Origin of the sequence: Dielma fastidiosa (genome assembly GCF_003475485.1) — a bacterium.
In the GTDB taxonomy this organism is placed as follows: Bacteria; Bacillota_I; Bacilli_A; order Erysipelotrichales; family Erysipelotrichaceae; genus Dielma; species Dielma fastidiosa.
Map to the genome: position 1 here is coordinate 57,672 of NZ_QRQL01000009.1, position 91,839 is coordinate 149,510.

The 91,839-nt window shown below is 40.2% G+C and carries 96 protein-coding genes, 1 tRNA gene and 1 other annotated feature (1 of these 98 cut by a window edge); of the genes, 20 read left to right on the forward strand and 77 right to left on the reverse strand.

Going from position 1 to position 91,839, the window contains the following annotated elements:
* The 6 genes from DWZ33_RS14800 to DWZ33_RS14825 form a co-directional block, all read right to left on the reverse strand.
* Positions 1 to 348 carry the 5' portion of an inorganic diphosphatase gene (locus DWZ33_RS14800; protein WP_022939022.1) on the reverse strand. The gene continues 42 nt to the left of window position 1, outside the view, so only the first 348 of its 390 coding nucleotides appear in the window; its start codon is at positions 346 to 348; its stop codon lies beyond the left edge, outside the window.
* A gap of 13 nt (positions 349 to 361) precedes the next feature.
* Positions 362 to 1,387, reverse strand: coding sequence for an alpha-hydroxy-acid oxidizing protein (locus tag DWZ33_RS14805; protein ID WP_118455599.1), 1,026 nt, complete (start codon positions 1,385 to 1,387; stop codon positions 362 to 364).
* A 154-nt stretch (positions 1,388 to 1,541) separates the two neighbouring features.
* A complete protein-coding gene (locus tag DWZ33_RS14810; protein WP_022939020.1) occupies positions 1,542 to 2,018 on the reverse strand; it encodes a thioredoxin fold domain-containing protein in 477 nt (158 codons plus the stop codon).
* Positions 2,019 to 2,051: 33 nt separating this feature from the next.
* Entirely contained in the window at positions 2,052 to 3,185 is a 1,134-nt protein-coding gene (locus DWZ33_RS14815) for a glycerate kinase family protein (RefSeq protein WP_118455600.1), read from the reverse strand.
* Positions 3,186 to 3,245: 60 nt separating this feature from the next.
* On the reverse strand, positions 3,246 to 3,989 hold the full coding sequence (locus DWZ33_RS14820) for a hypothetical protein (protein ID WP_118455602.1): 744 nt from the start codon (positions 3,987 to 3,989) through the stop codon (positions 3,246 to 3,248).
* A gap of 45 nt (positions 3,990 to 4,034) precedes the next feature.
* Positions 4,035 to 4,499 carry a hypothetical protein gene (locus tag DWZ33_RS14825; RefSeq protein WP_022939017.1) on the reverse strand — a complete coding sequence of 155 codons (465 nt, stop codon included), beginning with the start codon at positions 4,497 to 4,499 and terminating at the stop codon, positions 4,035 to 4,037.
* Between the two features lie 138 nt (positions 4,500 to 4,637).
* Here DWZ33_RS14825 and DWZ33_RS14830 point away from each other — a divergent pair, with 138 nt between their 5' ends.
* Together DWZ33_RS14830 and DWZ33_RS14835 are read left to right on the forward strand one after the other, a co-directional pair.
* Positions 4,638 to 5,468 carry a mechanosensitive ion channel family protein gene (locus DWZ33_RS14830; RefSeq protein WP_022939016.1) on the forward strand — a complete coding sequence of 277 codons (831 nt, stop codon included), beginning with the start codon at positions 4,638 to 4,640 and terminating at the stop codon, positions 5,466 to 5,468.
* Positions 5,469 to 5,529: 61 nt separating this feature from the next.
* A complete protein-coding gene (locus DWZ33_RS14835) occupies positions 5,530 to 6,489 on the forward strand; it encodes an L-lactate dehydrogenase (protein WP_118455604.1) in 960 nt (319 codons plus the stop codon).
* 38 nt (positions 6,490 to 6,527) lie between these two features.
* On the opposite strand, the gene DWZ33_RS14840 is transcribed toward DWZ33_RS14835, so the two are convergent.
* The 8 genes from DWZ33_RS14840 to DWZ33_RS14875 all read right to left on the reverse strand — a co-directional run bounded on the left by DWZ33_RS14840 (position 6,528) and on the right by DWZ33_RS14875 (position 14,749).
* Positions 6,528 to 7,118: an ATP-binding protein gene (locus tag DWZ33_RS14840; RefSeq protein WP_118455606.1), complete on the reverse strand. Its 591-nt coding sequence runs from the start codon at positions 7,116 to 7,118 to the stop codon at positions 6,528 to 6,530.
* Positions 7,119 to 7,233: 115 nt separating this feature from the next.
* Positions 7,234 to 7,509: a hypothetical protein gene (locus DWZ33_RS14845; RefSeq protein ID WP_118455608.1), complete on the reverse strand. Its 276-nt coding sequence runs from the start codon at positions 7,507 to 7,509 to the stop codon at positions 7,234 to 7,236.
* 21 nt (positions 7,510 to 7,530) lie between these two features.
* A complete protein-coding gene (locus tag DWZ33_RS14850) occupies positions 7,531 to 10,242 on the reverse strand; it encodes a bifunctional diguanylate cyclase/phosphodiesterase (protein WP_118455610.1) in 2,712 nt (903 codons plus the stop codon).
* 272 nt (positions 10,243 to 10,514) lie between these two features.
* Entirely contained in the window at positions 10,515 to 12,269 is a 1,755-nt protein-coding gene (locus DWZ33_RS14855) for a DEAD/DEAH box helicase (RefSeq protein WP_022939011.1), read from the reverse strand.
* A gap of 193 nt (positions 12,270 to 12,462) precedes the next feature.
* Complete coding sequence (locus DWZ33_RS14860; protein WP_118455612.1) at positions 12,463 to 13,128, reverse strand: PBECR4 domain-containing protein; 666 nt, start codon at positions 13,126 to 13,128, stop codon at positions 12,463 to 12,465.
* Between the two features lie 308 nt (positions 13,129 to 13,436).
* The gene (locus tag DWZ33_RS18540) at positions 13,437 to 13,595 is read right to left on the reverse strand and encodes a helix-turn-helix domain-containing protein (protein ID WP_118455614.1); all 159 of its coding nucleotides are present in this window, start codon (positions 13,593 to 13,595) and stop codon (positions 13,437 to 13,439) included.
* A gap of 12 nt (positions 13,596 to 13,607) precedes the next feature.
* Positions 13,608 to 14,402, reverse strand: coding sequence for a hypothetical protein (locus DWZ33_RS14870; protein ID WP_118455616.1), 795 nt, complete (start codon positions 14,400 to 14,402; stop codon positions 13,608 to 13,610).
* Positions 14,399 to 14,749, reverse strand: a complete 351-nt coding sequence (locus DWZ33_RS14875) for a hypothetical protein (protein WP_118455618.1) — start codon at positions 14,747 to 14,749, stop codon at positions 14,399 to 14,401. The genes DWZ33_RS14870 and DWZ33_RS14875 overlap by 4 nt, the downstream gene beginning before the upstream one ends.
* Before the next feature lie 137 nt (positions 14,750 to 14,886).
* Here DWZ33_RS14875 and DWZ33_RS18035 point away from each other — a divergent pair, with 137 nt between their 5' ends.
* Together DWZ33_RS18035 and DWZ33_RS14880 are read left to right on the forward strand one after the other, a co-directional pair.
* Positions 14,887 to 15,060 (forward strand): hypothetical protein, encoded by a 174-nt coding sequence (locus DWZ33_RS18035; RefSeq protein WP_022936307.1) that lies wholly within the window; start codon positions 14,887 to 14,889, stop codon positions 15,058 to 15,060.
* A gap of 259 nt (positions 15,061 to 15,319) precedes the next feature.
* The gene (locus DWZ33_RS14880; RefSeq protein WP_118455620.1) at positions 15,320 to 16,687 is read left to right on the forward strand and encodes a transposase; all 1,368 of its coding nucleotides are present in this window, start codon (positions 15,320 to 15,322) and stop codon (positions 16,685 to 16,687) included.
* 364 nt (positions 16,688 to 17,051) lie between these two features.
* Here the strand turns inward: DWZ33_RS14880 and DWZ33_RS14885 are convergent, their stop codons facing one another.
* From DWZ33_RS14885 to DWZ33_RS14985, 21 genes are all read right to left on the reverse strand, one after another.
* Complete coding sequence (locus DWZ33_RS14885; protein ID WP_182425758.1) at positions 17,052 to 17,990, reverse strand: Cof-type HAD-IIB family hydrolase; 939 nt, start codon at positions 17,988 to 17,990, stop codon at positions 17,052 to 17,054.
* Positions 17,991 to 18,227: 237 nt separating this feature from the next.
* Positions 18,228 to 19,970 (reverse strand): NADH-dependent [FeFe] hydrogenase, group A6, encoded by a 1,743-nt coding sequence (locus DWZ33_RS14890; protein ID WP_022938996.1) that lies wholly within the window; start codon positions 19,968 to 19,970, stop codon positions 18,228 to 18,230.
* Positions 19,971 to 19,980: 10 nt separating this feature from the next.
* Entirely contained in the window at positions 19,981 to 21,777 is a 1,797-nt protein-coding gene (locus DWZ33_RS14895) for an NADH-quinone oxidoreductase subunit NuoF (RefSeq protein ID WP_022938995.1), read from the reverse strand.
* Positions 21,778 to 21,788: 11 nt separating this feature from the next.
* Positions 21,789 to 22,154, reverse strand: a complete 366-nt coding sequence (locus DWZ33_RS14900) for a (2Fe-2S) ferredoxin domain-containing protein (protein ID WP_022938994.1) — start codon at positions 22,152 to 22,154, stop codon at positions 21,789 to 21,791.
* Positions 22,151 to 22,714: an ATP-binding protein gene (locus tag DWZ33_RS14905; protein ID WP_022938993.1), complete on the reverse strand. Its 564-nt coding sequence runs from the start codon at positions 22,712 to 22,714 to the stop codon at positions 22,151 to 22,153. Before DWZ33_RS14905 ends, DWZ33_RS14900 begins: the two co-directional genes overlap by 4 nt.
* Positions 22,711 to 23,409, reverse strand: coding sequence for a PHP domain-containing protein (locus DWZ33_RS14910; protein WP_118455624.1), 699 nt, complete (start codon positions 23,407 to 23,409; stop codon positions 22,711 to 22,713). The genes DWZ33_RS14905 and DWZ33_RS14910 overlap by 4 nt, the downstream gene beginning before the upstream one ends.
* A gap of 2 nt (positions 23,410 to 23,411) precedes the next feature.
* A complete protein-coding gene (locus DWZ33_RS14915; protein ID WP_029473625.1) occupies positions 23,412 to 23,744 on the reverse strand; it encodes a hypothetical protein in 333 nt (110 codons plus the stop codon).
* Complete coding sequence (locus DWZ33_RS14920) at positions 23,741 to 24,916, reverse strand: [Fe-Fe] hydrogenase large subunit C-terminal domain-containing protein (protein ID WP_022938990.1); 1,176 nt, start codon at positions 24,914 to 24,916, stop codon at positions 23,741 to 23,743. The genes DWZ33_RS14915 and DWZ33_RS14920 overlap by 4 nt, the downstream gene beginning before the upstream one ends.
* Complete coding sequence (locus DWZ33_RS14925) at positions 24,913 to 25,338, reverse strand: ATP-binding protein (RefSeq protein ID WP_022938989.1); 426 nt, start codon at positions 25,336 to 25,338, stop codon at positions 24,913 to 24,915. The genes DWZ33_RS14920 and DWZ33_RS14925 overlap by 4 nt, the downstream gene beginning before the upstream one ends.
* Entirely contained in the window at positions 25,335 to 25,691 is a 357-nt protein-coding gene (locus DWZ33_RS14930) for a hypothetical protein (RefSeq protein ID WP_022938988.1), read from the reverse strand. The genes DWZ33_RS14925 and DWZ33_RS14930 overlap by 4 nt, the downstream gene beginning before the upstream one ends.
* Before the next feature lie 4 nt (positions 25,692 to 25,695).
* Positions 25,696 to 26,184 (reverse strand): NADH-quinone oxidoreductase subunit NuoE family protein, encoded by a 489-nt coding sequence (locus tag DWZ33_RS14935; RefSeq protein WP_118455626.1) that lies wholly within the window; start codon positions 26,182 to 26,184, stop codon positions 25,696 to 25,698.
* A gap of 279 nt (positions 26,185 to 26,463) precedes the next feature.
* Positions 26,464 to 27,198 carry an ABC transporter permease gene (locus tag DWZ33_RS14940; protein WP_118455628.1) on the reverse strand — a complete coding sequence of 245 codons (735 nt, stop codon included), beginning with the start codon at positions 27,196 to 27,198 and terminating at the stop codon, positions 26,464 to 26,466.
* A gap of 28 nt (positions 27,199 to 27,226) precedes the next feature.
* Positions 27,227 to 28,177, reverse strand: a complete 951-nt coding sequence (locus tag DWZ33_RS14945; RefSeq protein ID WP_118455630.1) for a hypothetical protein — start codon at positions 28,175 to 28,177, stop codon at positions 27,227 to 27,229.
* Positions 28,174 to 29,904, reverse strand: coding sequence for a threonine--tRNA ligase (thrS, locus tag DWZ33_RS14950; protein WP_022938984.1), 1,731 nt, complete (start codon positions 29,902 to 29,904; stop codon positions 28,174 to 28,176). Before thrS ends, DWZ33_RS14945 begins: the two co-directional genes overlap by 4 nt.
* Positions 29,905 to 30,237: 333 nt before the next feature.
* Positions 30,238 to 31,467 carry an aminopeptidase gene (locus DWZ33_RS14955; RefSeq protein WP_118455632.1) on the reverse strand — a complete coding sequence of 410 codons (1,230 nt, stop codon included), beginning with the start codon at positions 31,465 to 31,467 and terminating at the stop codon, positions 30,238 to 30,240.
* Between the two features lie 9 nt (positions 31,468 to 31,476).
* Positions 31,477 to 32,376: an ROK family protein gene (locus tag DWZ33_RS14960; protein ID WP_029473633.1), complete on the reverse strand. Its 900-nt coding sequence runs from the start codon at positions 32,374 to 32,376 to the stop codon at positions 31,477 to 31,479.
* Positions 32,377 to 32,430: 54 nt separating this feature from the next.
* Positions 32,431 to 33,279: an aldose 1-epimerase family protein gene (locus DWZ33_RS14965; RefSeq protein WP_118455633.1), complete on the reverse strand. Its 849-nt coding sequence runs from the start codon at positions 33,277 to 33,279 to the stop codon at positions 32,431 to 32,433.
* Positions 33,276 to 34,073 (reverse strand): HAD family hydrolase, encoded by a 798-nt coding sequence (locus DWZ33_RS14970; RefSeq protein ID WP_118455635.1) that lies wholly within the window; start codon positions 34,071 to 34,073, stop codon positions 33,276 to 33,278. The genes DWZ33_RS14965 and DWZ33_RS14970 overlap by 4 nt, the downstream gene beginning before the upstream one ends.
* A 33-nt stretch (positions 34,074 to 34,106) precedes the next feature.
* Entirely contained in the window at positions 34,107 to 35,246 is a 1,140-nt protein-coding gene (nagA, locus tag DWZ33_RS14975; RefSeq protein ID WP_022938979.1) for an N-acetylglucosamine-6-phosphate deacetylase, read from the reverse strand.
* 252 nt (positions 35,247 to 35,498) lie between these two features.
* Entirely contained in the window at positions 35,499 to 37,352 is a 1,854-nt protein-coding gene (locus tag DWZ33_RS14980; RefSeq protein WP_118455637.1) for a YgiQ family radical SAM protein, read from the reverse strand.
* A 54-nt stretch (positions 37,353 to 37,406) separates the two neighbouring features.
* Complete coding sequence (locus DWZ33_RS14985) at positions 37,407 to 38,099, reverse strand: ATP-binding cassette domain-containing protein (protein ID WP_118455639.1); 693 nt, start codon at positions 38,097 to 38,099, stop codon at positions 37,407 to 37,409.
* A gap of 542 nt (positions 38,100 to 38,641) precedes the next feature.
* Here DWZ33_RS14985 and DWZ33_RS14990 point away from each other — a divergent pair.
* Complete coding sequence (locus DWZ33_RS14990; RefSeq protein ID WP_118455641.1) at positions 38,642 to 38,875, forward strand: helix-turn-helix domain-containing protein; 234 nt, start codon at positions 38,642 to 38,644, stop codon at positions 38,873 to 38,875.
* Between the two features lie 40 nt (positions 38,876 to 38,915).
* Here the strand turns inward: DWZ33_RS14990 and DWZ33_RS18160 are convergent, their stop codons facing one another.
* Both DWZ33_RS18160 and DWZ33_RS15000 read right to left on the reverse strand, forming a co-directional pair.
* Complete coding sequence (locus DWZ33_RS18160; protein WP_244925885.1) at positions 38,916 to 39,191, reverse strand: SHOCT domain-containing protein; 276 nt, start codon at positions 39,189 to 39,191, stop codon at positions 38,916 to 38,918.
* Positions 39,192 to 39,193: 2 nt separating this feature from the next.
* Positions 39,194 to 39,712 carry a hypothetical protein gene (locus tag DWZ33_RS15000; protein ID WP_118455643.1) on the reverse strand — a complete coding sequence of 173 codons (519 nt, stop codon included), beginning with the start codon at positions 39,710 to 39,712 and terminating at the stop codon, positions 39,194 to 39,196.
* A gap of 352 nt (positions 39,713 to 40,064) precedes the next feature.
* Here DWZ33_RS15000 and DWZ33_RS15005 point away from each other — a divergent pair, with 352 nt between their 5' ends.
* Both DWZ33_RS15005 and DWZ33_RS15010 read left to right on the forward strand, forming a co-directional pair.
* Positions 40,065 to 40,718, forward strand: a complete 654-nt coding sequence (locus tag DWZ33_RS15005) for a hypothetical protein (protein ID WP_118455645.1) — start codon at positions 40,065 to 40,067, stop codon at positions 40,716 to 40,718.
* A 3-nt stretch (positions 40,719 to 40,721) separates the two neighbouring features.
* Positions 40,722 to 41,192, forward strand: coding sequence for a hypothetical protein (locus DWZ33_RS15010; protein ID WP_118455647.1), 471 nt, complete (start codon positions 40,722 to 40,724; stop codon positions 41,190 to 41,192).
* A 417-nt stretch (positions 41,193 to 41,609) separates the two neighbouring features.
* Here the strand turns inward: DWZ33_RS15010 and DWZ33_RS15020 are convergent, their stop codons facing one another.
* From DWZ33_RS15020 to DWZ33_RS15080, 13 genes are all read right to left on the reverse strand, one after another.
* Complete coding sequence (locus DWZ33_RS15020) at positions 41,610 to 42,308, reverse strand: hypothetical protein (protein WP_118455649.1); 699 nt, start codon at positions 42,306 to 42,308, stop codon at positions 41,610 to 41,612.
* Positions 42,309 to 42,332: 24 nt separating this feature from the next.
* Positions 42,333 to 42,707, reverse strand: a complete 375-nt coding sequence (locus tag DWZ33_RS15025; protein WP_118455651.1) for a GntR family transcriptional regulator — start codon at positions 42,705 to 42,707, stop codon at positions 42,333 to 42,335.
* Positions 42,708 to 42,787: 80 nt separating this feature from the next.
* Positions 42,788 to 43,162, reverse strand: a complete 375-nt coding sequence (locus tag DWZ33_RS15030) for a DUF1667 domain-containing protein (RefSeq protein ID WP_022938973.1) — start codon at positions 43,160 to 43,162, stop codon at positions 42,788 to 42,790.
* A complete protein-coding gene (locus DWZ33_RS15035) occupies positions 43,159 to 44,412 on the reverse strand; it encodes an NAD(P)/FAD-dependent oxidoreductase (protein WP_022938972.1) in 1,254 nt (417 codons plus the stop codon). The genes DWZ33_RS15030 and DWZ33_RS15035 overlap by 4 nt, the downstream gene beginning before the upstream one ends.
* Positions 44,412 to 45,842: an NAD(P)/FAD-dependent oxidoreductase gene (locus tag DWZ33_RS15040; protein ID WP_118455653.1), complete on the reverse strand. Its 1,431-nt coding sequence runs from the start codon at positions 45,840 to 45,842 to the stop codon at positions 44,412 to 44,414. Before DWZ33_RS15040 ends, DWZ33_RS15035 begins: the two co-directional genes overlap by 1 nt.
* Before the next feature lie 284 nt (positions 45,843 to 46,126).
* Positions 46,127 to 46,960, reverse strand: a complete 834-nt coding sequence (locus DWZ33_RS15045; RefSeq protein ID WP_118455655.1) for a ChbG/HpnK family deacetylase — start codon at positions 46,958 to 46,960, stop codon at positions 46,127 to 46,129.
* An 18-nt stretch (positions 46,961 to 46,978) separates the two neighbouring features.
* Entirely contained in the window at positions 46,979 to 47,779 is an 801-nt protein-coding gene (locus tag DWZ33_RS15050; RefSeq protein WP_118455657.1) for a ChbG/HpnK family deacetylase, read from the reverse strand.
* A 26-nt stretch (positions 47,780 to 47,805) separates the two neighbouring features.
* Complete coding sequence (locus DWZ33_RS15055) at positions 47,806 to 48,222, reverse strand: PTS sugar transporter subunit IIA (protein ID WP_022938967.1); 417 nt, start codon at positions 48,220 to 48,222, stop codon at positions 47,806 to 47,808.
* Positions 48,219 to 49,058 (reverse strand): Nif3-like dinuclear metal center hexameric protein, encoded by an 840-nt coding sequence (locus DWZ33_RS15060; RefSeq protein WP_118455659.1) that lies wholly within the window; start codon positions 49,056 to 49,058, stop codon positions 48,219 to 48,221. Before DWZ33_RS15060 ends, DWZ33_RS15055 begins: the two co-directional genes overlap by 4 nt.
* Positions 49,059 to 49,079: 21 nt before the next feature.
* On the reverse strand, positions 49,080 to 49,997 hold the full coding sequence (locus tag DWZ33_RS15065; protein WP_118455661.1) for a hypothetical protein: 918 nt from the start codon (positions 49,995 to 49,997) through the stop codon (positions 49,080 to 49,082).
* A complete protein-coding gene (locus DWZ33_RS15070) occupies positions 49,990 to 50,481 on the reverse strand; it encodes a PTS sugar transporter subunit IIB (protein ID WP_118455663.1) in 492 nt (163 codons plus the stop codon). Before DWZ33_RS15070 ends, DWZ33_RS15065 begins: the two co-directional genes overlap by 8 nt.
* A gap of 71 nt (positions 50,482 to 50,552) precedes the next feature.
* Positions 50,553 to 51,377, reverse strand: coding sequence for a PTS system mannose/fructose/sorbose family transporter subunit IID (locus tag DWZ33_RS15075; protein ID WP_022938963.1), 825 nt, complete (start codon positions 51,375 to 51,377; stop codon positions 50,553 to 50,555).
* On the reverse strand, positions 51,377 to 52,174 hold the full coding sequence (locus tag DWZ33_RS15080) for a PTS sugar transporter subunit IIC (RefSeq protein WP_084744593.1): 798 nt from the start codon (positions 52,172 to 52,174) through the stop codon (positions 51,377 to 51,379). The genes DWZ33_RS15075 and DWZ33_RS15080 overlap by 1 nt, the downstream gene beginning before the upstream one ends.
* A 253-nt stretch (positions 52,175 to 52,427) precedes the next feature.
* On the opposite strand from DWZ33_RS15080, the gene DWZ33_RS15085 reads away from it, so the two are divergent.
* Both DWZ33_RS15085 and DWZ33_RS15090 read left to right on the forward strand, forming a co-directional pair.
* The gene (locus DWZ33_RS15085) at positions 52,428 to 53,243 is read left to right on the forward strand and encodes an HAD-IIB family hydrolase (RefSeq protein WP_118455665.1); all 816 of its coding nucleotides are present in this window, start codon (positions 52,428 to 52,430) and stop codon (positions 53,241 to 53,243) included.
* 87 nt (positions 53,244 to 53,330) lie between these two features.
* The gene (locus DWZ33_RS15090; RefSeq protein WP_118455666.1) at positions 53,331 to 55,238 is read left to right on the forward strand and encodes a BglG family transcription antiterminator; all 1,908 of its coding nucleotides are present in this window, start codon (positions 53,331 to 53,333) and stop codon (positions 55,236 to 55,238) included.
* A gap of 118 nt (positions 55,239 to 55,356) precedes the next feature.
* Here the strand turns inward: DWZ33_RS15090 and DWZ33_RS15095 are convergent, their stop codons facing one another.
* Both DWZ33_RS15095 and DWZ33_RS15100 read right to left on the reverse strand, forming a co-directional pair.
* A complete protein-coding gene (locus DWZ33_RS15095; RefSeq protein ID WP_118455668.1) occupies positions 55,357 to 56,211 on the reverse strand; it encodes a ChbG/HpnK family deacetylase in 855 nt (284 codons plus the stop codon).
* A 154-nt stretch (positions 56,212 to 56,365) separates the two neighbouring features.
* Positions 56,366 to 57,232, reverse strand: coding sequence for a LysR family transcriptional regulator (locus DWZ33_RS15100; protein ID WP_118455670.1), 867 nt, complete (start codon positions 57,230 to 57,232; stop codon positions 56,366 to 56,368).
* 90 nt (positions 57,233 to 57,322) lie between these two features.
* Between DWZ33_RS15100 and lpdD the strand changes: the two genes are divergently transcribed.
* The 3 genes from lpdD to DWZ33_RS15115 are packed head-to-tail and all read left to right on the forward strand — an operon-like array spanning position 57,323 to position 59,742.
* Positions 57,323 to 57,688: a prenylated flavin chaperone LpdD gene (gene lpdD, locus DWZ33_RS15105; RefSeq protein WP_118455672.1), complete on the forward strand. Its 366-nt coding sequence runs from the start codon at positions 57,323 to 57,325 to the stop codon at positions 57,686 to 57,688.
* 12 nt (positions 57,689 to 57,700) lie between these two features.
* Positions 57,701 to 59,176: a UbiD family decarboxylase gene (locus tag DWZ33_RS15110; RefSeq protein ID WP_118455674.1), complete on the forward strand. Its 1,476-nt coding sequence runs from the start codon at positions 57,701 to 57,703 to the stop codon at positions 59,174 to 59,176.
* Positions 59,173 to 59,742, forward strand: coding sequence for a UbiX family flavin prenyltransferase (locus DWZ33_RS15115; protein WP_118455676.1), 570 nt, complete (start codon positions 59,173 to 59,175; stop codon positions 59,740 to 59,742). The genes DWZ33_RS15110 and DWZ33_RS15115 overlap by 4 nt, the downstream gene beginning before the upstream one ends.
* Before the next feature lie 57 nt (positions 59,743 to 59,799).
* Here the strand turns inward: DWZ33_RS15115 and DWZ33_RS15120 are convergent.
* Positions 59,800 to 59,876 (reverse strand) — tRNA-Ile (locus DWZ33_RS15120).
* A 163-nt stretch (positions 59,877 to 60,039) separates the two neighbouring features.
* Between DWZ33_RS15120 and bcp the strand changes: the two genes are divergently transcribed.
* Positions 60,040 to 60,498 carry a thioredoxin-dependent thiol peroxidase gene (gene bcp, locus DWZ33_RS15125; RefSeq protein ID WP_022938954.1) on the forward strand — a complete coding sequence of 153 codons (459 nt, stop codon included), beginning with the start codon at positions 60,040 to 60,042 and terminating at the stop codon, positions 60,496 to 60,498.
* Entirely contained in the window at positions 60,495 to 61,058 is a 564-nt protein-coding gene (locus DWZ33_RS15130) for a hypothetical protein (protein ID WP_118455677.1), read from the forward strand. Before bcp ends, DWZ33_RS15130 begins: the two co-directional genes overlap by 4 nt.
* A gap of 49 nt (positions 61,059 to 61,107) precedes the next feature.
* Here DWZ33_RS15130 and DWZ33_RS15135 read toward each other — a convergent pair whose 3' ends face one another.
* The 6 genes from DWZ33_RS15135 to DWZ33_RS15160 form a co-directional block, all read right to left on the reverse strand.
* A complete protein-coding gene (locus DWZ33_RS15135; protein WP_022938952.1) occupies positions 61,108 to 61,656 on the reverse strand; it encodes an HD domain-containing protein in 549 nt (182 codons plus the stop codon).
* 100 nt (positions 61,657 to 61,756) lie between these two features.
* A complete protein-coding gene (locus DWZ33_RS15140; RefSeq protein WP_118455679.1) occupies positions 61,757 to 62,176 on the reverse strand; it encodes a hypothetical protein in 420 nt (139 codons plus the stop codon).
* Between the two features lie 41 nt (positions 62,177 to 62,217).
* Entirely contained in the window at positions 62,218 to 62,523 is a 306-nt protein-coding gene (locus tag DWZ33_RS15145) for a PTS sugar transporter subunit IIB (RefSeq protein ID WP_022938950.1), read from the reverse strand.
* Positions 62,524 to 62,537: 14 nt separating this feature from the next.
* Complete coding sequence (locus DWZ33_RS15150; protein WP_118455681.1) at positions 62,538 to 63,842, reverse strand: PTS sugar transporter subunit IIC; 1,305 nt, start codon at positions 63,840 to 63,842, stop codon at positions 62,538 to 62,540.
* Between the two features lie 10 nt (positions 63,843 to 63,852).
* On the reverse strand, positions 63,853 to 65,244 hold the full coding sequence (locus DWZ33_RS15155; RefSeq protein ID WP_118455683.1) for a glycoside hydrolase family 1 protein: 1,392 nt from the start codon (positions 65,242 to 65,244) through the stop codon (positions 63,853 to 63,855).
* Entirely contained in the window at positions 65,241 to 65,567 is a 327-nt protein-coding gene (locus tag DWZ33_RS15160) for a PTS lactose/cellobiose transporter subunit IIA (protein WP_029473649.1), read from the reverse strand. Before DWZ33_RS15160 ends, DWZ33_RS15155 begins: the two co-directional genes overlap by 4 nt.
* Positions 65,568 to 65,713: 146 nt before the next feature.
* Between DWZ33_RS15160 and DWZ33_RS15165 the strand changes: the two genes are divergently transcribed.
* The gene (locus DWZ33_RS15165; RefSeq protein ID WP_118455685.1) at positions 65,714 to 67,579 is read left to right on the forward strand and encodes a BglG family transcription antiterminator; all 1,866 of its coding nucleotides are present in this window, start codon (positions 65,714 to 65,716) and stop codon (positions 67,577 to 67,579) included.
* A gap of 67 nt (positions 67,580 to 67,646) precedes the next feature.
* On the opposite strand, the gene DWZ33_RS15170 is transcribed toward DWZ33_RS15165, so the two are convergent.
* Positions 67,647 to 69,539, reverse strand: coding sequence for an FAD-binding protein (locus DWZ33_RS15170; RefSeq protein WP_118455687.1), 1,893 nt, complete (start codon positions 69,537 to 69,539; stop codon positions 67,647 to 67,649).
* 115 nt (positions 69,540 to 69,654) lie between these two features.
* On the opposite strand from DWZ33_RS15170, the gene DWZ33_RS15175 reads away from it, so the two are divergent.
* Entirely contained in the window at positions 69,655 to 70,869 is a 1,215-nt protein-coding gene (locus DWZ33_RS15175) for a helix-turn-helix transcriptional regulator (protein ID WP_118455688.1), read from the forward strand.
* 171 nt (positions 70,870 to 71,040) lie between these two features.
* Here DWZ33_RS15175 and agaD read toward each other — a convergent pair whose 3' ends face one another.
* The 4 genes from agaD to DWZ33_RS15195 all read right to left on the reverse strand — a co-directional run bounded on the left by agaD (position 71,041) and on the right by DWZ33_RS15195 (position 75,944).
* Positions 71,041 to 71,841: a PTS galactosamine transporter subunit IID gene (agaD, locus tag DWZ33_RS15180; RefSeq protein ID WP_118455690.1), complete on the reverse strand. Its 801-nt coding sequence runs from the start codon at positions 71,839 to 71,841 to the stop codon at positions 71,041 to 71,043.
* Complete coding sequence (agaC, locus tag DWZ33_RS15185; RefSeq protein ID WP_029473652.1) at positions 71,828 to 72,640, reverse strand: PTS galactosamine transporter subunit IIC; 813 nt, start codon at positions 72,638 to 72,640, stop codon at positions 71,828 to 71,830. Before agaC ends, agaD begins: the two co-directional genes overlap by 14 nt.
* Before the next feature lie 17 nt (positions 72,641 to 72,657).
* Positions 72,658 to 73,131 carry a PTS galactosamine transporter subunit IIB gene (gene agaB, locus DWZ33_RS15190; RefSeq protein ID WP_022938938.1) on the reverse strand — a complete coding sequence of 158 codons (474 nt, stop codon included), beginning with the start codon at positions 73,129 to 73,131 and terminating at the stop codon, positions 72,658 to 72,660.
* Positions 73,132 to 73,214: 83 nt separating this feature from the next.
* The gene (locus tag DWZ33_RS15195) at positions 73,215 to 75,944 is read right to left on the reverse strand and encodes a sigma 54-interacting transcriptional regulator (protein WP_022938937.1); all 2,730 of its coding nucleotides are present in this window, start codon (positions 75,942 to 75,944) and stop codon (positions 73,215 to 73,217) included.
* Positions 75,945 to 76,042: 98 nt separating this feature from the next.
* Here DWZ33_RS15195 and rpoN point away from each other — a divergent pair, with 98 nt between their 5' ends.
* A complete protein-coding gene (gene rpoN, locus DWZ33_RS15200) occupies positions 76,043 to 77,293 on the forward strand; it encodes an RNA polymerase factor sigma-54 (RefSeq protein ID WP_118455692.1) in 1,251 nt (416 codons plus the stop codon).
* On the opposite strand, the gene agaB (DWZ33_RS15205) is transcribed toward rpoN, so the two are convergent.
* Positions 77,290 to 77,796, reverse strand: a complete 507-nt coding sequence (gene agaB / locus DWZ33_RS15205) for a PTS galactosamine transporter subunit IIB (RefSeq protein ID WP_022938935.1) — start codon at positions 77,794 to 77,796, stop codon at positions 77,290 to 77,292. The two genes, rpoN and agaB (DWZ33_RS15205), sit on opposite strands and share 4 nt — an antisense overlap.
* A 99-nt stretch (positions 77,797 to 77,895) precedes the next feature.
* Here agaB (DWZ33_RS15205) and lepB point away from each other — a divergent pair, with 99 nt between their 5' ends.
* On the forward strand, positions 77,896 to 78,447 hold the full coding sequence (gene lepB / locus DWZ33_RS15210) for a signal peptidase I (RefSeq protein WP_182425760.1): 552 nt from the start codon (positions 77,896 to 77,898) through the stop codon (positions 78,445 to 78,447).
* A gap of 43 nt (positions 78,448 to 78,490) precedes the next feature.
* The gene (locus tag DWZ33_RS15215; RefSeq protein ID WP_022938933.1) at positions 78,491 to 79,444 is read left to right on the forward strand and encodes a CPBP family intramembrane glutamic endopeptidase; all 954 of its coding nucleotides are present in this window, start codon (positions 78,491 to 78,493) and stop codon (positions 79,442 to 79,444) included.
* 148 nt (positions 79,445 to 79,592) lie between these two features.
* Here DWZ33_RS15215 and DWZ33_RS15220 read toward each other — a convergent pair whose 3' ends face one another.
* The 9 genes from DWZ33_RS15220 to DWZ33_RS15260 all read right to left on the reverse strand — a co-directional run bounded on the left by DWZ33_RS15220 (position 79,593) and on the right by DWZ33_RS15260 (position 87,938).
* On the reverse strand, positions 79,593 to 80,330 hold the full coding sequence (locus DWZ33_RS15220; protein WP_118455696.1) for an NAD-dependent protein deacylase: 738 nt from the start codon (positions 80,328 to 80,330) through the stop codon (positions 79,593 to 79,595).
* A complete protein-coding gene (locus DWZ33_RS15225; RefSeq protein ID WP_118455698.1) occupies positions 80,323 to 81,216 on the reverse strand; it encodes a hypothetical protein in 894 nt (297 codons plus the stop codon). Before DWZ33_RS15225 ends, DWZ33_RS15220 begins: the two co-directional genes overlap by 8 nt.
* A gap of 15 nt (positions 81,217 to 81,231) precedes the next feature.
* On the reverse strand, positions 81,232 to 81,438 hold the full coding sequence (locus tag DWZ33_RS18345; RefSeq protein WP_022938930.1) for a DUF1653 domain-containing protein: 207 nt from the start codon (positions 81,436 to 81,438) through the stop codon (positions 81,232 to 81,234).
* Positions 81,431 to 82,294 (reverse strand): hypothetical protein, encoded by an 864-nt coding sequence (locus DWZ33_RS18350; protein ID WP_147352901.1) that lies wholly within the window; start codon positions 82,292 to 82,294, stop codon positions 81,431 to 81,433. Before DWZ33_RS18350 ends, DWZ33_RS18345 begins: the two co-directional genes overlap by 8 nt.
* Positions 82,295 to 82,375: 81 nt before the next feature.
* Positions 82,376 to 83,212 carry a MetQ/NlpA family ABC transporter substrate-binding protein gene (locus tag DWZ33_RS15240; protein WP_022938928.1) on the reverse strand — a complete coding sequence of 279 codons (837 nt, stop codon included), beginning with the start codon at positions 83,210 to 83,212 and terminating at the stop codon, positions 82,376 to 82,378.
* Positions 83,213 to 83,269: 57 nt separating this feature from the next.
* Positions 83,270 to 83,518, reverse strand: a binding site (T-box leader).
* Between the two features lie 183 nt (positions 83,519 to 83,701).
* Positions 83,702 to 85,918: a sensor histidine kinase gene (locus tag DWZ33_RS15245; protein ID WP_118455701.1), complete on the reverse strand. Its 2,217-nt coding sequence runs from the start codon at positions 85,916 to 85,918 to the stop codon at positions 83,702 to 83,704.
* 9 nt (positions 85,919 to 85,927) lie between these two features.
* The gene (locus DWZ33_RS15250; RefSeq protein WP_022938925.1) at positions 85,928 to 86,635 is read right to left on the reverse strand and encodes a response regulator transcription factor; all 708 of its coding nucleotides are present in this window, start codon (positions 86,633 to 86,635) and stop codon (positions 85,928 to 85,930) included.
* Positions 86,636 to 86,805: 170 nt separating this feature from the next.
* The gene (locus DWZ33_RS15255) at positions 86,806 to 87,270 is read right to left on the reverse strand and encodes a DUF4352 domain-containing protein (RefSeq protein ID WP_118455702.1); all 465 of its coding nucleotides are present in this window, start codon (positions 87,268 to 87,270) and stop codon (positions 86,806 to 86,808) included.
* Positions 87,271 to 87,326: 56 nt separating this feature from the next.
* Positions 87,327 to 87,938, reverse strand: coding sequence for a cyclodeaminase/cyclohydrolase family protein (locus tag DWZ33_RS15260; RefSeq protein WP_118455704.1), 612 nt, complete (start codon positions 87,936 to 87,938; stop codon positions 87,327 to 87,329).
* 77 nt (positions 87,939 to 88,015) lie between these two features.
* Here DWZ33_RS15260 and DWZ33_RS15265 point away from each other — a divergent pair, with 77 nt between their 5' ends.
* Positions 88,016 to 88,750 (forward strand): alpha/beta hydrolase, encoded by a 735-nt coding sequence (locus DWZ33_RS15265; protein ID WP_022938922.1) that lies wholly within the window; start codon positions 88,016 to 88,018, stop codon positions 88,748 to 88,750.
* A gap of 114 nt (positions 88,751 to 88,864) precedes the next feature.
* Here the strand turns inward: DWZ33_RS15265 and DWZ33_RS15270 are convergent, their stop codons facing one another.
* The 3 genes from DWZ33_RS15270 to DWZ33_RS15280 form a co-directional block, all read right to left on the reverse strand.
* Positions 88,865 to 89,518 carry a DUF2238 domain-containing protein gene (locus tag DWZ33_RS15270; protein ID WP_118455707.1) on the reverse strand — a complete coding sequence of 218 codons (654 nt, stop codon included), beginning with the start codon at positions 89,516 to 89,518 and terminating at the stop codon, positions 88,865 to 88,867.
* A gap of 1 nt (position 89,519) precedes the next feature.
* Positions 89,520 to 90,995 carry a nicotinate phosphoribosyltransferase gene (locus DWZ33_RS15275; RefSeq protein WP_118455709.1) on the reverse strand — a complete coding sequence of 492 codons (1,476 nt, stop codon included), beginning with the start codon at positions 90,993 to 90,995 and terminating at the stop codon, positions 89,520 to 89,522.
* A gap of 101 nt (positions 90,996 to 91,096) precedes the next feature.
* Positions 91,097 to 91,723, reverse strand: coding sequence for a hypothetical protein (locus DWZ33_RS15280; RefSeq protein WP_118455711.1), 627 nt, complete (start codon positions 91,721 to 91,723; stop codon positions 91,097 to 91,099).
* Positions 91,724 to 91,839: the final 116 nt, after the last annotated feature.

Genomic DNA, 91,839 nt, shown 5'->3' on the forward strand with positions numbered 1-91,839 from the left:
CAATAAAATAGATTTCTGGAATTCAGTTTGATTTAGAAAAACCAAAATTTCATGTTCTTCCTCTTCACTGCATCCCACCAGCAATTTCACGTCACAATCCTTCTTCAGGATATCGGCACTCACTACAATACCTTGTACCAAATTGCTCTTTTCACTGCCCTTAAAGACATCGACCGGCGCCTGATCTGTACCTGTTGTATCAACTAAATAACCATAATCAACAGGATAGACAAGATTAGAATATTTATAATGACAAGTATTCTTTGCACGATCAATAATCAGTTTACTTGACAGATACAAAGTATCGAGTTTCTGCCAGAAAAAAGCGTTGTTTTCATAAGCGTTCATTTCATCTTCTCCTTTATCTAAAATTCACTGTGACACAATCGCGGGTAATATCACGAATGGTCTTGCAGCCAGCCATTGCCATGGCCTCTTTTAATTCTAACTGAATCTTTTCAATATAAAGCTTTACGCCCTCATGGCCATCACCGATGACAGCATGTGAGAATGGACGGCCGATCAATACACCATCTGCCCCTAAAGCCAATGCTTTAAAGACATCATTGCCGCTTCTAAAGCCGCCATCCACAAAAACTTTCATTCTGCCGTCAACTGCTTTCACAATTGATTCAAGCACTTCAATGCCGGCCAGACATTCGTCTAAAACACGGCCGCCATGGTTTGATACAACAATGCCGGAAGCATTTGCTTCTAAAGCCTTCATTGCCCCATCAACACTTAATATGCCTTTGACGATAAATGGTGACTGGCAGCAGGCAGATATCTGCTTCAAATCCTCTACACTCTTGTATTCAACCGGTGTTGTAGAATTTCTAAGACCAGTAAGTCCTGATGCATCAATATCACTGCAGACAGCTAATACTCCCGCTTCATTGGCTTCTTCGATCCGCCATTTCATATTCTGCATATCCCAAGGTTTAACCGTTGGCACACCCAGACCATTTTTCGTTTTTAAATAAGCTACCGGATCAGAGAACATCGAAGGGTTCATGCCATCGCCGGTAAAAGCGAGCGTACCGCCAGCCAAGCAACCCTCTACAAGTTCTCTGGCATAGTCAGCCTCACTGATTTCAGCACCATAATTTACCTTAATGCCGCCAATCGGCGCCGCATACACCGGTAATGAAACAGGTGTACCAAAAAAATCTGAAGCTGTCGAAATTTCATCATTGCCTGCAATCGTATCAAGACGAATACAGATCTCACGCAGCTTATTGTAATTGCGCATAAATGAACTTCCGCTTTCCTTGCCGCCGCATCCCGGTGTTTCTCCCGCACACACGATGCCGTTGCAATTTTTACAGGCTCTGCACAAACTCATTTTGCCCTTTGCGCTTGCCATCACTTCATTCCATGATTCCATTCTTTCACTCCACTTCCAATAACTATTATACGTTTAATGAAACATTTTTTCAAGCTTTTTCATATTTTTTCAGGTTTTTCTTGTTAATGATTTGACGAACGAAATAAAAAGAAACAATTCAGCAAACACTTGCCTGTTGTTTCTTTCTTCAACACTAACCTTTTACTTCATCAAGGCGATACTTCTGAACATAATTATCGAATCGTTCTTCACTCATTTCACCGATCCAGATATCCTTAACCTCACCTTTTTCAATAAAATAGAATGTCGGTGTATAAGGCGCTTCCGCATCCATGTCCTCAGTTAGAAATTCTGATGGATTCGGATGTTCTTTAATAAATGCGAATACCGGGTCCATACTGTCCTGTTTATCGAACACAACATCAAAAACCTCAATTCCGTGATCAACTATATAACCAGCCAGCACATCTTCCTTAAACTTCTTGCAGTGTGAACAATTGGTTTGTGAGAATATCATCATAAATGTATCACCGTTAGCCATTTTCTCTTCCATTTCCGGAAGCTGAACAGCCTTTAATGATCCTGATTCAGTTGAACGTTCATAATTATTGCTGCACGCAGATGTAAGCAGTACAAAGAGACAGCTTATACTGATAAAGAATTTTTTCATAAGTTCCTCCATTAATACTCAGTTAGTATATCATCATTTATTAAAATGAGCAATTGTATTCACCAGGGCATAACTGGCAGCTACCAGCTTATCCGGGGCGTTCTCCAATGCCTGCTGGAAAGTCATGGCTCGATCAGCAATCGAAAAGATGCCTAAGAAACCACATTCATACAATTCATGCACACCTAAACCTATGGCGCCGCTGAGTACCACCACCGGTTTATCGTAACGCTTGGCTATATTTAGTATACCCATTGGTACTTTTCCAAAACGTGTCTGACGATCCGTCTGTCCCTCACCGGTTATTACCAAATCGCAGTCAGCGATTTTTTCTTCAATATCACAATATTGACAAATCAAATCAATGCCCGGCATCATCCGTGCATTCAGCAAACCGATAAACGCCGCACCGATGCCGCCAGCCGCACCGCCGCCGGCAAAGCTGTCTAAATCAAGACCGCACGCCTCAAGCATCCGGTCACGATAATTCTGCATACCTTTTTCCAGCCGCTTGATCTGGTTGGGGAACAATCCCTTTTGCTTGCCGAACACATGTGTTGCCCCCTGCATTCCCAATAGATGATTTGCCACATCACAAGCCGCAATAAGCTCTACATCTTTAAAACGCTGGAGATGATCCAGATTAATTTTTGCTATTTTTTCTAAAGAAACCGCCTGAGCATTCAGCAGGTTGCCATTCACATCATAAAAACGAGCGCCCAGCGCCTGAAGCATTCCCATACCTCCGTCATTCGTACAGCTGCCGCCCAGCCCCAAGATTATGCGGCGAGCACCTCTTTGCAGGGCATTAAGCAATGCCGTACCGACACCATAACTGCTGGCAATCATCGGCATCCGCTTTTCACGAGGCGTCATCGTCAAACCGATGATGCTGGCAACCTCAATCATTGCTGTCTTACCATGATCACAGAGACAATACTTGATTTTACGCTTTTTAAAATAAGCATCAAAGACCGTCGTTTCTACAAGCAGGCCATTTGTTATTCGGACAAACGCATCAACGGTGCCTTCACCGCCGTCACCAATAGCATACTTATTCACAGCCATTGTCTCATCAACCATAGAAATACCTTTTTCTATGTACTGAGCAACTTCATATGAGCTTAAACAACCTTTATAAGAATCACAGGCAATGACAATTTTCATTTCATCACATCCTGACTATATAGTTTATTTTACCATTAGAAGTTTGGCACTGCCAGTATTTTATTGATTTTCGACAAGATCTTTTACAAGATGCAGGCCATAAAAGAAAACCCAAGCGAAAATCACACCGTAAAGCAGCGTAAATAACAGCCAGCTGAATGGTTCTGTATTCAGCGCTGACCAAGGATTAGCGCAAGTTAAAATCTCACTGACATAAACCAAAGGCTGAAAGCTCAGTGATGTTTGAAACAGTGAATTGCTTAATGCCATATATAAACCCTCAAGCAGCGCAATGACACAGACAAGCCCTAAGCAGGCGCGGATATGTTTGACTAAAAGACAGGCTGAATGCCACATGATCTTGAATGGGTTTTGAGCATCGATAAACTGAAACATGCATAACAGTGAATAAGGAATATAAAGAAGGATAAACAGCATGATTAAAAGACTCAGCAAGAATGATCCCTTTCCCATCAGCATGACAAAACCATAATAGCTTAACAGTGATGAACAGCTATAAAAAAGCAGAGAAAACAACAGGCTGTAAAGGATTGTCTGAATCATTTCCTGCATCCTTAATGTCCGATCCGCTCTTAAAGCTGAAACATATAGAGAAAGCATCATGAAGTAAAAGCAATAACCAAGATAACCGCCCAAAAGCATGACCCAAAGCTCACTGCTGTCTCTGCTCAGCATACCGGTCAGCTGAATCAAAATACCGGAAAGCACATTAACACAAAGCAATGCGAAAAGCAAAACGATTTTTTTATCTGATACATGAAATCGCTGATCTAATTCTTTCATTCAGTCTCCCTCCTTTAAAGAAAAAAAGCAATGCTTTGATTGCTTCTATTCATCGTCATCATCAAGGTCTACCTTAGCGATATTCGGCGCGTATTTTTTAAAATATTTTTCAATTTTTCTTCTTGAAAATACTGTAAAGCGCACCTTTTCGCCATCCTTCAGCTCAATAATCAGCTGATCCAGTCCCGTCTTCATCGGCATGATCTTCCATTCTTCTACATCATCCCAATAAAGATAGAAGCACTCCTCCCGGCTGCTTTCTTTATAGAATACCGCATGATCACTGCTTAATTCAGTCATAACGTGATTCTTTATAAAGACAACGCCCGCCAGAGCCATTAAAGTAATCAGTAAACCAAAAATCCACAGCTTACCGACACACATTAAGGAAATGCCAAATAAGACAAAGACAAGCAGACCGCCTGTCGGCTTGGAATTAATTTTAGTTTCAATCGTACGATCTTCAGGGAGATTATGACAGTACAAACGTTTGCTTCTTATTTCACTCACGAGACTCACCTCTCACGTATTAATTATAACTGAAAGCATTATATTTTCAATAGCTTCACACAATTCCACAAATTCCTTTTTATAATGATTTTTTAAGTCTTTTTGAGTATAATAAAGACAATGAAATGAGGAAGTACAATGCAGCAAATTTTAACGATGCTTAACAGCTTTTTTATGACAACCTTTATTGATGCTTTATTAACAATGCTTTTTTTGTTTTTACTGATTACCTTATTAAAAAAGCTATTGATTCATATTGTTTTAAAATATGAAAATGATAATCAGCAAATCATCATCAAGCTGATTAAAATTGGGCTGAATATCGTCTTGATACTAGGCATATGCTATCAATTCACAGCTTTAAAGGAAATCGTCAAAACATTGCTGACCGGCGGTGGCGTACTGGCTTTAGTATTAGGTCTTGCGGCTCAGGAAGCGGTTGGCAATTTAGTCAGCGGCATGATGATTCTCTTTTTCAAGCCCTTTAAGGTTGGTGATTTAATTAAAACCAATAATGGCTTAGTGGGTACTGTTTTAGATATCTCTTTACGTCATACGGTAATTAAAACTTATGAAAATACTCAAATTATGATTCCTAACAGCGAAATTAATAAGGCTACGCTCGAAAATGTGACAGCGGCTGACTTTAAGGGTGATTTTCTTATTCTGCAGATATCCTATGAAAGTGATCTTGATCTTGCGATTAGCATCATTGCTGAGGAAATCATGAAGCACCCAGATTTTCTTGATCTGCGCAGTGCCGCCGAAAAGACGGATGGCATTCCAGCCGTAAAAGTGCGCTGCACAAATTTTTTAGACAGCGGTATTGAATTAAAAGCTGCCTTGCAAAGCCGTTCCAGCGCGGTAGGCTATGCAATGCTGTCCGATTTGCGCATCAGTATCAAAAAGCGTTTTGATGAAGCAGGCATTGTGATTCCTTATCCGCAGGTAGTCATACATCAAAATTAAAAAGTGTTAAAATTGTTGTTTTCCGGCTGATTGGCTATAATAAAAACAGGAGGACAACAATATGAATTTAGAAAACAGAAAACTGGTACTGATTGGTACTGGCTTTGTCGGCATGAGCATGGCATATACCTTTTTAAATACAGGTGGTATTGATGAAATTGTATTAGTCGATATGAACACAGACAAAACCATAGGTGAAGCCATGGATTTAAGTCATGGTCTTCCTTATGCCAGCAGCCGCATTAAAATTAAAGCCGGCAGCTATGCTGACTGCAAAGATGCAGCAATTGTGGTAATTACTGCCGGTGCAGCTCAAAAACCAGGTCAGACCCGGCTTGATCTGACAATGGTTAACGCAAAAATAATGAAATCGATTACGGAAAGTATTATGGCCAGCGGCTTTGACGGCATTTTAATCATTGCCAGCAATCCGGTGGATCTGATGGCCTATGTCGCGCAGAAAGTCAGCGGACTGCCAACCAGCCGGGTGCTGGGCTCGGGTACGATCTTAGATACTGCCCGTCTGCGTACCTTGATGGCTGATTATCTGAATGTATCACCAACCAACGTGCATGCCTATATGATGGGAGAACATGGTGATTCATCCTTTGTGCCTTGGACGCATGCCTATGTAGGCTGTAAAAAGATGCTGGAGCTTTTGGATGAACAGCATAAGGGACTTGATGATTTGCATGAAATCTATCGTCAGGTACAGCAAGCCGCTTATGAAATTATCGAAAAGAAAAAAGCAACTTATTATGGTATCGGATTGTCTTTAAATCGTTTAGTCCGAGCTATCCTGGATGATGAAAACGCCATTCTGACAATCTCTGCCTATCAGCAGGATGAATATCATGAACGTGATTTATATATCGGCGTGCCGGCGGTCATTAACCGCAGCGGAGTTCGTGAAATCATTCGCCTGCCATTAAATGATGTTGATCAGCAAAAGTTCTTCAACAGCTGCAAGACATTGAAGAAAAATATCAAGCATATTGAACAAGAATTAAATTGGAATTAAATAGTCTGCCGTACTCGGCAGACTATTTTTTGCTTCTATTATTCATATATACAGCCGTCGTTGCTGACAACTACTTCGTGGTATTGAATCGGCAAACCGCTTAATTGCACAGCTTCATCCACAAGCATTTTCAGACTCATGCAGCAATTGCTGTTCATGCGGACAATTTGAATCGAATGAAAATCAGCCTTTCTGAACATGTCAGCCAATTTTTTTGCGTATGTGTGATTAGCGTCGTTTTTCGGACAGGCAATCAGTACGACTTTATCAATCATAAATTCTTTATGAAAATCCGCATAAGCATAAGCAGCACAATCGGCGGCTAAAAGTAAATCAGCATGCGGCAGATAGCGGTTATCACTGCTGATCATTGAAAGATGAACCGGCCAATTATATAGTTCAGAATCATTGCCGTCACAGCAATCCCCTTCACAGCACCAGCATTCTTTTTTTGTTAATTCTATTGCCGCGCAGGGACAATGTGTCACACACTCATTACAGCCGCTGCAGCCATCCTTAATAGCTGCCGTATGACCATTAACCTCAATAAACATATGTTCCTGACAAATGCGCAGACATTGTCTGCAGTTCATGCATCGATCTGTATTAATAACAGCTTGAAATTTCATCTCATCACCTACTGAGAATCATTATAGCCGATAATATACAAGATTGCATTTAATATACACTCTGAAAATATGATAAACATATATTATCACTGATTTTCATTATTCACTTTTAATCTTATTGATAGATAATGCTGAGTCCATCTGGTTCAAGCTTCTCCATCGCTCTGGCGATACTCAGCAAATTACCTTCAGCATAAGCATCAGCATAATCAGCAATGAAAGCTTCCGTGATATCCTCTGTATCAGCAAACATATAGCCCCTGCCTGAAAAGATTGCCTCAATCACTTCACGCCGTTGATTAACACAATCGCTTGCCTGCTTCTGATTATACAAAAAGCTGCCTAATATTAAAAAACATAATACCGCCGCAAATAATTTTACCTTTTTCATTCAGCCACTCTCCTTTCGTAATTATCGATTGCGATGTTTATCCTCATACATCAGCTGATCCAATTCACCTAATGAAGCTTCAATGGGTGCTTTTAACTGACCGATGCCGATACTGAAGGAAAGCTTCGCATGCTGATGATAAAGTGACTCATACCGTGTTCGTGCCTGCTTAAGCGATTCTAAAATACCCTCCGCACTCTCACCGCTTTGGAAAACCGCAAGAAATTCATCACCGCCTAAACGAACCATCGCCAAAACACCAGGTACTTGTTCCCTGATAAAATTAACAAAATCGCGCAGAACCTTGTCTCCGATGAGATGCCCTTCAAGATCATTGACTGCCTTAAAATGATCTAAATCAAAGGCTGCCGCATAATGCCCATAAAATTTCTCTGAATTCATTATCAGATAGCGGCGATTCTGCGCGCCTGTCAAACTGTCCGTCAAAGCATTCTGCAGATTAACCATATCCTCCTGATAAAGCTCAGTTACATCATAGGCAACTGTAAAAATATATTTAGCACCGTCTATTGTTACCCAATATTTCAGTGCATCAAAATACTGAGATGGTTCATCAGTACCCGCCGCCCCTTTAAATTCCAGCAGCTTCTTAACACCGGTTATGTTATCCTGATCCTTTTGCAGATCAAGACTGCCGTCATGACACTGCATAAATGTATCCGCCACATTCTCCGGAACAATGGCCGCCAAATCTATATTCGTTTTTCCCAATGGATCAACATCCGTATACTTAGCAATCCAGTTACGGAAATTTTGATTCAGATAGACAATCTGATGCTTTTCATTGCGAAGACTCAAGAAGCCGGGATATGTTTCAGCCAAAATCTCCTCAAACATCCGCTTGCTGCGTTTTTCCCAATTCGGCACCATAGAAATATCACTCTTGGTCATATGGCGATGCGGTAAAAGATTACGCTGTTCAAAATGCGGATATTTTTCATCAAACGCGCGCTGAGGAATCGGCTTGGTAAAATAATAGCCTTGCACAAAATCACAGCCAATTTCACGCAGGAAATCAACATGCTGCTGCGTCTCTGCTCCCTCACACACAATCTGAACACCCATCGTATGTGCCAATTCTACTGCACAAATGATAATCCCCTTTACCCGCTCATTGCTATCTGCTTCCTGTAAGAAAACTTTATCCAGCTTAATAATCTGAAGCGGCAGGCTGCCTAATAAATTCATATTAGAATAACCAGAGCCAAAATCATCCATCGCGATAGGAAAACCCTCTTCATCAAGCTGATTCAGCATCTGAAGAACAATATCTGCAATGTCATTAAAGGCACTTTCTGTCACTTCAATTTCAATGCAGTCATGAGGAATAGCATATTCATCTACAATCGCATGAAAAGTCTCATAAAACGCTTCACGATAAAGCGTGACACGAGAAAAATTAACTGATATCGGGAACAATTCTACACCCTGTAACATACGCTCATGAAGATATCCGCAAACCTTTTTAAGCATATAAAAATCTAATTCAGCAATAGAACCATTTGCTTCAAAAATCGGAATGAATGAATCCGGATATAAAGTTCCGCTGCCGGGTAATTCCCATCGAACCAACGCTTCAGCACCGACAATCTGCAGATTGGACAATTCAACCCGAGGCTGGAAATACAGCTGAAATTCCTCATTACTAAGGGCGCTTTGCAGATGCTCCTGCAATTTACGCTCCCGCATCATTTTTTCCAGCAAATGCTCATCATACCAAACAAGCGATTTATCAGCTGATGCCTTGGCAGCTTTATGAGCCAGCTTAGCCTTATCCATGATTGTCTTAATCGGCTCATCATTATTTTGCAGCTGATAGCAGCCATATGTAATTCCAACTGTTCCAAAAGGTTTCAGAAAACTCTGTTCCTCTGCCGCAAGCTTTAGAACAGCCATTAACTCAGAAGCAAATGTATCATTCGCTTCACCCAGCAGGATGAAATCATCCGCATCAAGACGCGCGCATAGATAATTTTCATTTTTCCAATGTTTTAATGCTGAAGCGATAGCCCTCAGAAGCTGATCCCCTTGAACATAGCCAAAGGAATCATTAATAATCTTAAAATTATCTATATCAAAAGCTGCCACAATATAGTTCCCTTTGGATTGCTGAAGCAAATTTTCAGCTGCTGCTTCAAATCCGGAGCGGTTCAAAAGCCCTGTCAGTTTATCAGTTGATACCGCCGTTTCTAATGTTTTCTCATTCCGCTTATTCACAATAAAAAACACAGCAATGGATAGAAGCAATATTAAAAAGTAAACTAAAATAAAATTTACAAGCTTATGATTTGAATCTTGTTCAGCCTGCAGTACGAGACGGTCTGCCATCTCAAAATGCTGCTGACTTAATGTATACAATTCAAGTTTTGAACGGCCAGAACGAACAGCGTATATCTCATCCTTAATACTGCTCCAAACCCCATTCAATTCAGACAGCTGTCTTTGAAATTCCTTATCATTATTTTTAGTAAGCCCAAAGTCACCCTTACCGGTCTGAAGATCATAAATGATACCGTCAAGCTGCACAATCAGTTCATCATCCGGCTTGTCATTCATTTCTTCCTTCACCAAACGCTGTGTTGCACCGCGCACAAGACCACTGTAATTGATGATTCTAGCGTCGCCAACTGTCCTTATAAGCATCAATGCCAAAAGCAGGACGGCAAGCAGCCACATGCCGGTATATAGCTGAAATCCCCGTTTCGTTCTCATTGTTTGAATCTCCCGTCTTCCATTTAATTTAACGGCTGTGAATGACTGCCACAGTAATTAATTAAACCCCAAAAATTACGCTATTATTAATTTAATTGTACCCCATTATGCTTTTCAAAGCAACAAGGTTTTACGGTAGTTTTAATGATTACACGGCCATGAATCAGGCAAAATAAAGCTGCTTCATTCCTAATCTCTATACTGCTGATGAAACCCTCACGCTTCTTAATTTAAAAAAAACTGATCAAATTAATGACCAGTTCAAGGATTATTTAATCATCATACCGTGTCTTGCGGCGCGGCTTTTCATTCTTGCTCTTTGAGCTATTGCGGCGGGCATGTTCCGTCGTTTTTCTTGACTTATATGAATCTTCGCTCATCTTTTTAGGCTTATAGCTGCCTTCATTATTTTTCTTAACTGTCTTGCGCACTGGCGCACCGCCGTCGATCTTAACATTTACTTCAAATCCGCGGATCGTGCAGTTTGCCATATGTTCAAGCACCTTATCTACTGAATCATTGGCGATATCAACCAAGGTATATTTAGCTTTCAGATCAATTTTACCAATAACCGATGAAGGCAGACCTGTCTCTTCAGCAATAGCGCATACTAAATGATTAGCAGCAACCCCTTGATTACGGCCAATATTGAAATGCAGCGTTGTCGCGTCAGCATCATTGAACTTACGTTCCTTTTTCTTATTGAAAACCTCTTCCACAACCCCGGCATCTATTACCTCAGGCTTATAAAGCATTGAAATCAAAGCACTTAATACGTTCTCAATAGCAACTCCCTCACCGAGAATTTCATTTGCTATTTCAATACTTTCCTCATTGATATCCTCAGAGCATGCACTCATGACCTGAGCCACAAATGCGCGTTTGCTCTCTTCCAACAACTCTTCACTGCTTGGCAGCTGACGATGCGCGATGGCTGTCTTCGTATAACGCATGATGTCACGAATGAACTGACGCTGACGCTTGCCGGCAATCAATGTAATCGCCTTACCCTTTTTACCGGCACGGCCTGTACGGCCTACACGATGAATGTAATACTCATTATCCTGCGGTATATCATAATTGACTACCAGATCAATATTATCAACATCGATGCCTCTTGCAGCAACATCAGTAGCAATCAAAATCGGATAATTACCAGTACGGAATTGATCCATGACACGAGTACGCGCCTGCTGCTTCATATCGCCATGCAGACCAATGGCTTTAATATCATATGAATTTAACTCATCGACAAGTTCATCCACCATCTTTTTCGTATTACAGAAAATCATTGTCAGTTCTGGATCAAAAGCATTCAGCAGAATACGTAACGCATTTGTTTTCTTGCCGCGGCCACACTCATAATAGCTTTGTTCCACAGTATCGATTGTACGCTGTGTACTCTTGATTTCAACACTGACCGGATCCTGCTGAAACTGTCTTGTAATTTCCATAATACTGTTTGGCATTGTTGCAGAGAACAAAGTCATCTGATATTGTTCCTTTGGCATGCCCTTTAAAATTTCTTCAATATCCTCTTTAAAGCCCATATTCAGCATTTCATCTGCTTCATCAAGAATTACCATCTTGATTTCATCAAGCTTTAAAGTACGGCGGCGTAAATGATCCATCACACGGCCCGGTGTCCCTACGACAATACCACAGCCGCGCTTCAGCAGCTGAATCTGACTGTCAATTGGCTGACCGCCATAAATCGGAACGATTTTGACACCTTCTTTATATTTAGAAAACTTTCTTAATTCAGTCGCAATCTGAATATCCAATTCTCTGGTAGGACTTAGAATAAGAATTTGCGGCTTGCGATTTGTTGGATCTACCTTATCAATAGCTGGTAATCCAAAGGCTGCTGTTTTGCCTGTACCTGTATTAGAACGACCTAACACATCTCTCCCTTGTAAGATATATGGGATTGCCTGTGCCTGTATGTCGGTTGCATTTTCAAATCCCATCTCACTGACGGCTCTCAAAATTTCATTACTTAAACCTAATTCATTAAAATTTGTCATTTGTACCTTCTTTCTAATGATTCGAGTACAAACTAATGTACTCTAGCCTATATTAACAATAACTGATTAATCATATCATTTTTAAATATGCCCGTCAATAAATATTTTATTCGGCGCTGCAATTCGTAAAGTAACTCTATGAGATATATTCTCTTAAAGTTCACAAAAAAACTAGCGATTAGCTAGTTTTTAATTAATCAAGAATTAATTTATTAGATTCAGAAAGTTCTTTAATTAAATGATTATCAATTTTCTTTATTATTGATTTTGTTAATTCTTTAGCATTTTTATTTTTATAAACTAATTTGCTATATACTTTACAAGTATTAACTTTTTCAAATATAAAATCAATTTCATATACATTTTGACTTCTATTAAAACAATTCTCATCTCTTAATGATTGAGCTATATAAAAATCACTTTTTTTGATTCCACTATTATTATAGTCTTCTCCAAAACATAATGTAAAGTTTAATTCTGTAAAACCAAATTTAAATGTAGTTTTATCAGCGGCGATATTTTCCAAAATATATCCATTACCTTTATCTACTGATATTGTTTTATATATGTTCTGTAATTGTGCTACCTTTTTTAAGCATAATTTTTTAGGATGTCTTGATGAAAAATATATTTGAGATGCACTTAAAGTACCACGAATAGCTTCTTTATAAAAATCATCAGCAGAAATAGTTCTTTCAACTCCTGTTAAATGTGCAAAACCAGATTTTTTGAACATAACTTCAATATATCTATTATCAAATACATACATAAAAGTTTTTCCCACTAAATATCTTTTATAGATATCTGCACCTTGTACGATATCATTTACAATATTTATATAATTATTATTTTTCCCCATATTAATTCTCCTAAATCTCCTAAAAAAAACGGATAGACATAAACTATCCGTATGCAATATATAAGACGAGTGTTTTCTGCTGACCGTCAGCCCCGATATCCCATAGAATATCTAAATACAGTTACTATATTTTAAGTCCTTAGTAAAGACTACATCTATTTCTTAGATGCCAAGCCCGATATCCCAAAGAATATCTAATAGTTATGGAATTTTCCTGCTCCATAGTCAGTACGGTTTTAACGTGTCTCCACACGGAAGCTATTTCTAACTTCACTATTAGTATATGCCATATTGTTATATTTGTCAACCTATTCCAATACATGAACATCTAATAATTTTACTGTGTTATTACAGTAGTTATTTATTGTACTTATACTAATGTTGGTTAATAGACATAAATCAGATTTACTTAATTTCTGTTCAACCATTAATTCAGTTAATTTGATATTGATTTTATCTTTAGTCATAATTCTTCTCTATTAATTAAGGAAACCAAATATATTACTCCATTCAGTTAAACAATCTATTGAATCTTCTGTATATTTTATCAGTTCGTTGGTGCTATCCATTAACCTACTTTTTGCTTCTTCAAAAGCATTCACATCATTATAAATAATAGCATTATAGTAATCAGAATAGCTATTATAAGTATCACGTACTGACTCTATTATACTATCTATACCTGCATAATTTGGATGTTTGTCACAAATTTCTTTTTCTACTTTATGAAATTCTTTTAAAAATTGTTCTAGTTGAGCATGTGCTGATTGAAAATCCCTTATTTTTAAGGATGATAATATGTTTTCGATATAATTACTTATCTTATCACTTGATGGACTTTTCTGATAAAGAAGAGTAATTCTATTTCTATAATATGATTCTTTCCATTTATCTAACCGTGTTATAAGAATATAGTATTCATCTTTTTCCATTCCCAACTCTTTGCCTAATGAACGATAACCACTTACTAAAGAGAAAAAGTTAGGATAAACTTCTTCTAAATACCAAGGTAATTTTTTCATATCTATATCAATAAAATCTTCTATTACTGCTTTATCAAAAGAATCCATAATGTCATTTTCAATAAAGGTTAAAATATATTCATTTGATTCTTTTACTTGTTGATATGCTTTACTTAAATTTCTACTCTCAATGTTATAAATAATATCATTTTTTAAATCATTCGCATTTTTTGCAATATATATTCCTACGCCACCTAAACCAATTAAAATGACTGCTAAAATGATTAATATAATTTTCTTATATTTTTTCATTTATAGTTGCCCTCATTGTCAATTGATCGTTTTTGTGTATCTTTAATTTCATTCAACTCTTTGTATAGTGTGCGTAAATTAGCATCACATAAAACTGTTCTTTCTAATATCTCTCCAAGCACATAAACTAACAATGATGTAATAGTTGTCATTATTAAACCTGTTGCAAATGAATTAAAATCATAACTTACCCTTCTAGCATAAGTATCAAAAATGTACTTCATTTCACCCATAGATTCACCTAAAAAGTAAGAACCTATAACACCTAATATAAAAATTACGATTGCCATTTTCTTTACTATTGTAGCCAATAGCAACATTCCATTGTCATTGTTTTCTTTTTCCATAGATATTTCTCCCTTTTCTATTACAGCTATATTCTACTTTATAGCACTTATTTAATCAAGTGTATTTTACACGGTTTTTAAAGTGTATAAAACGGTCAATACTTGCAATATGATTAGCGTATAAAGGAGTGATGGCTATGGCTTTTAAAATTGAAAAAGAAGAATATATAAATAAGACTTTTAGGTTAAACAAGAAGCTGGTAGAAGAAATGGAAAAAGTAGCAGATTCTAAAAATATATCTTTGAATAAGTTAGTCGTTTTATGTGTTGAATATGCTCTGGAAAACTTAGACACGAAAGAAGATGAATAATTTATACTCAATTTATTCGTGAAAATAGCACTTGATTATTGATTATAATCGTTACCTGTTCTATAATGTAGATGAGGATATAGTAATATATCCGAAAAAATATTAATAGATACTAAATTGTCTACACTTTAAAATGAGACATATGAACTCATTTCATTACACTAAATAGAAGGAGGAACGTTAATACATATTTCTGACAATTAATTTTTGTCATGAATATGTGTTACGTTCCGTTTTTTTATTTAGGAGGTGGGCACATATGCTTAGAATTTGTAAACAAGATAAAAACAAAGTCATGGAACAAGTTAAAAATAAAGTGTTAGACGGTATTATGGCAAGCAACAGTAATTTGATTGATGATATTATACTTTCTATGTGTCATGAAGGTGTCTTGGATAGCTTAGACAAAGGCTTTTTAGATAAGAGAAATACTAATTCTACGATTCCTTTAAGGTTTATTATGGCTTTAGCTATTGCTTCAAAAATGAAAGTCAGAACTAGCTTAACGGATATCCCTTATGCTATTCAAGATTACAGAACATTAGCTGAATTAGGTTATAATGCAATGAATACAGATAAGTCAGATGGTTGGTTTAATGAAGGAACTATCAGACATTTATTAGGTAAATATAAATCTGAGGATATATTCAATTACTATAACAATGTAGTACAAAAGCATATCTTCAATACCATGGATATTGAAACTAATATTCATATATTAGATTGCACCAAGATAGCAGTTAACTATGATAATGAAAACTATGAAGGTTCAACCTTTGGTTATGATAGATTAGGTAATTCTATGAGAGGTTATAAACTAGCATCTCTAAGAGGTGTCTATAACGATAATGGTTTAATTGAAGATGTTCGTTTTGGTACAGTTAATATTCACGATTTTAAGTTAAGTGAAGAAATGTTAAAGACTACTCCATGTTTCCATGAAGGTGACATCCTATTAATGGATAGGGGATTCACTTCACGAGAAATGATGAACTACTTAAAGACAGTTAGAAAAGTAGATACATACATACCAGTACGTAAACATATGGCAGAATATGATATGGCTGTTGCTTTAGCAGAAGAATATGACAATTGGCAACCTCACCCTACTAGAAAAGGTCAAATGATTTGCCATGTTCCTCATGTTAATAGTAAATATAATGGCAATGAATCAGAATATGATATGGATTTGAACTCTTGTGTTGTGTGGATTGAAGATACTCAATCTTATGCAGTGTTTGTTACGACTGATATGAGTAAATCAGCAAGTGATATTATTAGAACTTATGAACTTAGAACAGAAATTGAAGAAGATTTCAGACAACTAAAAGACTTCTGGAAACTTGAAGATTTCAAGAGTACAAAGTTAAATGTTATCTCATTCCATTTAGTATGTGTGTTATTAGGGTATCTGTTTTATCAGTTATACTTAAATACAGAAGATGGACAAAAATACATTGGTAAATGTTTACCAGTAATTCTTAAAAACTATAAACAAGAATTTCTAAATTATCTAGTATTATTCAGCGGAGAATACTTTTGCAGTATGAGTATGCGTGAGTTTTTAGAGTTTAGAGATGAATGTAATGTTGACGTAAGAAAATTCATTTTAGAATTTTTCAGTTAAAAATTTAAGATTAATTTTATTCGTAGGGTCTTTGCAGGCTTTTTTGAATAAATAGAAAAAATACCTTTCAAGAACATAGAAATTCTGAAAGGTATTTTAATTTTACAATTCGCAAGCTGTTACTTTACGAATTGAAGTATTCGGCGATCATAAGCGATAAAATTAAACTTCTTATTTTAAACCTATTTTTCGACAAATTCCGCAGATTGCATTTGGTATAGTAAACGTGCAAGGAAACTTGCATACGAAAAACCATTCCCCTTTAATCCCTTTTTCGTATTAAAATTCTATCTCTTTAAGCAGGAAAAAACCTTCTTCCCCTGGAAGGTTTTTTTCTGTTTGCATACTCATTATCATAAGCATCCTATATGACTTTATTCTTCAACAGAAATTTCGCAATCCCGGATTCATCATTGCTGGAGGTAATGAACTTCGATGACTGCTTTACTTCTTCATTGGCATTTCCCATTGCCACCCCAAAACCAGCTTCTTTCAGCATAGGAATATCATTTGCACTGTCACCAAATGCCGCCGTGTCCTTTAAATCGATACCCAGCTGTAAACACAAGGAACTAAGTGCCCTTCCTTTATTGACACCTTTTGCCGTAACTTCAATTAAAAACGGGTCGGATACCAACACATCACATTGCTGACATAAACTTTTTTGAATCTCAGGGTATACCGCAGAAATCAAGCTTGGATCACCTGAAATTAAAACCTTTACAGGGTCAAAATCAATATCAGTTATAAAATCCTGACAAATAGATATGCCTAATCCGTTTACAAGCATTTCTGCGACTGCGTAAACTTCCTGACGCATACAAAGCAGCTTATCTTTTTGATAAGTCATCAAATTTAAATTGGTCTTATCAATAATTCCATGGATTTGCTGCATCAAGTCAATTGTAAGTTGAACTGAATTGGAATATTTATTAATCAAAGCCGCAAGCTCACTCTTTTGCGCTGCTTGTTCAAGTGAGCGGGTAATATCGTAAACTGCCTGTAAATCTTCCTTAGCCATTGAACAATTATAAATTGTTTTTTCACTGTTTGCATCAATGATTTCACCACCGTTAAATGCTGCATAGTAGCCATGGTAACGGGCCAGTTCTAACTCTTTACCATACCGTATCATGCCTTGGTATGGCCGCGCGGAGCAAAGTACCAGTACGCCGCCATGCTTTTGAAAATCAAGCAGCGTATTTCGTGTGAGTTCATCAATCATAAAGCGTGAATTCAAGAGTGTTCCATCAATATCAATAAAAATCGCTTTTATATTCATACCCATTTGTCCCCTTTCCATTATAAGTATCTTCAAATTCTTAAAGTTTCTTTTTGACCCTATGCTTTGAAACAAACACAACATACCTTGTGTTTATCAATACCTTTATAACGCAATGATAGCAATTCTTACTTATCTGCACGATTAACCTTCTGTATTCATTATATACCATTTTTGTATCAAACAATCAAACTTTTAAGATCCCCTTCCACATACTAATTTAAAAGGCCCACCCGATGGGATGAGCCTTCATGTTAATTATTGAAATCTTTCCTTCTTTGAATAATGCGTATGCAGCAATTCATGTGCAAGTTCACTGTTAGGTTCCTTTAAGAAATTCTTATACAGTTCCTGAATTTGCGTATTTTCATGAGACTTACGCACCTTGCACTCAGAATCTTCAGTATAGAGTGCTTCAGAACGTTTCTGTTTATAGTTAAGACCGCTGTTGCGAATCTGAGCGCTGACAATCGGCATACCGCCGCCATTGATACAGCCGCCAGGACAGCCCATGATTTCAATGAAATGATAAGGTGATTTTCCTGCTCTGATATCATCAAGCAATGGTTTCGCAATTGACATGCTGTGAGCTACCGCTACCTTAACTTCCAGGCCAGCAATGTTTAAGGTTGCTTCTTTCAAGCCCTCAACACCGCGGACTGCCGTATAATCAATATTTTTCAGCTCATGTTTAGCAAGCACTTCCGCAACGGTACGAAGCGCAGCTTCCATAACACCGCCGCTGGTACCGAAAATAACGCCGGCACCGCTGTATTCGCCAAACATATCCTGGTCAAACTCACTGTCAACCAGATCAACAAAATCAATACCGTACATTTTAATCAGACGGCCCAGCTCTCTGGTTGTCAATACAGCATCGACATCCTGCAGACCATTTGTCAGATTTTCACGGCGGCCTTTTTCACCTTTTTTCGCAACACAAGGCATGATTGATACAACATAAATATCCTTTGGATCAATTCCCTTCTGCTGAGCGTAATACGATTTCAAGATAGCACCAAACATCATATGCGGTGATTTACAGCTTGATAAATGATTCAGCAGATCCGGATATTCCTTTTCTGCATAATTGATCCAGCCTGGTGAACAAGAAGTAATCATCGGCAGAACACCGCCATGCTGAACACGATTCAGGAATTCATAGCCCTCTTCCATAATCGTCAAGTCAGCCGCGTAATTAGTATCATAAACACGGTCAAAGCCTAACAGTTTTAATGCGGTTACCATGCGGCCGGTTACTTTCGTACCGATTGGCAAACCAAACTCTTCACCTAAACCTGCACGGATTGCCGGTGCTGTCTGGACGATGACATGTTTAGTTGGATCATTCAACGCATCGATAACTTCATGGATTTCTTCCTTTTCATGCAAAGCGCCTACTGGACATACATTAATGCACTGGCCGCACTGCATGCAGTTTACTTCAGCCAATGATTTATTAAACACTGGCCCTACCGTTGTTTTGAAACCGCGGTTAATATAATTCAGACAGCCCAAGCCCTGAATCTTCTCACACGCAGCAACACAGCGGCCGCAAAGCACACATTTACTTGTATCACGGACAACTCCTGGTGATACTTCATCAAAATGCGGTGCTGTATGCTCGCCCTTGAAAGCTTCCTCACGGATGCCTACCTGCTGAGCAAGACGCTGCAATTCACAATTGTTATTGCGGATACACTGCAGACAGTTCTTTGAATGATTAGAAACAATCAATTCTACAACTGTACGGCGGGCATCCAAAGCCTTCTTAGAATTTGTATAAACTACCATACCCTCATTGATTGGGTAAACACAGGCTGCACATAAAGAACGAGCCCCTTTTACTTCAACGTTGCAGACACGGCATGCGCCAGTACCTGTCAAATCCTTTAAAAAACATAAAGTAGGAATCTGAATACCGTTTAAACGGGCAGCTTCAAGAATCGTAGAACCCTCAGGTGCTTCAACTTCACGATTATTAATTGTTAATTTTACCATGATGTACCTCCTATCCTAATGAAATCGCATTAAAGTGACAGGCATTCATGCAGGCACCGCACTTGATGCATTTTTCAGTATCAATTTTATATGGCTCTTTGCCAGGCACACCAGTAATCGCGCCAACCGGACAACCCTTGGCACATAGTGAACATTTACGGCAAGTATCAGGATCAATCGTATATTCCAGCAATGCCTTGCAGACCTTAGCCGGACACTTCTTATCAACGACATGAGCAATATATTCATCCTTAAAGAAACGCAGTGTTGAAAGCACAGGATTTGGTGCCGTCTGACCTAAACCGCATAAAGCTGTATCCTTGATTGAATAGCTTAAGCGTTCAAGCTCATCAATTGTTTCAAGAGTACCGCGGCCTTCACAGATATCCGTCAGCAATTCAAGCAGACGTTTCGTACCAACACGGCATGGCGTACATTTGCCGCATGATTCATCAACGATGAAATCCATATAGAAACGGGCAATATCAACCATACAGTTATCCTCATCCATAACGATCATACCGCCGGAACCCATCATTGAGCCCTTCGCAATCAGTGTATCGAAATCGATTGGTGAATCAAGATCCGCTTCTGTCAGACAGCCGCCGCTTGGGCCGCCGGTCTGAACCGCTTTAAAGCGTTTATTGTTTGGACAGCCGCCGCCGATTTCATAAATTACCTCGCGCAGTGTTGTACCCATTGGAACTTCTACAAGACCGGTATTGACAACCTTGCCGCCCAATGCGAATACCTTGGTACCGCTTGACTTTTCAGTACCGATTGATTTAAACCAGGCAGCTCCTTTGTTGATGATCTGTGCCACATTGGCAAATGTCTCAACATTATTAATAATTGTCGGTTTGCCCCAAACACCCTTTACCGCAGGGAATGGCGGCTTCGGTGTCGGCATACCGCGCTTGCCTTCGATTGAAGCAATTAAAGCTGTTTCTTCACCGCAGACAAAGGCACCGGCACCCAGACGGATCTCCAATGTGAAATCAAAACCAGTTCCCAAAATATTCTTGCCAAGCAGACCATTTTCTTCAGCCTGTCGGATAGCAATCTTTAAACGGTCAACCGCAATTGGATATTCAGCACGGATATAAATATAACCATGATGTGATCCAATTGCATAACCAGCAATCGCCATAGCTTCAAGCACTGCATGCGGATCACCTTCCAAGATTGAACGATCCATAAACGCACCCGGGTCACCCTCATCAGCATTACAGATTACATATTTTTCATCATTTTTCTCATTCAGTGCAAACTGCCATTTACGGCCGGTTGGGAAACCGCCGCCGCCGCGTCCGCGCAAGCCGCTGGCCATGATTTCATCAACAACCTGCTGAGGAGTCATTTCCGTCAGCACCTTGCCCAATGCCATATAACCGTCACGGGCAATATATTCCATTATATCCTCAGGATTGATTACCCCGCAGTTACGCAGAGCGATACGCTGCTGCTTCGCGTAAAAACGGATCTTATCAATATTGAAAATCTTATCCTTTGTTTCTTCATCAATATCGTGCATTTCCAAACGTTCAACACGGCGGCCCTTATACAAATGCTCACTGACAATTTCATGAACATCCTCAGGCTTTACCTGACAATAGAAAACACGGTCAGGATGAATCGCTACGATCGGCCCTTTCTGACATAAACCAAAGCAGCCTGTTTTTACGATTTTAACTTCTTTTTCAAGACCAAACTGAGCGATCCAGCGTTCAAACTCAGCTTCAATTGCCGGTGAATTGCTGGAAGTACAGCCAGTACCAGCACAAATCAGTACATTAATTCGTTCCATGCGCTTCCTCCTTATGCCTTTTCCGTGCCAACCGTATATTTTTCAAGCACGACGCCATTTTTAATATGACTTTCCAGCATTTCTACGGCCTTTTCAGGCGTCATTAATACATAGGTGGTTTTTGAACCATTCTTATCAAATACTTCAACGATCGGTTCCAGTGTGCACATACCGATACAGCCGGTCTGTGTAACCACGCAGTTATAATTCTTATTCGCAGCTTCTTCTACAAGCGCATTCAGCACAGGTCTTGCCCCTGCCGCAATGCCGCAGGTAGCCATTCCCACAACGACGCGGTACTCCGCTTCGCCTTCACGTAAATCAAGACGTTTTTTAGCCTGTTCACGCAGCTTTTGTAAATCTGCTAATGATTTCATAAATCCTCCTCTTTTTTTCCGCACATTGCAATTCCCTGATTAATATAATCCTTACACCAAAGCATGATTTCAGCATCCGCGATACTCACCTCATCACCAAGAATCGCCTTAATTTCATCAGTATCAAAAACAAAGCATCCCGCGTCGTTTTGATAAGTAAAAATAAAATGGACACTGCAATCAGTTGTCGCCGCGATCATTACCGCATCACCGATATCACCCATCGGCGGCGTATCCCAATGATCCCGCTGCATACTGGCAGAAATCTCAGTTCCTGCCCCTTCCTTTGATTTTAAACTAAACTCACCGCCGCACTGCTCACTCAATTCCTTAAAGAAAGGAACCCCCAGACCGATCTTTCTCGTCGTTCGGGAAGTGAAGAACGGATCTTGTACCTTCCGGCACATTTCCTCATTCATACCACAGCCATTATCGCTGACGGTAATCTTAATCTGATTGCGCAGCTCACTGTCCACTACCGCAACCGATACCTTCGTAGCTTTTGCTCTTACCGAATTAGCCGCGATATCCAGCACATGCATTGACAGATTCTGCATCATAAATATTTCCTCCAAACAGCTTCCAGCACTTCAAGATCAACAGCATGCTCAGCCTCTGATATATCCACCAGCTGATGCGCATCACTGTCGCAGAGCCAGAAAACCTGACTGCTGATCCAAGGATGCATTGCCATCACCCGCTGATAATCAGTTGGGTGTTTGATTTCAATACCGTCAAACTGCAGCGTTTCCGGAATGAAACCCAGCTGCGTGGTAATTGAATTTGAACGATCCAGCACATGTGCCAGCACCGCCAGCCCATGATGCTCATGAATTGCCATCATCGTCTCATCAATATCCGCCATTACCGATTGAAGTAGCAGCACCTCTTCATTGCCGATCACTTGATCCTCAAGATCAAACAAATATTGATGACCAAAATACTGCACATCATTTTTAATTGGCAGCAAACGCTGAGCCAGCCAGCTTTGGAACTGCTCTGCATCATTCAGCTGCTTAAAATAAGCAAGTATATGCACTTCTTCCAGCGTCTGCACCTCTACACCGTATACATAGGATAAACCATACTGCTTTGCGGCTGCCGCCATAACCCGCTGCTGTTTCAGCGAATTGTGATCAGTAACAGCAATCAGCTGTAATCCTTTCAGCATTGCCATACCGGCAATATTATTCGGACTCATATCATCATTGGCACAGGGTGACAAACCGGAATGAATATGCAGATCATAAAACATAACTATATGCCCAGCTTAAAGCACTCACAGCACACATCATAGGCACTCTTCGGCACTTGAAACAAAGCGATATTCTCTTCCAGCACCTTATCAAGCGTGGCCTGCGGCACTTCGGCTCCCTGAACAATAATCAGACAGCTGATTTCTTTTAAAGCCGCGACAGCTACAATATTCAGATGCGTCTGTACGGTAATCCAAGCCTGCCCCGGTTCACAGTTACCCATGACCCAGCTCAGCAGATCACCGCAGAACACACCGCTTATTTCTTTTTCAAGCGCTTCCTCACTGGCCGTTATCGGCCAGTTTGTTTCAGCAAGTACTTCCTTTACTTTCATACATCATCCCGCTTTCCCAAGATTTTGCAGTCATGCAGCGTTTTCCTGCCGTCAACGATTTCTTCAGCCATTGTTCGGCATGAAGGAAAACCGCACGCGCCGCAGTCAAAGCCCGGCAGAACCTCAAGCTGTTCATTTACCGATTTGAATTTTGCCAGCTGGGCAAAAATATTCGGCATCGATTCAATATTGCTGTTGGTTTCTTCACCATACAGATCTGCAATCTTAAATTTTTTCAGCATCGGCTCGGCTTCCTGCAGCAATCTTGTCATATTCACCTTGCCGTTAAACGGATTACCCCATATAAACTTGCCGCCGATACAGCCATTGCTGCACGCCGACAATGACAGATATTTGACCTCTTTCAGCAAACCAAACTCCGCCAGCTCCAATACCTTTTTAATCTTATCCAAGCCATCTACCGCCAGCATCTGATTATTCACCTGCATATTCAGACCGCTGACCACTGATTTAATCGCTTCCTCATACAGCACCATCGGCTTGCGTGTTTCATTGCGCACATGATTGATCTGCGGAAACAAATCAACGATGGACAGCGCATGATCAATCGCTGACTGCTTCCCATATGGATACTTGGCCAGCGTAAGCTTTGACGGACATTCACAGAATAGGAATATCCCTAGCTTATTCGGATCATCTGCCGCCGCCCGCACCGCTCTTGCCGCGATTTCAGCCGGATAATCAAAAGGCAGAATATTACTTAAAAGCATTGGATATTTCAATTCAATCAGCCGGTTAATCACCGGACAGAAAGAAGAAATCAATAATCTTGAATCATTATACTTCATATAATCACTGGTCGCAGCATAAACCGCTGCCTCATATTCGCCCAGTGACAAAACTTCATCAAATCCCAATTGATCTAATGCGGCATTCAGTGTTTCAACTTCTTCTAATGAGCTGCAGTCTGAATAAATTGAGGTTGGCACTAACAATACGCTCTTTTCATAATTATCCTTATCGATAATCGTAGAGCCCTTAGCCTGTAACCCCAAATTTGTACACGCATCCATGCACTGACCGCAGTTAATGCACTTCTTGGGAGATATAATTGCTCGTTCATTCTGAATCGTGATGGCTTCCGTAGGGCAGATACGAAGGCAATGCATGCATTTGGTACATTTATGCAAAGTATAGGAAATTACACTCATGGCTGAATCCTAAATCCAATCATAAGCCGTGTACCCTGCGGTGAAGTTTCAATTTCAAACTCATCACTCACCCGCTTGATATTCGGCAGCCCCATACCTGCACCAAAGCCAAACTCCCGCGCCTTTTCACTGGCCGTCGACCAGCCCGGCGACATTGCTTTCTCAAGATCGCTGATGCCTGGCCCGTGATCATTAAAATGAATGCTCAGCAAACCATCCTCAGCAATATTAAGTTCTATTTCTCCGCCTTCAGAATGGATGATCATATTGATCTCTGCCTCATAACAGGCAACCGCAATATTTCTCAGCACATTCGGATTCAATCCCATCTGTTTCAGCACACTCTTGATACTGCTTGACACACGGCCGGCATTGGCATAATCCTCACGCTGCACCTGATAATCCTGATGAAACAGACTCATGCTTTCTCCACTGGCTTCAAGCCGTGTCCATAAAGCAGACCGCAGGTTTCATACATTGTGCAGCGCGTTGCCAGAAGTGTCAGTCCCATGCTTTCAGCAAGCTGAAGATCCTCATCACTCACGTGTTTATCACGGACATAAAGCACGGTTCCAATATCAAGCATATCCGCCGTACGCAGACTTTGAGCATTACATAACCCCGTAACCAAAACCGTTTGATCGCTGTCCTTCTGCACTAAGGCTAAGACATCGCTCATCAGATCACTGGCAAATACATAATTAAATTCCTGATTTTCATCATAAGGTGTTAAAGCTGTCCCGTCTATCAGCTGCAGCAGCTGTTTCAGCTTCATAGGCTTACCCCCGTTCAGTTTCGATCATATCACGTAAAATAACTTTAATTTCCGTTGGATCAGCTAAATTACCATGCACCTTACCATCAATCGTCGCAACCGGTGCCAAACCGCAGGCTCCCAGACAGCGGGTAGCATCGATTGAGAAGAAACCATCTTCACTTGTTCCGTTTACCTTACAGCCGCAGATATCACAAATCGTCTCCAGCAGCTTCTGGGCGCCCTTTACATAACAAGCCGTACCCATGCAGACATTGATCACATGTTTTCCCTTTGGCTCAGTGGTAAACTGGGTATAGAATGTAACCACACCATACACCTTCGCAACCGGTTCGTGACACGCATCAGCGATCTTCACCATAGCCTCAAAAGGAATGTATCCCAAATCGTGCTGAACATCATGAAGCATCAGCTTCACAGGACCTAGCTTATCCTTGTGACGTTCAACAATTGCATCAATCACAGCCAGTGACTGAGCATTCAGTTTTTCCATTTCATGCACCTCTTTCTTTATCTCATGAAGTAAATAAGGTAGTTCTATTTACTCTATAATAATACCATGTAAACGCTTCATTTAAAACATTTACCTCGTGTATATTTTCACAAAAATTAATAATTTCACAAGTTAAAAAATGGTCAAATTAAACAGCTAGAACATTTTTGTTAATATATTATCAATTTAAGATAAGCTGAATGTTTCCGTACTTTTCATGTATCAAATAAAAAAACATCGAGTTAACCCGATGCGTCATATAAGCAATAATTTCACAACTTAAATTTCCCTTTTTTCCAGATATTTCATGATTTTTTTTGAAATAAACTCAGTAAATGCCAACAATAAGATAATCCACAGCGTCCAGGCAAACAAGCCTGACATGTCCATATTGATCCGGCAGATCTGCAGCTGACGGCCAATTCCCGGTGATACCGAACCGATAATTTCCGCCATGACACCCACCTTAAAAGCCAGCCCTGCCCCGGTGGATAATGCCGCTTTAAGATAAGGCAGAATCAGCGGCAGATAGACCCGAAACAAAATATTCGGCATCGACTCAGGATAGACTCTCGCAACATCAAGGAGATCCTGATCAATACTTTTGATTCCGCTGAGTACATTGGCATAAATCATCGGAAACAAAATCATAAAACAAATCAGCCGCACAGCAGTTTCATTATTGGTCCAGATCAGGGCAATTAAAATATATGAGATATTAGGTATACTTTTCAAAATCAGATAAATCGGGGCAAACAGCTCCGCCAGCCAGCGATAATAGCCGCATAATAAACCCAGCAGCAAGGCACAGCTATAAGCGATCACCAAACCGCTTAACGAACGGTAAAGGCTCATCACTATTGCCTGATAAAATGCCGGTGAAGTGAGCTGGAAAAGCATCTGTTTAAAAACATCAAAAGGGAGCGGAAGCATGAATTCATTGTTGATTCGTGCCGCCAGCACGATCCACAAAAGCAAAAGCACAATAATTACGGCTGCGCCTTTTTTCTTCATCACCTTCACTCCCTTCAATCGAATGGAATTATTTACTTAACATTTCACTTGTATAATCAATACCAAACAGCTTCAGCATCGTCGTAATATCAGCCTCGCATAAGCTCGCAGGCGTATAGCGGATATTCTGCTTCGCCCAAGTAGCCGCCGCAATTTTACTGCTAGGCACACCTAAAACCTCTGGTGTCAGCTGATCGACTAAGCTGCTGACCTTGGAAGAATCACTGGCAGCCGCGCTTACAAAGCTTTCAATCTGCGCCAATGCAGCGCTGACCTTTTCCTCACTGCCCTGCTTTACAAAGATGGCCGCCTGCGGGAAGCCTGAAGATGCTGTGGACATCTTTTCCTGATAAGCGCTCTGCAGATCCAGAATCACCTTCAATTCAATGCCCTGCTCCTTTGCCTTCGCAATCGTAGCTGTCACTGCCGGTTCCGCCAGCAGGCCGCTTTCCGCCTTGCCGCTCAGCAAGATTCCCTGAACATCTTGAGCGCTTGAATAATAAGTAATCTCAGGAACAATGCCTGCCACATCAACTGCATTCTTAAATACGATATCCGGCACGCTGCCTTCACCGAAAGCCGCGAAATTGCCAGCCTCTTCAAGAGCTGTATCACTTGTACCTACCAGATACAGATTACCCCATGTAATTACCGCTTCAAGACGATAGTCAGTCTTATCCGCACTGATCAGCTTAGCGCCTAAATTAATCGGCGCCAAGATCATGTCATAATCTGAATCACTCTTGGCAAATTCAGCGCTTAACGCCTCACTGCCGGTAACAAAATCAACCGTATTCACACCATCTGCAGCCAGCTCCATCACGGATAATGCCGGTGCTCCCGTAGGCGCTAATACTTTAATCGGTTCTGCGGCCGGATTCTTTGGTTCCTCACCCTTTGGTTCATTAACATTACCAGCCGGTGCCGCGCAGCCTGTCAACAACAGTGCCGCTACTAATAAGCCTTTAAATAGTTTCATCTTTTCTCCTCAATTTCTAAGCGCAATGATTGGATGAATTCTTCAAATGGTACAGTCAGACTTTCTTTTTCACCTTGACGGCGGATAGATACAGTGCCTGCTTCTGCCTCACCATCACCTAACACAAGCTGTACTGGTACCTTCTTCATCTGTGCTTCTCTTATACGATACCCTAATTTTTCATTTCTTGCATCCAATTTGCTTCTGAAACCTAAAGCCTTTAACTGATCATTGATCTGCTTGGCATAATCATAATGCAGCTCATGATGAACCGGAATAACTTCTACTTGTACCGGTGCCAGCCACATTGGGAATTTACCTGCGTAATGTTCAATCAGAATACCGATAAAGCGTTCAATTGAACCGAAGATAACACGATGCAACATTACCGGACGAACCTTTTCGCCATGCTCATCGATATAAGTTAAATCAAAACGTTCAGGCAGATTCATATCCAGCTGAATCGTACCGCATTGCCATACGCGGCCTAATGAATCCTTAATATGGAAGTCCAGCTTAGGGCCGTAGAAGGCACCGTCTCCCGGATTGATCTTATAAGTCTTGCCGGCATGCTCACAAGCTTTAGCCAGTGCATCTTCACTCTTATTCCAAATTTCAATATCACCGATATACTTCTCTTCCGGCCGTGTTGATAATTCAATGCTGTAAGTCAGATTAAAAATCTTATACACACGGTCGATGAAATTGATTAAGCTGATAACCTCGCTCTCAATCTGATCCGGACGCATAAAGATATGGGCATCATCCTGAGTAAATGTACGCACACGGAATAAACCGTTCAAGGCACCGCTCGCTTCATGGCGGTGTACCTGACCAAGCTCACCCATGCGTAAAGGCAGATCCTTATAGGAATGCAGACTGTTCTTATAAACCAGCATAGAACCCGGACAGTTCATCGGTTTAATCGCAAATTCACGATCATCAACCATTGAAGTATACATATTTTCCTTATAGTTGAACCAGTGACCGCTGACTTCCCATAATTCCTTGCTCATCATGATCGGTGTCTTGATGAATTCATAATTCTCTTTAGTATGCTCATCATACCAGAAACGCTCTAATTCATTTCTTAAAATCATGCCATTTGGCAGAAAGAACGGCGCGCCCGGTGCATATTCACTCATCATAAATAAATCAAGCTCACGGCCTAATTTCTTATGATCGCGTTTTTTAGCTTCCTCAAGCAAATATAAATGCTCTTCCAGCGCTTCCGGTGTCTCAAAGCAGATACCATAGATACGCTGCAGCATCTTATTATTCGCATCGCCCTTCCAATAAGCGCCGGAATGCTTCAATAGCTTAAAGTTCTTCAATTGCTTCACAGTCTCAACATGCGGGCCGCGGCACAAATCTGTAAAATCACCCTGACGGTAACAGCTGATTGTTCCATCCTCAAGATCCTTAATCAATTCAATCTTATAAGGATCATCTTTAAATTTCTCCAAGGCTTCTTCCTTGCTGATTTCTTCACGGACAATACGCTTGCCATCTTTAACCAGCTTTTTCATTTCCTTTTCAATCTTAGCCAGATCTTCTTCCTTGATGACTTCATCACCCAGATCAATATCATAATAGAAGCCCTCAGAAATAACCGGTCCTACCCAGAATTTAGCCTGTGGATACAGATGCTTCACTGCCTGAGCCATCAAGTGTGCGCAGGAATGATTCAATACACTTAATTTTTCATCTTGTTTAATATCAATCATTTTTATTTACCTCCTAACAAAATAAAAACAGACTCCATCTGAAGGACGAGAGTCTGTCGCGGTACCACCTTGCTTCGCATACATTGCTGCATGCCTCAACTCTTTAACGCAGATTAAACGGTACACCTTTTCAGGGACAGCTCACCGGGAGTAAGATCAATCTGCCGCAGGAAGTTTTCACCACCACTTCCCTCTCTGATTAGCTCAAAGGATCTCATATCCGGATCATTGCTTATGTATCTATTTAACAACCAAAGCCGCTTTTTGTCAACCGTAAAACTCGATGATACGCATTTTATATGTGATCCTTAGAAAATGATATCCGTCTAAATTTTACAGCACAAAACGTCCATTCTCAAAAATCAGCGTTTCATTGCCGTCTTGATCAAGACCGCGGATACACATCGTTTCATCACCAAACATAAAATCCACATGCTTGATTGAATCGTTGACGCCCACCTCAGCCATCTTTTCAGGACTCATCTCACAGCCGCCCTCAACCGAAAGCGGATAAGCCGCTCCCAGTGCCAGATGACATGACGCATTTTCATCAAATAATGTATTATAGAACAGAATACCGCTTTGTGAGATCGGTGACTCATGTTCAACAAGAGCGACTTCGCCAAGGTAACAGCTGCCTTCATCGGCTTCTAAGATCCGTTTTAAAGCATCAGCTTCTTTTTCAGCGCAGAAATCGATGACCTTGCCGTCTTTAAATTCAAACCAGAAATTTTCAATCAGACTGCCGCTGTGATCCAATGGTTTAGTAGCCACTACCTTACCATTAACCTGCCATTTCATCGGTGCTGTAAAGATTTCCTCAGTCGGCATATTAGCATTAAAGAAAACACCCTTCTGTGACTTCTCACCGCCGCCTGACCAAATATGACCTTCCGGCAGTCCCACATAAAGATTCGTTCCTTTTTCATTTTTAAAATGCAGTGCCTTAAAAGCCTTCTGATTCAGCTTATCACAGCGCTCACTCAGCAAGCGGTCATGTTCATCCCAAGCCGCCATCGCATCATTTTCCTCATCGATATAAACAGCCTTAAGAATCGCATCCCAAAGCTTATCTTCCGCTTCCTTTTCATCCAGTTCAGGGAAAACTGCCTTAGCCCAGGCCGGATTACTGTCGGCAAACACACACCACTCATTTTGATCGCTGCGCGTCGCGTCATAAAAAGGTTTGAGCGCACGATCCAACACCTCATTCGCAAGATTCACCTTTTGGCTGTCCACACCCTTCAGATATTTAGGCGTCGGTGAAGCGATACTCGCTACGGCCGCTCCCTCTTTGATTGGTTCAAGACGGGCATCGATATACCATGAATGCGGTTTGCTTAAGCGTTCCTCACTTTGATATTCTAAATCATAACGCTTAATTAAATCATCCTTCCAGTTAATATAAACCTCACAGGCACCTGCCTCATACGCTTTTTTGCAAAGCTGGCGCACCAGCTCATAAGAAGTGACGGGCGCATTAACAATCAGCGGCTGATCAGGCTGAAGATTGACACCCTTTTTGATAATTAATTCCGCGTACTTATCTAAACATTTTTTCATGTCAAACTCCTATTTACCAAACGACATCGGCAGCATCGCCGCGCCAACCAAGCCCGGTTCATCAAGCATGGCTTCCGCGAAAATTACATCCTGCATGCCGACATGCACCATTGGTTTATAATATTGAATCATTTTATCCCAGAATACATCCTTAGACTTCATGCAGCCGCCGCCGACAACAAAGATATGCGGATCAACTACATGCGCAATCGATGAAAACATCTGCGCCAAATCATAAGCCATGTCATCAACAATCTTTAAAGCCTTTTCATCGCCTTCACGCGCCATATCGAAGACCATGCCCGCATGCTTGATATGATCGCCGAATACCGCCTTTCCCTTGCGGGTAATAGCCGTACCGCTGGCTTCATTCTCAACAGCTCCGACATTCAGATAATTTACCTTTTCACGATTGCGGTCAATAATAATGTTGGCAATCTCACCGGCATAACCATTCTTGCCGGATACAAGACGATTATTAAATGAGAAGGCACCGCCGATACCCGTTGAAATCGTCACATAGTAACAAAGCGGATAGCCCTTGCCGGCACCGTGAAAGCTCTCGGCAAGACATGCCACATTCACATCATTATCGGCAAAAACCGGAATATTGAAGTGCTTTCTGATTGTCTCAGCCATCGGATAGCCTTCAAAGCCCGGCAGATTGGTTGCCAGCATCATCACACCGTTATCCGTATCAACCGGTCCCGGCACACCCATGCCGATGCCGCTGATTGTATCCAGCTCACCGATTTCCTCAATCATGCGGATAATCTTATCCAAAACATGTTCAACACCCTGCTCAATTTCTGTGGCTTCCTTGATTACCTTTACGATCTGACCTTGTTCGCTGACCCGTGCGACACGAACATTGGTACCCCCAAGATCTACGCCAATATAGTATTTCATGATACTTCCTCCTGTTTTCTTTTATTATATCAAGACTTAGGCTGCCTGAACAGCTTAAAAAAGTTCAATAAAATAAGAAGTGGTAAATCCCTCATGCGGTTTGAGATTCATCGTTCCCTCACGCTGATCAAAGCTGCAATTCACTTCTTCAAAATCGCCATGCCCATACCATGGTTCAATGCAGATAAACGGCGCATCCCGTTTAGCAGTCCAGAAAGCCAAGAAAGGATAACCCAAACAGCCAACACGCACTTTATGCTTAGGGCCCACCAGTTCTACATAAGGACTCTTGATATCCTTATAAACCAAAGTCGCATACTCCTCAAACAATTCATAATTTAAGGCTATTTCTTTAAAGCTGCGGTCGATAATCTCATGCCGGCCATGAAACGCCAGCTGCTTAGGCTGTTCATCCTGCGGGAAAACAAGCTTGTAATCGCTGAATTTTTCACCTGGCAGCAGCGGACAGTTAAATCCTGGATGCAGACCGAAGCTGAAAGGCATCACATCCTTTGAATCATTTGTGATATGATAAACCACATCCAGACGCTTGCCGTTTAAACGATAATGAATCTGAAATGTGAAACGAAATGGATACTGCTTTAAGGTATCCTCATTTTCATGCAGTTCCATCACAATCTCATCTGCTGTATGCTTCACACACTTTAAATCCGCATAACGCACAAGACCGTGATTTTTCATCGCATAACGCTGACCCTGCCATTCATAATCTTTTGTCCATGTATTAGATACCATAGGAAACAGCGATGGATTCTTACCGCTCCAAAAAGCGGCATCTCCCTGCCACATATACTCAAGCTGATGAGTCAGATCATAAAAGCTCTGAATCTCACCGCCATGCTCAACAACCTCTAACCGAACCTTTTCATTTTCAATAATCATATCAGATCCTCCTTGATCAATCCAAAATGACGGCATGCTTTATATAAACCGTCCCTACCAATTTCATCCGCTACATAATCAGCCGCCGCCTTCGCTTCCTCACAGCCATTGCCCATCGCTACACCGATGCCTGAACGCTTCAGCATTTCCACATCATTATAGCCATCGCCAAAAGCGATCACCTCATGCATTGAATATCCCCAGCGTTTAATAATTTCCTCAATTGCGGTGGCTTTATTGACATCCTTTGCCGTTATCTCATAAAGTGCCTGATGATCAACAATATTACTTGCATTTAAAGTCCTTTTCAGCTGGTTCATCGTCTCATCATCAGCATAAAGCAGCATATTGGTCACACCTTCGCCATCATAAGGCTTTACCGTCGGCACCATCAGATAGAGCTGAAAATAAATATCGCTTAATTCAGTTGGAAAAGGACGGTTGAAATGATCCACCGCATAATTCGCATAACGCATATACAGCTGTTTCTCATTGCATACCTTAATGATTTTTTCCATATCTGAAGCATCAATGGTCTTCTCCATGACCACCTTATGATTGATTTCCATGACTGCACCGCCGTCATAAATAACGGCATCCCATGGAAAGCTTCTGAAAAATGAAGGTGTATGCTGCATCTCCTGCCGGCAGCGGCTGGTGGCAATCACAATTCGATACCCATTTTCTTTCAACCGGTATAAAGCACTTTGCGTTGAATGCGGAAAATCATGCAGCCGATGCTCATAAATTGTTCCGTCGATATCAAAAAAACAAACCTTTATTTTATTTTCCATATGTTCTACCAAAAAAAGACAGCGTCGGCTGTCTTATTTCTGTTTAAGCCCTCTTGCGTAAGTTTGAACAACCTGATAAGCGTCATCCAGAACCACGATATCAGCATCATAACCACTGCAAAGCTTACCCTTGCGGTTATCCAGCTTCAAAGCGCGCGCCGGATTGATCGTACAAGAATTTAAAGCTGCATCAAACGGAACCATCGCTTCTTCCACAAGGATACGCAGACCTTCATTAACCCGTAAGGTTGAACCGGCAAGACCTTTTGTTGAAGTTAAATGCGCGCTGCCGTCAGGATAAATTTCAATTTCATTGCCGCCGAATAAGAACTTAGAACCGATCGGACAGCCTTTTGCCATCAATGAGTCAGTGATCATGATTGTATAATCACGGCCCTTAGCAGCATATAAGTTATTTAATGAATTTACATTTGAATGACAGCCATCACAGATCACTTCACCAAACACATCACGGAAACGCATTGCCGCGCCTACTAAGCCCGGATTGCGGTGATGGAACGGTGTCATGCCGTTAAAGATATGAGTCATGCTGTTAGCACCGTTAGCCACTGCCATCAATGCCTCTTCATAAGTAGCCGCTGAATGACCGATGCTTACTAATACGCCATTTTCAGATGCATAACGAGTTAAAGCAAAATCCTCATCCTTTTCACAAGCCATAGTAATGACCTTGATCAAGCCCTTGGCATGTTCCTGATAATGCTTAAATTCTTCTACAGTCGGTGCCAGTATGTACTGCTCCGGCTGAGCGCCTTTATAAACCATATCCAGATAAGGGCCCTCAAAATGAATACCTAAGATTTCCGCGCCTTCATAGCCTTCTTCGACAACCTTCGCAACATTTTCAACCGCTTTAGTTAAAACCTCCTTGCTTTGGGTAATCGTAGTTGGACAAATACCGGTAACACCCTCATGGGTAATATTCTTCATCCAATTGCGCAGACCCTCTGGGTTCGCATCATTGGTATCAAATTTATAAGCACCATGTGTATGAATATCAATGAAACCTGGCACAATGCGTTCATTGCCATAATCCTCGCACTCTGCTTTAGCTCCATAATTATGAATTGCCTTAATTTTACCTTCTTCAATTTCAATCTGAGCTGGGATAAACTGGCCGCTGATCCAAACTCGCTTACTTTGTAGTATCATAAGTAACCTCCTTGTATTGATGGTTTTATTATACTCCACCCCCCTGCTTTTTTAAACTCTAACGACTGTTTTTTTTAGAAAAAAGCAAGTAACTGATAGGTTTACGCAAGAATCCTAAAATCACTGGATAAATTTATGAAAAAGAGAAAACCATTCGCAAAAGAAAAACGGCATAAGCCGTTTATAAGTAAACATTAAATAAATTGCAACGCTGACATATGCCGCACTTAAAGAATTCAGATGAAACGCGTATTACATTCCCTGCTTCAGATGCTTCTTCGTCTTGCGGTCTTGAGGTTTGACATGACGCTTGCCGCCATGAATCAAATCACTGCGGTATGGAATCAAGCATTTAGGCGTATTGCCGACCAGATCAAGCCGCCCCGCTGTTTTCAGTGCCTTGTAGACAAGCTGATAATTCTGCGGATAGGTAAACTGCATCAATGCCCGCTGCATTGCCTTTTCTTCATAGGTTCTGGCCACATAAACCGGCTGCATAGTCTGTGGATCAAGGCCGGTATAATACATACATGTTGCCCGGGTTCCCGGTGTCGGATAAAAATCCTGCACCTGCTGAGGGGTATAATGAATCTTTTTTAAATATTGCGCCAGTTCAATGGCGGCATTAAGATCACTGCCCGGATGCGAGCTCATCAGATAAGGAACCAAAAATTGACGCTTATTGTATTTCTTATTAATTTCATGATATTTATCGACAAATTTAAGATAGAGCTCCTTATGCGGCTTCCCCATCTTATCGAGTACCTTCGGTGAAATATGCTCCGGCGCAACCTTAAGCTGACCAGAAATATGATATTGCACCAATTCTTCAAAGAATGTGTCATCCTTGTCATACATCAGATAATCATAACGGATACCGGAGCGGATAAAAACCTTTTTAACCTTCGGCAAGGCTCTTAAGCTGCGCAGAATATCAACATAATCACTATGATCAACCACTAGATTCGGACACTTTGGACTCAGACATTCACGATGCACACAGGCACCATATTTTAGCTGTTTGTCACAGGCGGTTCTTGAGAAGTTCGCGGTAGGGCCGCCGACATCATGGATATACCCCTTAAAATTCGGCATTTCAGTGATACTTTTCGCCTCCGCAAGCAAGCTCTCCTTACTGCGTGTTGAAATTACCCGGCCTTGATGATGGGTAATCGCGCAGAAGGCACATGATCCAAAACAGCCGCGGTTGCTGACAAGTGAAAACTGCACCTCTTCAATAGCAGGGATATAGTGATATTTAGGATGAAACGTCCGCTCATAAGGCAGTGAATAGGTAAAATCCATTTCCTGCTGGGTTAATGGCAGCGGCGGTTTATTCTGTACTACATACCAGCCGTCATACGGCTCAATCAATACATGAGCGGCAATCGCATCAATGTTCTCATGCTGAATCTGGAAGCTTTTCGCATACATGACCTTATCATTTTTAACTTCCTCAAAGGATGGCAGCACAATGGCATCCGGAATCAGAGAAATATCCTTTGTTTTATAGACACAGCCGCGTATAAAACAGCAATCGTCGGCTCTTAAGCCGCTGTTTAATGCTTCCGCAACCTCAATGATCGTATTTTCTCCCATGCCATACATCAAAAGATCAGCTTGGGAATCAATTAAAATTGAACGGCGCACCTTGTCATCCCAATAATCATAATGTGCCAGCCGGCGCAGCGAAGCTTCAATGCCGCCTACTAAAACTGGGCTCTGGGGAAACAGCCGTTTCAAAATCTGCGTATAAACAATCGTCGGCCGATCTGGTCGCCGTCCCATAACACCATCATCACTGTAGCTGTCCTTATCGCGCCGGCGCTTATTGACCGAATAATGATTCACCATCGAATCAATGTTGCCCGCTGAGACAAGAAAACCCAAACGCGGCGTACCAAACTGTAAAAATTCTTCATCATGATGCCAGTCAGGCTGAGCTAAAATAGCACAGCTGTAACCATAGGCCTGCAAAGTCCGGGTAATGATCGCGCAGCCAAATGAAGGATGATCTACATAAGCATCACCGCAGACATAAACAAAATCTACTTGTTCAAAACCCTGTTCCAGCATTTCTTCACGATTCGTCGGCAAAAAAGTCATAATTTCACTTCTCCTTAATTCATTTAATTATTGTATCATAGAAACACCCTTGATTCATAGATTTGATTTTTGCTTCGTAAAATCATAGAAATAATCTCTTAATGACGCACTCTTGGCATGCAGTTCCTCCACGTAGAAATCATCTTTAATGACACCCTTATCTAAAATCAAACAGCGATCCAATACATTTTCAATTTCATCCAGATCATGAGTTGCAACCAAAACGATCTCATTTCCCTGTAAACTGTTAATTAACATTTGAACGGCAATTCCCTTAGATACTACATCAAGATTCGTAAAAGGTTCATCCATTATGATCAGCTGTGCCCGCTGAGAAAGACCAGCGGCTATTTCAACCTTCAGCTGCTGACCGCGGCTCATCCGTTCAATCTTTTTATCCATTTCAAGATCAAATAAGCTGCACCGCTGCTGATAAGTGTCAAAATCAAACCGCGGGTAATAATCAAGCAGATAGCAGCCATATTGATACGGTGTAAAATAAGGGATAAAGGAATATTCCTCACTGATATAGGCTACCTTGTCATAATGCTTAGCGACTTCCCATTCGTCAAGATCCGCCGAACCCTCATGCTGAATCAGATTAAGAATAGCCTTTATCAGCGTTGTTTTGCCAGCCCCGTTTAAGCCAAGGATACCGACGATTTCCCCGGCTTTCATGGTGATTTGATCACAGGATAAAAGCACTGCCGAGCGCCGTTTCACCTTCAATTCATTTAATTTCAGCATCCCGTCACCTCCATTCACAATGCGCAAAAGTCATACCTTTATTATTAAAGGTCTGGCCTTCAATCACACCTTCATAAATCTTTTCATAACCATCATATACTTCAATTTGAATTGAATCCACATTATTCTTTATTTTATGCACAATCTTATAATAACATGATAATTAGGAGTTTAAATCATCATAGGCACGAATAAAGCACGAAAATTAATTTATTTTCCCAAAAATAAGTTTCAATCATACCTTCACGCTTAATTTTATGATGATTCATGTGTGTTGTCTATCATTATTTATTTTATATTAATAATTATAAATCATGTTGACCTTATCAGAAACTGTCTCTAATTGCATGATTTTATTTAGCCTTCTAACTTTTGTTGCTTGATTCACATCTGCAAATCTTTTATTTTACGCATTACTACACCTCATGTATATAAACAGATACAATTTTACTGTACCAATTTACACGTTATATTATTATAATAACAACACTAAAATGAATATACAATATAAATTTGCACATATATTGTATAGGAGGTATCTGATGGCTGACGAATTTGGTACGGTAAGGATGCGTTTAAAAGAAGTAATGGCCGAAAAAGGTATAAGCAAAACTAAATTATCTTACAAAGCTGAATTGCAAAGAACTCAACTTAACAATTATTATGATGGCAAAATTGTTAGAATAGATTTTGATATATTAGGTAGGTTATGTACAGCATTAGATTGTGATATTTCTGATCTACTTGAATTTATACCATCAACTAAAGACAAATAAAAGCGGCTCGCCCTCAATTAAGAGAGTGAGCCATTTACAATTATAATCCGAGGATCTGTTTCTTCTTACAATCGAATTCTTCTTGAGTTATGATTCCTTCATCAAGCAGACTTTTGTATTTTCTTATCTGATCAACAGGATCGATTATATTTGTCTGTTTTTGAAGGCTTAAATCATTATTTTCTTTTAATATAATATATAATGTAGCAAGCCATTGATGCACAATGTTTAAATTTGATTCATAAGCAAAAGAACCTTTATTAGTAGGGCTTGTTAGTAAATCTACTACAACTGATGGTTCTTCCATAGAATTCATAGTTAAGACAATCTGCATTTTTTTAATATTAATATTATTTTTTTCTTACCTGTAATACTTCCAACAATAGCACCTGTACCTCCAAATAATAATCCACCAGCTAAAGATGCTCCCATACCACCTCGTGTAATACATATTCCATCTTCAAGATATTCATAATTCAATAAATCTTCATATTTATATATTTCAATCTTTTTTAATCCTATTCCACAATTCATTTCTATTCCAAACATTTTATTTGTTTCATCAATCCATAAACCTCCAGGCACAGATATATCAGGATCGAATCTCTCTTTTATTTCCCATTCACGTTCCATGATTTTTTCATGTTCTTCAATTTCTTTCTTGACATCTTCTAAAGTCTTAGACTTTGTATTTGTTTGACCATATATATACCCAGCCTTATTACCACAACTCATACAAATCTGTCCAGCTTTGATATCGTATCTCCCAACGAAAGATCTTATTCCTAATTTACCACCACACAGTACACATAACTCATCATTACTAAATAACCCCATATTATTTCCCTCCTGCATCGTTATTTTAATTAACACATATATTGCTGAATTTTCAAGTGGATTTTAACTTGAATGATTAGCATAAAATATGATCTATAAAGAAAAATCCACCCTCAATTAAGAGAGTGAGTGTTTTTATACCCTAACAAATTAATAATAACATGAAATTCACAAAAATTATAGACTGATATTAATTTCCAAAAAATGGTAATGTTTAAATAGGAAGAGATGTATTTCAGATAACCCCTAATTAGTTAACTGACTGCAACATCTTGAAAGGGTTGGTGGTATCCAATGGACTATTTTATGAGTCATGAATAAATTATGATATATAAATCGAAAGGAGATCTATATGAAAAAAATTAAAAATATCATAGTCACTCTACTAGCAAGTTGTATGATATTTGCTATAACTCCAGTACAAATAAATGCTTCAGACGCTTTAGAAGAAAAAGTTACAATTAATTATGAAGATACAACAATACAAGAAACAGTCATAGGTAATGAAAGGCATGTTAAAATTGATGACGGCAATACAGTTTACGAAATTTATATTATCAACGATGTTACAACAAGAATTACAGAAAATGGCATCAATCTTAATTTAAATGAATTCTTAAGGGTAGATGCAGTTATCAATGAGGCACCCTATGATCCTTATGAAATTGAATTATATGAAAATTGGAAAAAATTAAGGGAAGTTGATACTACATTGTCAGAAAGATTTGCTAGTTCTGCTGCTGGAATTGCTTACCTAATAGGTTTATTTGCTTTTAGTGCAGCTTATGCTACTGTTTTATGGGATGCTTGTTCGACAGCAGTAACATTTATTGGTGAAAAAGTTATTGAATATGATTTTCAATCATGGATTACAGAGTCTATACTTTATGACTTAGACGATAATCAACATTACAAATATAATTATTATGCATATTCAGATTCAGCATATGAGAATTTAGTGAAATTTTGGTCTAAAGAAACAACGTACTATGATCCAGTGTTTTAATTTATGGATACAAAAGCATCATTAAAACTATTTTCATTTAGTACAATAGCACTTGTGGTCTTTGGCTCATTATTAACTATTTTAGGTGATGTGAATAATGTTAATCTGTTTAACAGCTTACTTTCTATAATTATTTGCATGATTTTTTATACCTTATGGTTGAAAATTGGTGAATATTGTGGTACACATTCATACGAATTTGAAAAAGCATTAGTATACTCTCATTTCTTATTATGTTTATTCTATATTTTATATTTGATATTATTTTTCACAAGCAATGATTTTAAGTATCTTACATTATTATTGTATGCTCCGTATTATTTATTAAAAGTGATGTTTAGCCAGTTTATGATTGTCAATGAACTCGGTAATATTTTACTTGCACCTTTTGGTATCTTCATCCTACTTTGTATATTCAAAGAAGGATATAAAAAAGGTAAAAATCATACTAATTCAAGGCTCACACTAAAATAGAGTGTGAGCTTTCTTATTTTTCTATTGATTTAAACACCTAGAATGATACCTCTTGCTCTGCTCTTACTGGTTTAGTAAGGGTTATTTTTGTATTGTCATTAATCGTATACTCAGCGGCCACCCTTTTGATATTGCAAAACGATTAGGGCATAGTGTAGATATGGTAAACAATAAGTATGGACATTGGTTTAAAGACGCACAAATCAAAATGGTTGATAAATTAAACGAAGCATTATAAGCACGAAAAAAGTACGAATTTTTTTAAAAGCGTACTTTTTTTAGTATTTTTTAGTATGATTAGTATTGAAAAATAAACTTATATATCGGTTTTTAAAGGTATATATATAAGTTCAAATACAATTCTTTAATAGATAAACACAGCCGTTTTTAAAAAGGCATAGTATAAGTTTTTTCATATCAGACACCCGCCTTATTATGCATATATAAATCATAGGAGGAACGAAGCATAACGATCGCTAATGCCAGATTCGGTACAAAAATATAAAACTTCTCATCAATAAAGTTTAAATAGATAAAACCCGTAGCAATGATTAAGACGATAGCTAAGCGCGGCAGCAGCGAAAATGATCGGCCGCACAGGATTAACAGAATAAAACCGGCAAGCTCTAAAAAGCTCAGATAAACAAAGAAGGTTGTAAAGCCATTGGCAAACAGCATCTGCATTAAAGCTGATTCATAAACACTCGCAAGCATTAAATTCATGGCTTGTGCGTCATAGAAATGCTTCAGTGCAATCAGCCAGAAAGCTCCCTGAATAACCGCAAGCGCTAAAAAAGTAAAGAATATTGTAAATAGTTCGGAAAAATAGAGTGCGGCTCTTGACTGCGGCAGAATCATTAAACGCCGCTGCAAGGGTCGATATAAATAATAGCGCTGCAGATACATTACATGAATCAGGATAATCGCGATAAAAGCGCCCAGAAAAACAAAATCTAAATGCTTTGCTGTAAACCAAGCGCCCATACCGGTAAACTCATTGGATTTTGTCTGAAAAATGCATTGTGCGTTAATAAGTGCCATTTCAGCATAAACAATCAGACATGGCCCCAGTGTCGCATCAAAACGATAAGCCCATGTTTTTATAAAATTTTTCATTTTATACCCCCTCTCATCAAAGAATCATGAGTGCCAATGCTCATTCAGCATAGCAATCAGTGTTTCCCGATCAATGCCTGTCTCAAGACATTGAATCACAAAATCATGAAGCATCTGATCCACCAACTCACGGCGGATTTTTTCAATCAGTGCGTCATTAACGATGATTACGCTTTTCACATTGGCAATTGTTTTCAGATAGCCCTCCTCTTCCATTGTCCGATATGCTTTCTGAACAGTATTGGGGTTAATTGAAAGCTGGGCAGCTACTTCACGGCGGCTGGGCAGCTCTTGATAATTTGTGCATTCCCCCTTCAGTATCTTGCGTTTTATATGCAGACAGAGCTGCTGATAAACCGGCAGATCATGGTTCAATCGGATATCAATGAATGGATTCAAGCGATCATCTCCTCTAAGTGTATTATATCCTTAATACACTTTTGTGTAAAGCTAAAGCAGCACTCTATGCTGCTTTGTGTTTATTTATTACTGATACGGGTGACGGTACGTGAGGCAATCACATTGACACCGCTTTGACAGATATTTTTAACGAGGATGTCGTTGACATGAACCGGTGCCTTCACCCGCAGGCGGTTCAGCACCTGCATCGCTTCCATCAGTTTGCCTTTGGGAATCGGGCCATCTGTAACTACCGGCAGCCTTGTCAGTTCAGCCCTTTCAAGCAGCACCGTCGTTGTCAGTGTCCGCTTAGGATTTGTCAGCTCCTCATGCGCGTATTTAATTCCCCGCGGACAATTGTTGCCGCTGACACTCAGCTTTAATGTCGCATCATCAATATCCAGCTGCAGCTGACAGCCCATCGGACATACGATACAAGTCATTTCCTTTTTCATTCGCATTCCCTCATTTCAAAGCTCAGACTGGTTAATCCTTTCAGCTCTTTAGCACTGAGTCTGACGGTTTCCATTTCCGCTGGCAGCACGATTCGCTTGCGGATTCGCCGTAATTCCTCGCCATTCTTAACAATGACTAATTCACAATTCTTCATCGGCCGCCGTACCCGGAAAGTAAATTCAACTTCCTGATTAATATTTTCCACACGCAGACATTGCGGAACTAACGCAGTGATATTATTTAAAGCGATGCAATCCACCGCCGCTCCCTCATGCAGCTGATTTTTCAGATAACGAGCCACAAAACGTCCGCACTGTTCCGCTTCACGGCTGACAAAATCTACCAGATCATGCACATGCAAAGCGTTGCCGCAGACAAAGAAGCCGGGCAGATTTGTTTCATAGCTCTCGTTAACACGTGCGCTCTTTGTAGCCGGATCTTGAATGATCGGCAAATCGTCGAATAAACGCAGTTCAGGAATAAGCCCGACTGACAGCAGCAGACAGTCACATTCAACTTCCCACTCACTGCCGGCAATCGGTTTCAGATTTTCATCAACCTTTGCCAGCACAATCTTTTCAAGCCGGTTCCGCCCAATCGTTTTAATGACTGTCGTACTCAGATACAATGGAATATTAAAGTCCTCAAGACATTGGACAATATTTCTTTTTAAACCATTTGAATAAGGCATTATTTCCGCCACGCCATGGACAGCCGCCCCTTCTAAGGTCATACGCCGCGCCATAATCAAACCGATATCACCGCTGCCTAAAATAAATACATCTTTACCAGGCAGGTAGCCGTCAAGATTCAAATAATGCTGGGCAGTGCCGGCACTCATGATGCCGCAGCAGCGATCACCTGGAATAGAGATTGAACCGCGTGAGCGTTCTCGGCAGCCCGAAGCCATGACGACCGCTTTTGCCTGAAGCTTTATATACCCTTCTTTTTTACTTAAAATCATGGCGGTTTTTGTTTCATCCAAGGATAAAACCGTCGCCTGAGAATAAACAGTAATACTGATTCGCTTTAAAAGATCAATGTATCGCTGGGCATACTGCGGCCCGGTCAGCTCAGCTTTAAAAACCTGAAGTCCAAAACCGTTATGAATGCACTGATTCAATACACCGCCAAGCGTATTGTCACGCTCGACAATTACAACATCATGAATCCCCTGCTGATAAAGCGATAACGCACACGCCAGCGCCGCTGAACCGCCGCCGACAATCAGACAATCACAAGTTTTCATCAGCGTTCCCCCTTTGTCATTTTATATAAGATATGTGAACCCTTTTGATTATAGTCAACCTCCTCCATCGGAATCTTTAATGTTTCCGACAGCAGTCTTACAACCAATGGTTCACAAAAGCCGCCCTGACAATCCCCCATGCCCGGACGAACCCGTTTCTTAACACCAACCACACTGCGGGCACCGCAGCTGCGTTTAATACAATCGATAATTTCCTGAGCGGATACTTGTTCACAGCGGCATATGATTTCACCATAACGCGGATTATGAGCAATGTACTGCTTCTTCTCTTCTTCACTGCATTCCGACAGCACGACATTTTTCTGACGATGCTTCAAAATTGAACGCGGCTGTAAATCAAATGCCGGCAGCACAAACTCCTTCATCACCTTTTCTGCGATTGCCGGCGCACTCGCTAAGCCTGGTGAATCAATACCCGCCACATCAATAAAATGCGGACAGCTTTCTTCAATAATAAAATCATCCTCTGCCGTTGTCGGCCGATTGCCGCTGAAACTGTGAATGATTTCAGAGGCCGGCACCTCATCCAGCATCTCACTTATTTTTTCCAGCACCTCAGCCAAGCCCATCGAGGTAGTGGCAACATCATCACAATCATCATGTACCGCTGCGTTAGGACCTAACAGGACATTGCCGTGAACCGTCGGCACCGCCAGCACACCCTTGCCTTTGGCCGTCGGCACCGGATAAAGCACATGCTTTACCAGCTCATGACAGCGTTTGCTTAAGACAAAATATTCACCCTTTTTAGGATTGATTTTAAAGTGTGCCTGCCCATTCACCATCGCACTGATACGATCCGCATACAAGCCAGCGCAGTTGATTACCATCCGTGTTTTAATTTTTTGTGTTGCTGACTCTACCTCATAGCCATCAGCAAGCTTGATGATGGCTTTAACCTCTTCATTCAGCAATAACCGCGTTCCATTGCCCATCGCTGTTTCCATCGCCGCAATAGCAATCTTCCAAGGTGTGACAATCGCTGTTGACTCACAAAATAAGGCCTGAACGACCCGCTTTGATAAATGACTCTCCAACGCTCTTGCTTCATCCCCATCAATCAATGAAACAACGATGCCCCTTTGATCCGCACGTGCCTTTAATTCAGCCAATGCGGCGCATTGTTCATCATTCATTGCCACAACTAAACTGCCGACCTGTTTATAGTCAACCTTTAATTCCCTGCATAAAGTTGGATAAAGCTGTGCGCCACGTAAATTCATCGCCGCTTTTAATGTATTATCACGCGGATCATAGCCGGCATGAATGATGGCGCTGTTCGCCATACTCGTACTGTTAGCCACATCATTTTCCTTCTCAATCAAGGTTACATTACAATTATATCTCGAACAGGCATAAGCAATCAGGGTTCCGATAACGCCGCCGCCAATAATGACAATATCTTCCATAAGTCCTCCATAACCGAAAAAGCACCGATAAGTGCTTTTATGCAAACAAGCTGCTCGTTTTTTTCTATATATAATTATAGCATTGAAAGCGTTTGCATTCAACAAGCACAACCAAAAGATTTAGCCATGAAGCAATCTGAAAAGCATTCGCTTCATATCTGCTGCATTCCAATTTCAAGCTTTCTAAAGCCCTGCCTGATAAAAATAGATACTCACAGATTTCCATATATTTCCATAAGAAAAACGCACTTTCGATAAAGTGCGCTGATACTCTATTCAAATGCTTATTCACTTTGATTCATTGCCATCCGCTTTTTCAAGTCACGATAGGTAACCATCTCAACATGATGTTCCTTGATCCAATCCTTCATCACCGGTGACATCATCATCTCAACATCCCGCAGCCGTTCAATTGAAACCGTTGAATTAGCAATCAATTCTGCATCCACATAACCAGGATGACCATCTAAGGCCGCATATTCATACTGAAGCAGCTCATCACGATTAGCAATCACTGTCCCTAATGTATCTTTATTCAGCTGTTTTTCAATATCAAATACTTTTTTAGGCCGCTTGCCCATCGGCGTCCATGTTTTATGCAGATCCGCAAAGCCAAAATGCTCCCGCATCTCTTTTGCCATACAGACACCATGCCGTTTGCCAATATCTGATACGGCTTTGGCATAGCTTGGCACAGTTCTGCCAATCGAGTGTGTATGAACATATTCAGGCTGACTGCCCGCTAATTCAACATATTTTTGAAACTGGGCCTCCAGCTCAATCATCACTTCATCATAAGGCCATAAAACATCCCTGCCCTGATCAGCCATGAAGAGCGGATCGGCATACTTCACAGTTGAACGGATAAATTCACCGTCAGCATCAACTAAATGCGGAATTAATTGGGGATCGGCAACACATTTTCCGGATGTGATATTAAAATCAAGACCAAAACAAGTTTGCGGATGCGCAGCAATCTGTTTTGCCGCCCAAGCACTGCTTGGCATATTTACAAACAATCCGGTACAATTCAAGATACCATTTTCAATCGCATCCAAAATTCCATAAGTAACAGCCCTCGTAAAACCAAAATCATCACCCTGTACCAATAATTTCATCCATTCACCTCCAGATAGTTATTTTTTTAAATCATAATACGTTATCAATTCAATATTATGATCATCAATCCATTGCTTAATAATCGGTGACATACACATTTCAGCATCCCGTAAACGTTCTAAAGATAAGGTTGTCAAACTCAGCAAATCGGCATCAACATAACCCGGATGACCGCCAATCGCAGCAATATCATAAGAAAGCAGCAGATCACTGTGATCAAGCACATTCTGTACTTTATCTTTCGCTAATTGACCGCCCGCGTCAAATTCCTTTTTAGGTACGCCGTCACGGCTGCGCTGATAAGGAATACTGCCGACATTCATTTGCTTTCTGATCGTACGTGAATAGAAAATACCCGTCTCCTGCTCTAAACGCTGAATGGTTTCTAAATAGGGCTCCGGTCCAATGGAATGTGAATGAAGATACCCCGGTTTTTGACCGCTCATTTCGATAAAACGCTCATACTGCGCTTTCATCTCAATATAGCATTCTTCAATGGGAAACATTTCCCGGCGGCCTTCTTCACTTTTATAACGCGGATCTTTAACGCGGACACTGCTTCTGATAAAATTACCGTCATGATCTACTAAATGCGGAATCAGCAACGGATCGGCGCAGCATGGACCTGACACAATATTAAAATCGATGCCAAAACAAACATGGGGACGCGCCTTCATAAAGCTGACGGCTAATGCTGCCGAAGGCATATTAGCAAACAGCCCTGTATTTCTTAAGATGCCATGATCAATGGAATCAATAATGCCGTAGGTCACACCCCGCGTAAAGCCAAAATCATCACCTTGTACTAATAATTTCATATTACCTCCCGGTTTATCAACCGCTGTTAGAAAAACTGATCCTGCGAACTATTCACATCTAAAGAAACTCGCTGCGTCATTAATCGGCTGTTTTCGATAAGCTCATCCAGCTGGGATGCGGTGAAGTTTTGATGACACTGACACAATAACTCTAAAAGCAAGGTAAGTGTTATCCCCGTAATCACAAAAACATTCTCCAGATCTGAATATTTCATCAGTTCTTGATTTACACTGCCGCCCAGCATATCGGACACCAAAAGCTTAGTCTCTGAGGGTTCACACTGCGCCAGAAACTGTGCCGCCTGTTCGCCGACTGAAACTGTTACACCTGGCAGATACGCATCAAAAACAGTAAGTGCTTCACTGCTGCCCATTAATAAATCAATCGATGATTTCATACCGCTGGCCATACGGCCATGTGTTGCTAAAAATATTTTTGTCATAATACCCTCTCTAAATAGTGAAAATAATCACCTGATTGAATAAATACCATTGGTATCTCTTCCTGCAAAGCTTCCGGCAGCCATTGAAGCATATATTTCATACCTAATTCTTCACAATTAAAATGTCCCATTTCAAACAAAACCTTTGCCTGATTCAGATAAGCCGCGTCATGAACATACTGCGTTAATGTATAATCACAAATTTCAAAAGGGATGATTACATCTGCCTTTAAACCGCTTTTGATTTTCTCACCGTCATTCTTGCTGCCCATGACATGTTCCGCAAACCATACCGTAGATATCTCCTGATCCAAGTTACCAACAATCCGCATCCCTTGAAGATTAAATTTAGCCATAATAAAATCAGCTAAATCAGCAGCCTTAATCTTAGGAATCTTATACCAAAGCGGCTTCAGCTTGTCACCTACCACATAATCGTCCCAGCCCAGTTCCTTACATATTCCATAGAATATATAATCCGGATTCTTTCTTTCCGGATAGAAAGGCTTGCCATTGCCGTGAATATGATCATGATCACGCCAAATCACTAAATTATTTTCCTTAATATAATTAAGCTTTGCCTGATAAACATCATTGTCAGCAAGCTCATCAGCATCAACACGACCGCCAAAAAAGATGGATTCATGAGTGATGATCAGGTTAATATTTTGTTCCTTGGCTTTTTTTAATACCTCAAAGGTAGCGCATACCGTTATCGCTATGCCGCTGCATTCCTGATCAGCATCACCGCATAATATCTTATCCCGGCCGCCTTCATGTTCAATAAAGGGCTGATGCCATTCGCACAGCCGCTCAATTACTTCTTTTATCTTCATAAATTCTCCTTCAATTTACAGCTAAGCTGTCTTAATCAATAAATCGCCAATACGCTTTAACCGTTTAACATCAACGGTTTTATCCCGGCGGCTGCGAATATCCTTTACATAATACTCATTGCTTTGATCGCGTTCAGCAGCAGTCATAATCATCAGCTTTGAAGAGCTCTCAAAACAATGCAGCACACCCTCGTCTTCAATCTTTAAGCCCTCTGCCTCACATGCCTCAATGAATTGGCTTTTATCCTTATCCAGCTCTTTATAGGCTGAAACCAAATGCTGACCATGTGCTAAATTATTAAAATAAATAACCGCATCAGCACGTTCGCACTGCTTTTTATATTTAACCAGAAACAGCTTCAAACTCAGATAATTCTGAGCACTGTGATCTAAAAACACATAAGCAATTTGTTCATCTTTCCTTCGATGTGCCGCAATATAAGTGAAAAGCGCGAGCGGCGCACTGCTGCTGAAATTAAAAATATTGCGCAGCGAATACAAATAGAGCAAAAAGCTTACGAAAGCACAAATACAGGAAAGCCAAAATTGCTTAAAAAGCAAATAGACAAGCCAACAGACAGCCGCTGTCAACAAAACGCCGATACTGCCATTAATCAATGCAGCCAGCATATGATTTCGATCACTTTTCTTTTCATTAAAAGGATAATAGCTGTACTGTTTATAATAAGATTTACGCGGTGTATCCAAAGGCGCAATCAAGATTTTATCAGCTTTATCCAAATTGCCGGCAATACATAAACCAATCTTGCTGATACCTACTGAAAGCTTATCAAACTTCACATCTAAACCGAATTCTTTCGCAAATTTACTTTCAATATACGAATAGCATCTTTGCTTATCTTTATTGGAATTTCTGATGCCATAATAATACGTATATTGAAGCAGCTGTTCCTCTAAACGATTCTCAATATCAGACATTTTTCAATATATTGGTCAACGGTGTTTTAGGCTGTGAAGGCGTCATCTGCATGAAAGCAGGGATATCAAAAGCAAGAACTTTTTTCAAGCTAACAGCTTCATCATCATCGAGGAACAAATGATCCGTATACCCTTTTCTCTCCTTACCGCTCGTTACCAGCCGGCCATAATTTGATACATTGATTTCTTTGACATCCTTGGCATTTTCAGCAATATTCAAAAGCGTGTCAATCGTTCTGACAACCACAAAAATATGCCGATCAGCACAGCGCGGATCATTTAATACCTTTAACGCTTCCTCATTAGTCATAACAAAAGTCTTAATATTTGCCGGCGAAGCCATATAAAGCGTTTTGGTCAGAAATGGGTCGGTAGCACTCGTATCATCAATAACCAGCAGGGTATCTACCGGCAGCGTTTTCACCCATGCCGCAGCAATTTGTCCATGTATTAATCTTTCATCTAAACGAAGTAAATCGATCATAATATTTTCCCTCTTTTCTTTCTATGAGCAGAATGAGTAAGCCATGGAATCACGGCTTACTCATGTGCTGATTAAACAATTCCTAAATAAGCGAAAATGATACAGACAACCATGATGCCATAAATCAATTTAGTTGGTGTGACCTTCTTATTTAACAAGCCAAAGCATGTAAACAATATTACCAATGGAAGTAAACCTGGCAGCAATGCATCTAAGAAAGCAGTTTGGAAATCTGTTTCAACACCGCCAAAATTGATGACCCAGTTAAAATTAAATCTAATTGTTGTCGCTGTCAGACAGCCCATCATCATCAAACCGGCAATTGAAATAACCTCTTCCATGCGGTCAAACATATCCGTCTGCAGTAACTCTGTAACAAATTCTTCACCCTTAACATAAGTGATTCTTAAGAACAGCCACTTACCGCCGGCAAACAGAATTAAGAATAAGCCTAAATATATAATCGGCGCCAGGAAATTTCCCTCCTGAGCCATACCCATGACCATGGCGGCAATAATGATACCGATAGAACCCTGGAAAAGCGTATCACCAATTGCGGCTAAAGGCCCCATCAAGGCAATCTTCATATTTTGAATTGATTCACCGCTTACCGCTGTCTTATTCAGACTGCGTTTTTTCTCCATAATATAAATCAATGCCCAAACAATCGCACCAGTATATGGATTTGTATTGTAATAGACGCTATGACGATCAAAAGCAGCAACTTTTTCTGCTTCATCATCTTTGTAGAACTCTTCTAAATATGGCGCAACAGTAAATAAAACACCATGTCCGCCCATAACAACTGGATTGTTGGAACCCATAATCAGATTAGAACGCCAGAATAGGTTCCACATTACCTTTTTATCTTCTTTTGTTAAATTATTCTTAGCCATTAGAAAAAGTCACCTCCTCGATTCACACTGCCTGCCGATTGATTCAATTTAATCTTCTTATCAAGATCAGCTGAGATAAAGTACCAAATCGCACCAATTGCTACTGCAACGATCGCGCATTGGATCTGTGTTAAACCAATTACATAAGCTAAAATCCAGCCAAGGAAGAAGAAACCGGCAAATTTTGTCTGCCATGTCATCTTTAACGCGATAGCAATACCAACTGCAGTCATACAGTTAGAAGCAACACTTAAGCCCGTCATGAATTTTGCCGGCAGCAAATTAACTAAATTAGCTACCACTTCAGTACCGAAAGCAACACTGAAGAAAATGATAAGCGCTGACGGAAGCATACTGATTACTAAAAACCATACCCAGTGAGCCATGGAATAGCTTTTTGCATTTGCCTTTAAAGCCAAATTTTTCCACCATGGTTCAGAAGCGGCAAATATTGTATTAGCCAATTGATTAATACTATTACTGAGAACACCAATCGTATAAGCGATTGCTAAACCGGCTTCTAATTCCATACCGCCCAATAAGACGAAGGCACATGGGATAATTGAACCTAATTGTTTATTTGCCGGTGCTACACCGCCAATCGCCATTACACCTAAGAAAATTGCCTGCAGATAGCCGCCCATTACCAATCCCTCGGTTGGCTTGCCGACTAAGAGTCCCAACAGTGTACACAAGCAAATAGGAGAATAAGAAATATTTATTAAAAATACTTTCTGCAATACATTTGATATCCAAAAAACAAAAACGCAAATAAGCGCACCTTGCAACATTATCATCCACTCCTCTCTGTTTTTAATGTTCAGGCTTAAACAAATCCCTAATTAATTCTCAACACATTCCTCCTTAACTTGTTGGCTATATTGTAACGGTTAAAAAAGCGCTTTCAATTGTTGATTTTTCACCAGCCGCAGTGCAACCGCTCAATTTATGACTGATACAGCAAGCTTCACTTCTCCTGATGAAATTATATAAATTCTGATCCCGGCAGCGATGTTAAAATATAAATAATACAAAAAAAGGATAAAAGATATGGAAAAAATAAAATTGATACTCTGTGATATTGACAACACACTGGTGCCTAAGCATCAAGATTTAAGTGAACGGGCTGTACAAGCCATTCACCAATTAAAAAAAAGCGAGATTTTATTTGGTCTCGCCTCCGGCAGGTCAATCAGTCAGCTGCATCGGCTTGAAACATCTTGGAATATCCGCTGTGATGTCATAATCGGCTTGAATGGTTCTGAACTATATGATGGTTTGGACGATTTCAGCGAACAGCTCTATTTTATGGAACCTGCATGGATAAAAGCCTGCTTTGAAATTATGGCACCCTTTGACTGCAATCCTACCCTGCGCAGAGACGGCATCAGTTATGTGCGCAATTATGATAAGAATGTTGCCGCCTCCTCTGCTTATATAAAAAATGACCATCAAGTACATATCGTTAAGGATGACGCTGAATTCTGGCAGGGACCCGCTTTTAAGGTTGGTTTTCGAGTTAAAGCAGAAGATATGCCCGCAATTGAAAAACGTGCCGCCAAATTTCCGTCACAAGCATTCAAGGGCTTTAAAACGGAAAATACAATGTTTGAATTCTGTAATGCGGAAGCTTCAAAAGGCAGCATGCTGAAGCGCTTCTGTTCAAGACATGCTATTGATTTACAACAAGTCTGCTGTTTTGGTGATATGACCAATGATATCAGTATGCTGCAGGCTGCCGGTATAGGGGTTTGCATGCTGAATGGCTCTGAAGACGCAAAAGCGGCTGCCGACTGCATTTCTGAGAAAGCCGCTGATGAGGATGGCTGGGCTGACTATGTTGAAAAGCATATTTTAAATCGTTAATAGGCTTTCTGCCAATAACACACGGCAGCTGGCCGCATTGACATCATATCAGCGCTTTGCTACAATTTGATTAGGAGGATCGATAGGATGCTAAATAAAACACAGGTTGATTTAATTGAATTACTTAACGATCAAAAAGTTTCATCATCTAATTATCTGGCCGACTGTCTTCAAGTATCCAAACGTTCGATCATCAGCTATGTAAAAAAAATTAACGAAACTTATCCAACCTTGATTCTGTCAAGCAATAAGGGATATTACATTAATAACGAGCTGCTGTCTCAAATCATCGATGACTTTCCAACCATCGTATCTGCGGAACCGTCAGAGCGAATCAGCTATATTATTCTGCAGCTGCTGACAGGCACCCGTGACAGCATCAATATTACCAACATCGGTTATGAGCTGTATTACAGCGAAACAACGATTCGTTCTGATTTATATAAGATAAAAGAAATGGTTGAAGCCTATGAGCTGACAATCAGCTTTAACTACAATACGGCAACGATCAGCGGCCCTGAACAAAAAAAGCGTGAATTCTTATTCTCAACTTTATTCAATGATGCTGATCAAAATGTCTATAATCTGGAAACCATTCAAGCCGCATTTCCTGGTTATGATTTTAATAAAATTCAGACTATTCTCTCAGAAATCATCGCTAAATATCATTATACGATGTCTGATTATGCTTTTCTTAATACGCTCTATCATATAGGCATAGCAATGAATCGTATTTCACATAATCATATTTTAGATAGAGAATTATACTTAAAATTTGTCAGAAATCATAATTTTACGATTGCCAGAGAAATCTGCGCCAAATTATCCAAAGCCTTTCAGATCAGCTTCCCTGAAATTGAAATCATGCAGATTGCACTGCTTATGGCGGCGATTGTCGTCAATAATGACCGTTCAGAAATCACCATCGATAATCTAAAAGAAAATTTATGGGCCGGCTGTTACAATCTCGTGATTCAGGTAGCCGATAATATGAAGCATTTCTATAACATTGATCTTTATGATGATGCTGACAATTTTGTGAATTTCGCGCTTCATATCCGTTCACTGATACACCGGCTGACAGCCACAATCAGTATTAAGAACCCTTATCTGAAAGATATAAAATATCGGCATCCGGCAATTTATGACTGTGCCGTTTATATCGCAAACACAATTCAATATAATTATCCGATCATTGTAAGTGAAGACGAAATCGCTTATTTAGCATTATATATCGGCAGTATTTTTGAAAATAAAAAGAGTCACAACAGTAAATTAAAAGTGCTGTTTGTCTTACCAAATTATTACAATATTAATCAAGATCTCTATCAATTTTACAGTGATCAGTTTGATAAATACATTACGTCGAACTGTATCTCACATCTGAATTCTGAATTGGATCTTGAACCCTATGATTTAATTATTTCTACTTCTAAATTAAATCATTATGATTTAAAGATTCCTTTTCTATTAATCAGTCCAATCAAGAGTGATCAGGATCGAAAAATTATTTACCGCACAATTGATGACATACGCAAGGAGAAGCATAAATCTAAACTGAAGAATAACTGCATTCATTTAATGAAAGATGAATATTTTTATTTAGACCCAGCGGGAATACCTGATCGTGATGCAGCACTTGATTTAATGATTCAGCCGCTGATTAAAGACGGCAGTGTAAGCGATGATTTTAAACAGCAAGTTTTAAAGCGTGAGCAGCTTTCAGATACCGTCATCGGAATTGCCGCGGTGCCGCATTCAATGAATTCAAACGCAGCCGCATCCTCGCTGAGTATCCTGATATCACAGGCACCTATTGCATGGGGGAACAACAGCGTGAAAGTAATATTGCTTTTTGCATCAGCCGCTGACGAATACCTCAGCACTTATGGCGACATTATCAGTTTTCTCTCTGAGAAGCTGCAGGAAAAAGCCTTTATCCGAAAATTAACACATTGCCGCTGCTGTCAGGATTTCGTTGATCTGCTAATATAAAAAGAGTGATCTTTAAATCACTCACACAAATCATTCTAAATCAGGAGCAGGATAACTGCTCCTTTATATAATAAACAAATCCTATGGGGGAGAAACAACTCAATAGTTATACTGATTTTTATGCCTTCATATTACCAATCCACAATGGTGAATTAATTGCTTTTAAATGTTCCTGATACTGATTAGTACCATAAAGAGCATCATGAGTATTAATCAGTTCAATTTTATTTTCGATGATCCACTGCTTAACTTTTGGATCACAATAGGCCTCAACATCTTTAACCCGCGGAATCGTACAGCTTGATTCAGCTAATACATAGTCATCGAGATAACCCGGGTGCTGTGACCGCATCCATATTACATCTTCATCAATCGGCATTTCCATGATTGCGCCGGCTGGATCATAATATGGAAAATCTGTAACTTTTAATGATTTATGATGCTTGCCGCTTAAATCAATCCATTCTTTAATATTTAATGAGCGATATTTTTCAGCCGGTTGTTTTTCTTTGCCATCGTAGCCGATGCCGCCCACGAAATCATAAGCAATACCATTTTCATCACAAACTTTTTTTATTGCATCACCAAGCGGACCGCGGGCGCCGCCGCATGTATCCGGCAGTCTTCCCAGCCAATCATAGCAACGCTGAAGCTGAGCCCGGCATTCTTTTAATGCTTCTTCATAATCGACTTCCATCAATGCTTTTTTATCCTTCCGCCATTTGAATTTACCCTCGTCATCAACCATTGACGGCACTTCACTTGGCTTAAGAACGGGTCTGCCCCAAAAATGCGTATGCCAGCCAATCGTAATCCAAGGACAATTACGCAAATATTTGCACGCTGATTCAAAGCCTGGTGTATCAAGCATTAAATCGCAGGCTGTAACAATACCTTTTTCAATTGCCTGCCAAGTTCCTAAATTATGAACATCCGTATAACCGACATCATCTGCTCTAAATATTACTTTCATTTTTTCCCTCTTTTCTTTTATCTTTCAGACTCACCTATTTTATCTGATACTTAAATTCTATAAGATTTTTTCCGTTTATCAGCTTTACTTTTTCACCGGACTTGGTGTAATCCAATATAAAAGAATCAAGAAAATTCTGGTTAAGCAGAATTTTTTATTTTTTGAATAATTCAATCAGACGCTTCGCAGGCAATGACAGCGGCTTCTCTTTTAGACAGGCAAAGGCAACACTTCCCCTAACCGCCTCCAGTAATGGCATGATGACCACATTGTTTAACGAAAAGGCTTCAATGTTTGATTCCATCAATAAGGAAATCCCCTCCCCCTCAGCAACAGAACTGATGATGCTTTCAGTTCGGCAATACCGTACCCGCTCCGGCACATAACCAGCCTTTTGACATACGCTCATAGCCCTTTTGGTAACTGCGGTATAAGCCGGCATCAAAATAAAGGCTTCCGGTTTGAGCTGGGTTAAAGAAATGGCGCTGAAAGCGGCAAGCGGATGCTGTTTAGGCAGCAGGCAAACCATATGATCCAATGCAAAGGAGAAGTAGCTAAGTTTAGGATGGGGAAAATCAGAGCGCAGAATCGCCAAATCCAAGGTTCCATCCAGCAGCTTATCAAGCAGGGCAGCATCCTCTAATTCATAAATTTGAAAATCAAGCTTTGGGTATGCGGATCGGAATTGCTTTAATCTGCTGGCTATACGAAAGCTTGCCTGAATGGGCAGCAATCCTAATTTTAAAGTATTATCATGGCTGTCTTTAATCTGATTCAAATTATTGATCAATTGAGTGTATGCGGATAGAACATTTTTGGCATCGTTATAAAATTGATGACCTGCCTCAGTTAATCTCGCACTGCGGCCGCTGCGGTCAAATAAAACAACATTTAATTCTCTTTCCATGCGCTGAATACTTTTTGATAGAGAGGACTGAGAAAGATGCAGCTCTTCAGCCGCGCCTAAAAAAGTTCCCGTTTCTACAATTACAATAAAATACTGCAGCTGTTCCAATGTCATACACTCACCTATTCCTTTATGGAATATATTATACCAAAAATCAAATTGATTCGTGCATGTTTTTTGATACGATTGAATCAGGAGGAATATATGAAATGGTTCAATGAAAAAAATGGTATAAAACTGGAATGTATTGCCGTTAAAATGGGAAAAGATCTTTCACTTATTTTAACCGGCGGTGAAGCTCATTTAGGCAGCACTGCATTAGCCATTCCCCGCTTGAGCCTAAAGGGCGGCAAGCTAAGCGCTACTGCCAGTATACTCAATGTTACAGGTCATAAGGATGGTGTGCTTGCTGAGCATTATGCCAGTACGGCAGCCGCACAATTGGGATGCCGCTGTGTCTGCAGCTGCGGCATTCATATCGAACAGGCGACCAGTCAGCAGCTGGCAGAAATCCAAAAGCTTGCTGATGAATTATTAAACCAAGTTTTGACAGACCTAAGTGTCAGCTAAAAAGGAGGAATTATGAATCAAATTAACGATCTGCGATCAGCTTTGGACTTATTAAAAACCATGGATAATCAATTCATTGAGACTGATATAGAAATCGATCCAATGAATGAATTGGCTGGCTTATATCGGAAAATAGGTGCCGGCGGTACAGTCATGCGGCCAACTAAGGAAGGTCCGGCAGCTGTTTTTAATAGAATAAAAGGATACCCTGAGGCACGTATTGCGATAGGCCTTTTAGCAAGCCGGAAAAGAGTAGGCTATTTATTAAACTGTCAGCCCGAAAAGCTTGGCTTTTTATTAAAGAATGCCGTTGAAAGGCCGGTTAGACCGATTACTATTCCACAGGCGGAAGCCTTATGTCAAACACTTGTGTACCGAGCGGATGAACATGACTTTGATTTACGGAAACTGATTCCGGCATCCACCAACAGCATCGAAGATGCCGGGCCTTATATTACCCTCGGAATGGCTTATGCCTCTAATCCAATCACTGGTGAATCAGATGTTTCGATTCATCGTCTCTGTATTCAGTCAAAAGATGAAATGACCATTTTTCTGCAGCCGGGAGCACGGCATATCGGTGCTTTTCATGAGCTTGCTGAGGCAAAGGGGCAGCCGCTGCCGATATCAATCAGTATCGGTGTTGATCCAGCCATTGAAGTGACGGCATGCTTTGAACCGCCTACCACCCCAATTGGTTATGATGAGCTGCAGATTGCAGGCGCGATCCGCAATAAGCCTGTTGAATTAGTCCAATGTCTGACAATTAATGAAAAAGCAATTGCCAATGCTGAATATGTCATTGAAGGTGAGATTCTGCCCGAAGTTAGAATGCGTGAGGATATAAATAGCAACTCTGGTAAGGCAATGCCGGAATTCCCCGGTTATTGCGGTCCTGCCAATCCTTCATTGCCTGTTATTAAAGTAAAAGCGGTTACCACCCGTAAAAATCCCATTATGCAGACATGTATAGGGCCAAGCGAAGAACACGTTTCAATGGCGGGTATTCCAACCGAAGCCAGTATTCTGCAGATGGTTGATAAAGCCATGCCCGGCAAACTGAAAAATGTTTACTGCGCGTCAAGCGGCGGCGGAAAATATATTGCTGTTTTACAGTTCCAAAAGTCAGTCGCTTCCGATGAGGGCCGTCACAGACAAGCAGCCTTACTGGCATTCAGTGCATTCGCGGAATTAAAACATGTCTTCCTTGTTGATGAAGATGTTGACTGTTTTGATATGAATGATGTCCTATGGGCCATGACCACCCGCTTTCAGGCTGACCGTGATTTGATTCTTTTACCTGGCATTCAATGCCATCCGCTTGATCCTTCCAATGATCCTGTCTATAATCCATTGCTTAAAGAACACGGCAATGCATGCAAGGCCATTTTTGACTGCACCGTTCCATTTAATCAGAAGCAGCGCTTTGAAAGAGCAAAATTTCAAGATGTAGATCCGCGGCACTGGTTTAAGGAGGACGATCAATGAAACGCATCATAGTTGGCATCAGCGGTGCTAGCGGACTGCCGCTGGCGATTCATTTACTGGAAGCATTAAAAACGAATCCTGAGGTTGAAACAATTCTGACCGTCAGTGAAAGTGCCAAGCAAACATTGATGCTTGAAACATCAATCAGCTTTGAAAGCTTACTATCTAAGGCCGATCATTACGAAGATGTGAAAAACATAGGGGCAGCGATTGCCAGCGGTACCTATCCAAGTGCCGGCATGATCATTATCCCCTGTTCGATGAAAACCGCTGCCGGAATTGCCAATGGTTATTCAGATAATTTATTATTGCGCTGTGCCGATGTAATGATTAAAGAGCATCGGCAGCTTGTCTTAGCTGTACGTGAAAATCCTCTCAGTGCGATTCATTTAGAAAATCTGCTTAAACTATCCAGATTCTCAAACATAACCATTATGCCGATGATGCTGACGTATTATCAAAAACCCACAACAATCAAAGAAATGGAGGATCATCTGATCGGTAAGCTGCTGGCGCAATTTGAACTGTCCTATCAGCCTTTTAAGCCATGGCAGCCAAACTGCTGATAACTTTCATATATATATTAAAAAACCGGAAACATTTGTCTCCGGTAATCATTAATCTGGTGGGCCTGAATGGACTCGAACCAACGACCTCACCCTTATCAGGGGTGCGCTCTAACCACCTGAGCTACAGGCCCACTTGTTAGTGCCCATATATAATACCATAAAGCATTTTAGCTTGCAAGATAAACATTACAAAAAATTGTTCTTAGCCGGCATTTTCTTTGCGGATGGTTTTTAAGCGTTGTCTTGGTTTAAACCTTTAAGTCATGGTATAATAGCTACCATAGGAGGTACATTATGTTACAAATCAATACAAAAGCACCTGATTTTGCACTCGCTGATCAGCATGGCAATATTGTTCATCTCAGTGATTTTCTAGGCAAAAAGGTCGTTCTCTATTTCTACCCTAAAGATAATACACCTGGCTGCACCAAGCAGGCCTGCGCGTTTAAAAGTATGTATGAGGCTTTCCGCAGCAAGGATATTGAAGTGATTGGAATCAGCAAAGATTCCGCTGCCTCACATAAGAAATTCATAGAGAAGTATGAGCTGCCCTTTACCCTTCTAAGTGATCCGCAGACAAATATACTTCAGGAATATGAGGTATGGAAAAAGAAGAAGCTGGCGGGTCATGAATATATGGGCATTGTCCGTTCTACTTACATCATCGATGAAGAAGGCAAGATTCTGCATGCGATGGAAAAGGTTAATCCAGAAAAAAATCCGCTTGAAGTTGCAGCGGTACTGAATGTATGAAAATAGAATTAACCGTATCCAGCTTTGCCCACTGTTATGAAGGTGCAGAATTAAAAGATACGCAAACTTGGCAGGCCGCCCTGATTGACGTCTTAAAAGAAAATGAAATCATGATTGACGGCTGGCAGGAAGATAGTTCAGCATTTGCTGTCAAAGAAATCGATGAGGAATGTCTGGCTGCCCTCGCCCTTTGCGCCGCTTATACGGAAGCGAAGAAGCCGCTGCCCGCTAAATTAAAGAGCGTATGGGATGAGGATAAGATTTATAGTAAAGCGGCCAACAGCAATGATTCAAAATATAAGCAGCTGCTGCGCAGTGTTGATATCTTCCTGCCCGGTAATTTCCCTTATAATTTTGAATTTGCTGATATGAATGAAGAAGTGATGCTTTTTGGCAGTCTTGATGAATTGATTGATCAATGCCTGCGTCTGAAACGCAGTGCATTTAAGGATGAAACATCCATGAATCAAGTAAGTAAAATGGCCCTTGAGGCATTAAATCTTTACTTGGAAATGGCGCAGCTGGCAAAAACCAGTCAACTGCCCCTATTTATTAATTAAAGCTGGCCGCCGCCAGCTTTTTCATATAAAAAACCGATCTGAGATCGGTTTATCCTAAATGTATAAAAGATATAAAAGAAGCGAGATACATTACAGCTGCTGACTTTCTTACAATCGATGAAGATTGATGAATGCATTCTAATGTCGCGCAATACTTATCCATGCCGGTAATTACCCAGCCCTCTTTATAGCGAGGCGCCTTCAAAGTCATCGGCCACATATGCTTGACGATGCAGTCAGCCATCAAAGGTGTAACATCAGCGATTTTACGCGCGTTTTCAAGCGCTACCCGCGGATGCAGAGCCGGATGCCAGCCTTCATGTGTCTTTTCACGCCAATCATAGTGAAACAGATCATGCAGCAAAGCCGCCCTTGTAGCCTCTTTCGTATGCCAGTTAAACTTACGGCAAATCAGAAACGTATAATAAGCAACATTCAAAGAATGCTGGAGTCTTGTTGTATTTAAATGCTGGGAAAACTCATCAAGCTGCTGTACTTCATTCATTGTAAGCAGGTCACTTAATATTTCATTAAACTCCCTGATTTTTGGATTTGTAATGTCATTCAAGTCTAATCTAGAATAAATCGCTTTTTCCAATCTCTTCACCTCTATTTACTAGAATAACATACTGAAAATAAAAGTCAATTGACTTTATCTGAAATCTTTGTGAAGTTTTTGCTTATCTCTTAATTAATGATTACACAATGGTCAGTATGACACCTACAACCGCCAAGCCCAAACCGGCAAGATGCAGAGGCGGCATTGATTCACCATAAAATAGTAACCCGATACCGCAGACGGCTACAATGACTAGAATATTGGCCAGAGGCGGTAAAGTTGTCAAGCTGAAACCATGACGGTAAGCAAGCAGAAAGCCTAATTCATAAAAGCAGATCACCGCTCCAAGTAAAAAGCTAAAGCGATTTACTTTCTTTAACTCAGTACCGATCTGAGCCAAGCCACCGCTAGCCGCAGCAAGCAGTAAAGCACAGAGCAAAGCGACAGCATAAGTACACAGTAAAGGAATAAACGGATTCACATCAGAAGGAATGGATTTTGAGCAGATCTGATACAGCACCCCGGAAACGAGAATAATCAGCAGGGCTATTAATTTCATTTTCAGCCAGCCTAAGAAATAGGAATCAGCATTGCTGATCCCTATGTTCTATCCAATCCTTTGACAATTTCCTGCCATACGTTATCCGCCCGCATTAAACCAAAGTCAGACGCTGAAATCGTCAGCACAAGACGATCTGCCAGCTTCGCCTTAATGTCATCATAGGCATAACGCACCTGCGGCCCTAGCAAATAAACATCATAATCACCGAAATCATTCTCAGCCTCCGCAAGCGCCGTAGCGACAACTTCAATATCCTCAACACCATACTTCTTTGCTTCTTCTTCCAGTCTGACTTTCATTAAGCCGGTACTCAAACCGCCGTAACACATTAATAATATTTTCATCGCTCGTTCTCCTTCTATTTGACGCTGGCCATTTCTTCTTCATACTTTTGTTTATCATACACTTTGATAAACGGAAAGTAAATAAGCGCATCTAATACAATCAATCCCACAATCAGCAGCATTGCCTTGATGTCCAGCGTTGAAAGCAGTCCCCCGATTGGACAGAATATATTCCATCCCGGCTGAGCAATCGTTCTGCCCACCAGACCAAAATACATCGCGCCATATGATATGACACAATTTACCAATACCGCGCCGACAAAAGGGATATACATCATTGGATTCAGCATTAACGGCACACCGAAAATAACCGGTTCATTAATATTGAAGAAAGCAGGCACAATACCGAGCTTGCCGACTGTTTTCAGCTGTTTTGATTTACAGGTCAGCAAGACGATACACAAACCGAAGGTCGCCCCGGAACCGCCGATCATCAGGAACATAAACCAATATGGATCAGTCACAATATATGGAACTGCCGTAGTTGCCGCACCACTGTTGAAAGCAGCGATATTCGCCGTCAGCGCGATGGTCCAAAAAGCTGTCATCGGACCGGTAATACAAGAATCATGAATACCAAACCACCAGAATGTCATAACTAAAAAGGCTAATAGGAAGACACCAGGCAGTGAATCTGTCGCGCTCAATACCGGTGAAAGCAGCACCGTCATCAAAGCCGGTAAAGTGTCACCGGTAAGACTGACAATACCCCAATGCAGCAAGCCAATACCAATTAATGTAATGGCCGTAGGTATCAGTAAGGCAAAGGCCTGCGTTAATGCTTCCGGTACCCCCTGACCTTCTAATGAAATATAACCGACTTTACGTTTAAATAAGAAATGCAGGATTTCAATGGCTATAATGCTGCCGATAATTGCTGTAAACAAGCCGGTACCGCCAAAATAATCAAAGGTCTTGCTGCCATCAGCGCCCAAACCTGCCAAGATCAAAAAGGCAACTGTTGATAGAACAGGCGGCAGAAAGCCCTTCATTTTATATTCCTGTGCTAAGAAATAACCGATAGCCGCAGCCACAAAGATTGACATAAATTCCATACATATCGTATAGATAGACCCAATCGGCGTAGCTATCTGTTCAGCAAATACAGCCCATGCCTGAAAAAAGCTATACATAAAACCAGGCTCTAATGTTGTATAATCAACCGGCGGTGAAATTAACACCAGTGCTAAAGACCCGATGGTTAAAAAAGGAACAATGCTTAAAAATGAATTTGAGATTGCTCTTAAATGCCGCTGCTTAGAAAATTTATTTGCCATCAGCAATAATTTCTTTTCCAGCATTTCTGATAATTTCTTCATATTATCCTCCCTATAGATTCTCTTTTATCTTTTTTTGATACCAGCTGTAGCTCTTTTTCGGAATGCGCTGACAGTCATGCTCATAATCAACATAAACTAAGCCATACCGTTTTTCATAACCGTTGATCCAGCTGTATAAATCCATTGTCGACCAGATAAAATACCCTAAAACATTACAGCCCTCAGCTTTTGCCCGCAGCAAGCCATCTATCCAGCCTTCTAAAATTTCAATGCGGTAATCATCGTCAACTTTACCCTCTGCATTTAATTCATCATAAGTGCCGATACCGCTTTCCGTTATATACACAGGGATATCACCATACATCTGCTTGATATCTTTAAGCATATCGTAAATGGTATCCGGATAGATTTCTGACCCCCATGGATTATACTTAGCCTTTGGATCAAAATCTGTCTCAAACCAACCCTTGATAATACTCGAAGCATGATTGGTCTTATTCTGTTTTCCCTTATTATTCATAAACATCGTCGATTCACCGGCAGTATAAGGCTTAACTAATACCCGATTATAGCTGTTGACACCTAAGAAATCGACGATACCAGCCTGAAATACGGCTTTATCCTCAGCTTTTACATAGTCTAAATTTAAGCCGCTTGCCTGCATCTTGGCAATGAGTTTTTCTGGAAACCAACCCTTAACGATGACATCGCTGACCGCGGTGTTATAATAGAGTTCAGCATTCTCTGCCGCCTGACGATAAGCTTCATTATCAACGCGGATCTGAACGGAGCTTGGCGTATAAACTAAACCAATTTGACCGTTATACTGTTTATCTCTGAATATTTTGACGGCCATCGCGGAACCCAGCAGCATGTGATACAGCGCCTTGCTGCGGCGGCTTACATCATGAACATGCGGTGGATAATTGCCAACGATATATCCGCACATTGACTCATAATCCGGTTCATTGATTGTCGTCCAAAAATTAATTTTATCATGGAAGGCTTCAAAACATACCGCGGCATATTCAGCAAATGCCAAAGCGGTTTCGCGATTCTCCCAGCCGCCCTTTTGATATAATGATTCAGGTAAATCGTAATGATAAATTGTTACAAACGGTTCCACATGATAGCGGCGGCATGTTTCAATGACCTTCAGATAGAAATCAATTCCCTTTTGATTCACGGCCCCTACACCGTCAGGAATAATTCTGGTCCATGACAATGAAAAACGAAACGCATTCTGACCGCTTTTTGCAAGCATACGGATATCCTCTTCATAACGATGATAGAAATCACTGGCAACATCACCGCTGATGCCGCCTTCATTACGCTCACTGTGACAATAAGTATCCCACATAGATAAGCCCTTGCCATCCTCATTCCAAGCTCCTTCACACTGATATGCAGCGGTTGCGCTGCCCCATAAAAATTCACTCATTCTTTCACTCCTTCCATTTTCTTGTAAAGCCGGATCAGATCAGCTGCACTCTGTTTATACGTCATCGCATGCATAAAATGATCCTGTGCATGTACCATCAATATTCCGATGGGTATTTCTTCCCCCCGCATTTCCGCATTCAGCAGATCCGTCTGCGCGCGGTGGGCATTCAGCAGATACTCATCACCGTTTTTCATCAGATTCTCAGCCTCCTCAAAAGCGCCCTTATCCGCTTCCTTGACCGCTGATATAAAACAATCATAAGCACTCCCTGCATTAGCGATAACACTGCAGGCTATCAGCTGACATTCTTCCTTATTCATGATTTGCTGCCACTTCCTTCCACGCCTTCATTCTACGATGCATTGCTTTGCGATACAAATTAACAATTGCGTACCCCCTTGCAAATGTTTGTTTGTTTAATTATGCTCTTATTAGTTAAAATAAATAAGAAGAAGGTGAGTGCATCATGAGCAATACATTAAGTGAACGGCAAAAAAAGATACTTCAATTACTAATGAAATGCCATGGCCGAGCCAGCGGCAAGCTGCTTGCGGAAAACATGAATATTTCATTAAGAACACTTACAAGTGAAATGGCAGAATTAAAAAGAATGGCCTTAGTTGATTCAGATAATGCCGGTTATAAAATCATTGATGATGAATCTTCACTGCAGCTGATGGCCTTAGAAGATACCGACCTGAGACAAAAAATCTTACGACGGCTTCTCAATGCTAATCAAGCTATTGATGTTGATGAGCTCGCTGATGAATTTTATGTCAGCACCTCGTCGCTGCGCAATAAGCTGAAAGAAATTAATAAGCTCATTTGTGAAAATGATCTGCAATTAATTTACGCACATAATACAGTAAGAATCGAAGGTACTGAATTGAATAAAAGGTTCATGATCCGTAAAATGATCTATGCCGATTTCCCCAGTCGAATGATGAATATCGATAATCTGGCAGATTACTTTCATGACATGGATATCAGCAGTCTTTATACTATTGTATTAAGCAGTGTCGAAGCAAATGGTTATTATATCCAGGATGCCTATTCATCAAGTCTTTCATTAAATTTAATTATCGGCTTATACCGCATCAGTCAAGACATTCATACACCGAAGCTGAAAGATGTAGACACTGATTCAATCGAATATAAATTAGCTTCTGAAGTTTGTCATCGTTATACAAAGCATTTTAATAAAACAGTTACCGAAGGTGATATAGCTTATATTACCAGCCTGTTCTGCGGCCAAGTCGTTCATCCAAACCGTGAATCACCTTATGACAGTTATGATTTTGAATTTGAAACAAAGATCAGTTCAATTCTCGCAACTACCTTTGAGAAATACATGTTAGAGGTTGACTATGCCAGTATGGTTCACAACCTTTCACTGCATATCTTTGATCTGATTAAACGCAGTAATTCCAATAATTTTGTCAGCACTCAAATACACAGTACGATGAAACAGAAATGCCCCTTTATTTATGATGTGGCTGTCAGTCTTGCCAAACAATTAGAGGAAGCCTTTCATATAACGATCCCTGATGATGAGATTGGCTTTTTAAGTGTTCATATTGGTTTTATCATTGAGAATTCTATGGATAATGATCAATATATTGACATCCTCTTGATTGCCAATCATTATCAGGGAATCGCCGAGCATATTCAAAATAAGCTTTTAGAGCGCCATAAAGATATTCTGCGCCTGCACGTGATGGACCCGGCAAGCAATGTTGTGCCAAAACAAAATATCGACTTTGTGATATCAACAGTGCCATTAGAAATTATCGGCAAGCAAATCATCAATATATCGCCTTTCTTTGATGTAGTGGAACGCGCGCAGGTCGATGAAGCGATCGCCAAGTATTTAAAAGAAAAAAAGCTGCGCCGCAACAATGTCTTTCTGACATCATGCTTCAACCCCGCCTTATTTTTTATTGATGAAACAATAACTACAAAACAGGAAGCCATCCAATTTTTAGGGCAGAAAATGGTTGATTTCGGGATTGTCCAGCAAAGCTTTATCGATTCGGTATTTGAACGTGAAAAGCTCTCACCGACATGTTTCTTTGATGCCTTTGCAATACCCCACGCATTAACCATGGACGCAAAAAAAACGATCATCAGCGTACTGATCAACGAAAAAGGCATCCAATGGGATGACACGCAGATCAAACTATGCTTACTGATCGCTATTCAGAAGGAAAATATTCTTGAATTCTCTAATGTATACAATAATACGGTCTATGCACTGTGTGATTATGAACGTTTAAACCGTTTATTCAAATGCACTACTTCTGCTGAATTTGTCAACATCTTAAAACAATAGATAAAACAAATCCCCTGCCAAAGACAGGGGATAATTTTATGATTATAATAAACCTTTTTTATAATTGTTATTTTTTAGATAATGCGTCATTAACAGCCTGAATAATCGCTTTACTTGTTATTGTAGCTTTTGAAACAGTATCCACACCATCAGTTCCATTGTTATCAATAATTGCTTGAGGAAGCGTTTCAATCGCTGGAGCGGATATCCCTTCAGTTTCATTGTGCTCGAGAATTTCAACGTTTTCAATTTTATCGCCATTCATTGTAACTTTGATTACAACATCACCGCCCATACCAGTTCCAACACCGATATATTCATTTTCCTTAGTTTCATACTCTTTTGGTTCAATAACATCTGTAATTTCTCCAAGCGATGCAGGAGTAGAAGCTACTTTTTCATTTAAAACATAGGCAGGCAGCTCAGGTTTCGGAACCGATGCATTCTTACCAGCAATCTGACCAAAAATTAAACATTCTGCTAAATTTGTACCACCTTGATATAAATGAGTTGTCATGCCTCCCATTTCACCAGCTGAATACAGATTCGGAATTACATTACCATTTACATCCAAGATTTCCGCATTAGCATTTTTTCTAGGACCGCCCTGTGTATTTAAAATCGCAGCTTTTACAGGTAATGCATAATACATCACATTATCAAATGCACTCATTGTTTCAGCATCTCTGTCAAATTCTTCATCCTTACCATTTGCTGCAAAGCGATTATAATCTTCGATCGTTTCGGTTAAAATTGCTGCATCTACGCCAATTTGTTCAGCTAAACCAGATATAGAGTCAGATGAAAGAATACCAGACAAAAAGCGTTCAGGAATGAAATTTTTCTCTGCAATTTTATCTGCCTGTGTTTGATCGTAAATTACCCACATTTTTTCAGGATATGTTGGATTGTAATAACTTTCATTCATATATTGATGACCATGTTTTAATGGCTCCGTTTCGTTTAGAAATCTTTCACCACCATTACCAACTAGTACAACAGCACCTGTATTCAAAGGATTCTTTCCTAGCATAGAAAGCATTACACCATTTTCATCTTCTCCGACAAAATAGGAAACACCACCTGTTCCCATACCACCTTCATATACATGCATGTGCCATAAATCCGCACCAACTTCCATAGCCATGCGAATTCCGTCCCCTGTATTATATTGACCGCCAAACTCGGCATAATCAACTAACCCGATATAATCTTGTACCATTTGCTTATTGAATTCAAAACCACCTGTGCATAAGATGACACCATTTAAAGCGCGAATATTCATCATTTTACCATCACGCTGAACTTGTACACCAATAATAGTCTTTGACATTGGATCTTGAATTAAATGAACCGCTGGCGATTCAAACCAAATATCGATATTTTCTGATTTATCTAAAACAGCTTGTTTCATAATTTGATACATGTAAGAATCACTTGCACCTTTATGAAGATTAAACATCCCAATAGATTCACTTCCTGGAAGCTCAGGGAATTCAGGTGAATAGCCTGCAGCCTGCGGTAGCAATCCATTATCCATAAAATCTTCTGAATTCAAGCCATAATTTGTCACCCAATTTTCTTCAATATTGGCAATTTCTTTTGCCATTACTTGAAGAATTTCATCATCAATCTCATGATCGCCAGCCATAGCTTTTAAATAATTATAGGTATTTTCAACATTACCTTTACCATTAATAAATACCTGTCCGGCTACTTTGCTATTTCCTCCTGATAATCCTTCTGACATTTTTTCAACCAACAAAACCTCACTTCCGTTCTCGGCAGCTGATTTGGCAGCTGAAGCACCTGCTGCACCAAAGCCGGCTACTACAACATCATATTGTGCATCCCAGACAATAGTATCTGCATAAGTGTAAGTTTCAGATGCAGATGTTGAGCATCCGGCGACTAGTATAACTGCCGCAAATAAAACCATAAATTTTCTTAATGTTTTCATAATATCCCTCCGCTATGTATCTTAGCATGAGAATTAGCTGGAAAGACTTGATAAAAATTTTAAAAATACGAAAATAAATGTAGTTTTAGTCTTTTAAATATGATAATTTTATAATATGAAAAATAAACTAACTTCTGTACAAACAAGTGAAGTAATCTCTAATAATATGCGATTTAACTATATTCTTTTAGAAGATCACAGTTACTTTATTGAAAGCTACATCAAAAACCTAAATCTGCCTGTTCGTTTTAATATTGAACATTTCCATTTTTGCATCACAGGTCCGGATAAAAAACACATGGAATTTGTTGATGCTGATAATTTACGTGCCAGAGGAAATCAAATTTACAAAATATATGATCAAATACAGGACATATTAAATGAGAACAACTATGCTGGAAATCATTTTTTAATTAAAGTTGATAACTCAAAAAAAATCGGTGTTATTTTTTCACCGTTGGAAAATCCATTATGCCCTCCTTTAGATATTGCTAAAAAAATTCATGCAATTAAACCCTATGTTGAAAAGAAATATTATCGCTATTTAGCAACCTCTTTAGTTACAAATTATGAAGGATATGGCAATATTCATAAAGCTTACAAGGATGCTGACAATCTGAATAAATTCATATTTTTCCACTTTTTCGATCAAATTATAACACCTGAAATTATGACCAATTTATGTATACCCTGCACTTTTTACGCCATTAATCAAAATGTAAACCGTTGGTTAGATGCTTTTTGTAATGGCAATATCAATGAAGTAAATGCCGATATTGATTATCTTTTTTTAGAATTAATTGCAAATAGCTATGATTATCTTCAATTTTCATCCGCCTATTCATTGTGCAAATCACATATCGATTTATTTATTCAGGTATATAAACTTAGTCCTGATTCTTCAGAAATTAAACGAATAGATGCTTATGACGCTATAGAAGACTATGTAAGTGATTTAAAACTGACAGTAAAAAATATTATGAGTCAAATACATACCTTTTTCACACCAAGAGTATTTTTCGCATTAGGTTATATTCAAAATAATTATATGCATGATATTTCATTATCTTCAATTGCAGATTATCTGCATATTTATCCAACCACAATCAGCAGTGAATTTAATAAAGAAGTGCTATGTTCTGTAAGTGAATACATTTCTAACTGCCGTATTCAAAAGGCTTGCGATTTGCTAAAAAGAAGTTCATTTTCTATTGAAATGATTGCAAAAAAAGTAGGATTCACAAGTGAACGTTATTTTTCTCATATTTTTAAGGAAAAGATGGGTTGTGCTCCCAGCCAGTATCGCAGACACAAGTATGCTGATAAATGAATTTAATAGTATTATAATTCAAACGATTTCCTGTATTTATTACGTGAACCAGATTATATAATATCTGCATTCGATTGTTTATTCAAATGCACTACTTCTGCTGAATTTGTCAATATCTTAAAACAATAGATAAAACAAATCCCCTGCCAAAGACAGGGGATAATTTTATGATTATAATAAACCGATAAAGCTGCAGACAATACCTAATACGAGTGTACCAACGATCAATACAACCGGACTTACCTGTTTCTTTTTAAGCAGGTAGAACATCAATAATGTATAACCCATAGGCAGCAGTTTCGGGAAGATCGTATCCAGGAAAGCTTCCTGAATAGATACTTCGATACCGCCGGCAACGGAAATAACCGGTAATAAATCAATGGTTACATAGCTGGCAATCAAAGCACCGATAACGGTAATACCAAGGATTGTCGCTGAGTTTGAAATCAAATCAGAATTTTCTTTCAAGACATCTAATGCCTTTGTACCTAATGTATAACCCATCTTCGTCCAAACAATACGCAGACACCAGATGATAAAGTATACGGCAAAGAAAATGATTGGTCCAATAATCAGGCCTTCCGATGCGAATGAACAAGTGATACCGGCAACGATAGGCAGTAATGTAAACCAGAAAATAGCATCACCGATACCGGCGATAGGTCCAAACAGCGCTAATTTTAAGCCACGAATCAAACCGCGGTCGCCGCCGTTTTCTTCTAATGATACTAACAAGCCCATCAAGAACCCTACAAAATTTGGATGTGTATTGATGAATTCAAGGTTGTCATGCATCGCTGCTTTTAAGCCTTCAGGATCATCAGCATAGATTTTCTTTAAAGCAGGAAGCTGCGCCCATAGCCAGCCGCCAGCCTGCATTCTCTCATAGTTGAAAGAAGCCTGCAATAAGGAAGAACGGATACCCAATTGGGTAATATCTGAATTAGTTAAGATTTTTTTAGATTCCGACATGTTTATTTCCTCCTCCATTATTATTTACAGACAGATTAGCAACGGCTTCATTGATTTCTTCTTTTCTAGCTCTAGCAGTAAAGAAATCATATAACGCGAATGCTGCACCAAGTAAAGCAACCGGCAGCAGATTCGGCATAACGATAAAGTTCTGCATCAAGAAACCAGCAATTAAGAAAGGAATATATTTTGTCTTCATCATAACGCGCAGCAGCATACCAAAGCCGATTGCTGGCAGAATACCGCCGGCAACTTCAAGACCATGTGTTAAAGCCGCAGGCATTGCGTTAACTAAAGCGTTCATCGCATCCTGAGCGACATAAGTACACAGGAATACAATCACACCATAAGCCAGAGCAACAATAGCCATTGTCGTATAATTCAAACGGGCAAATGCGGCAGTATCTGCTTCATCCGCACATTTGTCAGCTTTCGCCATAAAGAATGAGAATGCTGAATAGAAGAATAAAATAACATACTGCATCAAGAATGAGAATGGCAGACACAGTCCCAACGCTGCCTCTGCGTTAACACCTGTTGTGTACGCGATGACTGTACACATAAAACCAGCCAGAACCGGGTTTGGCGGCTGTGTACCGCCAGCCGGTGTTAAACCAGCAAAAGCCAATTCAGTTAATGCACCAGTAGTTAATCCCAGGGTTACATTGCCTAAGATAATACCAGTAACTGTGGAAACGATTAATGGTCTGAAGATAAAGAATGCTTCCAGCCAGTAGTCGATACCAATGATGATCGCCGCTAAAGCCAGCAGCAGACCTTGTATCAGAGTAATTTGCATTTTCTAATCCTCCCTTTCTATTGGATTGTTTCGATAGATTCCCCCGGCACGTCCTGACAATAAACGCGGACGCCCTTGGAAGCGATGTATTTCAGATCGTCCATATCTTTATCATCAACATAGACTTTCTTTGTCAATGCACGCTTGCCATTTGTGAAATGCATGTTGCCAACATTCACTTCCTTCAGCGGTACACCCTGATCAATCAGGCGGCGAACCTCTGCCGGAGTACGAACAACAATGAAAATCTTCTGCTCAGGAGCCGCGTTGGCAATGATCTGAGCCGTATAATCAACGGTAAAGAAACGAATGCCGGCACCTGCTGATTTAGCGGTCATCGCCATCAATGATTGCTGCAGCGAATCCTCGGCAGCAACATCATCAGCAACTACAATCAGGTTAGCTCCTAATGTTTTTGTCCAAGTCATCCCCACCTGTCCATGAACGAGACGATTATCAATGCGTGTCAGTAAAATGTTTGGTCCTTCCATGTTTTCACCTCCTTTACTTCCTTCACTTATATTGTAGCAAAAAGCGTGCCAACTTTTATTGTCGAAGTCAGACACGCTTTAAATCAGCTGTTTTGGATATAATTGTAAATATAAATAATTTCAGCAACCGGAATTTCGACACTATATCGTTCATTTACGACACTGAAACTTTCTTTGACAATTTCAATAAATTCTTTGTGATTGGCAATAAACTCATCCGGGCTTTCCAATAGCTGCACCTCATTTTTAGTTATTAAACGTTCAATCAGGCATGCAAGATGGACATACAGCCCGACCTTTTCTGCCGCCGGCAAAGAATATTGAAGCATTCTTTCAAGCTGACGTACAACCTCCTGAACATCCTCAAGCACTTTCTGAGCATTTAATATTGTCAGATGGTTCACGATATTATCCAAAGAGAAATTTTTAATAATATTCTGAGCGAAAATCTGTACCTGAGCTTCCGTTAAAAAATTACGCATCAGCTCTCGCAGCCGGTTGAGATCATCATTCATCACCAGCTCCTCAAGACCGATAAACGGTATTCCCTCTACCTTGGGATTCATTGTACCGATGATAAACTCTACATTGTAACGGTCAAAGATCCGATCGTTCAAGCCATTTTCTACTAATGTCTGATAATCATAGGAAATAATTTCACCATCAATCGGCACCGGCAGACTGGTAGCCAGCAAATCAGAAATCTTCTCCGCCGCCCCGACACCCGTCGCGCAGACAGAGAGGATTACTTTATTTCTTTCCCGGTTATTAATATAATTATAGCTTGATATATTTTCCTGACTTGCCTTCTCCAATAGGCTTTCAATTGACTTCCCCTGCATGATGCCGGAGCCGATTTCTAAAGCCAGCTTCGTATTAACATTATTGATAATACCAATGTTACAGCCGGTGTTATGTTTAATTCCCTTATAAATTTCTTCCAGTGATCCCATATCAACAAGCAAAACAAGTTCTTCAAACGCCTGTTTCTTTTTAAGATAATCATTCAGCTGATTAGTAATCTTATCAAAGCTGACATCCAGCTGCATATCAATCGCGTCAAAGATATACTGACCTAAAAACTTATTCACCGCCTCTGCAATAGAAGAAGCTGTCGAATAACCATGACAGAGAATCACACCGACCGTATTTTCAGATTCTTTCATCGGATCGGCGAAACCGCGTACCATTAATACCAATCTGAACTGCGTCATTTCATCAAACTCAATATCCAGATTCAGCTTGATATTCTCACTGATTTCATCAGCAATCGCACTTTCTCTCGGCATTTTCTGCTGAACCAGCTCACGCAAAGACGCAATCAATGGTGCGTGCTCCTTAATCCATGTACGGATATCATCCTTCACCTGCGAATATTCATAAACATAGCGTGAAATCAGCAGGATATCATTGTTGCTGACTTTTAATGAATAACGATTCATGATAATGGAAAAAATCTTATCGACAATTTTACGGGTAAAGTCATAATTCGGATTGCTGATTAATCGTTTCTCAAACATCAGATAATCGTTATATTTATTAATTGCATCTAAGGAACTGCTGATCAATTCCTGAAAGGAACAGCCATTTTTCATATATTTCTGATATTCATCAAGAATCTTCGCAAACGCGTCGATCAGCTTGGAGTCGGAAGGTTTGGCCTCATTCAGCCGGCTGATGAAGATCATCGTATCATCCTTTTGATCGATCAAGCGGACATTGATCGTCGGCAGCAGATTCAAAATCGTATCCGGCAGATCATATAAATGAATCTCCAGCACATTCTTATTCATCCGATGATTCAAAAACGCATTGGCGCATGCCGCTTGGATGCAGTTTTTTATACCGCCGACATTGCCGGGGATGCTGTTGTTCATCAATACCTGATAGGTCAGAGAACTGATAGCAATTTCACAGTTGATCTTTGTTGATTCCTTCTTAAAGATACTGTATACCAGCGCTTTCTTCTCATTGATCGGCCTTTCATCAAGCGATGGAATCTTCACTATGATTGGAATCCGCCGCAGCAAGGTTTTAAGCAGTACATCTTCAGGACTCTCCGTTGTCGCAAAGACTAAACGGCATGATGAATGATACCAGTTTTCATTGTCACCGACCATGTGATACACACCGCGGTCCATGAATTGAAAGAGTTTTTCCTGACATTCGGCTTTTAAACAATGCACCTCATCAAGAAAGAGAATGCCGCCGTCCGCTAACTGAATCAACCCCTGATTATCTTTTTCAGCACCGGTATAAGCGCCTTTTTTATAACCGAACAGATTGGCGGTCAGCAATTCTGGATTATTCGCGTATTCACTGCAGTTAACCGCAATAAACTTATCACTTTTCTTCATCAGCCCCACACACACCGCATAATCAGCCATTAAAGAGGCAATCATGCTCTTCCCAGTGCCGGTCGGTCCATTTAATAAAATCGGCAGCCCATTGGGTGGATAGGTGATAGCCGCTTTACATTGTTCCACCACATGACGCAGTGAATCCTTATACCCGATCAATCGTTCAAAATCAATCATCATCGCGTCATTAAATTCTTTAAATGAAGCATAGACAAGCTTATCCAGCTGAGCATCGCATTTCGCAAATACCGCTGCCGCATCAAAAAAATATACCGGCCGGGTATTAACCTTGATGATTTCACCTTTTTCAACACCCTCATTCAAATACTGTGAAGCGGCATTGCGGCTCATCGCGCATTGTTCAGCGAGCCATGAAGCGGTAAATTCTTCACGCTGAGCAAATTCAAAACGTTCGCAGACTTCTTTAAGCAGCTGATATAATTGTTCTTTCATAGATTGACCTCACTTACTGATATTGTATTATTTAAAATGCTTTCTTTCAATCTTATTTCTAATTATGATAGAATGTAAGAAATAAGGATGGATGCTTTATGAAATTAGAAACCCACTTGACGCAGACATTAAAACAGACTCAGAAGCTTTCAATGAAGCAGCAGCTTTCATTAAAAGCGTTAAGCATGAATGCTCAGGAATTAGTCGAAATGATTCAGGAAGAAGTTAATACGAACCCTTTGCTTGAAATTGATGAATTCAGCGCTGATTCAAATACGCTTGATTATGATTTGGCAGCTGAAATGTCGAAAGCCAGTACCACATTAATTGATGAATTATTAATGCAGCTGCATACGTGCCGGCATGTCGAAAACCCACTGCTTTGTGAATTCATCATTTATTCACTGGATAATAACGGTTATCTGACGTTAAGTGTTGAGGAAATCGCCCAGCTTTGTGACTGTACGCCAGAGGTGGTGGAAGATGCCCTTTATCAGGTGCAAAGCTTTGAACCATGCGGTGTGGCGGCGCGTTCATTAAAAGAATGTCTGATTATCCAATGCGCTGAGATGGATACAGCTCTGAAGCCTTATCTGATGATGTGTGTGGATCAATATCTTGATTTAATCGCGGATAATAAATTACCTGAGATTGCCCAGCGATGTGATACTTCTCTTGATACCATCAAAAGCTGCGTGACCTTAATCAAAACATGCAATCCAACACCGGGTGCCGCCTATGCGCCTGCCGCTGCTCTATCAATTCCCGATATTTTTATATCCATTGATGAAACTGATGCGCTGAATGTTACCGTAAAAAATTATACTCAGCAGCTGAAAATCAATCACGCATATGATCAAAGCAGCAATGAGGAATTAAAGATTTATGTAAAAGAATATACAAAACGGATTCAGGAATTAATTGCCATGCTTGATAAGCGGCAGAATACACTCTTTACTATTGTCAGTGCCATCGTCTCCATACAAGCCGGCTGGTTTTTGCATCAAGCTGACCTTTTGCCGATGACGCTCAATGATATCGCTGTCCTCTGCAATCTGCATGAATCTACGGTATCAAGAGCCGTGCAGGGAAAGCTTTTAGAATTCAACCAGCGCTATATTCCCTTGAAATTTTTCTTTAACGCCAAGCTTGAGAGCGGTCAAAGCAGTATGGCTATCCAGCAAAAGCTGAAAAAATTAATTGAGGGTGAAAACAAGCAGAAGCCATACAGTGATGCTGAATTGAGCGCATTAATGAAGCAGGAGGATATTCAGATATCCCGGCGCACGATTGCTAAATACCGCGATCAGCTCGCCATACCTTCCGCTTCTAAGCGTAAGATTTATTAACGAAGTACAAATTTAACCTCATCAAGACCGCTCAGCTTCTCACTGACAGAACCAGGTACATCCTGAATGAAGATGGAAACATTAAATGACTCGATGATTCTCAGTGCTTCAAGATCCGCTTCATCAACATATACCTTGCGGTTTAATGCCATTTTACCTTTCGCAAAATGCATATTGCCGACATTAACGCTTTGAATCGGAATCCCCGCTTTCAGCAAGTCTACAATCGGCAGCGGATCATGTACGATCAGATAAAGCCGTTGATTTTCACTGACATTTGGAAACACCTTCACAAACTCATCGACAGTAAAAAAACGAATATCCGCACCGCTGGAACGGGCAACCGTCCGCATCAGCTTCTGCTGAAGAACATCATGGGCTGCCGCCTCATCAATCACCACAATAACATTAGCACCCAGCGTCATTGTCCATGTAACGCCAACCTGACCGTGTACGAGCCGATTATCAATCCGGGTCATCAGGATATGATCTTTTAATTCCATACTGACACCTCACTTCTAGCTTGATTTTACCAAAAACTTCGGATGCTTGCAAAAGAATTAAAATTAACTTATAATAATGCAGTAAAACAAGAGGAAATTATGACAAAAGAAACATGCTATAAATTTATTAAAACGATCTTCACTTATGGTTCCTTGGTGTTTGTGATCGGGTTAGCCGCCTGGATCATCCGTGACTTCTGTATGATTGATGTTGTCATTCAGGGACAGGAAATGACGCCGACCATTAATGAAGGAACGACAGGTGTGACCTTTCTCTGGCATGAAGACTTTCAGCGCGGTGATCTGGTTTTAATCAAACAGCCGGGCGGTCAGGGATATGCGATTCGCCGCATTATTGCCTTGCCTAATGAAACCGTATCCTGTGTGGATGAGGTCATTTATGTAAATGGTGAACCGCTGGATGAAGATTATCTGGATGCTGACTATGTTAAAAAGATGCAGCGCCGTTACGGTTACTTTACCCGTGATTTTAATGAGGTCGAGCTGTGGACCAATGAGTACTTCCTGCTTGGTGACAATCGTATCGCTGCACAGGAAACTGATTCAAGAGCATTAGGCGCTTATACGGAGAATAGTTTAAAAGGTAAGAATTTAATCCTCTTATCGCCGAATTTTGAAGTTATCAAATAAAAGCTTCCCCCTTATGATATAATATCGTAAAGGGGGTTTTTTTATGGATAACGAACTGCCTGTCATTGATGAATCTGTCATTGAAAAACCCAGGGAGTTAACAAAAAAAGATTTAAAAAAAGAATTTAAGCATCTGGGCGGTGCTTTGCTGTTTAATCTGGTGCTGCAAGTATTTGTAGCTGGCCTGCTGTCAGTGGTAATCCTTGCAATTGCTAAAAGCTATGGTTTCTATCATGTAAATTATAACCTGATGCTGATGGTCACTTTGGTATTTACGCTGTTATGTGCGGATACGATTCCCTTCTTTATCTGTGCTCATCGGCTTAAAATCAAGCTGCGCACTTATCTTGTGAAACCAGCCATCAGCGGCGCTGAAATGGTAAGATGGTTTTTAATTATCATGGGCATTGTCGCTGTTTACAATCTGCTGTCTACCGCACTGATTAATACCTTTCCTAATATTGAATTTCAGCAGACAGGTCTTGAAGGCTTCAGCGCGACTGACTGGATCACCCTGCTGATGAGCTACATTGCGATTGCTGTCATAGCACCGATATTTGAAGAAATTGCATTTCGCGGCTTATGTCTGCATGTTTTTGGCAAATACGGAACTCGTTTTGCCATCATCGCGTCATCGATGCTCTTTGCTTTATTACACGGCAATGTCATTCAAAGTCTGTTTGCTTTTGGTTTAGGAATCCTGCTTGCTTTGCTGACATTAAAAGCAAAATCAATACTGCCGGCAATTTTCGTTCATTTTGCTAATAACAGCATTGCTTTAATTCCTGTGGAATGGTTTGTCTTTCTATTATTCGGTATCTTTATTTTAGGTGGTTTATTCTGCTATTTCACCCATCGCGATATTTTCAAGCTTGATGAGACCGTACCAAATCATCGATTCTGCTGGGATGCGCTGATGGCAACACCGTCGATCTTGATGGTTGTTATTATTTATACACTGATGATCATTTTCACAACGGTGATGTGGTTCATGTAGCTAATATAAAGTCAATCAATTGATTGGCTTTTTTTATACAAGAAAATCATGCCGCTCTGACATGATTTCATTAGTATTTATTGAAATAGCTTAAATTTTAAAACCTAGCTTAATACTTTAACCGGCAAATCATAGCTCAGCTTCCTGTTCAAGCATTTTCAATCAATTCCATTGCCTTTGACAGCACCTTGGCAATAGATTCATTAAAGATAAGATCAGCTCGGCTGTCATAAGCTGTCGCGTCCTTATTGATTAAAATCAGCTGGCTGCCATGAAAATAATCAAGCAAACCAGCCGCCGGATAGACGACTAAACTAGTGCCGCCGACAATCAGCACATCCGCGTTATTAATTGCCGAAATTGCTCCGCGCAGGATTTGCGCATCCAAGCCTTCCTCATAAAGCACCACATCGGGTTTTATGATGCCGCCGCAGGAGCATCGTGGAATCTGTCCCTTCTGTTTCAGCATCTCATTCAGTGAATAATGAGCGCCGCATTGCTGACATGTATTGCGGTGCACGCTGCCATGCAGCTCATACACATGCTTAGAACCAGCTGCCTGATGCAGCCCATCGATATTTTGTGTGATGATAGCATCTAGATTACCCATTGCCTCAAGCTTTGCCAGCACCTCATGCGCGGCGTTAGGTATTGCATTGGGATAAATCATTTCATTAAAATAAAAATCATAAAAGGCCTTGGGATCATACTCATACATTGAATGTGACAGCATTCTTTCAGCCGGATATTTATATGTTTTTTTCTGATACAACCCATCACTGCTCCTGAAATCAGGAATATTACTTTCGGTACTCACACCGGCACCGCCAAAAAATACGATATGTTTCTTCTTCAAGCTTTCCGCAAGCTCTTCAATTTTACTCATTCCGTTCTCCTACCGCATTGATGCAGTCAAGCATTTCAATTATTTTATTCTGATTCATGCGCAGCTGAATATCCAAATCATGCAGCGCATCAACGATTTGCTTTTTTATTTTCATAATCTGCTTCTTAAGCGTTATTACTTCATCTTCAAAGAAATAATCCATTAAAAAATTATCCACGATCTGATCAGCTACCGGCACAAAATCAATTTCCAGCACTGATTCATTCAGCTTAGGACAGCGGTCATAAACAGCCTCAAATTGATCCAGTGTCCGTTTCAGCTGTGCAATCAGCTCCTGCATCGCATTGAGTCTTTCAAATTGCTTGCTGCCCTTGGTTAAAGAAGATTCAAACAGATGCTTTTGCGTCGATGAAAAGCAGCCGTCAAAAACCTCATGAATCAAAGCCAGCGCTTTTTCGCCCAAATGCTGAGCGTCATTGATCCGCTTATTTTCAAGACGGCATTTTTCAATTACCATTTCAAGCTGTTCCAACACCTCATTATCCTGATGTGTAGCCTGCAGCTTCTTCTCCTGCATCAGTTTAAAGTATTGCTTATCAAAGCTGCCCTGTGCCTTTAATTCCTCAACAACACGGTCATATTCAGCCTGCAGCACCGACAAATCGTTTTCCTTCTGCTTTAAATCAAGAATCTCTTTAATCGCCTGATCCTCTTTTTTCTTTCTGAAATTAGAAACCAGCGACGCGATACTCAACCGATAATTATGCTTGCTCTCTTCACTGGCATTAACCCTTGAGCGCATCTTTTCAATTTCCGCCAGCTTATTTTCTAATTGATTTTTGAGACTCTGCTTCTCCAGCTGCAAAAGCTTTGTCCTCTCCATTTGATGTTTTAATTCCACAATCTGCTTATTGATATGTGCCATGAGCATCCCCGCTTTCTAGTCCACACGCGTAAATCGTGCAACCTGCCTGCCATCTCTCTCAATCACTTCATCAAACATCTGCAACGGCCGTATCCAGACCCCGTGATCGCCGTAACATGCCCGATATACCACATATTCCTCTTCGGTTTCAGAATGTTTGGCAATCGTCAGCACCTCATATAAATTACCTTTAAAATGACGGTAAAATCCTGGTTTAATCATCCGTAGTATCTCCCTCAGTTGCCGGTTCAAAGTTTTCATCTTCCTCATCACTCGGCGGCAGCTCACTGTCCTCACGTTTGATATCAATGCTGATGCGATCTTCCGTACTGATCTGTACGACATCAAACAGCCATCTGATCCGCCAGCTTGCCAGTCCCTCAGGCAATGAAGCTGTTGGCAGGAAGTAGGTTGTCTGCATCGTTACATAATTATTAGTATGCGACAGTTCAGTATTGGCAACAAACTCAACGGCACTATCCGCATCGCTGCTGTCTTTTACCATAATAATCGGCGTACCGACCGGTGTTGACAGATTATATGTATAGCTCAGCGAGATCATGATACCCTCACCCAAAAGCGGATCATTAACCCATTCACTGCTCTTTTGAAAATCAAAAATGTAATCTACGACAACACTCGTCTTTTCACTGATCGACACTTCATTCTTTAATGAACAGCGAAGCTCAAACTCGTTGACACCGGTAGCAAATTGATATACGGTTATCGGCATTTCATAGCTTTGCGTATTCGTCACATCAGCAATTAAATTATTCTGTGAATAAAGTTCAATTTTTTCTATCACTGAATCATTGCTGGCAATATCCCAGTAAAGAATTACCGAATTGCCGCCATCATCAAACTGTCCATAAAAATTACGGATCATTGCACGCTCATGAGTATCCTCAGGTTCCTCATCATTGCCCTGCGGCGGCTGTTCATCGACCAGATTGGGCGGCAGTACAATATCGCTGGGTTTATTGATTGACAGCGCATAAACCGCAACGGCAGCCATAACGACAAATATAAATGTTAAAACTGCCACAAACATCTTATTTTTCTTAATGAATTCCATCATGCATATCACCTTTTTCATATTTATTATAACAGAATTCCAGCATTTGCCCACGTTTTATGCAAAGAAAAAGACCCGCAGGTCTTAATCAAATACAGGAATAACCAATGTACCAAAAGTATTTTCAATAAATGTCTTAGTATCAGCGCTCGTTAATGCCTTTTTCAGTGCTTCAATTTTCTCGTCATTCTCATGGCCTTCCTTTACAACAAGAACATTCGCATATTCCTGAGCACCCTCACTGTTCTTATCCTCACTCACACAAAGCTTATCAACGATATCTGCGCTTAATGCATAATTGCCGTTGATTACCGCATAATCAACATCCGGTAAAATCGCTGACAGGTTCTTTGCTTCAATCTCAACAATTTTTATATTCTTCGGATTTTCTTCAATATCCAGAACCGTCGCTGCCAAACCCACACCCGCTTTAATTTTAATCAAGCCATGAGCTTCAAGCAGCTGCAGCGCTCTTGCCTCATTTGTACCATCATTAGGCACCGCAATCTGTGCGCCATCCTTTATATCATCCAGCGTCAGTGTATCCTTAATTTCACTGCTGCCGCCGGCATAGACGCCAAGCGGTTCAAAATGAACCTTCAAAACAGATGCTAAATGGGTTCCGTAATCGTTATTAAAGCCATCAAGATAAGGCTGATGCTGGAAATAATTCGCATCTAGTTCATCATTCTCCAATGCTGTATTTGGGATGATATAATCATCAAATTCCTTGATCACAAGATCATATCCCTCAGCCTTTAATGTCTCTTTAACCGATTCAAGAATCTGCGCATGCGGGCTTGGACTTGCACCGACGATAATCGTTTCTAATTCGGCTGGATCACTTGCCGGCGGATTATTGTTACTGCTGCAGCCAGCTAATAATGCAACAACTAATAAACTTGATAATAATTTTTTCATTTTCCTGTTCTCCTTTTATTTTAATTCAACTTAATGGATGAAAAAAAACTTTCATCCTGAAAGGACGAAAGTTGACTTCGTGTTACCACCTTACTTCACTGATATCTCACAATACCAGCCTCTTCAAGTACGCCTGTAAACAGGTTATACCCTATCGCTTTAACGGGCGAATCCGACATTGCCTAAGCAACCCTCAGCAATGCAACTCCAAGACCATTTTCAGCAGTTATTTCCTTTATCCTCTTGCACCCTGTGAGGACTCTCTGTGAAAGCTTTAATGCCTACTCTTCTCTTCATCGTTTTTGTATGGCACTATTATATCGGCTCGCTGAGCGCTTGTCAATATATTTTCAGAAATATTTTATAAATTTTTTCATATTATGAAAATAAAATCATTTCAGTTTCTTTCTATGAAACATCGCACCAATTACAGAAGCCGCCCCCAACACTAAGGTAATCACTGTAAACACAGCCGCAAAAGCGCTGATTTTATGCTTGTTCTTCATTTCCTTCCTCCCTCTCTGCCGCCTTTTCAAGCACGGCAAATTTTAATATCACCTTAAATAAATCACCGTCAACCAAAACCTTAATACTGCCGCCCTGCAATTCTGTAAAGCTCTTGGCGATTGCCAATCCCAAACCGCTGCCTTCAGAATTTCTGGAAGCATCATTGCGTACAAAACGCTCCGTCAGCTCATCAGGCGCATAAGTAATCTCCGTAGCCGAAACATTCTTGAAGGATACCACGGCAAAGCCATTTTCCTCTTTTAATTCAATGTAAACACGGGTATAAGGCATCGCATATTTGAAAATATTCATATAAAGATTATCAAAAATACGATAGGTCTTCGGCGAATCCAGCATACAGATGATTTTCTGCTCCGGATAAGAGGTCTTAAAGGTCAGATTGCTCGCTTCAATCTTATCACTCATTTCAAAATGAATCTGTTTAAGCAGATCACTTAAATTAACCTCTACTAAATTACACTGCACATTGCCGCTTTCAACCTTACTAATTTCAAACAAATCATCGATGCAGCGTTTCAGCCGCAGTGAGCTGTTATCTAAAATCTGAATGTAATGCTGACGTTCTTCATCAGTAATATTTTCTTTTTGCAGCAGATCAATATAACTGATTAAGGTAGTCAGCGGTGTTTTTAAATCGTGTGACACATTGGAAATCAGTTCAGTTTTCATTTTTGAAGAACGCACTTCCTCTTCGACCGCCTGCTTAAAGCCGGTCTTAATACCCAGCAGATTATCCTTCACTTCACCAAAGACCGACAGATCATCTTCAACCTCAATATCAAGATTGCCTAATGAAAGCTCCTTGGTCACATTTTCAAGAACGTGGAACTGCTGCTGCATGCCGCTGGCAATCCGTCTGATATACTGATAAGTAAAAATCGTATAAAGAATCAGCAGCAACGGCCCGAAAGCCCAGAAGATGCAGGCAATACAGCCAACCAACAGATTCAGAATCAATGCTGTAGCAATCTTTTTATTCAGCTTATCCGAAAGATCCAAGCCTCTGAATACATCAAAGAAAGCACTGATTTTACGGCAGCACCAGCCGATGATCGTGTTATTCATAAAGAAATCAGAGAAGCCCTGAATAAAGATCAGCTTAATTTCATATACCGCAACGGTAACTAAGAACAAATAGATAAAACCGCTGAAAAACAAGATGCTGTTGGTTACGATAACCGCCTTATCCGTTGATATATTCTGCAATATCTCGGTAATAAAATCAGTTGTCCCCATATTTACAAGCACTAAATATGTCCAGCCAAAGATTAAGGAAATACCCAGACTGAGCACGCCAACCATTAATTCAAAAGGACATTTAAGCAGTGCATTGTAGGCAGATAACTCACGCACATGTCTTGTGGCGATAAAGCATGCCGCGGCAATCGCTGCGGTAGTGATTACCATAAAAACCAACATACCCGCATCCTCATTCATTGCTGAATAACCCGGCAGATAGCGTGAATAAATCGTGCCGTCAACCAGCATCTGATAACGCTCATTGCTGATTGCATAAATAAATGTCGCATTGGTAATCGGTTCTACATTGACCTTGCTGCTGTTTTCAGCCACCCCGTTTTGAACGATGGACTCAAAATTAAACGCTGAAGATTCCATCAATGATCCTTTAAAAAACTTAGATGATACTGTCTTCAGCAAATCCTGAGACGCGTTGCTGATTGTAAGATTACCGGCATCATCATAATGCATAATAATATACCACTTAAAATATTTTGCTTTATCATTGCCAGAATTCTTTAAATCCGACAAATCGATTGAATAGCTGCGAGTATCGTTTGATTCGGCATAAAAATCAAGAACTAGATTTTTACGCTGAAGCGTATAATATAAATCTTCAAAATCATCCGGATTTTCCACATTACTGTAACCGCTGATAAAATCATCAAATAATTCAGCGGTTTCCGCATCCGGATTCTTAAGCAAAAGCTCGCTGTAAGAAATATTCTTGCCCGCTTCCAGTGATTTTAAATGCTTATACTGAACGATGTTATCAAGAAATAAATCATCTAAAAAATAATCATTGGTGTCAAGGCTTGTCAGATCAGGTTCATTTTTTTCTGCTGAAATCATCGGTTTAGCAATAACCATGCCCAATGATAACAAAGCAATGATTAAGATTAAAAGAAACCCAAAGAGTTTATTGCTCTTTTTTTCCATAATGTCCTCCTAAAGTTTCTCGATTTTATAACCTACACCCCATACCACCTTTAAATAGTGCGGATTCTTCGGATCGAGTTCAATTTTCTCACGAATGTTACGAATATGCACCATCACCGTTTCGGTATTAATCGCATCTTCATTCCATACATGTTCATATATTTCATCACTTGAAAAGACATGACCCGGGTGTTTGATCAGCATCTGAAGAATTTTAAATTCAATCGGTGTCAGACGTACAGGATTGCCGTCTACACTGACTTCCTTCGTATCAGCATTTAATTCAAGGCCGCCCTGGACATAGATATTATCATTGCTTTTCTCCTGAGAGACCATTTTTAGATAGCGCTGATAACGGCGAAGCTGTGAATTGACACGCGCCAATAATTCCATGGGCACAAAAGGTTTCGTAACATAATCATCAGCACCGATATTTAAGCCCATGATCTTATCCAGATCCTCAGACTTTGCCGAGAGAATTAAAAATGGAAAATCATGATCCTCACGTGCTTTTTTAATCATCGTAATGCCATCCATGACCGGCATCATAACATCTACCAATGCCAGCTGAATATCATCATGCTCCTGAATCATTTTTAACCCTTCGGCGCCATTTTCAGCTTTAATTACATCATAACCCTGTGTTTTTAAATAAATTTCAATTGCCTCCGCAATCTCTTTTTCATCCTCCACAACTAATATCAACGTCTTATCCATAAATACCTCCGTCAGCTTTTTTGTTTAATTTCACCATTTATTGTACCACATCTTTTCAACAACTAAATTATATCGATGAATTCTTTAATAATACTGCAGATAATTCTTAAGAATTTCTAAGGAATATGTCCCCATAAAAAAGACATTCACAAAATGAATGCCTTATTTTACTAACAATCCAGATTATAACGCAGCTTATACTGTTTCTCCGTATCGTCATCGTAATTCTCAAAATAGCGGAAGGTAACCTTCTTTGCTGATTCAGCAATAATGTATACCAGCTTGCCTTTAACCTCTTCATTGGGCTTTAAAGCAATCTCATCCTCAAATTGATAAGGCACACCGAAGTATTCCTCCGCCTCATACAGATCTTCCTTGTCATAACTGATCAGCAGATCATTTTTGGAAAAAGAAAGAATCTCATTACTCAGATTATGCAGGGTGACGCTGGCAATCAGAAAGATGCCTCCCTCATCGACGACATAACCGCAGCATTCCTTTTCAACAATTTCCAGTTTATTAATTTTTAGTGTAAATGTATTCGTCTGAAATTCATTGCGCATTGCCTGATTCGGACAATGATCATTGATCAGATAGATAATCTGTTTTTCATTTGTTGTTTTAATTAGATCCATCTTTTTCACTCCCTTGGTTTAAGTTTAACGAAACAGAAGTGAAAAAAGTGTCGAATTTATTGTTTAATCAAACGAATGCACTCTGCAAATGACTGCTCCTTCATTTCAGCAGCGGCTGCTTTGAGTTCATCGATTGCTTTCAACGCTTTTTCAGCTTCTTCTTGATCTTCAAGTGTCTGAATATTAATAAATACATTTAGATAACTGCTTGCTGCACACGCGTCACAGAGAATAACTGCAATGGCGCAGTCACTGACAGCCTTCTGATTGCCGTAAGGCATCATCTGTACTAAAAGCGACATTGCCTCAACCGCTGTCTGCATCGTTTTAAACGGTACATCAATCGCTTTATGAATCGCCTGCTGAATCAGCTGCGCATCCTTTTGCCGATAGGCATCAATCACTGACTGATAAGCCTCCATATCAGCTGCCGCCAATCCTTCTAAAACTTCACGCATACCGTTTAATTTTTCAAAAGACTGCATAAAATTCTGCTGAACCGCCTCATCCTGAGCCAGAAAAGCCTTGCGCTTAACGCTTAAATGGCCATACATCCGCCCAAGACAGAGACCAAGCTGTGCCACTAATGCTGCTACACAGCCGCCGCCGGGCGTTGGTGATGCACTGTCTACCTGATTTAAAAAGTTGTTTATCGTTTCGTTATTCATCTTGCACCTCAATCATTTTCTCTTACATAATACTAACACAAATCTATGCTATAATACAGAAAAAGGATGTGAGAGAAATGTTTGAATGGATTAAAAAATTAATGAAAGAAGAAAAAACAGAAGAAATAAATCAGGACAACCGGCCGCTGCTTGTGACGATTCACGGATTTGGCAAGCGCCGGCGGCATGAAATGGATCAGCTTCAGGAATTTCTTAACGATAAAAATATTGAATTGATCAGCTTTGATATGTATGATTTAACCGATGAGAAAGACTGCGATTGGCAGCAATGGGTCAAACGAGCTAAAGCTCAGCTTACTCAGGCTCAGCTCAGCAAACGGCCGATTTACCTGCTTGGCTTTTCCATGGGCGGCGTTATCGCTTCCTATCTTGCCACCTGTTATCCGGTTGTAAAGCTGATTCTGATTGCCCCTGCCTTTAACCACTTTCATTTAGAAAATTATACGAACATGGTAATTAAAGGAGCCAGCGGTTTAATCAGCAGTTCTAAAAACGACGGCAAAGAACCCTCATTGCCTAAATCATTCTATCCGGCATTTATGGAATGTGTAAAGCAGCTGAAAGCTAGTATTGCTAAGGTATCCTGTCCGGTGCTGCTGATTCACGGTGATGCCGATGAGGTCATCCCGCCAAGAAGCAGCGTGTGGGCTTTTGACATGATCACTCATGAACAAAAACAGCTCATTTTCCTGCATTTAGGAAAGCATCGAATACTAAATGATGAGCATGTGCGAGACGCTGCCTTCCTGTTGATTCAAGATTTTATTGAAGATCGGCTGATGCCTTTATAGGCACAGCTTTTTTTCATATCTTCTGTCTCTATTTTAGCACTGCTGTTAAAGATTTGTACTTACACATCTGTCACATCAAGAAAATGATCAAACATAAATTAAAAAAAACGGCGTTTAGCCGTTTCTATGTGCAAGATTCAAATCATAAAACTTTTGCGGCAGACGGGTAAAGAAATTATCTTTGCCGCTGCGTTTAGCACTGATCAAAAAACCGGTTACTACTAAACCGCCCGCAACGCAGACCAGCATATCGGTAATGGTATCATGAACTCCGCTGGTATAATGATTGATTGCATCATTATTAAAGAAAATAAGCATTGCATATTCATAAAACTCCCAATAAACAGCAATTGCTGTATTCACCGCATTAACAAAGACAAGAAATATATGCCATTCCTGAATACTGTCAAGCTTGGAAGATCGTTTAAGTATCATATACAGCAGATAAGCGATTTCGATGCCGCAGAAGCCAAAGCCAAAATGAACAACCTTATCAAAATAAGGGACACTGTAGCCGCCTAAGCATGAACCAATCAAAGAGGCAAAGTAACAAAATATAAGATTAATAATATAGATTTCACTGATTGGTTTCCATTTAAAGAGCTTAAACAACGCCGGTACGATCAAAGGGCAAAGAATTGCCACAAAGGTCATATTAAAGCGGGTATTCATCGCGCGGTCAGGAAAATTGACCACAAAGGAATAGATCAGAGTAGCAGCATAGATCAAAGCGGCAAGCGCTAAACTGCGTTTTTCTGTCTTGGACATATTAATGCTTCATCTCCTCAATTAAATCGAGCTTCATTTTTAATAATTCCTCAGTCAAGTCTACTTTATACACCTGAGGGTACTCAAAACGGAAATATTCATCCCATAAATGAGAAAGCTCCTGCTGACTGTATCTCCTGATTTCATTCAAATCAGGCACTTCATACACAAGCCGCCCATTTACAAAAATCGGCTCATAAAGATCACGGATCACAAACGTACCGCGCTTCAATGTTTTCTTTTTCCAGACATTATCCGGATGGCAGATCGTTAAATCCTCGTTTTCTGAAATTGGATGGCCGTGAATTGTCATCAGATCCGCCAATGCCTTATGATTTTCTTTGTCATAGATGCGATAAAGATCTTTGAACCCAGGATTGGTCATTTTTTCAACATTTTCACTCAATTTGATCTTAGGAATCATTTGATTGTCTTTAATCACTGAGCTCATCTTATAAACACCGCCGAAGACCGGTGATGATTTAGAAACAATCATATTCTCCCCGACCCCAAAGGAATCAATTTGAGCGCCCTGCTCAATCAATGATTTTATGATATATTCATCAAAAGAATTGCTGGCAACGATCTGGCAGTCTTCAAGTCCCGCTTCATCGAGCTGTTTGCGGATTTTCTTTGACAGATAGGCAATATCGCCGCTGTCGATGCGTACACCCTTTAAACGATGCCCCATAGGTTCAAGCACTTCTTTCGCAACTCGGATAGCATTCTTAACGCCGCTGTTGAGTGTATCATAGGTATCAAGCAGCACTGTGCAGCTGTCTGGATAAGTAAGCGCATAGGCCTTAAAAGCTTCATATTCAGAATCAAAAGACTGAATAAAGCTGTGTGCCATAGTACCGGCAACCGGTATATTGAACTTTTCCCCGGCATAGGTTGTCGCCGTCGCATCAACACCGCCGATATAAGCCGCCCTAGCACCATAATTAGCAGCATCAAAATTATGCGCGCGGCGCGCCCCAAACTCCATCACAATTCTGCCCTTGGCAGCACGGACAATACGGTTTGCTTTTGTCGCAATCAAGGTTTGATGATTAATTGCCAGCAAAAAAGCAGTCTCAAGCAGCTGAGCTTCAATAATTTTAGCTTTGACACGCACCAGCGGTTCATTAGGAAATACCGGTGTTCCCTCCGGCACTGCATATACATCGCCGGTAAAAATAAAATGACGTAAATAATCAAGGAATTCATCACTGAATTTATTCAGACTTTTTAAATAAGCAATATCTTCATCCTCAAAATGCAAATTCTGTATAAAGCCAATAATCTGTTCCAAACCGGCAAAAATAGCAAATCCGCCATTATCCGGATTACGCCGATAAAACAAATCAAAGGTAACGATCTTGTTGGCATCAGGTGCATTAAAATAGCACTGGCTCATTGTCAATTCATAAAAATCAGTGACTAAGCTTAGATTTCGTTTGTCACGAAAATCAAATTTTTCATCATAAGTTTCCATTTTCTAGCCTCTCTATGGTTATTTATGCAATGATAATTGCTTTACTATTATACCACTTTATAGTCAAAAAGCGTACAGAATGTTGCGATGTGTCAAGACACCTAAAAAGATTGGCTGCTTATTTCAGCTATCATATCAAAAAACTCGATTTTAAGTATCATATCGCAGAATTGACGCCATTCAGATAATTTATGGTTTTTGCGGCTGTGATAAATATTAAGCAAAGTTTCAAAATTCATCGTACAGGTTCTTAACTGATTAAAGCTGCTTGGCAGCAGTTGAATCATCTGAATCCATAATTCAGGATCTTTATCAATTAAGTATTGCTGGCGCAGCTGTTCAATCTGATCAAGATAATTTTTAAATAACGCAAGTCGTTCAGCATCCAGCTTTTCACAGCTGAACAGTGATTCATTTATCTCTTTCTTATGAATCGTATGCATCGTACTTGTTGAATTGGCAACAGTTCCTACTTTATATGTATCAAATTCCTTCCACCAGTAAAGCGGAGCCGTTATATCTAAGGACACAAATATTTGTCTTAAAAATTTACGGTGATCACTGCCAGCCGCGCAAAGCTTGCGGGCTAATTTTAAATCATTAGGGCCAAGAATGAACTTGCCGTCTGTAGTTATACTATCACTTTTTTCCCAGCTATCCAAAGGATTACGCATACCGCGCAGCGCATTTTCAATATTACTTACTGTACAATTTTTAATTTCAATCATATTCTATCTCCTAACATTATTTTTAAATTATAACAAATAGTTTCACCAACTGAAAGCACAAGAAAATGATTTCCTTCAATCCTTCAGGAAATCATGCCATCAATGATGACACCCAG

Excerpts from the sequence above, each read along its gene's own strand:
- DWZ33_RS14915 (WP_029473625.1), bottom strand. The coding sequence starts at position 23,744 with ATGAAAGTAAAGGAAGTACTTGCTGAAACAAACTGGCCGATAACGGCC.
- DWZ33_RS15085 (WP_118455665.1), top strand. The coding sequence starts at position 52,428 with ATGGAAAAAATAAAATTGATACTCTGTGATATTGACAACACACTGGTG.
- DWZ33_RS15255 (WP_118455702.1), bottom strand. The coding sequence starts at position 87,270 with ATGGATCTAATTAAAACAACAAATGAAAAACAGATTATCTATCTGATC.
- DWZ33_RS15075 (WP_022938963.1), bottom strand. The coding sequence starts at position 51,377 with ATGGCTAAGAATAATTTAACAAAAGAAGATAAAAAGGTAATGTGGAAC.
- lpdD (WP_118455672.1), top strand. The coding sequence starts at position 57,323 with ATGAAATGGTTCAATGAAAAAAATGGTATAAAACTGGAATGTATTGCC.
- DWZ33_RS14830 (WP_022939016.1), top strand. The coding sequence starts at position 4,638 with ATGCAGCAAATTTTAACGATGCTTAACAGCTTTTTTATGACAACCTTT.
- DWZ33_RS15145 (WP_022938950.1), bottom strand. The coding sequence starts at position 62,523 with ATGAAAATATTATTAATGTGTTACGGCGGTTTGAGTACCGGCTTAATG.
- DWZ33_RS15040 (WP_118455653.1), bottom strand. The coding sequence starts at position 45,842 with ATGGAAGATATTGTCATTATTGGCGGCGGCGTTATCGGAACCCTGATT.
- DWZ33_RS18350 (WP_147352901.1), bottom strand. The coding sequence starts at position 82,294 with ATGATGGAATTCATTAAGAAAAATAAGATGTTTGTGGCAGTTTTAACA.
- agaB (WP_022938935.1), bottom strand. The coding sequence starts at position 77,796 with ATGGAATTAAAAGATCATATCCTGATGACCCGGATTGATAATCGGCTC.
- agaD (WP_118455690.1), bottom strand. The coding sequence starts at position 71,841 with ATGTCGGAATCTAAAAAAATCTTAACTAATTCAGATATTACCCAATTG.
- DWZ33_RS18345 (WP_022938930.1), bottom strand. The coding sequence starts at position 81,438 with ATGATTAAACCAGGATTTTACCGTCATTTTAAAGGTAATTTATATGAG.
- DWZ33_RS14980 (WP_118455637.1), bottom strand. The coding sequence starts at position 37,352 with ATGACTTTTTTGCCGACGAATCGTGAAGAAATGCTGGAACAGGGTTTT.
- DWZ33_RS15020 (WP_118455649.1), bottom strand. The coding sequence starts at position 42,308 with ATGAAAAATTTTATAAAAACATGGGCTTATCGTTTTGATGCGACACTG.
- DWZ33_RS14990 (WP_118455641.1), top strand. The coding sequence starts at position 38,642 with ATGGCTGACGAATTTGGTACGGTAAGGATGCGTTTAAAAGAAGTAATG.
- DWZ33_RS14955 (WP_118455632.1), bottom strand. The coding sequence starts at position 31,467 with ATGAAAAAATGTTTAGATAAGTACGCGGAATTAATTATCAAAAAGGGT.
- DWZ33_RS14840 (WP_118455606.1), bottom strand. The coding sequence starts at position 7,118 with ATGAAATTTCAAGCTGTTATTAATACAGATCGATGCATGAACTGCAGA.
- DWZ33_RS14900 (WP_022938994.1), bottom strand. The coding sequence starts at position 22,154 with ATGAAATCATTAGCAGATTTACAAAAGCTGCGTGAACAGGCTAAAAAA.
- agaB (WP_022938938.1), bottom strand. The coding sequence starts at position 73,131 with ATGGAAGGACCAAACATTTTACTGACACGCATTGATAATCGTCTCGTT.
- DWZ33_RS15175 (WP_118455688.1), top strand. The coding sequence starts at position 69,655 with ATGAAAAATAAACTAACTTCTGTACAAACAAGTGAAGTAATCTCTAAT.
- DWZ33_RS15215 (WP_022938933.1), top strand. The coding sequence starts at position 78,491 with ATGGATAACGAACTGCCTGTCATTGATGAATCTGTCATTGAAAAACCC.
- DWZ33_RS18540 (WP_118455614.1), bottom strand. The coding sequence starts at position 13,595 with ATGACTAAAGATAAAATCAATATCAAATTAACTGAATTAATGGTTGAA.
- DWZ33_RS14940 (WP_118455628.1), bottom strand. The coding sequence starts at position 27,198 with ATGAAGAAAAAAGGCGCAGCCGTAATTATTGTGCTTTTGCTTTTGTGG.
- DWZ33_RS14895 (WP_022938995.1), bottom strand. The coding sequence starts at position 21,777 with ATGGAACGAATTAATGTACTGATTTGTGCTGGTACTGGCTGTACTTCC.
- DWZ33_RS15250 (WP_022938925.1), bottom strand. The coding sequence starts at position 86,635 with ATGGATAAGACGTTGATATTAGTTGTGGAGGATGAAAAAGAGATTGCG.
- DWZ33_RS14935 (WP_118455626.1), bottom strand. The coding sequence starts at position 26,184 with ATGGAAAAACTGAATGCTCAGTCACTGGCTGTGATTGATGCAATTGTT.
- rpoN (WP_118455692.1), top strand. The coding sequence starts at position 76,043 with ATGAAATTAGAAACCCACTTGACGCAGACATTAAAACAGACTCAGAAG.
- DWZ33_RS15080 (WP_084744593.1), bottom strand. The coding sequence starts at position 52,174 with ATGATAATGTTGCAAGGTGCGCTTATTTGCGTTTTTGTTTTTTGGATA.
- DWZ33_RS15090 (WP_118455666.1), top strand. The coding sequence starts at position 53,331 with ATGCTAAATAAAACACAGGTTGATTTAATTGAATTACTTAACGATCAA.
- DWZ33_RS15275 (WP_118455709.1), bottom strand. The coding sequence starts at position 90,995 with ATGGAAACTTATGATGAAAAATTTGATTTTCGTGACAAACGAAATCTA.
- DWZ33_RS15065 (WP_118455661.1), bottom strand. The coding sequence starts at position 49,997 with ATGTCTGATATTGAGAATCGTTTAGAGGAACAGCTGCTTCAATATACG.
- agaC (WP_029473652.1), bottom strand. The coding sequence starts at position 72,640 with ATGCAAATTACTCTGATACAAGGTCTGCTGCTGGCTTTAGCGGCGATC.
- bcp (WP_022938954.1), top strand. The coding sequence starts at position 60,040 with ATGTTACAAATCAATACAAAAGCACCTGATTTTGCACTCGCTGATCAG.
- DWZ33_RS15280 (WP_118455711.1), bottom strand. The coding sequence starts at position 91,723 with ATGATTGAAATTAAAAATTGTACAGTAAGTAATATTGAAAATGCGCTG.
- DWZ33_RS15150 (WP_118455681.1), bottom strand. The coding sequence starts at position 63,842 with ATGAAGAAATTATCAGAAATGCTGGAAAAGAAATTATTGCTGATGGCA.
- DWZ33_RS15240 (WP_022938928.1), bottom strand. The coding sequence starts at position 83,212 with ATGAAAAAATTATTATCAAGTTTATTAGTTGTTGCATTATTAGCTGGC.
- DWZ33_RS15270 (WP_118455707.1), bottom strand. The coding sequence starts at position 89,518 with ATGTCCAAGACAGAAAAACGCAGTTTAGCGCTTGCCGCTTTGATCTAT.
- DWZ33_RS14925 (WP_022938989.1), bottom strand. The coding sequence starts at position 25,338 with ATGAGTCTGTTTCATCAGGATTATCAGGTGCAGCGTGAGGATTATGCC.
- DWZ33_RS15140 (WP_118455679.1), bottom strand. The coding sequence starts at position 62,176 with ATGAAATTAATAGCCCTGCTGATTATTCTCGTTTCCGGGGTGCTGTAT.
- DWZ33_RS14860 (WP_118455612.1), bottom strand. The coding sequence starts at position 13,128 with ATGGGGAAAAATAATAATTATATAAATATTGTAAATGATATCGTACAA.
- DWZ33_RS14880 (WP_118455620.1), top strand. The coding sequence starts at position 15,320 with ATGCTTAGAATTTGTAAACAAGATAAAAACAAAGTCATGGAACAAGTT.
- DWZ33_RS14820 (WP_118455602.1), bottom strand. The coding sequence starts at position 3,989 with ATGAAAGAATTAGATCAGCGATTTCATGTATCAGATAAAAAAATCGTT.
- DWZ33_RS14845 (WP_118455608.1), bottom strand. The coding sequence starts at position 7,509 with ATGAAAAAGGTAAAATTATTTGCGGCGGTATTATGTTTTTTAATATTA.
- DWZ33_RS15035 (WP_022938972.1), bottom strand. The coding sequence starts at position 44,412 with ATGAAAACTTGTGATTGTCTGATTGTCGGCGGCGGTTCAGCGGCGCTG.
- DWZ33_RS15110 (WP_118455674.1), top strand. The coding sequence starts at position 57,701 with ATGAATCAAATTAACGATCTGCGATCAGCTTTGGACTTATTAAAAACC.
- lepB (WP_182425760.1), top strand. The coding sequence starts at position 77,896 with ATGACAAAAGAAACATGCTATAAATTTATTAAAACGATCTTCACTTAT.
- DWZ33_RS15000 (WP_118455643.1), bottom strand. The coding sequence starts at position 39,712 with ATGGGGTTATTTAGTAATGATGAGTTATGTGTACTGTGTGGTGGTAAA.
- DWZ33_RS15155 (WP_118455683.1), bottom strand. The coding sequence starts at position 65,244 with ATGAGTGAATTTTTATGGGGCAGCGCAACCGCTGCATATCAGTGTGAA.
- DWZ33_RS14850 (WP_118455610.1), bottom strand. The coding sequence starts at position 10,242 with ATGAGAACGAAACGGGGATTTCAGCTATATACCGGCATGTGGCTGCTT.
- DWZ33_RS14920 (WP_022938990.1), bottom strand. The coding sequence starts at position 24,916 with ATGAGTGTAATTTCCTATACTTTGCATAAATGTACCAAATGCATGCAT.
- DWZ33_RS15095 (WP_118455668.1), bottom strand. The coding sequence starts at position 56,211 with ATGAAAGTAATATTTAGAGCAGATGATGTCGGTTATACGGATGTTCAT.
- DWZ33_RS14835 (WP_118455604.1), top strand. The coding sequence starts at position 5,530 with ATGAATTTAGAAAACAGAAAACTGGTACTGATTGGTACTGGCTTTGTC.
- DWZ33_RS15130 (WP_118455677.1), top strand. The coding sequence starts at position 60,495 with ATGAAAATAGAATTAACCGTATCCAGCTTTGCCCACTGTTATGAAGGT.
- DWZ33_RS18160 (WP_244925885.1), bottom strand. The coding sequence starts at position 39,191 with ATGAATTCTATGGAAGAACCATCAGTTGTAGTAGATTTACTAACAAGC.
- DWZ33_RS14905 (WP_022938993.1), bottom strand. The coding sequence starts at position 22,714 with ATGATGCAGAATCTGTCAATGCATGTGCTGGATATCGCGGCTAATTCG.
- DWZ33_RS14965 (WP_118455633.1), bottom strand. The coding sequence starts at position 33,279 with ATGATTATTGAAAATGAAAAGGTTCGGTTAGAGGTTGTTGAGCATGGC.
- DWZ33_RS14985 (WP_118455639.1), bottom strand. The coding sequence starts at position 38,099 with ATGCTGAAATTAAATGAATTGAAGGTGAAACGGCGCTCGGCAGTGCTT.
- DWZ33_RS15260 (WP_118455704.1), bottom strand. The coding sequence starts at position 87,938 with ATGAATAACGAAACGATAAACAACTTTTTAAATCAGGTAGACAGTGCA.
- DWZ33_RS15245 (WP_118455701.1), bottom strand. The coding sequence starts at position 85,918 with ATGGAAAAAAAGAGCAATAAACTCTTTGGGTTTCTTTTAATCTTAATC.
- DWZ33_RS14885 (WP_182425758.1), bottom strand. The coding sequence starts at position 17,990 with ATGGAAAGGGGACAAATGGGTATGAATATAAAAGCGATTTTTATTGAT.
- DWZ33_RS15030 (WP_022938973.1), bottom strand. The coding sequence starts at position 43,162 with ATGAAAAAGGAAATGACTTGTATCGTATGTCCGATGGGCTGTCAGCTG.
- DWZ33_RS15050 (WP_118455657.1), bottom strand. The coding sequence starts at position 47,779 with ATGAAATTATTAGTACAAGGTGATGATTTTGGCTTTACGCGGGGTGTG.
- DWZ33_RS15195 (WP_022938937.1), bottom strand. The coding sequence starts at position 75,944 with ATGAAAGAACAATTATATCAGCTGCTTAAAGAAGTCTGCGAACGTTTT.
- DWZ33_RS15265 (WP_022938922.1), top strand. The coding sequence starts at position 88,016 with ATGTTTGAATGGATTAAAAAATTAATGAAAGAAGAAAAAACAGAAGAA.
- DWZ33_RS15165 (WP_118455685.1), top strand. The coding sequence starts at position 65,714 with ATGAGCAATACATTAAGTGAACGGCAAAAAAAGATACTTCAATTACTA.
- DWZ33_RS14970 (WP_118455635.1), bottom strand. The coding sequence starts at position 34,073 with ATGGAAAATAAAATAAAGGTTTGTTTTTTTGATATCGACGGAACAATT.
- DWZ33_RS14910 (WP_118455624.1), bottom strand. The coding sequence starts at position 23,409 with ATGTTTTATGATCTGCATATTCATTCCGGTTTGTCACCCTGTGCCAAT.
- DWZ33_RS18035 (WP_022936307.1), top strand. The coding sequence starts at position 14,887 with ATGGCTTTTAAAATTGAAAAAGAAGAATATATAAATAAGACTTTTAGG.
- DWZ33_RS15055 (WP_022938967.1), bottom strand. The coding sequence starts at position 48,222 with ATGACAAAAATATTTTTAGCAACACATGGCCGTATGGCCAGCGGTATG.
- DWZ33_RS15045 (WP_118455655.1), bottom strand. The coding sequence starts at position 46,960 with ATGAAATTATTGGTACAGGGTGATGATTTTGGTTTTACGAGGGCTGTT.
- DWZ33_RS15220 (WP_118455696.1), bottom strand. The coding sequence starts at position 80,330 with ATGAGTAAAATTGAAGAGCTTGCGGAAAGCTTGAAGAAGAAACATATC.
- DWZ33_RS14960 (WP_029473633.1), bottom strand. The coding sequence starts at position 32,376 with ATGAAATACTATATTGGCGTAGATCTTGGGGGTACCAATGTTCGTGTC.
- DWZ33_RS14815 (WP_118455600.1), bottom strand. The coding sequence starts at position 3,185 with ATGAAAATTGTCATTGCCTGTGATTCTTATAAAGGTTGTTTAAGCTCA.
- DWZ33_RS15005 (WP_118455645.1), top strand. The coding sequence starts at position 40,065 with ATGAAAAAAATTAAAAATATCATAGTCACTCTACTAGCAAGTTGTATG.
- thrS (WP_022938984.1), bottom strand. The coding sequence starts at position 29,904 with ATGATTGATATTAAACAAGATGAAAAATTAAGTGTATTGAATCATTCC.
- DWZ33_RS15225 (WP_118455698.1), bottom strand. The coding sequence starts at position 81,216 with ATGGCACATATCAATAAGCAGATTGTGGAATTAAAACATCAAATGGAG.
- DWZ33_RS14930 (WP_022938988.1), bottom strand. The coding sequence starts at position 25,691 with ATGAAGCTGAAACAGCTGCTGCAGCTGATAGACGGGACAGCTTTAACA.
- DWZ33_RS14805 (WP_118455599.1), bottom strand. The coding sequence starts at position 1,387 with ATGGAATCATGGAATGAAGTGATGGCAAGCGCAAAGGGCAAAATGAGT.
- DWZ33_RS14890 (WP_022938996.1), bottom strand. The coding sequence starts at position 19,970 with ATGGTAAAATTAACAATTAATAATCGTGAAGTTGAAGCACCTGAGGGT.
- DWZ33_RS14870 (WP_118455616.1), bottom strand. The coding sequence starts at position 14,402 with ATGAAAAAATATAAGAAAATTATATTAATCATTTTAGCAGTCATTTTA.
- DWZ33_RS15100 (WP_118455670.1), bottom strand. The coding sequence starts at position 57,232 with ATGACATTGGAACAGCTGCAGTATTTTATTGTAATTGTAGAAACGGGA.
- DWZ33_RS15070 (WP_118455663.1), bottom strand. The coding sequence starts at position 50,481 with ATGATCGATTTACTTCGTTTAGATGAAAGATTAATACATGGACAAATT.
- DWZ33_RS14810 (WP_022939020.1), bottom strand. The coding sequence starts at position 2,018 with ATGAAAAAATTCTTTATCAGTATAAGCTGTCTCTTTGTACTGCTTACA.
- DWZ33_RS14875 (WP_118455618.1), bottom strand. The coding sequence starts at position 14,749 with ATGGAAAAAGAAAACAATGACAATGGAATGTTGCTATTGGCTACAATA.
- DWZ33_RS15170 (WP_118455687.1), bottom strand. The coding sequence starts at position 69,539 with ATGAAAACATTAAGAAAATTTATGGTTTTATTTGCGGCAGTTATACTA.
- DWZ33_RS15010 (WP_118455647.1), top strand. The coding sequence starts at position 40,722 with ATGGATACAAAAGCATCATTAAAACTATTTTCATTTAGTACAATAGCA.
- DWZ33_RS15160 (WP_029473649.1), bottom strand. The coding sequence starts at position 65,567 with ATGAATAAGGAAGAATGTCAGCTGATAGCCTGCAGTGTTATCGCTAAT.
- DWZ33_RS15060 (WP_118455659.1), bottom strand. The coding sequence starts at position 49,058 with ATGAAGATAAAAGAAGTAATTGAGCGGCTGTGCGAATGGCATCAGCCC.
- DWZ33_RS14855 (WP_022939011.1), bottom strand. The coding sequence starts at position 12,269 with ATGACAAATTTTAATGAATTAGGTTTAAGTAATGAAATTTTGAGAGCC.
- nagA (WP_022938979.1), bottom strand. The coding sequence starts at position 35,246 with ATGATACTACAAAGTAAGCGAGTTTGGATCAGCGGCCAGTTTATCCCA.
- DWZ33_RS14945 (WP_118455630.1), bottom strand. The coding sequence starts at position 28,177 with ATGAAACTATTTAAAGGCTTATTAGTAGCGGCACTGTTGTTGACAGGC.
- DWZ33_RS15115 (WP_118455676.1), top strand. The coding sequence starts at position 59,173 with ATGAAACGCATCATAGTTGGCATCAGCGGTGCTAGCGGACTGCCGCTG.